Source organism: Terriglobia bacterium (genome assembly GCA_035712365.1).
In the GTDB taxonomy this organism is placed as follows: Bacteria; Acidobacteriota; Terriglobia; order UBA7540; family UBA7540; genus SCRD01.
On the sequence record DASTAW010000040.1, the window covers coordinates 1 to 115,343 of the forward strand.

A 115,343-nucleotide genomic window follows, 5' to 3' on the forward strand; every position below is an offset into this window, starting at 1 on the left:
CGAGGGCGGCAGCAGGTAAGCTTGATCGGGATTGTAATCAAAAAATTTCATCTGCGGATCTCCTCTCACCCGCATTATAACCAGGTGTCAAGATGGAGTTGCCACACAGACTCTGTTAGCTCCGACCTTTGCCAGGCCTTCCCAGCCAGGGAGCTTCGATCCCCTGAAACAATCATCGCGCGCGATTTTACTTGACAACTCTGGCCTAGTGTAGTAGTCTTGCCGTTGGGCGCTAGGACCGGTGCGCCAGGCAAAATGACAACCGTTAGACAGTACGATCCATCCGGGGGCGAAAAGGCTAGTTTCCTGGCTTTTTGGGGAAAATGGGACAGAAAAAGGTGTTATTTTGAAAAACAAACCGGAGAAGCTTCTGAAAACAAAAAATCTGAACCCAAAAACAAACCGGGACGAACCGGAAAACAAAGCGGAGAAGTTATTGAAAATACGTTCCTGTGGAAAAAACGAACCGGAACGAACCGGAAAACGAAGCTACCGATGTCGCTGAAAACACACGACAGCAGAAAATGCCGCCCAGGCTACATGCTCGGGCTAAATTCAGGAGCAAAAGGGCTAGTTTCCGCCTACCCTGAGGCGCTTTTCGCTCCTGCCTCGGCAAACACTCGGGAGATAATCTGCCGGGCCTCTTCCTGGATTTTGTGCAGATGGTCTTCGCCGATAAAACTTTCGGCGTAGACTTTGTAAACGTCTTCCGTGCCGGAGGGCCGGGCGGCGAACCAGCCGTTTGCGGTTACCACTTTCAGTCCGCCGATGGGCTGGCCATTGCCGGGAGCGGTGGTGAGCATCGCTTCAATCTTTTCCCCGGCCAGCGACGAAGTTTTCACCTGCTCGGGCGTGAGTCCTTTCAGGACCGCCTTCTGCTCAGCGGTGGCGGGAACATCGATGCGCTGGTAGGCGGGCGAGCCGAATTCGGCTGTCAGTTCAGCATAAAGTTCGCCGGGATCGCGGCCCGTCACCGCGGTCATCTCGGCCGCCAGCAGGCCCATGATGATGCCATCTTTGTCGGTGGTCCAGACGATGCCATCGCGCCGCAGGAATGACGCTCCGGCGCTCTCCTCGCCGCCAAATCCCAGCGAACCGTCCAGCAGCCCCTCGACGAACCATTTGAAGCCGACCGGGACCTCGACCAGCTTGCGGCCCAATTTGGCCGCCACGCGATCGATCATGCCGCTGCTCACCAGCGTCTTGCCCACGCTGGCCCGGGGCTGCCATTCCGGGCGGTTCTGGAACAGATAGGAAATCGCCGCCGCCAGGTAATGGTTGGGGTTCATCAAGCCCGCGCTGCGCGTAACGATGCCGTGGCGGTCGTGGTCCGTGTCGCAGGCAAAAGCCACGTCAAAACGGTCTTTCAGCGAGATCAGTGCCGCCATCGCGTAGGGCGACGAACAGTCCATGCGAATCTGGCCGTCCCAGTCGAGCGTCATAAAACGGAAGGTGGGATCAACCAGTTTATTAACCACAGTAAGAGGCATGTTGTACCGATCGCTGATGCGGTCCCAATAGGCCACACCTGCTCCGCCCAGGGGATCGACGCCGATGTCGAGTTCCGCGCCGCGAATGGCCTCGAGGTCAACCACAGCATTCAAGTCGTCAATGTAGGCCGTTGCATAGTCATGTCTGTGGATGCTTCGAGACTTCAGAGCTCGTGCCAATGGAATTCTGCGGACCTCGCCAAGCCCGCCAGCCAGCAAAGCATTTGCCCGAGCGGCAATCCAGCTTGTGATGGTGGTATCGGCCGGGCCGCCGTCCGGAGGGTTGTATTTGAAGCCGCCGTCTTCGGGAGGATTGTGCGAAGGCGTAATCACGATCCCGTCGGCGCGCTCCGTCTTCGGCTGGGCATTATAGGTGAGGATGGCGCGCGAGAGCACCGGCGTGGGCGTATAGCCATCGTCGCGGTCGATCATCACGTCAATCTCATTGGCCGCCAGGACTTCGAGGGCCGTGGCGTAAGCAGGCTCCGAGAGCGCGTGGGTATCTTTGGCCAGGAAGAGCGGTCCGCTGATTTTCTGCTCGCGGCGGTAGCCGCAGATGGCCTGGCTGATGGCCAGGATGTGCGCCTCATTGAAGGAGTTGGAAAGGGACGTGCCGCGGTGCCCGGAAGTTCCAAAGGCCACCCTCTCTGCCGGTACGGATGGGTCAGGCCGCCCGGCATAATAGGCCGTGATCAGCCGCGGAACATTCACCAGCATGGAAGGTTCGGCCGGCTTGCCAGCCAGGGGATGCGCCATGGTTTTTCCTCCGTCAGATTGTCAAATGACCAACCGGCGAGAAGACGCCTCGAGCGCGCAACAATTTCCTGAGCGGATTCGCGAAAGAAACATTGTATCACCCTGGGAAGCGCGGATTCGGCGGGCGGCGCTGTGGCACGGCCACTCTTGGCCGTGCTTTTGGCCGAGGCTGGGCGATCGTGCAGGGCTCAAACTGAGTCACCCCTTCGGTACCGGCGGCGCCGTCCAGGCACGCGGCTGCGGGTGCTATAATAATGAGATTTAGAGCCTTTCAGAGGAGCCTATGTATTCCGTCTTATTGTGGCTGGCGCTGGTCCTCTATTTCGTGGGGATTGTGCTGACGGCGCCTTCCGTCATACGGCGCCGGCCGTCGCTGCCCTCCGCGGCGTTGGCAGCTCTTGGCGCGGGCCTGGCGCTGCACGCCTCGTCGCTCATTGCCAGAGCGATTGACCTGCATCGCCTTCCGGTCATTGACGTGCAGAGCGCCCTTTCGTTCTTCGCCTTTCTGGTGACGCTCGCTTTTTTTCTGGCCTATTTGCGTTATCGAATCAACGTCCTGGGTATTTTCATGCTGCCGCTGGTTTTTGTTTTGACCCTGTTCTCGGCGCTCCGGCCAGGGCCGACGTTCCAGTCCACGGCCTTCCGCAGCGGCTGGTTAATGGTCCACATCAGTTGCATCATGCTGGGCTACGTGGGTTTTTTTCTTACCTTCATCGCGGCTGTCATGTTCCTCGTCCAGGAAAGCCAGTTGAAATCCAAAAACCCCCGGCAAACCTATTACTGGCTGCCGTCGCTCGAAGTATGCGACCAGCTCTACTTTCGGTCGCTCAAGTTCGGACTTCCCTTCCTGACGATTGGAATCCTGACAGGGTTCGTCTGGGCGGCGCGGACGTGGCACGGCGCCTGGGAACTTGATCCCAAGATACTGGCGGCGCTGATCACCTGGCTCATCTATCTATTTCTGTTTTCCGTGCGATTGAGCGGTACCTGGCCCGGACGGGCCTCCGCCTATGTGGCCATTCTGGGCTTCGCGGCCATCATGGTGACGTTTGTGGGCATCAGCTTTGTGAGCGGCTGGCACGGCTACCTGCCGCGCCTGGGCGGCGCCCCGTAATGCGATGCAGATCACCTACTGCCGGGGCGTTGACGGGAAGATGATGTGGATGGGTGAAGTGAAGGGAAAATGAATCTCGCTCTTGTGGGAATCAACCATCGGACGGCGCCCGTGGAAATCCGCGAACGGATGAGCATTCCGGAATCGCGGCTTCAGGAAGCCGTCGCCGATCTCGTGCGGCGGGAAGGCATTGAAGAGGGCCTGATTCTCTCTACCTGCAATCGAGTGGAAGTGGCTGCCAATGCCCGGGATGGCGTTGCGCCGATACCCATCATTCGCAATTTCCTCGCCGACCACCATCAATGCAACCTGGCGCTCTACGAAAACCACTTCTATCAGCATCGCCAGCAGGGGGCCGTCGAACACCTTTTTCGCGTGGCATCAAGCCTGGATTCGATGATCGTGGGCGAGCCGCAAATCCTTGGGCAGTTGAAGCAGGCCTACACCTCGGCGCGCCAGGCGGGAGCATTGAACGGCGCTCTGAATGAGATCAGCCTGCAGGCCCTGGCCGTGGCGCGCAAAGTGCGGCGAAACACCGCCATCGGCGAATCGGCCGTTTCTGTCTCCTACGCGGCCGTTGAACTGGCGCGGAAGATCTTCGGCGACCTGACAGGCAAAACCATCCTGGTGCTCGGCGCAGGCAAAATGAGTGAAATTGCCGCCAGGAACCTTATTCGGAGCGGCGCGGGCGCCATTCTGGTGGCCAATCGCACCTATGAGCGGGCGGTTGAACTGGCAGAAGCATTTCACGGCACCGCAATCCGCATCGAGCAGATGCTGGACCACGTTGAAAAAGCCGATATCGTCATCTGCTCGACCGCCGCCCCGCACTACGTCATCCACCGTCACCACGCCGAACGCTGGCTTGCGGCGCGGAAGAACCGGCCGATGTTTTTTGTGGACATTTCGGTGCCGCGCAACGTCGATCCGGCGGTTAACGAACTTGACAACGCGTTCGTGTACGATATTGACGATCTCGGCCAGGTGGTCGAGTCCAACAAGAAGCAGCGGGAACGGGAAGCCATCTGGGCGGAGGAAATCATTCAGCAGGAAGTGCAGAAAGCCATGCGGCGCCTCGCCTCGCGGGAAGTTGTCCCTACGATCGTGGCGCTGGAGCAGAGGCTTGAAGCCATTCGCGAAAATGAAGTGGAGCGCTACCGCGGCCGGCTGGGTGACCTGACGCCCCAGCAGCGCGAGGCCATCGATGCGCTGACGCACGGCATCCTGAACAAGATCCTGCATGGCCCGATTACTGAACTCAAGAGCGGCGTCGGCCGCCCGGAACAGAGTTCGCTGGTATCACTAGTCCGCAAGATGTTCGGCGTTTCTGAATGACGCACTGCGCCGCTGGGCGTCATCAGCATCAGGTCGCAGCTTTTCAACTTTGAATGATCGTTCTGCAATCCCGCGGTACATCTTAAGTTGATTGACGATTTCATGAAGATTATCATCGGTTCGCGCGGAAGCTCACTCGCTCTGTGGCAGGCAAACTGGGTGAAGGAGCGCCTGGAGTCCGACGGCCACGAGGTCAAAATCGAAATCATCAAGACCAGTGGTGACAAGCTGCCGAATGCGGTGCTTGCCGCCTCGGGGACCAAAGGGCTGTTCATCAAGGAAATTGAAGAGGCGCTCGTGGCCGGGCAGGTGGACCTTGCCGTCCACAGCATGAAAGACCTTCCGACGGACCTGCCCCAAGGCCTTGGCGTGGCAGCGGTCCCGGAACGCGAGGACCCGCGCGACGCCCTGGTCTCCAAAGGCGGCTTGCTTTTCGAGGACCTTCCAGCCGGCGCGCGCATTGCCACCAGCAGCCTGCGACGGCAGTCCCAACTGCTGGCCTTGCGTCCTGACCTTGACGTTGTCCCGATGCGAGGCAATGTGGACACACGGTTGCAAAAACTGGAGCGAGGCGACTGCGAAGCCCTGGTGCTGGCCGCCGCCGGCTTAAAGCGCCTGGGGTTTGCTTCGCGCATCACAAGCTGCTTCCGGGAAGATGAAATTTGCCCGGCCGTCGGACAGGGAGCGCTCGCCATCGAAATCCGGACGCAGAACGCGGCGGTGAAAGAGGCGGTTGCGGAGCTCGACCATCCAGCCACTCACCAGGCCGTCCGCGCGGAACGGGTCATGCTCAAGGCGCTGGGAGGCGGATGCTTGCTTCCCATCGCCGCGTATGCAAAACACCTGTCAGGCAAATTACACCTGACCGGCGTGGTGGCAGACCCTGCCGGCAGGCAGGTGGTCCGGGCAACGGCCACGGGTGGGCCGGACAATCCGGAAGAACTGGGCGAGCATGTGGCAAAGGATCTCATTGGAAAGGGTGCGCGCGAACTGCTAAGCCATCCAGGGCCGGACCCAAAATAGAGTGTGACCGGGGCCGCGCCAATAACGCGAGCACGTCTGTGCCTGATGAGTTGATATGGGCGGAAAGGTATATCTTGTCGGCGCCGGGCCGGGCGACACCGGTCTGCTGACGCTCAAGGGCAAGGCGGCCCTTGAACGCGCTGATGTCATTATCTACGACTTTCTCGCCAACGAGGACCTGCTGCGATACGCGCCGCCGGAGTGCGAGAAGATCTGCGTGGGCAAACGGCCGGGCCACAAGAGTTCCTCGCAGGAGGCCATCAACGAGTTGCTGGTGAACAGGGCGGCGCAAGGAAAAGTTGTCGTCCGGCTGAAAGGCGGAGATCCGTTCATTTTCGGACGCGGCGGCGAAGAGGCGCAGGCCCTGGCGAAGGCGGGCATCCGTTTTGAAATTGTGCCGGGCATTACGTCGGGCTATGCAGTTCCGGCTTATGCGGGGATCCCCTTGACCCACCGCGACCTGTCATCGAGCGTCACTTTCGTGACCGGCCATGAAGATCCGTCCAAGCCGTCCAACAGTGTCGAATGGGCAAAACTCGCAGCCGGAGCGGACACTCTCGTCCTTTTCATGGGAGTCCGGAATCTGCCCGAAATCAGCGCGGCCCTGATCAAAGGAGGAAAGGACCCGGGCACTCCCGCCGCGGTTATTTTCTGGGGAACGCGCGCCACGCAACAAACCGTTACCGGCAGTCTGGCTGATATCGCCGCGAGGGTTGGCGGCATCGAAGCGCCGGCCATCATCGTGGTGGGAAATGTTGCCGCGCTGCGCGAGGAATTGAATTGGTTTGAGCGCCTGCCGCTTTTCGGAAGGCGTATTGTGACCACGCGGGCGCAAGGACAATCCGAGGCCCTCCGAAGGGCGCTCGAAAACCTGGGAGCTGAAGCCGTCGAGGTCCCGGCCATCGAGGTCCGCGATCCGCAATCCTGGCAGCCGCTCGACGAAGCCATTGGCCGTCTGGAAGAATTCGACTATCTCCTCTTCACTTCAGCCAACGGCGTCAGGAAATTTCTCGGCCGCCTCATCGCATGTGGCCGTGATCTGCGCGACTTGAAAGGACTGGTGATCGGCGCAATCGGGCCCGGCACCTCGGCTGAACTTGCGGCCACAGGAATCCGAGCTGATTTTCTGCCGGAGGAATACAGGGCAGAAGGGCTGATCGAGCGCCTGAGTCGAGACGAGATTCGCGGGAAGCGGTTCCTGATTCCGCGGGCAAAAGTGGCGCGCGACATTCTGCCACGCTCGCTCGAGGGGCGCGGCGCCCGCGTGGAGGTTGTTGAAGCCTATGAAACGGTGCGGCCTGATTTCCCAGCGGGTGAACTTGAGCGTCTCCTCACTCCTGTGCCGGATGCGATTACTTTTACGAGCTCGTCCACGGTGATTAACTTTGTGGGTCTCATCGAGAACGCCGGCCTTCGCACAATCCTGGAACGCACGGCCATCGCGTCCATAGGCCCCATCACTTCGGAGACCGTGCGCCAGCACGGCCTGGAGGTTTCGATGGAAGCTGCGGACTCGACGATCGACGGCCTCATCGAGGCGTTGCAAATCTATTTCCGCCAAGCTTCGAAAGAAGCTCCAGCCCATGCCTCAGAAGGGGACCGGCGAGACAAGTATTGACCCGAAGTGCAGGCGGGATCCTTCAGAGGTTCAACAGTTCCCGAAGCTTCCGCGTTTGCGCGCGGCTGACCGGAATTTCCGTTTCCTGGCGGTCTTGCATCTTCAGTTGATATGAACTTTTGAACCAGGGAACGACTTCTTTAATCCGGTTTACGTTGACAAGGTAGGAGCGATGGACCCGCCAGAACGTGTTGGGGTCCAGATTATTTTGCAGTTCTTCCACAGTGCGGAAATTCGACTGGCCGTCCAGGTCTTTGGTCACAATTCTGATCACGCCGTCATCGATGGTTGCATAAATGATGTCGGAAGCGTCCACAAGCACCATGCGGTTTCCGCTCTTGACAACAAGCTTGCTGGACTGCGCGCCAGGACGCTCTTCGATCATCTGCACCAGGCGGTCAAGCTTCTGGGATGCAGCTTCAGACGCCTCCACCATTCCTCTCACCCGCTGCAAGGCCTTGTCAAGCCGGTGTCGCTCGATGGGTTTCAGGAGATAGTCAACGGCGTTGACCTCGAATGCCCGCACGGCATAGTGGTCATAGGCGGTGACAAAAACAAAGTAAGGCAGATGCGCATTCCGGTCGAGCAGCTTCTTGATGACGCCAAAGCCGTCCAGGCCGGGCATCTGGACGTCCAGAAATACAAGGTCAGGACCCAGTTCGCGGACCAGGCCCACCGCTTCCACGCCATTGTTGCCCTGCCCCACAATTTCAACCTCCGGAACATTCCTGAGCAGGTAAGCCAGTTCGTCCCTTGCGGGCTGCTCATCATCTACGATGAGCGCGGAAATTTTCATCGCGGACCTTCCCGTTGGTTTCTGAATCCAGACCCGATGGGTCCATGCGAGAGACAGTATACCAGCCTGCCGGAAACTCAGTGCTCCCGGCACTCTTCCCAGCCGGGTCTTCACCCCTCGCCGCCCAGGACAGGAATTCCCTTCCCTGGCCTCTCAATTATGTTAACATGTGCCCGAAACAGGCCCTCTCGGCTCCAGGCGGAGCCGGCCAACAACGCACGTCTTCCTGTCTTAGAAAGGAGCGGCTATGAAACGCCGGATCCTACCACTTATCCTTACGGGACTTCTTTTGTTCGGGCTGCCGGTCCTCCATTCGCTCCACGCACAAATCTGTAGCGACGACGAAGGGATGGTCCAAAGCTATGTCCAAAGCATTGGCGATCTGGTCGGAACGGTAAAAAAAGAAAGCCTTTCAGATTTCACAAAGGATTACCACCAGCAGAGCTGCCTCTCCCGGCTCACGCTCGCACTGGGAATTGTTAACAGCCTGATGGATTGCCTGGACAAGGCAGCCAAGGACCCCGCAGCCACTCAGCCACAGGTTGCCGCGGCCAAAGGCAAGATCGAGAAGTATTCCAAGCTCAAAAATGCGATGGAACAGGCCCGCGACACTCTGAAGGCTGCCAAGGACACGAAGGGCGCAAAGTCTGTCATCGAGAAGTTTGCGATCTCCGCCTGACCAGCACGGCTGCGTCCCCCTCGAGCGATTGTCGCTGGGAGATAACTGCGTCGGATGATGGAGGATACTGTTCTCGGTATGAAATCCGGTGTTCGAGTTCTGAGCAGCAAGCGCCTTTACAATGGACGGATCGTTCGGCTTAAGCTCGACCGCGTCGTCGAACCCGGCGGGGTCGAAGTGACCCGCGAAATCGTGGAGCATCACGGTTCGGTCGTCATCATTCCAAGGCTTACGAACGGGAACATTGTCATGGTCCGGCAATTTCGCTACGCGACGCAGAGACATCTGTGGGAGCTGGTCGCTGGGTCCATGGATCCCGGCGAGAGCGTCACCCGCGCGGCGAGGCGTGAACTGCAGGAAGAAACGGGGTACCGCGCCGGTTCCCTGAAGCGGCTCTTCTCGTTTTATCCAAGCCCGGGATTTTTGACCGAACAGATGCACCTTGTGGAAGCCCGGGATTTAACGCTCGTCGAAGCCAGCCCGGAAGACGACGAGCGGATCGAGGTGGCCGAATTTTCGAAAATCCAGCTTGATAAGCTTCTGCGCGAGAACAGGATCGCCGATGGTAAAACGCTTGTGGGGCTGCTCTGGGACCGCTGGAGGGGGCGTGTCGCAAAGGCTAACCGCAATCGCTAGTACTCTTTGTGACCTCTACTTAAAAGTCAATATTCTCTTGACAAGCCGATTCCTAACTATATACTTTAGCGCCAGGGAGTTTGTGCGGTGGTCGCATCGGGATATTATTGTTGAGACTGGGCTGGGAGCCAAGGGCGGTTCCTGGCCTTTTGTTTTTTTACCCTCCCGGAATATCGCGGCCACTAACGCTCGACGATTAAGGAGGGACGGCAGTGGCACGACTTCAAGGCAAGGTTAAGTGGTTTAATAACAGCAAAGGCTACGGATTTATTGGTCAGGAAGAGGGGGCCGACGTATTTGTCCATTATTCGGCGATCGAGGGCGACGGGTACAAGGCCCTTCAGGAAGGGGATTCTGTCGAATTTGAGATTGTTCAGGGCCAGAAAGGACCACAGGCAGACAAGGTGACCAAAGTGGGATAGAATAGACGGGCCTTTCCCTTGGGTCGGGAATATCATTTGCAGAGTTGTTCTTGTGGGGCTCGCTGGGCCGCACGTGTTTTTACACTGTCTTTACAAGTTCTTGAAAACGAATTCGGAAAACTGCCTTACAATTTGAGGTCATGCGGGAAGGTTAAGGTTCCCAAGCGAATCTATTGATGACAGGAAAGAGTCATTGGGCAGCGATTTGAGACGGGCGAAGAATAAAGTTCTTGGGCCCAAAGCACGCACAACTCTACACGCATTAGGAGGAAAATCAATGCGACGAGTAGTTGCCGTTTTAGGGGTGCTCGTGCTGACGGCGTCTTTGTGCTCCGCAGCAGGTAGAAAAGTATTGGCCCACCGCGTGGTGGCATTAAACCGCGCAGATGTCACCGCAGGAAGTACGTCCGCGTTGACGATTCCGGCGGAGACACTGGTGAAAGCGCGGCTTATCTCAGGAATGCACACGCTGGTCAGCCATGTTAATGACCCGGTCTCGGCTGAAATGACGGAGCCGGTGTACATCAACGGCGAGGTGGCCCTGCCCAAGGGAACATTGTTCGACGGGCACATCACTTCAATCCATCGGCCGAGTTGGATGAGGCACAATGGCGAAATCGCCTTTCGCTTTGACCATGTGACGCTGCCTGACGGCCACATGGTCGCTGTTACGGCGATCATCACCCACCTCGACAGCCGCAAGGACCTGATGGGAACTCTCGACGCAGAAGGGCACGTTCGCGGGCACAGGCGAGCTTCCTGGAGGAACTTCCTCACCGGCGCAGTCGGTGTCGGCGGACTTACGGCGGCCAAGCTGGCATTCGCGGGCTCGACCGCCCTGACCGTGGCCGCCCCTGCCAGCGCTGCGGCATTTTTGAGCTACGAATTTTTAATCAGGCGGGGAAGTAACGTGAATGTGCCTCCCATGACGGGTTGCAGCATTCGGCTCCTTAGTTCGTTAACAGTTCCGGGTCTGGTGTAAGAAGACCTCAAAACTTCTTTTCGCGACGCCTTCATTGGGAAAGGGGCGGCGACCCGGCTCCCCCGATGTCTCCATAATTCGCCACGATATTGATGCCGATCTGGCTGCCCGTCTGCGATAGCTCCATCTTTTGGAAAGGATTCGACTTGCTGGGGTACTGATTCTGCCAGGCAATCTGCTGGGCCAGTTTCAATCCTTCCAGCACCTGCCTCAGACTTCCTGCGTAGTCCTCTGACTTGCAGAACATTGCCAGGTCCAATTGGATGTTGCTGCCGGTCTGGACCTTGTATCCCAGAGCATCGACACCCTGGAATACCTTGGCCCAGTCCATGTCAACCGCACTCTGCCTGGGCATCCAGCCTTTAAACCAGGAGGCCACAGCGGATTCGACAGCGACCCCCCAGATGGGAGCGTCGGTCTGCTCCTGCTTCACCGCTCGGGCGAAGCTGTCGTTCGACCCAATCGAATCACCCCCTACGTTGAGAGATTGCATAATCTGGCTGAGAGTAGCGAGGGTCCCAAAGGCGCCTTCGGTGGGGCTGATGACGACAACGCATTGGGTCTCCAGCCCCGCGCCAAGGCAATAGCCGGTCTTGCCTCCGATCTGCTGCGGAGGAAGGCTTCTTTCAGTCGCCCGCGCGTCGAGCACTGAGGAACGGAAAGTTCCTCCCACAAACCCATAAAGATTCAGGTCTGAACCAGCGCCGTTCCAGCCTAAAACGAGTTGATCGACGTCGCTTTCCTTCACGCCGAGTTCAGCCATGGAATCCTCGAGTTCCTTGAGACGCGGGCCCAGGTAATGTTCACGCAAACTCGCGTAATTGGGAAGCTTACGCAGCGTCGCGGGGCTTGAGAATTCCAGCCGGATGGTGTCGGTGGGAAAACTGCTGAGCGCCTTTGCAACCAGGTCCTGCCCGGATAAGGGCGCAGCAGCAAACACCAGGGCTATCGATGCCAAAAAAATTGGAATTTTCGCTAATTTCATTCAAACCTCAATTACGATTTCAGGACTACAACTTCCCGGCGGTGTGAACGGGTGAGAAATGTCTTCAGTCCGCTGCCGCCGGCCAGTTTTTCAATTTCACGGTTGGACAGCGGCGGATAGGGAAACGCACCGGCGCCCTCGCCTTTCTCCCCGAGCGTAGTGAGGGTCTCAAACCACCATCTCCCGTCTTTGCCCTGGGCGAGGTTGGGTTCGCGGAGGAAGCAGAAGAAAATTCCTCCCGGCGCAACGAGCGAGAGAAAAAACCGGACCACTTGAGGCAAATTGTCTCGCGGAACAACATCCAGCAGGTGCCAGCAGCAGATTAACTGGAGAGACTCTGGAGGAATTGCAGGTAATCGTTGGAGAAGTTCGTCAGTACAGAATACTGCTTGCTTGTCTTCCTGCCGCCAGAAGGCACGATCACCGCGCTGTAAAGGGGCGATCAGGTCCGCCACGTAAACTTTGGCTTGCCGCTCAATCAGGATGTTGATGGTAGCAGACGAGACGATGCCGCAGTCGAGCACATGAGGGTTTTCAACATCCTGCAGGTAGTTCCAGATCCACCGAAGGGCCTGGCTGGAAACGACCGAACCCTGACCTGAGGGAGGCTTTTTCTGGGAAGCCTCCTGCATTTTTACTCCAAACATCGGCGAACTCTTATGCAGCCCGCAATCAAATTTCGGTTTGCCGGCCAGACGGACGGCTGGCGGCGGCGCGGACTGGCCCGTCTGGCGCGCGGCCTGCACGCCGCGTGTGAAATTGAAGCAGCGCTCGTCCCGGCTAGCTCCCAGCCTTGGATGCGGCAGACACCGGGACAGGCTTGCGGTCCTCCGGCTTTGCGTCACGGAGAATATCAATGCTGCCCTTGAAGTAAGCTCCTTCTTCAATTGAGACGCTGGCCGACCTCAGGTCTCCGGTAACATTGCCAGTCCGCCGCACTTCAACCTTTTCACGCGCGCTCACGTTTCCATTCACGACCCCGTAAATGACCACCTGCCGGGCCAGGATCTCGGCCTTCACTTTGCCGTTGGCTCCTACCGTCAGGCAATGATCCTGCAGATTGACAGTCCCTTCGAACTGTCCGTCAACCACAAGGTCTTCGTTTGCAGACAGTTCTCCTTTCACGACGATTGATCGGCCAATTGAGGCCTGTACCGGACTCTGGGAACTTCCGCTCGAATCTCTTCGAATACTTTCAGGCATAGAGGTTTCCACCTTCGGAGAATTAGAGTTTGCGGGAACGGTCGGCTGTGTCAATGGGACATCGGGTTGCGACTTTTTGTCCTTCTCCCACCACATAAATGTGCTCCTGCCATCGTGATTGTGGCGAAAAAACCGCCTGCCACCCCCCGACCGCACTGAATATTAACTCGAAAGCCAATAAGATTGCAATGGTCTTCGTCGCCGGCTCGCCGGTCCGCCTGTCCCGCCGGGCAGTGGCGTGCAGGGTTCTACATTGTTGTCAACCACTTGGGTCCCGTGCCGGTAATAAATCAAAGCGGTTTCAGACCTTCTCTTCAGGGCGGAAGCGCGAGGAGGCAAGAAGCTTCGTTGTTTCAGCGGCAATCAGGTTGCCCATGCGGGAGGTTGAGATCGGGCGCTTGCGGCCCGGCAGGTCTGGCGTCCGCGCGCCGCTCCTCAGGACCTTTTCTATGGCCGCCTCGATGGCCGCGGCGGGGCGTTCCATTCGGAAGGAGTAGCGCAACATGAGCGCTACGGATGCAATCGCTGCAACGGGGTTGGCGCGCTTTTTCCCGGCGATATCGGGCGCAGACCCGTGTACCGGTTCATACAGGCCACATCGCTCTCCCAGGCTGGCCGACGGCAGTAAGCCAATCGAGCCCGTCAGCATCGCAGCCTCGTCACTCAAAAGGTCGCCGAAAATATTGTTGGTAAGGATGACGTCAAAGCTGGTTGGTTTGGCGATCAACTGCATGGCGCAGTTGTCAACGTAGAGGTGATTGAGTTCGACGTCGGGATAGGACTGACCCACCCGCATGACCACGTCCCGCCATAGCCGCGAACTCTCCAGAACGTTGGCCTTGTCAACCGAAGTCACTTTGCGCCGCCGCAGGCGCGCAAGCTGGAAGGCCCGGTGGGCCACTCTCTCAACCTCGTGCTCACGATAAATTTCCGTATTTACGCCCATCCGCTCGCCATTTTTGGAAAAAATGCCGCGCGGATTGCCAAAATAAATTCCGCCCATCAATTCGCGAACGATGACCAGATCAGTGCCGCGCACGACGGCAGGCTTGAGAGCCGAGACGCCCACCAGGGCATCAATAACCCGCGCCGGCCGCAGGTTCGCAAAAACACGGAGTCTTTGCCGCAACTGCAAAAGTCCGGCCTCAGGGCGGCTGTCCGGGCGCCGGGAATCCCATCGAGGCCCGCCCACCGCGCCCAGAAGAACGGCTTGGGCATTGTTGCATATCGATATGGTTTCCGGCGGAAGTGGAACAGCGGTAGCGTCAATTGCGCAGCCGCCAATCAATCCGGTCTGAAAACGGAACTTGGGCCCGATCACACCCTCGACCGCCCGTAGGACTTTGAGGGCCTCTTCGGTTACCTCCGGTCCGATTCCATCGCCTGGCAAGACGGCTATTTTGAATATGGCATGCATTTGATAACGGGCATCTTACACGAACAAGCATTAAAAGAACAAGGCATAATTAGATTTCAGGCTATAAAAAGCTGCTGAAGTGTCCGAGACAAGATTGAATTGGTTAAAGTAAATCATTTCTTTTCAGCGACTAAGGATGTCCCACGGTCAATCGACCCAGTAAACGTCGTTGCTCTTCGGGACTCAAAACGTAACTAAATGTACAACTGACAACCTTCAGGATTACTGAGGCTGTTGTCGTCATCATCGGAAGAATCGCGAACCTCGAAAGCGGAGGTCATCGCTACGCGTTCGGCCTCCGCCGGGTCATCCACAGCTCCAAACGCCATGGGCCAGAGAAAATCGGGAACGTCCTTCAGCCGGGGTGCCAGCCCGCGTTCCAAATCTGCGGCTAAAAGCAGAGGCAGCTTGGAGTCGGCCTGCAATTGGTTGGTAACCATGGCGGCCTCCAAAGGAGAAGTGCGCATCAGACCCTGCCGGTAGATGTGCGCCGCCATCACCAGCGTGGCCGACCGCATCGCCGGAGTCCAACGCCACCCGCGGTCGGTACGGGCGGCGGAACGGGACCGTTCCATGTCGCGAGCTCGCCCAGGGACTGCACATCCGGCTCTGTGGTGATAGAATCGGCGGACGGACTTTGCTCAAAGCGGTCAGCATAACCGCTCCTGCTGAGCAGGACTCCTGATCGATCAGGATGAATCGGAGGAGCAAAGAGCGACGGAGGTGAAGATGAAAGGCCAAAGGAAGTTGTGTCTGGTTCTGCTGGTGGCGGCATCGCTGGTTGGCTGGGGCTGTTCCAACAACTCGACGGAAGCCCCGGCTTCAGGCGCCCAATCAATCAAGCCGTTCCTGGGGCGTTGGGATTTAACCGTAACCACGCCGAAACAGCAGCGTCCATCCTGGATCGAGATATCCGAGGAACAAGGCCAGCCCAAGGGTCTGATGGTGGGATTCTGGGCCCACGCGACTCCCACGGGCGAGATCCGGCTTGACGGTGACAAGATCGAGTTCACGGCGCCCCAGGGTATAGGTTACAGCAACGGCACTGAGCTCGAGGGGCAGCTCTCGGGCGGGCAGCTTTCGGGCACGGCGACGGACCCGAACGGGACCGCCTGGCAGTGGACCGGGCGCAGAGCGCCCACCCTCAAACGCGAAGGTGCTCCCGAATGGGGAAAACCTATCCGATTATTCAACGGCAAGAATTTCGATGGCTGGAGATTCAGCAATCCCAAGGGCACGCCTGATTGGAAAATCGAACACGGTACGCTCATCAAGGACAAGAACAGTTCTGAAATCATCTCGACTTCCAAGTTCGAGGATTTCAAATTGCACGTCGAGTTTAACCCCGGGCCCAATTCCAACAGCGGCGTGTATCTGCGAGGCCGCTACGAGGTGCAGATCGCAGCGGATTCGGGAGAGCTTCCGCCCAACCGCAGCATGGGCGCGGTTTACGGATTCCTGGCGCCGGAACCGGCTGTGCCGCCCAATCCGGGAAAATGGCAAACCTATGACATCACCCTCGTGGGACGAACGCTGACCGTGGTCCACGATGGCCAGACCATAATTGACCACCGCGAGATTCCGGGCATTACCGGCGGCGCGCTCGACAGCGATGAAGGGTCGCCAGGGCCGATCTATTTCCAGGGCGGCGAACAAGGGCAGGTGGCATTTCGCAATGTCGTGATTACCCCCGCGAAGTAGCTGATGGAGGTGTCGCGGAGCCGTTGCCCGGAGAAGCAAGTGTGGATGGTCCGGACTCCGCATAATTCCCGGCTCCGAGCGCTCTGTGTCTCATCGCGTGGCGCGTACTTAAAGGAAGGTCCATCGATGGAGAAAGAGAACAAGCCAAATGTCAATCGGCACGGTGTTTCGGGCCGGAGGGGTTTTCTCAAGGCCTCGGTCGCCGGCGCCATGGGAGCGGCCCTTGGCCCAAACGCGGCACGCTCAAGCTCCCTGCCCGCGACGGCGCGACATCCCAACATCATTTACATCCATTCGCACGATACCGGACGCTTCACCAGCCCTTATGGCCACGCGGTCCCCACGCCCAACCTCCAGCGCCTGGCAGAAGAAGGCATTCTTTTCCGGCAGGCGTTTAATGCGGCCCCCACCTGCTCGCCCAGCCGAGCCAGCCTGCTGACGGGCGAGTGCCCGCACAGCAACGGCATGCTGGGCCTGGCGCACCGCGGTTTCGCAATGACGCCCGAAGGCCGTCAGCATCACATCGTCCACTCTTTGAGGAGCCAGGCCGGATACTATTCCGCATTGATCGGCCTACAGCACATCGCCCGAGATCCCCGCACAATTGGCTACGACCACGTCGAGGTCGTTCCCGGCAACCGCGTTGCGCAAGTCACCCCGCGTGCGGTTCGGTTCCTCGAAAGCCAACCCCGGCAGCCCTTTTGGCTGACCGTCGGCTTCTTTGAGACTCACCGTCCCTATCACAAGGCCGCGCCCGCCGACGACAGCCGCTATCTTCAGCCGCCCGCGCCCGTTCCGGACGTTCCGGCCAGCCGCGAGGACATGGCCGACTTCCACGCCACCGTCCGCACGCTCGACTGGGGCGTGGGAGAAGTGCTGGCTGCGCTAGAGAGTGCGGGTCTTGCGGAAAACACGCTGGTGATTTCAACCACCGACCACGGAATCGCCTGGCCCATGATGAAATGTAATCTCTACGATGCCGGAATGGGCGTGCATCTGGTGATGCGAGGTCCGGGAGGGTTTACCGGCGGCAAAGTATGCGACGCCCTCGTCTCGCAACTGGACATCTATCCCACGCTCTGCGAGCTGCTCGAGATCAAGCCGCCCGACTGGCTTCAGGGGCGTTCCTTTATGCCCGTGCTTCGCGGCGAGAAAGAGGAAATCAATGAAGCCGTTTTTTCTGAGGTGAACTATCACGCCAGCTACGAACCCAAGCGCGCCGTCCGTACCCAGCGATGGAAATACATTCGCCATTACGATGGCCGCACCCATCCCGTGCTGCCCAATTGCGATGACGGCCTGACCAAAAGTTATTGGCTGAAAAACGGATGGGCCAAACAGGAAGTAGCCCCGGAAGCTTTATACGACCTCGTCTTCGATCCCAACGAGCGGAGCAATCTGGCGAACGATCCCGCCCACCGCTCCACGCTTGACGAGATGCGCCAGCGGATGGATACGTGGATGCAGGCAACCAACGATCCCCTGCTGCGCGGCCCCGTCCCGGCTCCCCACGGAGCGCGATACAACGATCCCGATGAAGTTTCCCCCGGCGACCCTGCAACCACTGCGCCGTGATAGGGAGCCACCGCCAAGCTTCGTTCCAGCTTTTGCCCCGAATGCTCAAAGCGCGCGCCACTCAGGGCAGCAATACCAGCTTGCCGATCACGCCTCCTTTTCCGAGCAACTCATGTGCCTGCCTTGCCTCGGCAAGAGGAAATCGTTGCGCGATGATCGGCTTGACCTTCTGGTGCTGAAGCAGGTCAAGTAGAGTTGTCAGATCATGTCGAAACAGTTCGGGTTTCAACCGCTTGAGCGTCTGGATACTGTAAGGGACCACCCGTTTTCCGCCCGGAAGAAGCCAGCCGCCGGCAATGTACAAGCCGAACTTCGCGGTCCCACGAAAACGCTGACGGCGACCAGGATGGCCTGACGTCAAACCCTCCCCTCGTATCGAGGTAATCAGGCCATAGCCCACCACCCTCCCGCCAGGGCGGAGTGCCTTACGGGATTGCCACAGATGAGGGCCGCCGATGGGATCAAACACGGCGTCCACTCCGTCGTTCGTGAGGCGGCGAATCTCTTTCACGAAGTCCTGATGCTGGTAATCAATCGGAATGCCGCCCAGTTCGGAAACGGCTGCGGCTCCCCGCGATGAACAGGTACCATACATCTCGAGGCCGAGCAGGGCTCCAAGCTGCAAAAGCGCCGTGCCCACCCCGCCAGCCGCGCCGTGGATGAGCGCTCGCTGGCCCGGCTTCACGCCGGCGGAACGATGCAGCATCTGGTATGCCGTGATGTAGTTCAGGATGAGGCTGACAGCCTCGGCGGCATCCAATCCGGCTGGCACGGGAACCAGTTCACGTTCCGCCAGGCAGACGAACTCCGCGTAAGCGCCGTGGATTGGCATTGCGGCAACTGTCTGGCCCGGTTCGATTCCGCGTACACCGGCACCGAGGCGATCCACCACCCCAACCAGGTCCCATCCCGGTGTAAAAGGCACTGGAGGCGTTTCGGGATGAACGCCTTCTCGCGCCATGACATCGGGCAGAGAGACGCCAGCGGCCAGCACTCTCACGCGCACTTCACCGGCCTTCGGCTCGGGCCGCTCTTCTTCAATCACCTGAAGTGTCTCGGGTCCGCCGTAGCGGGTGACGATGATGCGAGTGTGCCTCATTGAATTCTCCCACTCTCCGGCGCTCCAGCTTGCGCGACATAAGTGGTGTTTGCCAGAATCCAGACCACTCGCAACCACTGAAAACCGGCGCGCAAAGCTTGATTAACCTGATTTAAAAAGGCTGATTCTCGCTCTTACTCAACTGATTGCTCCATTTCGAACGCTAAATTGACGCTCAAACCGGCATGAGTATAGGCGTTTAGTGGCAGTATACGGCGAGGTCCGCAATTTTTGAAGTGGGTATACAGGTCAAGCCCCAGACCGCATCAAGGTTGAGCAGCGTCCTCCGGTGTTGACACCATACCTGCCATTGGGCAACTCTAGTGCGTCGGGCCGACTCACGAACCCGAACGGGCAGCCCCAGCAGCAAGGCCACGGGAACAAACATCAGGGCGAATGAAGATGCGACCGCATTTCGAAATCAGCGTGATGGGCCGCAGGGTTCAACTGGGCGCGCGGACGCTCATCATGGGCGTGCTGAACGTTACACCGGACTCTTTCTCCGACGGCGGCCTCTATCTTGACCCTGCTTCGGCCATTCGTCGCGGAGTGGAGATGGCGCGCCAGGGCGCCGACTGGATTGACGTGGGCGGCGAATCAACGCGCCCAGGCTCGCGCCCGGTTTCCGCTGAAGAGGAATGCGCGCGCGTGCTTCCAGTGATCAGGGGTATTCGCCGAAAGCTGCCCGCAGTGCCGATTTCGATTGATACCACCAAGGCGCTGGTGGCCGAGCAGGCCGTCGAAGCAGGCGCCGCGGTCCTGAACGACATCAGCGGCATGCGCTTTGATCCGCGCATTGCGGAGGTGGCCCGCGCAACCGGAGCGCCGCTGGTCCTGATGCACATTCGCGGACGGCCCTTTGAGATGCAGCAGAGGCCGTTTGCAAAGTCCATCTGGCGCTCGCTTGAAGAGGGCCTGGCGCGCTCGATTGAACGCGCGCTGGCGAAAGGGGTTCGACGCCGGCAACTGATTCTCGACCCCGGCCTGGGCTTCGGAAAAACACGGGCGCAGAACTTTGAAATCATGGCCCATCTTGATCGCCTGCAGCGCTTCAAACTGCCCATCCTGGTGGGAAGTTCGCGAAAGTCGTTCATTCGGGCCATCGTCAACGGCGAAGGGCTTGTGCCGCATCGCGCTGCAAAAATCCGCAGGGTGCGGGCTCCAGGCCTCGCCGCCGACGAAGTGGCCTCTTCCCTGCCCTTTGGGGATGCGGCGGCGGTGGCCGTCGCCATTCTTAACGGTGCGCACATTGTGCGTGTGCACGATGTGGGCGAGATCGTTCCAGCAGTCCGCATCGCGGACGCGGTGGCCGAGGCGGGCGGCCGTGGTATTCGAGGGAGTTGATAACTGCTGCCAAGGAGTGCGTGCTGGCCGCTGTTGGGCCGGCGCGTGACGGGCGTGCGATATGCAGTCGAAAAAAAAGTTGTCAGTGTCCGGGCGATGGAGGCGGTTCTATGCCGAAGGGTTCGCGCAGGCCCGTTTCAACGGCGCGCATCGCTTCCGGATACTGCCCGGCGGTAAGAGATGCAGCGCGGTACTGGGCAAGGGCCTGGTTGCGGCTGCCGCTGATATCGTCCAGACGCCCAAGGTAAATGTGGCACCAGGTCACAATGCGAAGGTCGGAGGCAGCGGCGAGGGTATCTTCAAAGTATTTCCGGGCCAGGTCCGGCTTGCGAGTGTTGCTCGCCACCACGGCCATGCCAAACAGGGCGCGCTCGCTCTTCGCGTCCTTGCTGAGCACCTGTTCGAAGGCCGCTTTTGCGCCCTCGTAGTTGCCGGAATAAATGTTGTTGTCGCCTTCATCCAGCAGCCGCTCGGTCTCTGTACGTGCGGCAGCCGCGGCGGTCTGTTTGGGAGCTTCCGTAAACTTCACTTTGCCCAGCCGGATCCCTTCCTCGGCAGGATTGATGCCCTTGACCATCTGCGGATAGTAGTTGCTCATCGAGGCGTCCTGCTTTTCAAACTGCTGCAGGGCGTCATAAAAATAAGGCACGAGGATAAGCCCCGAGGCGGTCAATTGTTCAATCTGCTTGTTTGCATCCGGCGCAGGCATTTTGTCCATCCGCAACTCGACGGCCCGAATGAGGCATTCGGTCACCAGCAGCGCAAAGTCCGACTTGAAATCACTTCCCAGCGCCGGCGCTTTCCTTGCCACCGCTTCGAGCGCCGAGGCGTGCTGAATTTCGGGACCGTACTTCACCGCCAGCGGATCAAGGAGGAAGTGAAGATATTGATGGCGGATATCGTGGATCCTGAGCCTTTCGGACGGCGTGATCACCAGGTAATAGTTCGAGCCATAGATGCGGGCCTGCACCTGGTTTGGCGCTCCAAGAATGTCCAGATAGATGATGTAGGTCCGGCCGAGGTAAGATCCCGAGGGAAAACGGAGATAGGCGTCGGTCAGCTCGATCCTCCGGCGGACCGGCGAGCTGTAGCGTTCGACGGCAGAATCAAAATCGATCTTGGCCCGGGCCCACAGATTAGCCAGTTCCGCCTGCTTGTAAAACTGCTTGAGCAACGGAACCAGATCCGCTACGTTTTTGGCGTCCGGCGGAAGATCAGCCGCAGCTACAGTCAGTTTGAAATCCGGAGGAGGTCCCAGCAGGAGGGCAAGGGAAATATATTGCCCCAGGTTTCTTCCCGGATCGCCGACAACCTTGTGGGCTTCATAAAACGTGCGGATGTCCGCGATGACGGGAACCTGTTTCCCGGCAAGGTATGCCCGCACGGAATTGCCTGCCGCGTTTCCCGTGCCCACACCGTAACCTGCGGCGTTGAGCGCTGCAAGCGTGCAGAAAAGCTGTTCGCTCGATTCAATAAGGACATTTCCCTGCTGGGCCCGGGAAGATACTGGCAAGAGCAGCAAAAGGATTGCCAGAGGGGCTACCATTCGGATGGCACGGGTAGAATGCTTTCCCTGCCTTTGTACTTTTGGCGTGCCCAGAATATCTGGCAGGGGACTCGAGCATCTCAGATGCAAGCGCCCTAACCTCGCACCGTGATAGTTCGAAAGGAGAGGACCACCTGGCCACTGGTAGGCTGGCCGAAGGAGGTGGCAGGTTGGAAAAGGCTGTAATACATCATCTGGTCAAGCCGCTGAATCACTCCGGGGGTCTGCTGGCCGGAGATGATTTTGTAATTTGTAACCCGGCCCTGGGCGTTGACATACGTCACCAGGACCAGCGGCTGCGCCCCCGCGTCCAGGTCGACTGGCGGCAGCACCTGAACGCGAGGCGGCGTTACAAAGGGGATGTCAGGCACGCTGCTTGCCTGGGGCGCTTCCGAGCCGAGCATCAGAGCGATGCAAATCAGGGCCAGCACGGATCCCGCCACCGAAGGGAATAAAACGGGCCGAAAAATATTCTCAAGGTGCACTCGAACGCGCTGGAAAACGTTGCGGTGCAATTCCTGTGACACCTTTACTCGCAGGCGCAGGGCCAGATCGGGCGAAACCTGCTGACGGGACAAGCATTGCAACTCCGTCTGGAGGGCCTCGTACCGCTCCAGTTCCGATGTGCAGGGAACACAGTGCGAAAGATGGTAGCGGATCGAGTGGATGGCTTCCGCCGCGCACACCCCGTCAATGTACTCTGAAAAATGGTCGCGAATTTCCGAGCAAGTTTCGAAGATCATATGGACCTGCTCAATCGGGCGGCAAGTCTGCGCTTCAGTGTCTCCCGCCCCCGTCGTAAACGGGACTTGACGGTCCCTTCGGCAACCCCAAGTACCTCCGCAATTTCATCGTAGCTGAGCCCTTCAATTTCTCGCAGCACCACAACCGCACGGTAAGGTTCGGCGAGGTCCGCCAGAGCGCGTTTGACCTCTGCCTGGCACTCTGCCTTTTCGTATACGCTGTAGGGCGTCTCGCGCCCACCCCTGTATATCGGCGACTTCACGCTCAGATGTAAGGTGTCGTCGTCCATGGAGAAAGGCTCGTGGAGCAGGCGCCGGCGCCAGCTACGGCGATGGTTCGACGCCTCGTGCACGGCAATGCGGTAAATCCAGGTTTTCAGGCTGCTTCTGCCGTTGAACTGCCGGATGCCCCGGAGAATTTTAAGGAGAACGTTCTGGAGAACATCGGCGGCTTCACCCTGCTCAGCCACCATGTGGGATATCAAGTTAAACAAAGGGTTCTGATAAATAGCCAGGAGGTAGGCAAACGCCTCCTCAGAACCCGCCTTCAACTCCGCGACGAGCGCGGCTTCGTCACTGATAACGGGAGCCGTCTGGTCGATTGCTACGCCAATGGAGCGTATCGTATCCACTACAACCCCAAGATAGCAGTTTCAAACCGCCAGAGCAAGGCGAACCCGAATTTCTTTCAAGCGGCGTTCCCCTTCGCGGGCAATGACCAGAATCGGGGGGCAAAGCGGCAGCGTGGGGTCAGGACTCCCGGACCTGCACAAAAGAGATTCCGTAACCAGGCCGGGCTTGCGGGCGCCGTCACTCTACGGCGATTTCGAGTTCGCGCCTCAGCGAAGAAGGGTCAAATGGGGAACAGTTAAAGATGCGCCCCTCCATTTCAAAAGTAGGTACCTGCCGCCTGCCGCCGTTGACGCTCATGATGAACTTGGCGGCATCGGGAACTTCCTCGATATTAATCTCTTCGAATTCCAGGCCGTGCCGCTTGAGAAACTGCTTGGCACGCCAGCAGTCAGGACACCATCGGGTTGTGTACATCCGGATTTTTCGAGCCATATTCTTTCAGCCGAAGGAAGCGCGGCAACGCCGGCCACGCCGCTGATTCAGACTCTCTCGATCCGCCTCGCAGGCTGAAGCAAAGTGGCTGCCAGCTTAGCGGCATGAATCGAAAGGGAAAGGTGGCAAGAGATCAGCCCCGTGCGTGGTGGGCGGTCTCGAGGCGGGAGATGGCCCGGCGCAGATCGTCGCGGGCCCTCTCGATTTCAGGGTCGGACCCGGTATGCGACTTCAGATACTCTTCGACGCTCTGCCGCTTGGATTCAGCCCGCCGAACATCAATATCCTCTGCGCGCTCCGCCAGCTCTGCCAGAACGATCACGCGCTCCGGCAGGACCTCGGCAAAGCCCCAGTGAACGGCCACGTAGTATTTTTTTCCGTTCTGCTGGTACTCGAGCGTCCCATTCCGAAGTTCCGTCAGGAGCGGAGCGTGGCCCGGAAGGACCCCGAGATAACCCTCTTTTCCCGGAATCGAAACTGCTTCCACTTCGGCATCCGCAATCTGGCGGTCCGGAGTGACAATCTGCAACTGGATGTGCATCGGAAGGAAATCTGCCATAACAGGTAGCCGCGGAGAACCCGGCCTCAGGAGCGAGGTTCGCTCTTACTCCGCCTTAAGCCTCTCCGCTTTTTCGAGGGCCTCCTCGAGAGTTCCGACCATGTAGAAGGCCTGCTCCGGGATGTCGTCGTGTTTACCCTCAACGACTTCCTTAAACCCGCGAATCGTATCCTCCAGCTTGACGTACCTGCCCTCGAGTCCGGTGAACTGCTGCGCGACAAAAAAAGGCTGCGACAGGAACCGCTGGATCTTGCGGGCGCGCGCGACAGTCAGCTTGTCTTCTTCGGAAAGTTCGTCCATGCCCAGAATGGCAATGATGTCCTGAAGGTCTTTGTATTTCTGAAGAATCACCTTCACAGAACGCGCCACATCGTAATGTTCCTGGCCCAGGACGCGAGGATCAAGAATTCTCGAAGTGGACTCCAGCGGATCCACGGCGGGGTAAATGCCGATCTCAGTCAGTTGTCGCGAAAGCACGGTGGTCGAATCCAGATGCGAAAAGGCCGTTGCCGGCGCGGGGTCTGTCAAATCGTCTGCGGGAACATAGATGGCCTGCACGGAGGTGATGGAGCCCTTCTTGGTCGACGTGATACGCTCCTGCAGTTCGCCCATTTCGGTGGAAAGGTTCGGCTGGTAACCCACCGCGGAGGGCATGCGGCCCAGCAGAGCGGACACCTCGGAGCCGGCTTGCGTGAAGCGGAAGATGTTGTCGATAAAGAGCAGCACGTCCTGGCCGGCGACATCGCGGAAATATTCCGCCACCGTCAGGCCGGTCAATCCGACGCGGAGCCGCGCGCCGGGAGGCTCAGTCATCTGGCCATAGATCAGCGCCGCCTTCGACCTCGAAGGATCACCAGGATGGATGACGCCCGACTCCGTCATCTCCAACAAAAGGTCGTTGCCCTCGCGCGTACGCTCTCCGACACCGGCGAAGACGGAAACTCCTCCGTGCTTCATGGCCACATTGTTGATCAGCTCCATGATGATGACGGTCTTGCCCACGCCGGCGCCGCCGAAAAGGCCGGTCTTACCGCCTTTCAAGTAGGGCTCCAGCAGGTCCACGACCTTGAGACCCGTCTCGAACATTTCGAACTCAGTGTTCTGGTCCTCCAGCGCCGGAGCGTGGCGATGGATCGGGAAAGTCGTCTCGGCGTTGATTGGCCCCAGGTTGTCCACCGGCTCTCCGATGACATTCATCACGCGTCCCAGCGTGGCTTTGCCCACGGGGGTCATAATCGGATGTCCGGTATCGCGGACTGTCATCCCCCTCACCATGCCGTCCGTAGGGGCCATGGCCACGCATTTTACCCTGCCCTCACCCAGATGCTGTTCAACTTCGATCACGACGTTAATGGGCTGGGGAACATCAAAACCATCCGACACAACTCGAAGGGCGTTGTAAATGGGAGGAAGTTCGGCCTCTTCAAAAGCGGCTACTACGACCGGCCCGATGACTTCCACAACTTTCCCTTTATTTTCCTGCGACATGATTCTCCCTTTGGCGCCTGCCGGTCCTTCCAGAACTCAATTCACCGTTCGACAGGTTGCGCCCGTGTCTTAATACTCCAACGCCTGCGCCCCGCTCACGACCTCAATGATCTCCTTGGTAATACCGGCCTGGCGCAAGCGGTTCAGTTTCAGCCGGAGCGATTCGATCAGATCGTCCGCATTGTTGGTGGCGGCATCCATCGCCGTCATTCGCGCCGCATTCTCGGCCGCCTGGGATTCCAGCAAGGCCCTGAACACCTGGACCTCAACATAGCGCGGCAGGAGCGCATTCAAGATTTCGGCCGGCGGCTGCTCATAGATGTAGTCCGCGTAATATTCACCCTGAGTCGCAACGAGCGGTTCGATGGGAAGAAAGCGTTCAACCTTTACGTTCTGGACCATGGTGGATTTGAATTCGTTGTAGACAAGGTCAACCGCGTCAACCTGCTCGCTGGTGTAAAGCTCGATGATCTTGTCCGCAAGCTCTTTGGCGTGAGAGAACTCGAGCTGCCGGAAAATGTTGACATACTCCGCCACGATAGTGACCGGCCGTTTGCGGAAATGGTCACGACCCTTGCGCCCAACGGCCACCAGCGACACCTTATCCGGCCCGAGTTCGTGGGCGTGAATCTGGGAGGCGCGAATGACGTTGGCGTTAAAGGCGCCGCACAATCCGCGGTCAGCCGTTACAACAACCAGGAGGACCTTCCGCTCAGGTCTGCGCGCCAGCAGAGGGTGCCGCCGTTCGTCCAGCCGGGCGGCCACGCTTTCCAGCATTGCCGTCATCTGCCGGGCGTATGGGCGTGCGTTAAAGATGCGCTCTTGCGACCGGCGCAGCCTCGATGCCGCCACAACCTTCATGGCCCGCGTAATCTGCTTTGTGTTTCGAACCGAGCCGATGCGGCGGCGGATGTCTCGTAGGGTTGCCAATTGCCTTTTGCCTCACAATTACACTTTTGCGGCTTGGAGCTCTGCCTTGAACTTCTGCTTGTACTCGTCCAGCATGCCCTTGATTTCCGCACGCAGGGAATCGTCGATCTGTTTCTTTTCGAGAATCTTCCTTCCAATTTGCGGGGCGGAAGAATCCATGAACTGGTAGAGTCCGGCTTCAAAGGCCCGGCATTCTTCCACTTCCAGGTCATCAAGAAAACCCAGCGTGCCGGCAAGTACAATGAGGATCTGCTTCTCGACCGCTAAAGGCTGGTACTGATCCTGTTTGAGGACCTCGGTCAGACGCTGGCCGCGGCGGAGTTGCGCCTGGGACGCCCGATCGAGATCACTGGCGAACTGCGCAAAAGCCGCCAAAGCCCGGTATTGCGCGAGGTCAAGCCTCAACGTTCCGGCCACCTGCTTCATGGCCTTGATCTGCGCATTGCCGCCCACGCGGGAGACCGATAGTCCCACGTTGATGGCGGGACGAATGCCGCTGTTGAACAGGTCCGTTTCAAGATAGATCTGGCCGTCCGTGATCGAGATGACGTTGGTCGGAATGTAAGCCGAAATGTCGCCCGCCTGCGTTTCAATAATCGGCAAGGCGGTGAGAGAGCCGCCACCCAGCTTCTGGTTCAATTTGGCGGCCCGCTCGAGAAGCCGCGAATGGAGGTAAAAAACGTCGCCGGGATAGGCCTCGCGGCCTGGAGGACGGCGCAGCAACAGCGAAATTTCACGATAGGCCACGGCGTGCTTGGAAAGGTCGTCGTAGATCAGCAGCGCGTGACGGCCTCGGTCGCGGAAATATTCGCCGATGGCGCAGCCGGAGTACGGGGCAAGGTATTGCATGGGCGCCGGGTCGGTGGAACTTGCCTCAACCACAATCGAGTATTTCATGGCGTCGTACTGCTCAAGGGTCTTCATCACCTGGGCAATCGTCGAGCGTTTCTGCCCGATCGCAACGTAGATGCAGATAACGTCCCCGCCGCGCTGATTGAGTATCGTATCGATCGCAACAGCCGTCTTGCCGGTCTGCCGGTCGCCGATGATCAATTCGCGCTGCCCGCGGCCGATGGGGATCATCGTATCGATGCCCTTTAAACCCGTCTGCAGAGGCTCCCGGACTGGCTGGCGGTCAACCACGCCCGGCGCGAGTGTCTCCAGAGGATTGAATTCCGTCGTGGCAACTGGGCCTTTGCCGTCGGTGGGCTGCCCGAGAGCGTTGACAACGCGGCCTATGAGCGCCTCGCCCACGGGCACCGACATGATGCGCTTGGTCCGCTTCACAACATCGCCTTCTTCGATTTTGGTGTAATCCCCCAGCAACACTGCGCTAACCTGATCTTCTTCCAGGTTCAGGGCAAGGCCCGAAACGCCGTGAGGAAGTTCAAGCAGTTCGGTGGCCATGACGTTTTCAAGCCCGTGGATGCGCGCCACGCCGTCGCCTACGGACATCACGGTGCCCACTTCACTAACGCTCACCGTGCGGTCAAAATTTTCGATCTGTTCGCGGATAATGTCTGTAATTTCGTTTGGTCTAATTTTTGCCATGTTTTTATGCTTTTGCTTGCCTGAATTAAGCGGACATCAACTGCTCGCCAAGACGCTCGAGGTAACCCTGGACGGAACCGTCATAAATCTTGCTGCCGACGCGGGCCTGAATGCCGCCCAGCAGTTTCTCCTCGCGCCGGAACTTCATTTCCACGCTCTTGCCGGTCAACTCGGCAAATTTCTCCCGAAGCGCCTCCTTCTCCTCAGGCGTCAGGTCCTGGGCATACAAAACCTGCACCTCTACAATTCCGAGCCGGTCATTCGCAACCTTCCGGAAAGCCTTCAAAACCTCTTCCAGCAGTGGCATCCGGTAGTTGACCAGCAGGACCCGCAGGAAGTTTCCCGCCGTTACCGAAAGACCAAGCTTTTGGATCAGAGTATCCAGGACGCTTAGCTTCTGATCAACCGGAATCGTGGGGCTGGCCAGGGCCTCCCGCAGTTCCTCGCTCTCCCGCCAGACGCCGGCAAAATCCTCCAACTCGTTCTGCATCGCCCCAAAGTCGCCCCGCGGGCCCAGGGCGTCGGCTAACGCTCGCGCATACCGGCTGGCAACCGCCATGGACATGATTGTGTACCCTTCCGTTTCGGACCGCTCGGAGAAGCTCGCACCTTGAGGCCGCTCCGCCGCCTAATTACTTTTCGCCTTTGAGCCCAAATCAGTAAGGAAAAGATCGAGCAGTTTCTTGCGGCTTTCTTCATCCATTCGCTGCTGGATCTTGCCGCGCGCCTGTTCTAGCGCCTGCTTCACGGCGTAGTCTTTCAGTTCCAGTTTGGCCGAATTGGTTGCGGCAAGGATCCTGGTCCTGGCAAACTCTTCAATTCTGTGTGCCTCCTCGTCCGCGGCCTGCCGCATCCTTTCCTGCTCACCCGCAATCTCAGCCTCCGCCTGGTCCTTTAGCGCCCGTACTTCAACCTGCAGCCCAGCCAGTTTCTTCTCTGCTTCAGCAAGCCTGGCCTGCGATCGTTCAAGGGCCTGGCGGCCTTCTTCAAGGCTTCTGCGAATGGTATCTGAACGCTCGCCGAAAAACCTTCTGCCCCTTTTTCGGTACAGATAGACCAGAAAGCCGGCAAGCAGAACAAAGTTGATGGCTTCAAAGAGCAGTTCATGACTCGTCGCGCCCTCTTCCGCCTGTTCGGCTGGAGGAGCGGCGGCCAGCAAGGGCGCCCGAAAGATGTGGAATGCGCAAAGGAGAAGCACGGCAAGAAGGCTTCCACGCAATATGCGGATCATGCCTGGGCGCCTCCCGGCCCGCTCCGCGACAGCCGGGGAGCAAACAGCGCATCAGTCACCTCGGCGGCCAGCGAATCCACGGCAGTCTGCAACTCGACCTTGGCCAGCGCCGCCTCTTTTTCCAGGCTGGCTTGAGCGTCGTTCACCATTGAGTCCGCGCGAGCTCGCGCATCATGGATGCGGCTATCACTCTGCTTCAATGCGTCCCGGCGGACCCCTTCCCTGTGCTGATAAATCTTCTGGCGGGCCTCCAGAACCGCTTTCTCGTACTCAGCAAATCTTCCATCCGCTCTGTCAGCCTGCTCCCGGGCCTCGGCAAGGGCCCCGCTGGTAGCTTTCGAACGCGCATCCAACGTCCGGGAAAGGGGCTTAAAGAACAGGCGGTTGAGAAACGCCACGAGAAAAAGGATGAAGATTATCGTCGGAATCGACTGGACAAGAAGCTGTCCAAGCTGGCTCGCGATTTCACCCATAAATGTCAGTCAGTGCTACGGATTGGAATATTTGTGAACACAAAAGACTAGAAATTTAGCATGCCGCTCTCGCGCGTGTCAAGAAAAGCAGACACCAAAATATCGGCTTATTCGTACCGGACAAAACCGGGATTTAACACCCCTTGCGGATCAAATTTCTTCTTCATGTGCAGCACGTCAGTCCACTTGTCACCGTAGTGTGCCTTCCATTGAGCAGCATCGAAGGCGATCCACCCTGAAAGGTACCGCTTCCCACCCATCATGCTGGCCGCCTGGCTAGCCATGTTCAGGCGCGGAAGTACTTCCTCAACAAAGCGTGGAGGGACCGCAGGAAGAATGCCAAACCCCATCACGTACTCGCTCGACGGGTGCATGAACAGAGGAACTGATGAAGAATTCCCGCGGCCCGGCCACAGCAAGATGTGGCCGCCGGCAACCGCTTGCGGCGGCAGGTTCTGGAGGACCTGGCCAATATAAAGCGGGGTGGTCTGCCAGGTAAGAACGCATTCCATCCAGGGATGGGCATACTCCCAGAAACCGGCCCGCCTCCAGATGGCGAACAGGGCGTCGAGCCGCGCGTAAAAATCCACCAGGTTTCCCTCTTCGGTATGGACGTGCTTGTAAAACTTGAGGCCGGCCAGCTTTTCGTCGGTTGAATCGCTGGAACCGTCGCCAATCTCAATCGTGGCATGCAGCGGAAAGAACCACTCGGCGAAAGCCTGGCGCGTCCCTCCCACCTGCTTGAACCCCTGCGGACAGGGTGTACACCAGGATTCCAGGAAGTCGAACCTTTCGTCGGTCATCAAGCCTTCCAGGTCCTTCAACAGGACTGCCATGTCGTCATAAAGCAGGTAATATGAGCGGAAGCGTGGCAGGCTCGGACGGACCTTAAGGGTGGCGCTTGTCATGACGCCAAACTGGCCCATCCCCGCCCGAACGGCGTCGAAAAGGTCCTGGTTTTGCTGGGCGGAACAACGAACGATTTCTCCCTCTCCCGTAACCACTTCAAGCTCGAGGCAATTATCGGCCTGGGTTCCGTGCCGCCAGGATGCAACGCCCAAACCTCCGGTGGATAGCGTCCCGCCGATGGTCACGTCCAGATTGTTGGTCAGCACGGGAGGCGACAACTGCTGGGGAGCGAGATGATACACCAGGTCACGCCACTTTAGCCCTGTCTGGCAGTTGACGGTTCCCTTCTCGGGATTGACCTCCGCAATTTCGTTCAGCGAGGACATGTCCAATACGATTTGCTCGGAAAGCGATTGCCCGGTTTGCGAATGGCCGCCGCCGCGCGTGGAAACCGAAAGCCCATTGCTGGCCGCAAACTTAATGACGTTGGCAACATCCTGGCTTGAGGCCGGCCGGATCACCGCGGCTGGTTTCCGCACAATGATGCGCCCGAAATCGGTGGATACGGCTTCGCGCGACGCGTCATCGAGGAGCACCTGTCCGCTGACCTCGCGGGAAAGTTCGGCGGTCCAGTTCATCACTCAGCCTCCTGAAGTAATTTCAAAGATTTTTATGCCTTGACAGTACAGCCTGATTCTTGAACCTATCACAGTGTGCACAGAAGCCACAATCCCGCGGCGCCGGCCCCGAACAAGCCTGCATGCCCGGCCGATTCATTGCGGCAAATAAATCCTCCTTAGACCATGCGCCGCGATCGTTTCGGCGTGGCCCGGACCCACGCCACGCTATGGTAAAGTAAATCTTGGACGGTAAAATCCTGTCATGATTTCCGATTTTCAAGTGGACAAGAGAGGGAGATGAAGCGGAGCGTAAACTTGTCTGCCTGTCCAGCATCATGTAAGATTTTCCCTTGTAATTTTTGTGAAGTGGGACTGAAAGATAAAGACCTTGGGGAGGTGCGAATTTGGCAGAAGCGCCGAATTACGATGTTGCAGTGATTGGAAGCGGACCGGGCGGATATGTGGCCGGCATTCGGTCCGGTCAATTGGGCTTGAAAACGGTCCTGATCGAAAGAGACAATAAATTCGGCGGAACATGCCTGCACGTCGGGTGCATCCCCACCAAGGACCTGCTGCTTAACGCTGAGGTTTATGATTACTTCAAACACGCGCAGGAATTCGGCATTGAATGCAAGGAATTCTCTGTCGACTGGGCAGCCGTCCAGGCGCGCCAGAACAAGGTGGTCACGAAGCTGGCCAAGGGCGTGGAATTCCTGCTGAAGAAAAACAAGGTTGAAATGGTGCAGGGCTTCGCGCAATTATCAGGGCCGGGCCGCGTCACCGTAACGGATGCAAACAAGAAGGCCCGCGAGATCCGGGCGAAGAATATTATCCTGGCTACGGGTTCCGAGGCCAAAATGCTTCCCGGCCTTGAACCGGACGCCAAAACAATCCTGACCAACAAGGAAATTTTGAGCCTGAAGAAGCTCCCCAAGTCGATGGTCATCATCGGTTCGGGTGCGGTGGGAGTCGAATTTGGATCCATCTTCAAGCGGTTTGGAACCGACGTTACCATCATCGAGATGCTGCCGCGCATTGTTCCTCTCGAAGACGAAGAGGTCTCGGCAACCCTTGAGAAATCTTTCAAGAAACAGGGCATTGTGGTTCACACCCAGGCGAAGGTGGAGAAAGTTTCAAAAACAGCGCAAGGCGTTGCGATTGATTTTACCGACGCCCAGGGCAAAGCCCAAAAGCTTGAGGCAGAGACGTGCCTGGTGGCCGTGGGCCGTTCGCCAAACACCCAGGGGATTGGCATCGAAAAGACGCGCATCAGGCTGGAGCGCGGGTTCGTTAAGGTCGATCCCTACATGCGAACGGATGAGCCCGGGGTTTATGCGATTGGAGATATTGTCGCCGGAAGTCCCCTGTTGGCCCACGTGGGGTCGATGGAAGGAATTGTAGCTGTGACCCATGCCGCGGGAAAACCCGTCGAGCCCATCAACTATCATCAGATTCCGAATTGCACATATTGCGAGCCGGAAATCGCCAGCACGGGACTCACTGAACGCCAGGCCCGCGATGCCGGCTACAACGTAAAGGTGGGAAAGTTTCCCTTTGTGGGAAACAGCAAGGCCACTATTCTAGGCATGCTGGAAGGCTTTATCAAAATCGTCAGCGACGAGCGTTACGGCGAAATCCTGGGTGTGCATATGATCGGGCCTCGCGTCACCGAAATGATCGCCGAGGCTGTGGTCGTGATGCGCCTGGAAGGGACGGTCGAGGATCTGGAGCGCACCATCCATCCCCATCCGACGCTCACGGAAGCAGTTCCTGAAGCCGCCCATGCGGTGCACGGGATGGCAATCCACATTTAGTTGGGGACCGTCATCTCGCCGGAAGGCACATGCGCACCGTTGCTCAGCCGGCGAGGCGATGCTCAACGCGCAACATGCTCTGCCAGGTCGAATTACCGGGAGTCGTCGATTACGAGGACGGCCTACTCCTCCAGCAGCAGCGAGTTAGTGCACGAAAGGCGGGCGATATTGCCGACACGCTCCTTCTGCTGCAACATCCTCCCGTTTACACGCTGGGGCGTAACACCGACCGCAAAAACATTCTCTTTTCTACAGAGCGCTTGCGCCATCTGGGCGCCGGGATATTTGAAACCGACCGGGGAGGCGATGTCACTTTCCACGGACCTGGCCAGCTTGTCGGCTACCCCATCCTTGACCTCACCCGCCACAGGCGGGACCTTGCCTGGTACATGCATTCGCTCGAAGAAGTCTTTATTCGCGTGGCCGGAGAATTTGGAATAAAGGCCAGACGGATTGACGGCGCCCGTGGAGTTTGGATTGGGAATGAAAAGCTGGTCGCAATGGGTGTTCACGTGTCGCGCTGGGTTACGTCCCACGGTTTTGCTTTCAATGTCAACACGGACCTGCGGTTTTTCGACTGGATTGTGCCCTGCGGCCTCGAAGGCAAGGGAGTGACCTCGCTCCAGAAACTCCTGGGCGGACCCGTTTCCATGGATGTTGTGATTGAAAATGTCATCCGGCAATTTGGCGAGGTTTTCAGATTTGAGATCCGGAGGCCCGAGCAGACGTCCATAACCGCACGGCCAGCAAGTCCGGTTCATCCGTAAGGCCAATCTATTGTTAGTCCCATTGGCGCGATATGGCCCAAGCCCCATCCACCAAGAGCCACACAAAGGCCCCCGTCCCTGGCGCGCAAACGCTGGAGCGAATGCTCTACTATTTGAAGCTCACTCGCGAGGCCGAGGCGCGAATTGAACAGGTGCTTTACCGCCAGGGGAAAATTGTCGGTGGCGTCTACGTCGGCCGGGGCCAGGAAGCGATTGGCGTCGGCTCGGCCATCCAGCTCTTCGACGGCGACGTTGTGTTGCCCAGCCACCGGGATTTCTCTTCGTTTCTCATCCGTGGTTTTTCACTCCGGGAAATTTTCTGCAACTGGATGGCGCGAAGCAACGGCCCTTGCCACGGACGGGACAATACTCTCCACATCGGTGACATGAGCCGAGGAGTTATTCCCATCATCTCGCACCTCGGTGATACTTGCCCGGTGGCTTGCGGTGTGGGCATGGTTTTGAAGTGGCGCAAAAGGGGGAATGTGGCGCTCGTCCACTTCGGCGAAGGAACCAGCAGCCGGGGCGATGTCCACGAGGCCATGAATATGGCCGCCGTCATGAAGCTTCCCATCATCTTCATCTGCAACAACAATTCCTATGCGTATTCGACTCCGACCGAAAAACAGTATGCCGTTAAGGACCTTGCCGTGCGCGGAGCAGCTTACGGCATGCCGGGCGTCAAAGTGGACGGCAACGATGTGCTGGCGGTTTATTCCACGGTCGAGAAAGCCCTCCGGCGAGCTCGCTCGGGGGACGGCCCCAGCTTTATTGAATGCAAGACGTTCAGGATGACGGGCCATTCCGCCCATGACGCAGCGGAATACGTGCCCCGGGAGCTGTTCGCAAAATGGAAGAAAAAGGACCCCATTCTGCGACTGGAAAAACTTCTGTTGGCAAAAAAAGTCCTGAACAAAAAACAGGTCGACGATGTGGATGCAGACGTAAAAAAGCAGGTCGATGATGCTGTCGCCTTCGCTGAAGCCAGTCCCTTCCCGGAAGGCGCAGACACACTGGAAGGCGTCTACTGCGATGACGGTTGCTGGTGGAAAAACACGCCTGTTGAATAAATACACAAATCCATGGCGCAGTTGACTTATCTTGAAGCAATTCGACAGGGCATCTGGGAAGAGATGGAGCGCGATCCCTCAGTATTCCTGCTGGGTGAGGATATTGGGGTCTACGGCGGGGCGTTCAAGGTGACGGCTGGAATGCTGGAACAGTTCGGCGAGGACCGCGTCGTCGACACGCCCATCTCTGAATCGGCCATCGTAGGCGCTGCCATTGGCGCGGCCCTGATGGGGATGCGTCCTGTGGCGGAGATGCAGTTTATGGATTTCATCTCCTGCGGGTTTGACCAGATTGTGAACATGGCGGCCAAGATCCACTACCGGTGGGGAGCGGCCGTGCCGATGGTGATTCGAGGACCTGCGGGTGCCGGCGTACACGGTGGCCCATTCCACTCTCAGTCAAATGAAATGTGGTTCGTACACGTACCGGGACTGAAAGTAGTGGCTCCCTCCACAGCATACGACGCCAAAGGTCTGATCAAGGCATCCATCCGCGACAATAATCCTGTCATCTTTTACGAACACAAGTATCTTTACCGGCGGACCAAGGAGGATGTGCCCGCGCAGGATTTCGTGGTGCCCCTGGGTAAGGCGGCCGTTCGCAGAGAAGGCAGCGACATTGCGCTCATCACTTACGGAGCCATGGTATGGACGGCGCTGGAGGCGGCGGAATCGCTTGCCAAGGAAGGTATCTCGCTTGAGGTCGTTGACCTCCGAACGCTGTTGCCGTACGATGAGCAGTGCGTGCTGTCCAGTGTGCGCAAATGCAGCAAGGTGATTTTGCTGCATGAAGACACGCGGATTGGCGGTCTCGCAGGAGAGCTTGCAGCGGTGATCGCTGAGAAGGCCTTCGAGGATCTGGATGGCCCGATCGTGCGGGTTACAGCGCCGGATACGCCAGTTCCGTTTTCGCCGCCGCTCGAAGAGTTTTTCCTGCCCAACGTCCAGAAGATCGCAGATGCAGCGCGGCAGCTTGCAGCCTATTAAAGCGATCGAGCAGCTGCGTAAACGTAATTTTGCCGCGGGGACCGTGATGCCGACCAATGTTGTGATGCCCCAGATGGGGGAGAGCGTCGCCGAAGGAACGATCATTAAATGGCTGAAGAAGCCAGGTGATCATGTCGAGCGCGACGAGCCTCTGTTTGAAATCACCACGGACAAGGTAGACGCTGAAATCCCCTCGCCCGCCGCAGGAATACTCGCCAGGATCCTGGCTTCAGAAAACGAAACGGTAGCGGTCAACACCGTCGTTGCCATTATCGATGGGCAAGGCGCGGCGGAATCTGGAAAGGCTGTGCCGGAAATTTCGGAAGGGCCGGCCAAGCCCTCGTCAGAGGCCCGCTCCGCTCCGGCGCCGGCGAGAGTTTCCCCGGCCGCCGCGGTAGCCCAGCCCGCCTCGGTCCGGACAGCGGAAAAGCTCCGCTCCTCCCCTCTTGTCCGACGGATTGCGCGCGAGCATAACGTGGATCTCTCGTTAGTAAAAGGAACTGGACTGGGACGCAGAATCAGCAAAAAAGACATCATCAAATTCCTTGAGGGGCGCACGCCCGCTGCTGCCGGAATGCGGACTGCCGTGCCGGCGGCGCCGCAGAAGCCAGCCGCCCCGTCCGAACCGGCTATCTCATTCAACGGCCCAACCTGGGTGGCAGCCATGACTCCCCAGCGCCGCCTGATTGCCGAACACATGGTCGCCAGCAAGAAGATTTCTGCGCATGTAACGACGGTGTTTGAGGTGGACATGACGCGGGTCGCGCACACCCGTGAGCGGATGGCTGACGAATTTGAGCGGACCCAGGGACTGAAGCTGACTTACACTCCGTTTATTGCTCGCGCCGCCGTCCTGGCCATCAAGCAGTTCCCGATTTTTAACTCGTCGGTCGAGAACACAAACATCATTTACAAGCAGGCCATCAACCTGGGAATAGCCGTGGCGCTGGAAACCGGGCTCGTTGTCCCGGTCATCAAAAATGCTGGAGACAAGGACTTCGCGGGAATGGCCCGCGCCGTTCATGATCTTGCCAGCCGCGCCCGCTCAAAGCACCTGAACGTGGATGAGGTGCAGGAAGGCACCTTCACCATCACGAATCCCGGCGTTTTCGGCAGCCTATTCGGAACGCCGATCATCAACCAGCCACAGGTTGCCATTCTGGGCGTCGGAGTGATCGAGAAGCGGCCGGTCATCCGCGATGATGCGATTGCAATCCGCTCGATGGCGTATTTGATGCTGACGTTCGACCACAGAACCATCGATGGAGCCGTCGCAGACCAGTTTATGGCGCATCTGAAGAATTGCCTCGAAACCTGGCAGGAACCTCTCCTGTAGCATCCCGAAACCCGGCAAAATCCTGCGTTCAAGCTTATTGGGATTCCGGATTCGCCAGGCGGGCAACAAGACTGTTCAAATCGTCCCGGCAGTCCGTACCGTCAAACCCCTGCTGCGCCATTCCGGGTAAGAAGCGGCTGAGATTCTGCGAGAAGAAGGCCTTGGCACGGTCGGGCTGGCGCAACTCGGCATACTGCGCAGTAATGGTTTGAAGCAGACCCAGCGCGGGCTCTTTTTCGCGGGACCATTTAGTGAGGTTGTCCTTGAGAATAGCCTGCAAGAAATCCTCGAATTTCACGGTGTCGTCCACGTACTGACCACCCGAAAAGGAATAGACGGAGATCACATCAGCGGCGTCCTCGGCCGGTCCACATGCCGTCACTTGAGGCCGGTGCACCACCAGCTCCCGGGCAGGGCCTGGCCCAATCCTGCGAATCTCCAGACCTTCAAACGGCCACCCTTTCAAACCGTCAATGTGGCCGATAATCTTAAGCGCGTCCTTGTCAACCTGCACAACATTGACGGTGGTACAGCAGCGGTTGCCCCCGGAATAAAGGCCGATCACCAGATCGGGTTTGCGATCACCCGTGAGGTCGCGAAGATACACCGGCCGAGGCCGGCTGTTTGCAACCGGCAGACCCTGCCGCCCGGCAAAATCATACAGTGCCGTCCACGGTTCCCGTGCGCCTTCGAGAGTGTCCACTTGATAGGCAACCTGGTTAGCGGCGTTGTAGACCACCAGTCGCCCTGGCGCAAATCCCAGTGACACTGAGTTCGATCGATAAAGGGCGGCGCGGTATTGCCGATCGAGGGGAAACGCGCTGATGCGCTGAAAGCCGGGAATGTCGGGGTACTCACCGTGCATTCCGGCCTTGCCTAGAACGTACCACTCGGCGGAGGTTGCCGCGTCCTCCAGGCTGGACGGTCTCCAATCACGCTGGAGACCTAGAACGACAAGGAACGCCAGGGCCGCGAGCATCGTCGAAATGATGAACTCACCCTTGCGCATGGTGGTGGAGGAATCTCCGGAAGGTTTCTGGCTCGATAGGAAGCCTCATGCCAAATTATTTAACCATGAGCCGCAAAGATTGTCATGGAAGGGCTGGAAGTGCAATCAATGGCCTGCCCGGCGGAATGAATCGAGGACCCACTCATCCGCGTTTTCGTTGTGGCGCAGAATGTAAGTATTCCCATCGTCGGCAAGAACCTTAAAGCAGCGGTATCCTACCCCGTGCCATTGATCGAGGACTTCCACCACCTCAAGGCTCGGTGCGCCGCTTTCGCGGAAACGGAAACGGAGCGGCCGTTCGTCAGCCTTGTAACCGGCGTAACATTCAACGCAGAGCGACATGGGCATCGTCAGCCCGCGGCCCTAAAGAGCCAACTCGGCACGGATTGACTGGGCGTACAAGTCGGCATACTCAAGCGGCTGGATGGAAATGCCGGCCTCCGTGAGAATGCTCTGTGAAACAGCAGCCGCTTCATCCTCTTTTCCTGCCATACGCTCGACCACTGCGGTCAGCTCGGCCGGTTCGCTGCGGCGGACGTGGTCCATGGTGTAAACCAGCACCTTGGCAAGCTCGACGTCCCTCTGGAGTGACACCGCGTGAACAAACTTCATGTGGCCATTCGGCTTCCGTTCTGCTTCAACCGGACGATACCCAAAATCAAAAGTGAAAGGATCATTAGGTTGGGTCCAGCGCGCGGCCCCAATATTCCTCTCCATCTCAGGCCGGCCCCACAACCCTGCATGTACAAACGCGAGCCGCAGCCGCTGTTTGATTCGCACTCGCGTATCGACCGGAAGGGGGCCTGCAAGCCGGGCGCCAACATAGCGGTTGAAAAGGCCCTGAATTTCAGTCGCCGGGTCATGGAGCAAACAAGCCCTTGCAGGAGCGATCTGGACCATATTCGAAAAAGATCGTTCCATCCAGCGGAGGTAGGAGTCCAACTCGTCGCTATGCTCGTCGATCTGCTGCTCAAAATCCTGCTGCAGTTCCCGCAGGAACTCCATGTCAGCCTGAGGATGGAAGCGTTTCACGCGGCGGAAATCGTCCGTGAACAGACAACCCAGATAATTCTCCTGGGGACTGAACAGGAACAAGCCGATATTCAGGAACTCGCCGCGCACAATGTCGGGCACATATTGCACCACGTAGAGCGAACACTCTTTGGGTTTTACAGCATCAGACATGCCAACACCCGGGCCACAGGGCCCCGACTATGGTCTATTCCCAATTTGGGAAAGGCTTCAAAGAGCATTGCTTCGCATCAACGATCAACTGCCGCACTCGGCGGCGACGCTCGTAGAGCAGGTCCTTAAGACGTGAAATCCGGTCCGGCTCGTCACCGCACCACTCACGAGGGACCCCGTGAAGGCACTCGTCGAGTTCCGCCGTCCCGATGTTTTCAATCCGAGACAAGTACGGCTCAAACGACTGGAATCCCCGGACACTCTCGTACACCAAACGCCTCGGATAAAGGCTCCGGATGGGGCTGTCCGGGAAGTTCCATTCGCCGTCGTTAAAGCAGAATCCCTGATCGATGAGCGTGGCGGAATAACGGCTTCCCTGCTCGTCCACGGCCCGATAGAAGATCACCTGGCGACCGTCGCAGTTGCACGTCCACTTGTCCAGCACGTACGCGCCCAGAAAAACAGATGCCAGGCTCGAAACCCGGCGCAGCAGCCGGTCAGGAAGAAAATCCACCACCAGTGTTTGGCTGGGAGCGCCTGGGAACCTGGAGCCAAAGTGCACTCCCGCGACGCACGGCTCTTCGCGGCCCGCCGTCTGGAACCTCAGCAGTGGAGTTCCGGAAATGAGATTCTGCGAAACCTGGACGAACGCCGTGCCAGGGACCGGCAAACCTATGAGGGCAGCCAGTCGGCCGGCTAACATCTCGTTGGCGAGAATCCTGATGTGCTGGGGATTGTTCCTGAACTTAACAACGTAGGTCTGGCCGTCATCGCAACCCATCAGGAACGGCTGCGAACCACCCCGCATCCGGCGGATGCATTCCACTGCCACGACGTTCCGGGCCTCAAAGGATTCATTGAGTCCGGATTGCAGGGACTGAGGCGAGGTAAGCGCAACTCCCTCGGAGTTGATTCCAGTACCGAAATTGCCGGGACCGTCAGGCATCCCTGGAAAGTGTCAAGCCCCCTTCTGTAGATTCACGGCACGTTTGGGAAGGCATTTTCACTTCCCGGATTCGTCCTCCCAGCACAATCCGCCGATACACGCATCGGGCAGGAAATTCGCCCCTCAAGTGCAGCGGCAAGCCAGCCCGACATACTCCCTGCCACCCGTTGCAGCCGTTTCAAACGTTGATCCAGCGCCAATACAATCAACCCCGGCGCTTCGCCTTTTTCCTGCCGGCCTGTTTTTTGGCCCCCTTGGATTTCGAAGGCCGTTTGGGCTGCGCAGATCTCTTGGTTTTTGAGACCTTCTTAGGCTTGCTGGATTTCCTGGGCTTCGCCCTCTTCTTGGGTTTTGCTTTTGGTTTTGCCTTTGGCTTTGCTTTTGGTTTTGCCTTCGGTTTTGGCGTTGGCGTCGGCTTTCTCTCCCTCACCCTGGGACGGGCAGGCTCCGGCGCCTTGGCGGGAGCAGGCGCGGCGGGGGCCGGAGCCGGTGGAGCTTCCACCCCCGCGGAACCAACCTCTACATCCTCGGATTCGTAGGTTATTTCCTCGTCGAGGTCGTCGAGGTCGCTCCCTGCACCCTCTTCCTCCGATTCTTTTTCGTAGTCCGAAGAGACTTCATCTCCGTACTCTTCCAACTCTTCGCCGGGCTCATTTGCTTCGTCGTCGAACCGCATGAAATCCTCCTCTTAGCGTCATCTCCCGTCAGAAACCACACCCAACCTGATGCGCGCAATGCACCGTAAACAAAAGTTCTCTTGGCCAAGATGTATACCACCGGACAAACGCTGTCAAGAGGGATCATCGTAATGACCGCGCCGAGATCACTCCGAAGCCCCGTAGAGGGCTAAAATCTGCCCGGGCGCGATGAGGGAGCTATCCAGGTGGTTCCATTCACGGATTTGCGCGACCGTCACATTGAAATGATCTGCTATGACGCCAAGAGTATCACCTTTACGGATTCGATAATGAAGAACAGAGGCACGGCTGTCCTGATTGTCGCCGACAGGCCGGTTTGAGGCGGCGTTCTTACTGCGGCCCCCACGGCCAACTTTGAGGGTTTGTCCCTCGACAAGGGTGGATCCTCGTAAGTTGTTCCAGCGGCGAAGGTTTTCGATGCTTACATGAAAGCGCCGGGCGATATCTCCGAGGGTGTCGCCCCTCCGAATCCGGTAGGTTTCAACGCCCTCGCGCACCTCCGCTCGGTATTCGCCCGAGGTCTCCGGGGCGGGTCCGCCATGGGCAAATACATGCAAGGTCCTACCGGCAATGATTCGCGAGCCACGCAGGTGGTTCCAGGTGCGGAGGCTTGCAACGGTGACATGAAAGCGGCGGGCAATGCCGCCAAGCGTATCGCCCTGCCGTATGCGATAGCGGTAATAGCGGCCACGGCGGTAAGCAGGCTCGCGTCCCGGAGGCAGAGGCAGGATGAGGTAGGCGCCAACTTCCGGACCATCTCCGCCATCAAGATGGTTGGCTCGCGCGAGTTCGGCCCTGGTGATGCGATATTTGCTCGCTATTGCCTCCAGCGTGTCCGCCTGCTCCACCTTCACAGCTCTCCACGCCACCCGCTTTTCGGGCGGCACGTCGGCTATTCGTTTGTCATACAACTCTTTGGTTCCGTGCGGTAGATTAATCACAAACGGGCTCTCGTCGAGGGGGGTTGCCCAGGTCAGAAGGCTCGGGTTAAGGCGTTCCAACTCTTTGGAAGGCTGATCGATCAGTTCAGCCACAAGCCGAAGGTCAGTGGGAACACTCACGGTCACCTGGTCAGGATCCATGGGCGGATCGGGCTGGACCTCAAACCCGTAAGCACGAGGGTCCTTGGCGATGAGGGCGGTTGCGATAAAGATCGGCACGTAATTCTGAGTCTCCAGGGGCAGGGCGTGCAGTTCCCGCAGTTTCCAGAAGTTGGCATACCCGGTTCGCTCGATGGCCTTCTGGATGGCGCCGGGCCCCGCGTCATAAGCCGCCATGGCCAGATACCAGTCACCGAACTCCTGATAAAGGTCCCGCAGGTGACGGGCCGCTGCGTCGGTCGATTTCAGGGGATCTTCGCGCTGGTCCTGGTACTGATTCATTTTGAGCCCATAATCCCGCGCCCGTGCCGCCATGAATTGCCACATCCCCGTGGCGCCCGCGCTGGAGACGGCGAGCGGGCTGAAACCGCTTTCCCCGGCGGCCATGTAGATCAGGTCCTGAGGCAGCCCGTATTTTCGAAGGGTCCTGCTGATCATCGGCTGATACATCCCCACTCTGGATAGGATTTTTTCGATGTAGCCCTGCCCTCCGTTCTGGAAGTAGGTGAGGAAACCGGCCACGTAATCGTTTGTGACCAGCGGAAGGTCTGATCGCACTGAAATCAGTTCACGTTCAGCACGCTGCCGGACGTTCGGATCGACCGGGAAAGTAAGCCCGGCAAAGGACTCGATCGGCGGAGGTTCATAATCATGCTGGCCCAGGGCCTCGCCGTTTGCCGAAGCTGAGGCCTCAAGCCCATAGGTCGTTTCTACCAGCTTGTCGAACTCAGACTTAAGCTGGCTGCTGTTCTGGAGGTCCATTCCGGACTCGAGCAACCGGCTCAATGCCTTGTCAAAGTCCTGCCTGGCCTCTTCGAGGTTCCCAGCGTGATATTCCTTCATGCCCTCGCTGTAGATTTCTTCCACTTCGGAAATCAGGACAGTTTGCGGATCGGGAGGCTTGGTCTTGACAATTGTCGCGACAGGAGCTTGAGGGCGGACGGGAAGAATTGCCGGGGGTGGGGCGACCGACGTTGGCGGCGAAACCGCACCCTGCTTCCTGCCGGAACTGCACGAGCCCAGAGCAATTACGACAGACAGGATGAGCAACAGGAGTTTACCGTTCTTCAAACGTTACCTGCCTTTGGCCCCTCTCATTCTGGCTTCCCTCCTGCAGTGAAACATCACAGGCAGATTTTACGTAGGCTCTCCTGCAAGGTCAACCTGAAACCGCATACGGCGGACCGCATCAGCCAGATGCGCGGCCACCGATGGTCCCGAAAATTCAGGGTTGACCCGTCCCCGTGGGGTTCGTCCAGGGGCTGGCAGGCCACAGCGGGGTTCAGCTATAATCAGAATTTCTCCGGGCGAAACGACGCCCGCTGCCTGACTTCGGCCCCCATAAGCATAGGCAACCATGCGAAACCCTCTGCGACCCCTTTTGCCGTATCTGGCCAAGTACAAGAAGGGTTATATTATCGGCTTTACTGCCCTCATCCTTACCCAGGTTGTCGGCGTCATGGTTCCCCTGGTCATCAAAGACGTCTTTGACGCTCTGACCACCGGAGTTACCTCGCGAAAGCTTGCTTTCTTCGCCATTTTGCTCCTGATCATCGCCCTGGCGAAGGCGATTTTCCAGTTCTGGATGCGCTGGATTCTGATCGGCATTTCACGCGATGTTGAATATGACCTCCGCAATGACTTGTTCCAGCATCTGATGCATCAGGACACCCGCTATTACAACGAACACCGCACCGGCGACCTGATGGCCAAGCTGACCAATGATTTGAACGCCGTCCGAAACATCGTTGGCCCTGGCATCATGTACCTGGCCAACACGGTGGTGACGGGGATTGCCACGATCGCTCTGATGGCGCATCTGGACCTGCACCTGACGCTCCTGGCGCTTGCGCCCCTACCGCTGGCCTCGATTGCAGTCAAATTCTTCGGGCAGAGAATCCATGAGCGGTTCGAAAAAATTCAGGACCTGTATTCGGAGCTCACGGAAAGGGTGCGGGAAAATCTCTCCGGGGTCCGGCTGGTCCGCGCTTTCGGTCAGGAACAGCCCGAAATGCGGCAGTTTGACGAAATGAACCAGCTATACGTGGAACGCAACAAGGGTCTGATCTGGATCTCGAGCTTCCTGTGGCCCGCCCTGGCTTTGCTGTTCGCAGCTTCCTTTCTGCTGATCATCGTTGTCGGCGGAGAGCATGTTTTATCGGGCAAGATAACCATCGGCACTTTCGCCGCGTTTAATGTCTACCTGATGTACCTGATCTGGCCCATCATTGCGCTGGGATGGGTGACGAACATCATCCAGCGGGGGCTTGCCTCCTTGGGCAGGCTGTGGACCATCTTCGCCGCCCAGCCGGCCATTGATGATCGTCTGGTTTCTCCAAATCCTGTCACGGCGCTTAAAGGTGATATCGAATTCCGGAACCTGACTTTCGCCTACAATGGATTCCCAATCCTCAGGAACGTCAATCTGCGCATCCCGGCGGGCCGGACCGTCGCAATTGTGGGAGCGACAGGCTCGGGCAAGACCACGCTGGCTGCCCTGGTTCCCCGCTTGTTTGACGCTCCTGAAGGCTCGGTGCTGGTCGATGGAATCCCGGTTCGCGAACTGCCCCTCAGCACTTTGAGATCGCACATCGGCTTCGTTCCGCAGGAAACCTTCCTGTTCAGCGATTCCATCCGGGAGAACATCCGGTTTGGAGCTCACGGTTCTTCTGACGATGATGTGAAACGCGCAGCCGAGGTCTCCAACATCCTGCCGGATATTCTCGGTTTCCCCGAGGGCTTTGATTCCATGGTAGGAGAACGCGGCCTCACGCTCTCGGGAGGCCAGAAGCAGCGGGTGGCCATCTCCCGGGCCATCATCCGCGATCCGCGCATTCTGATTCTGGATGACGCGCTCTCGAGCGTCGACACCTACACTGAGGAAAAAATATTGCGCCACCTGACCGAGGTGATGGCGGGAAGGACCACCATTCTGATATCGCACCGCGTTTCCACCATTCGCAACGCGGACGAAATTGTGGTGCTGCACGATGGCACGATCGTGGAGCGCGGCGCCCACGAAGAGTTGTTAGCGATGAACGGCCATTACACAGAGCTTTACAACAAGCAGTTGATTGAAGATGCGCTGGAGCTGGAAACCTAGAACGGCAACCCGATGGCAGACAACTTTCACGAAGAGGAAGTGCTCGGAAAAGCGTACGACGCGCGCCTGATGCGGCGCCTGCTCACCTACTTGCGTCCTTACCAGCGGGTGGTGTTTTTTGCGCTGGTCGCTATTTTCCTTTTTGGTCTGCTGCAGGCGGTGCCTCCATACCTGATGAAGGTGGAGATCGACCGCTACCTTGATCCCACCAGGCAGCAGCCGGTCCTGCCCTTCCTCGCGCGCCTTCTGAGTGCCGATCCCCGCACGGGCATCCTTCAGATCGCCTTTGTGATTTTTGTGCCCACCGTTCTGCTGACTTTCGTTCTGCAGTTCGCGCAGACTTTTGCCATGAACCTGGTCGGCCAGAAGGTCATGTACGATCTGCGCAAGCAGTTGTTTGAGCATCTGCAGCGGCTGCAGATGAGCTACTTTGACCGCAACCCGGTGGGCAGGCTTGTTACGCGCGTCACCACGGACATCGATGTCCTGAATGATTTGTTCGCCTCCGGGGTCGTGGCGGTTTTCGGCGATCTCTTCACCCTGGCGAGCATCATGGTGGTGATGCTGAAGCTTGATTGGAAACTGTCGCTGCTGACGTTTGCCGTCCTGCCGCTGATTATCGTGGTGACGGCGCTGTTCCGGAAAGCGGTGCGTGACTCATACCGCCGCATTCGCCTGGCCATCGCCCGCATCAACGCTTACCTGCAGGAACACATCACGGGAATGTCTGTTCTGCAATTATTCAACCGTGAGGACAAGAGCTTCGATGAATTCGAGAAGATAAACACCGCTCACATGGAAGCTTACAAAGACTCGATACTGGCCTACGGACTCTTCTACCCTACCGTCGAGTTCCTGGGTGTGCTGGCCATCGTCATCATTCTGTATAAAGGCGGGATCATGGTTCTTGGCGGAGCGCTGACTGTAGGGACCGCAATCGCCTTCATCCAGTATTCGCAGCGGTTCTTCCGGCCCATTCAGGACCTGAGCGACAAGTACAACATCCTGCAGGCTGCCATGGCCAGTTCCGAGCGCGTCTTCAAGCTGTTGGATACACCGGTCAGCATTTCTGGTTCCGCGCGCCCGGCCAAACTCGAATCGCCCCGGGGCCGCATTGAATTCCGCAATGTCGGGTTTGCTTATCGGGACAATCATCGCGTGCTGGAGAACGTTTCTTTTACCATCGAGCCGGGAGAAACCGTCGCCGTGGTGGGCCACACCGGGGCCGGAAAGACCACTCTCACCAACCTGCTGCTGCGCTTCTACGATGTCCAGGAGGGCGCTATTTTGTTCGATGGCGTTGACATACGCGAGATGGGTCTCCGCGAGCTACGGAGCAACTTCGCCATCGTGTTGCAGGACTCGTTTCTCTTCTCCGGCACCATTGCCAGCAACATCCGGATGGGGACTGAAGGGATATCGGACCAGCAGGTCCGCGAGGCGGCCCGGCGCGTCAACATGCTGGACTTTATTGAAAGCCTGCCCGGCGGATTTGATGAGCCGGTCAGGGAGCGTGGAGCCACGCTCTCGTCCGGGCAGAAACAACTGCTCTCATTCGCGCGGGCGCTCGCGCATGACCCCAGGATCCTGATTCTTGACGAGGCGACCTCGAGCGTGGACCCGGAGACTGAATATCTTATCCGCGAGGGCCTCCAGAGGCTGCTCGAAAATCGAACTTCACTCGTCGTTGCTCACCGCCTTTCCACCATCCAGAACGCCTCGAAGATCATCGTGATGCACAAAGGACGCGTGCGCGAGGTGGGGACGCATCAGGAATTGCTGCGCTTGCAGGGAATCTATTTCAAACTTTATCAGCTTCAATACAAGGACCAGGAGCTCCTGGCCTCCGCCGGCCCGGCCAGAGGACCATGCCCAGAGATTGCTTCCTGATCGTTGCCGGAGAACGCTCCGGCGACATGTATGGCGCAGCCCTCGCCCAGGCGCTTAAAGCCAGAATCGCCGATGCCGCGGTTTTCGGCTGCGGCGGCGAGGCCATGCGCGCCGCCGGGGTGGAGACCATCGCCGATATCCATCAGGTGGCGCTGATTGGAATCTCTGAGGTCGTATCGGGGCTTCCGAAAGCCTATCGTGCCATGCAGGACCTTGTGGCTGAAGCCGCGCGGAGAGGGCCCGCAGCCGCAATCCTGATTGATTCCCCCTCGCTGAACCTGAGTCTGGCGAAACGGCTGAAGAAACATAACATTCCCGTCATCTACTTTGTCAGCCCCCAGATATGGGCCTGGAAAAAATGGAGAATCAGAAAGATCAAGGCGAATGTGGACAGGATGCTTTGCCTGTTCGATTTCGAAACGGAGATCTACGAGAAGGCCGGAGTACCCGTGGAATGCGTCGGACATCCCCTGTTGGATATGGCCGCTGTCAGCCAGTCGCGTGCGGAGTTTTTCAGCCGCGCTAAGCTCGACCCGAATGTACCAACCGTCGCCCTGCTGCCCGGAAGCCGCAGGACGGAGGTAAGGTTCAACCTGCCGGCAATCCTGGAGGCGGCGGACAGATTGGCGCAGTCACGGCCCATTCAGTTTGTCGTGGCTTCCGCACCGACAATCGATCCCGCATGGATGGAATCTCTAATCGCCCGCGGCTACAAGGGCGCGGCGCCCCTGCGGGCGCTCGCCAATGCTACCCACGAGGCCCTGCAATATTCCGCTGCCGCCGTAGTCGCCAGTGGAACAGCAACCATCGAGGCGGCCCTGCGGGAGTGTCCCATGGTTGTGGTCTACCGCGTCTCCGCATTCACAGCGATGTGCGCCAGGATCATGATTGATGTTCCCTTCTACAGCATGGTTAATCTCCTGGCTGGCCATGCCGTGGTCCCGGAATTGATCCAGAGCGGCTTCACCGCCGCCCGCCTCACGGAGGAGATGGAGCGGTTGCTCGGCGATGCCGGGGCCCGAAACAGGATGGTGGCGGAGCTTCGAAAAGTGAGGGAGCGCCTGGGCAAGGGAGGCGCAATGGACCGGGCTGCCGACGCCGTTGTCCGCCACCTTGAGGGGGCCAAGGCATCCCTCGGTGCCGAATAAAGCATCCCTGTGATAGGGCCTATCGAGCCGGGGGCAGTCACATCTCAGATTTTTTTGGGCAACAGCACCACCGCCCTGCCGGGGGATTGTATGATCAAGTATGTGGCCCTTTTTTCACGAAAGGCTTGAATCCTGTATGAAGCATGCCTCATTGTTCCGTAGAGCAGGGAGCGCCGTGGCGCCATGCGCCGGCATCACCTGCTGCGCCAGGGCGGCCGGCCTGCTGGCGCTGCTCTTTCTTGGCGGGCTCTCAGGCGCTCGGGCTGCTGACCCTGCCCAATTCGTGGTGAAGAAATACGATATCAAGGTCCAGCTCTATCCAACCACCCACATCTTAGACGCCTCCACCCGAATTGATTTCGTGCCGCAGAACAGCATCAGTCAGCTCGGCTTTGAGCTGAACAGCGCGTTGCGTGTCCAGAAGGTTGTGGATGCAGCGGGGACGGGCGTTCAGTTCCAGCAGGAGGGCTTGGGCCTTAAAGTCACGCTTCCCGCCCCTGTCACCGCTGGGCAGCCGTCCTCTATCACAGTGAGTTACAAGGGCGGGCTCGGAACTGCGGAAGGAAGCCCTGTCGAGGGTCTGAAGCTCTCCTACGTGGGACCGGAAGGCTCCTATCTGCTCTATCCAGGGCGATGGTTCCCGGTGGTCAGGCCCGGACTGGATCGATTCACTGCCGCCCTGCACGTCACCGTGCCAACCGGTGAGACCGTCGTTGCCTCGGGAACTCCTTCGCCTGCCGTGAACGAGGCCGGCAACACCACGTACTCCTTCGAGTTTGATCAGGCCTCCTTTCCCGGCACCTTTTACGCGGGCGACTATTCGGTCCAGCACGAAAGCGCCTTTGGGGCCAACATTTACCTCTTCCTGAAGCCCGGCCATGAGAATTTTGCGGCGGATTACGGAGCGACCGCTGCAAAGATCATGAGCTTTTTCTCCGGCAAGTTCGGGTCCTTGCCGAATGGCAATCTGGCAGTGGTTGAGATTGCGGACGACACAGTGGGCGGATATTCCTCGCCCGGCATTGTTGCTCTGGCGTCGCGCGGATTCTCCTCGCCCGTGAACGAACAACTGCTGGCGCATGAAATCTCGCGGCAATGGTGGAGTTGCTACGTCAGCCCGGCGACACCCGATGATTCGTTCCTCGACGATGGCCTTTCGCTTTACTCCTCGGCTATGTACATCGAGCAGTCGCAGGGCGAGACGGCATTCGAAAACCTGATGCACACAACCGCCATCGGCGCCCTTACCCATGAAGAGTCGGCGCCCATCAGCCAGGCAGGGTCACTCCAGCCCTTTACACCCCAGTATCAATCGATCGTCGGCCAAAAGGGCGCCATGGTTTTCCACATGCTTCGCTGGGTGGTGGGCGACGACGCATTTACGAAGGGCCTGCAGCAAGTGGTCCAGCAATATGCGTGGAAATCCATCAGCACTCAGGAATTTCAAAAAGCCATCGAGCAGGCCAGCAATGACAAACTGACCTACTTCTTTGCCCAGTGGGTCAGTTCCACGGGCGTGCCGCAATTCAAGGATTCATGGGCCATCTATCGCGTCGGAGGCCACTATCAGGTGGTCGGCAAGATTCAGCAGGACCTCGACATTTTCCGGATGCCGGTGGAGGTGCGCGTAAGCTCTGAGGGCCGCAGGCCGGTCAGTGACCGCATCCAGATGGTGGGGACCACCTCCGACTTTACCGTCAACACCGTTACCCGGCCAACCCAGGTGGAGATCGATCCGGGCAGCCACATCCTCAAAATGACCGACACGATCCGTACCGAAGTGGAAATTGCCCGCGGAGACCAGCTCGTCGCCGAACAAGCCTACCTGGAAGCCGTAAAACAGTATCAGCAGGTCGTCGAGCAGAACAAGAACAATTCACTGGCCCACTTTCGCCTGGGTCAGATCTATTTCCGGCTTCACAACTACAACGCCGCCGCCGAGGAAATGCGGGGCGCCCTGGATGGGAACCTCCAACCCAAATGGGTCGAGGTTTGGGCCCATCTGACTCTGGGCAAGATTTTCGACGCCACCGGCCAGAGGGACCGTGCCCTGAATGAATATCAGCGCGCCTTGCAGACCAGGGACGATACGCAGGGCGCAATCGAACAGGCCAAGCAGTATATCCAGAAACCTTACTCCGACGAAAACCGCGCCGTCAGCTAAAATCGCCATCAGCTAACTGGCGCCCGCGTTATTCGAGGACCGATGTCTCTGATCGGCGCGAGAAATCTGCTTCGTCTTCCTTGTGATGAAAAGCCCACCGGAGGGCGTAGCGCAGGCCCTTGCGGCCTGCGGTCCCTGTGTGATCCGCGGAAAAACCCGCGCCTGCGGCATTTCGAACGGGCGATGAGGACGTCGCCGCTACAGACCGTCTCGACGGCGCTAGGGTCCCTGTGAAACGGACACCACATACTACCGATGCAAGAACAAGCAGAACCATCCGGTGGATCGCTTTCTCCCTGATCCTGCTTTCAGTTCCTTTCTCCACGCGAGCCCAGATTTCCATAGCTGGCGGAAACCTGAATGGATCCGTGGTGGACACTGCCGGCGATCCTGTTCCCGGCGCAAGCGTTGAAATTCGCAATGCAGCCACCGGCCAAGTCCGGTCCGTTACAACGGACGCGCGCGGCGACTTCCGAGCCAGCGAACTGGCGGTCGGGGTTTACAACGTGGAAGTCCGGAAGGCTGGTTTCGCTCCCTACCTCCATACTGGAGTCGGGCTAACCGTCGGGCAGTCCGTGCGCCTCCAAATTCGATTAGCTCCGGCTCGGCTGGTCCAGAAGGTGACGGTGAGTTCGGAGCCCTCCGCTCTCAATCCTGAAGCTACCTCCATGACCACCACCGTGGGCCGGGAAAGAATCGAAGAGCTCCCGGTGCAAACGCGAAACGCCCTCGATTTCGTGCTGCTCGCCGCTGGAGTCTCGGCGTCCAACCCCTCGAACACTCCGGCTTCGAAGGCCGCGCCGCTCCTGGGCAGCGGCTTCAGTTTTTCCGGGCTGAGGCCCACCAGCAATAGCCTCTCGATCGATGGCGTCGAAAACAACGACGAGTTCAGCGGCGGCAGCCGAACAGAACTATCGCCAGAGATTGTTCAGGAATTCCAGGTGGTGAATAACGGGCTTTCGGCGGAATATGGCGGGGCATCCGGCGGCTCGATTGATGTCATCACCCGCACGGGAGCCAATGCCACTCACGGCGACGCGTTTATCTTTTACCAGAACGGCGCACTCAATGCGCGGCAGCCGCTCGAATCAGAAAGCAACCGCTCGTCTCTCACGCGCTACCGCGCGGGATTTTCGCGCGGCGGGGCAATTCAAAGGAACCGCACGTTCTATTATGCGGCGTTTGAGCAGGAACACCTGCGCGCCGGCGAAAGCTCCGATATCAGCCCGGACGTCGCCTCCTCAGTCAGCTCGCTTCTGGCCAGTGGCGCCTTTCCCGGCCTTGCCACGCGCCATCTCACCGAAGGATTCTTCCCCGTTGCCTTTTCTGAAACCGAGGCGTCCGCCAAACTCGACCGTCAACTGAGCAGCCGCGAGTCGCTGGCGCTGCGCTACGCCTTCACGAACAACAAAAATGCCAGTGACGCATTCAATACCGGCGGCCTTGAGGACGCCAGCTCCGCCGGCAGCGCCTTTACGCGCGACCACAGCCTGACCGGTTCGCTCGCAACCGTGCTGAGTCCGGCAGCGGTGAACACGCTGCGGTTTCAGTTTGCACGGCGCAACGTGGCGCTGCGGACCAACGACCAGTCCGGGCCAGGAATTACGATCAATGGCCTTGCCGATTTTGGCCGCCCTTACGCCGGCAACAGCCGACGTCGCGAGGACCATTACGACGCAAGCGATGTGCTGGCCCTCGCCCGCGGAACGCATTTCTTGAAACTGGGCGGCGACGCAATGCACGTCCATCTGAATGCCAGCCAGCCGGACGGCTTTGGAGGTCTCTACATTTTTCCGAATCTCAGCACTTTTCTGAATGGCCAGCCGGACACCTTCCGGCAGGCCTTTGGGAATCCCGGCGCCGCTTTCGGGACGACAAGTTACGGCGCCTTCTTTCAGGACCATTGGTCGCTCGCTCACCGGGTCACGCTCGATCTCGGCTTGCGCTACGATTTTGACCGCCTGCCACGCGGCTTCAATCAGGACAGTAACAACGTCAGCCCACGCGTTGGCCTCGCCTACAGTCCGTCCAGCCGATGGGTTTTCCGCGCGGGATATGGAATCTTCTTCGACCGCTATCTTTTGGACAATCTCAATCGAGCTATTGAGAAGAACGGCGTTCAGGCTTTCGAGCAAGTCGTGAACGGCCCCGCGGCGGCGCAGATATTCCGTGGCACGGGCGGAGGACCGCTCGCAGCGCCACTCGATGGCGTCGCGCCCAGCATCTTCAGCGCTGATCCGAAACTTGCCACGCCGTACAGCCAGCAGGCAAGCCTGGGAGCAGAATATCTGATCTCCAGAAACTTCACCTTAAAAGCTGACGGGCTTTATGTGCGCGGACTTAAGCTGGCCCGCACCTTGAATACAAATCTCCCGCCGCCCGTCGCGCTCACTTCTCAGAACGCGGCGGCGCTGGGCGTCCTTAGTCCATCGCCGCAGCAAATTGGCCGCGAAGTCTTCGGACCCAGCCGGATTGATCCCGCATTGAACGATGTTTATCAGCTTCAGGACTCGGCCAGTTCGACCTACAAGGGTTTTTCACTTTCAGTCGAGCGGCGCCTCGAGGATTTTACGCTCGGTGCCAGCTACACAATTTCAAAGGTAATTGACAATGCGTCCAGCTTTGCCGAGCAGCCCCAAAATCCTTACGACCTTCGCGGCGAACGGGCGCGCTCGCTCGACGACCAGCGGCAGCGCTTTGTATTGAGCGGACTCTTTGACTTGCCTTTCGGCAACAATGAGGAGGGCGCGCCCACTCCGAACGCTCCGGGCGCAAAATCACCATTCTGGGGCAGCGTGCTGAGCAATATCGAGGTTGCGCCGATTTTGACGCTCGGTAGCGGCCAGCCCGCCAATCCGCTGACCGGACTCGACTCAAACGGTAATGATGCTATTCCGCTTTCGTCGCGCCCGCTCGGGATCGGCCGGAATGCGCTTCACCTGCCCGGGTTCGATAATCTGGATTTGCGTTTGCTGAAGGCGATTTACTTCCGGCGTCCGGCTGGAAGCCATCTCGATCTGGTGGTGGAATCCTTCAACTCCCTCAACCACACCAATGTTATCGGGATTAATCCGTTTTATGGCCCGGACCTGAGTCCAATGGACGGCTTCGCCACTCCGATTGAGGCCGCGACAGCAAGGAGGGTAGAGTTTTCCGTCGATTTTGAGTACTGACGCACCCCCATAATGCCAAAGCCCTCTCATCGCGGGAGAGGGTGGGCGCGCCAGCGACCGGGTGAGGGCGCTTTCGTAGCGCAGGCCCTTGCGGCCTGCGGCCCTTACCCGGTCCCCCCAAAAGTCGAGGACCTTGCAATCAAGGTCCTCGCACCTCTATCTTGGGTTTGCTGCCTGTACACGATCAGCCTTCGCTCTTCACCCCGATTCATTCTGGCGGGCGGGCTCTGGGAAGCTGCCAGCCATGTCGCATGGCGAGAATTCGGAGTCCAAAGCAGAGGACTGCGCCGGCTATTGCCGCTCCGGAAGTAGGAAGATGCAGCGTTCTTCCCAGTACCACCACAGCCGCTCCAATGAGGGCCGCGACCGCATAGAGTTCGGTTCGCAACACGGTTGGAATTTCCCTCACCAGGATGTCGCGCAACATGCCGCCGCCGATTCCTGTCAGCATGCCGAGCAGCGTCGCCGCAACGGGCCCGGCGCCAAACACCAGCGCCTTTCCCGCACCGGACACGGCAAACAGCGCCAGTCCGGCGGCGTCGAACACCAACACAGGGCTGCTCAACCGGTTGATGATTCGATACCAGTAGAACGTAATCAGTCCGGCAAGAATCGAGACAGCAACGTATCGCCAGTCGCGCACGGCCGCCGGCGGGACCGCTCCAATCAGTACATCGCGCGTGATCCCTCCCGCGTTGCCCGCCGCATACGATAAAACGAGGACCCCGAATAGATCGAGCCTGTGCTTGACCCCCATGGTTGCGCCGCTGAGCGCGAAGACGAAGGTGCCGGCAAGATCGAAGGCAACCAGCAGCGTGTTAAGCAGGATGTGTCCGTTGGGAATCATGCGGCCTCATGCCGACAGCCAGGCTTGGGCCGCGACCACCAGCGCTTCGACGCCTGACTCCAAAGTGGGATGGATCACCGGTGCGAAGCGCGGGTTGTGATTGGTCGGGACCTCGCCGATCCGGCCGTCCTTCTCGGCTTTCGCGTACACCTCGGGATCGATGCCGCCGACGAACCAGAACACGGACGGAGCACCCCATTCCGATCCGAACGTTCCGAAGTCCTCGCTCGCGGTCGTCGGGCTGGTCTCCTGCACACGGTCAGATGGAAAATACAGACGAAACGCATCGCTCACCCGCCGGGTCGCCTCCGGGTCATTCTGCACGAGTGAATATCGGTCAAGGGCCGTGATCTCCGGTTTCTTCGGAGCGCCCGAGGCGGCGGCTTCGGCATTGACGATCCGCTCGATCGCAGCGAGCACGCGTTGACGGACGCTTTCATCAAAAGTGCGCACGTTCAACTTGATGATCGCCTCCTCGGGGATCACGTTTTCCTTGGTGCCAGCCTGCAGCACACCGATGGTAACGACGGCTGCCTGGTTCGCCGCCACCTCGCGGGAAACGATGGTCTGCAGCCGCATCACCGTTGCCGCGGCCATCACCACCGGATCGATACTGGCCTCCGGCATCGAGCCGTGGGCCCCACGCCCGAATAGCCGAATCTGGAGACTGTCAGCGGCGGACGTTATCACTCCGCGACGGCCCGCCACAACACCGGCAGGCAAGCTCATCACATGCTGGCCGAGCACGACGTCGGGCTTGGGAAAGCGCCGGAAGAGACCCTCATCGATCATGGCCTGTGCGCCCGCCGCCGTCTCTTCGGCTGGTTGAAAGACGGGCATCAGCGTCCCTCTCCATGCGCCGCGAAACTTTGCCAGCAGAGTGGCCGCGCCGATCAGCCAGGCCACGTGCATGTCGTGGCCGCAAGCGTGCATCACGGGCACGGTCTTCCCACTGCTGTCCGGGGCCGTTACCTTGCAGGCGTAGGGCAGGCCGGTGCCTTCCTGGACCGGAAGCGCGTCCATGTCCGCACGCAGCATGACTCCCGGCCCTTCGCCGTTGCGCAGCAGCCCCACAACGCCAGTCTTTCCCACCCCGGTGGTCACTTCATAACCGGCAGCACGAAGACGGTCTGCCGCGATTCCCGCCGTCCGTGTCTCTTGCATCGACAGCTCGGGATGAGCATGGATGTCTTTGTAAACAGATTCCAAATCAGGAAGCAACTCGCCGAGGCTCCCGAGCACGGCTGCGGAACTCTTCAAAACTGCCTCGTTCATTCGTCCAGGTCTCTTCGCGGTATTCGGCTTATACCCTTTGGTCCGCTTGTGGTTGGCGTCGATCCAAGGTTATATCATGGCCGGCCGCATCGATTCAATTGGGATGGTTCAAATGTCCGACACCTGAATACCACTCAGGCCATTTTCGAGGGTTGATGTTTTGCTCGGCCGGAGGAATTTGCTTTGTCTTCATCAGGCTGCCGGGTGACGCGATTGACTTGTAGCGCCGATCTTCAGGTCGGTACATTGCCGGGCTGAAGGCCGCCGCTACAGCCAGCGGCATCTGCTGGGCCTTTGGGAGACGGTGCGGACGTCAACGCCAGCGCACCACCGATGTTGCGATCTGCAGCTCTTGCCCTGATCCGCGGAACGCACATCTCGCTCTCCTGGAGGCCTTAACTTTCGCCTGACTGCCAGTGTTGGTCGTGATAACATTCGCTGAAGGCCCCAAAGAGTGCGGCGGGAGGTAGAGATAGCCGATTCTGAAGGGCCAGCCTGCGGAAAAAACTCTTAAAGCACTTGCGGCGCTGACCAGACCACCAACGGCACGGAGCGAGTAAGAGGAGTGATCCATTCGATCCAAAACCAGTTGGCCTCGACGCTGTGCTGGTGTCCTGCCGTGTCTATTTCTGACATCGTGGGCCGTTGCCCATTCCACTGAAGAGGCGCAACGGCAGGTCCCTCTCAAGCAGATGACGATCGAGCAACTCGCGGAGGTGGAGGTCACCACCGTGGCGAAGCAGCCGGAAGAAGTGTGGCGTACGCCTGCGGCCGTCTACGTGATTACCCAGCAGGACATCGAGCGTTCTGGAGCGACCACCATTCCGGAAGCTTTGCGGCTCGCTCCGGGCGTCGAGGTTGCCCGCATCAACAGCAATCGCTGGGCCATCGGAATTCGAGGTTTTGGAGGCAGGTTTTCGCGGGACGTACTCGTCATGATTGACGGCCGGAGCGTCTATTCCACCCTGCTGGCTGGGACCTACTGGGAGGCGCAGAACCTGCCGTTGCAAGACGTTGATCGGATTGAAGTGGTCCGCGGACCAGGAGGAACCATCTGGGGTCCCAATGCGGTGAACGGAGTGATCAACATCATCACCAAATCCAGCCAGGACACCCACGGAGACCTGGTCAGTACAGGCGGGGGAAACGTGGACCAGGGGTCCTTTGCGGCCCGCCACGGAGGGACTCACGGAAGCAACTTTGACTACCGCGTGTATGGAATGGGGTTCGTCCGCGGTCCGGAATTCCATGTGAACGGAGACAACTACGACCGCTGGCGTGATATTCAGGGCGGTTTTCGGGCCGATTTCACAAGGGGCAACCTCGACCGCTTTGTGGTGCAAGGCGACTTGTACGCGGAAGGGGTCGGCGAAGACGTGACGGCGGTCACCTATTCCCCACCCTACTCGCAGATCATTGACGGGACCGCGCCGCTGTCCGGCGGGAACATCACGGCCCGCTGGCGCCGGACCCAGGGTGCGGAGCGGGATATCCAACTGGCGGCTTATTACGATCGGACAAAGCGCAACGAGCCCAATTTCGCCGAATCGCGCAACACGTTCGATCTCGATTTTCTACACCGCTTTCCTTTGCCGGCCCACGAACAACTCTCCTGGGGTTTCGGAGTTCGCTTCAGCAAGGCCACCAACCCGACCATCGTTTCGGGCTTGTACTTCCTGCCGATGACTCGGACGGACGAGTTGTACAGCGGGTTCTTGCAGGATGAGATTGGACTGGTCCCAAACCGGCTGTCGCTGACGCTGGGGACCAAGCTGCTGAAAACCAATTACACCGGCCTGCAACTGCAGCCCACTGTTCGCCTGTTGTGGACTCCCTCGACCGGCCAGTCTGTGTGGGCCGCTTTTACGCATGCGGTACGAACGCCGTCTGCTGCTGAGCGGGCATTTTATCTTTCCGGGTTTGTCGGCTTCGGTCCCGGTGGCATCCCTTTCTTTGCGCGTTTCAACGCCAACCCCGACTTCGGCTCGGAACAACTGAATGGTTACGAACTCGGTTACCGGCGGGTGCTCGGGTCGCGCTTCTATTTTGATCTGACCGGGTTTTACAATCACTACCACGACCTGTTCAGCGAGGACATTATCGGCGCGCCGTTTCTCGAGACGACGCCGGCGCCGGCGCATTTTCTGCTTCCTGCCGAATTTGGCAATGGCCTGCTGGGCACAACCAAAGGGGTGGAGTTTGCGCCGGAGTGGAACCCGGCTTCATTCTGGCGATTGCGGGCATCCTACTCGTATCTGCAGATGAATTTGAAGAAGGGCCCGAATTCCCTGGACATAGGAACTGCGCCTTTCGTGGAAGGTTCGAGCCCGCGCCACCAGGTTAGCGTCCAGTCCGGCTTCAATCTCACGAAAGCTCTCAACCTCGACCTGGCCTATCGCTACGTCAGCGCGCTGCAGGCGCTGGTGGTCAAGCCGTATTCAACTGGAGATGTCCGGCTCGGCTGGAAATTGCGACCCAGCCTCGAGGTATCTGTCGTCGGCAGAAACCTTTTCCAGCCTGATCACTTCGAGTTTGCCAGCGATCCCGGCCCGATCGTCGGAATCCGGCGAAGCGTCTACGGCCAGATTACCTGGCGGCGCGAAGAAACGGGCGCCCCCTGATGAAAGAGCCACCGGGGGGCAGAAGATTTTAGCCCGTGGCGCAGGCCATGTGACTTCGGGTAGCCTTGTAAGTTACCGTCGATCCGCCGTCCACCGACATCATCAGCCCCTCGGCGTCCCACTCGCAGGTGCGCGTTCCGTCCCTCGTCATGTTGCCCGACGGATCGCAACTGGCATTCAGGCTGCCTAACTTCGAGACCCGGTTGGCCGAGGCATCCGGCTGAAAGAACCAGTTAACTAGCCATTCCAGATGCCTGCGCCGCCGCTTGTGTGAGATTTCCGCCTTCACGTGTTTTCAACAAGATGGCCCGGTTCGTTTTCGGTTCGTTTCCGGTTTGTTTTTTCCACAGGTACGTGTTTTCAACAACTTCTCCGCTTTGTTTTCCGGTTTGTTCCGGTTTGTTTTTGGGGCCCGATCCTTTGTTTTCAACAACCTCTCCGGTTTGTTTTTGCAAAATAACATTTTTTTGTCCCATTTTTCCCCAAAAGCCAGTAACCTAGCCCATCCCCGGGATGTTGCACGAAGCGCAGACGGCGGGAATTTCCGGCGCCTCTCCGCCCCAGACAGGTCCCGAAGAAGCGCCCAAAAGGGGCCGGAACAGCCGGCGGATTTCTCCGCAAGTCCACCCCTTAAGGCTATCACACTAGGCCAGCTTTGTCAAGCCCGTTTTTTCGACGAATGGCCCCGCGCCCCAGGGAACCGAAGCCGGGTGGCACGCAGCGGCGCGATTGCGGTCTGTTATGAATAGGGTCGGGCAGCAGGGCCTGGCCCGCCCGCTATATTGGGAAATGACAGATGGAGTATCTGCCGGCTTCAGTAACCACCGGGGAAGAGGCGGTCCACCAGCTCATTTTCATGGATTGAACGGCCCTCAGCGGCGGCTTGCTTCACAGCCCGCCGGATTTCATACACACCCTTGTTTGCAGCCTGTAGATAGGCACGCGCCGCAGCCTCAATCACATTGTAGCTGAGAGATTTGCCGGTGAACTCCTTTTCCTGGAAACGGGCGCGGATTGAAACCTCCGCCGTGCTGTCCGCCCCTGCGGTTACAGAATGTACGGAAAAATCCACCACTGTACCCGGTGTGCCCGTAATCCGATCGATGGCGCGGAAAGCAGCATCGCAGGGACCTTCAGCCGTAGCTGATTCGCGCAAGGATTGCCCGTCACGTTCCAGCTCGACGGTTGCCGTCGATCGCCCTTCGCTGCTGGACACGCTTTCCAGAAGCTTCAGCCTATAAAGCTCAGGAATGCGTTCGAAGCTCTCGTTCACGATGCTGATCAAGTCTTCGTCGTAAACGTTCTTTTTGCGGTCTGCCAGCCGCGTGAACAGCTCATAGGCGCGATCGATTTCCGGTTTGGTCAGGTCATAGCCCAACTCCAGGTAGCGGTTGGTCAGGGCATGGCGGCCGGAGTGCTTCCCAAGCACGATGTGGTTGGCGGGCATACCCACGGTTTCCGGCGAAATGATTTCGTAGGTCGTGGCATTTTTCAGGTAGCCGTCCTGATGAATGCCCGCCTCGTGGGCGAACGCGTTGCGCCCTACAACGGCTTTGTTCCTCTGCACCTGCATGCCTGTCAGGTGAATCAGCAACTGGCTTGCCGGGTAAAGCTCTTCGGTGCGGATGTCGGTGTGGACAGGTTCAACATCGCGCCGCACATAGACCGCCATGACAACTTCTTCGAGGGCGGCGTTCCCTGCCCTCTCGCCTATACCATTGATGGTGCACTCCACCTGGCGGGCCCCGCCGCGAACTCCCGCCAGAGTGTTGGCAACGGCGAGTCCCAAATCATTGTGCGTGTGCGTGCTCAAAATCACATTCTCAATCCCGGGAACGCTGGCCTTAACGTCGGCAAACATCTTTTCGTATTCAAGTTCTACGCAATACCCTACGGTATCGGGCAGGTTCAGCACCGTCGCGCCGGCTTCTACAGCCGCATGGCAGCACTCGATCAGATAGCTTCGATCGGTGCGGCCAGCATCTTCCGGAGAGAATTCCACGTCCTGACAGAGGGAGCTGGCATGGCCAACTGCCCACGAAATCATTTTGAGAACTTCTTCCCGCGTCTTGCGCAGCTTGTACTTCAGATGGATGTCTGAGGTGGCCAGAAACGTATGGATCCGGGGCCTTGCAGCATCCTTCAGCGCTGCCCAGGCACGATCGATATCCAACTGATTCGCGCGGGCAAGCGCGGCGATGGTGGGGCGGCGCAGCTCAGCGGCGATAGCCGAGACGGCATCAAAGTCGCCCTGCGAAGCAATCGGAAAACCAGCCTCAAGGATGTCCACTCCCAGGCGGTCAAGCTGGCGGGCCATTCGCAGCTTCTCTTCAAGGTTCATGCTGCAACCGGGCGATTGCTCGCCGTCGCGCAAGGTTGTGTCAAAAATAAACAACTTTTCAGTCATTCAGATTCCTCCGCCCGTGGACAGGGTGAGAATTGCAAGGACCCCAACGAGGCACCTGAGCCAGCCCGGCAATGGGATTATTTTCCAACCGGTCGGCAGGCAAAGTCAAATCAATCTTCGATCAAGCGGATAAGCCCAACGAAGAAGCGGGCTGAAGTAAATTCCCCCCGCGCCCCCGGAAAATCCTGCCGGCGCCTGCCGCGACGCCCAAACAGCGGCGGCGCAGGAAACACACAATTGCCTCGAACGGCACATAGCTGATAACATTGATAGTTTGGGTCCTGATGGCGGCGCCCTGGCAGGTTGTTGAAAAATTCATGTGGCGGGTCATTCCGAGGGCCGATGTTCATTTTCGGTCCGAGGAATCTGATTTGGTTTCAGGAAATTGAAAGAAGCAGATTCCTCGCTTCGCTCGGAATGACACCCTTTCGAAACGTTTTTCAACAGCCTCCTAAGTAATGCATGGCCGGGTCGAAGCAAAACAAAAAACACATGGGAATCTGCTATGTCGGCATGAGCTATTCTTGCAGTTTCTAAAACTCTGTTATCAAATCTCAATCATTTCCAATTTGATGGTCGACGCATCCGTTTCGTCATGGGCTTCATCTCATCATGTGCCAGAAGCGAGGTCAACACAGAGGTCGCCAGCCAGGAATATCATCCGCTTCGGGGAGGGGCGCCGGAGGGTTGACGTTCTGATGCGCCAGGTGGAGCGTGGCAGAGTTGTTCAGAAGGGACACGGTCCGACATCAGTCAATTTGGGCTGCGGAAAGTTTAGCCTGCAAGGCACAGCGGACGAGGCCCTTATCCGCTGGGATCGATTTGCCGACGAGTATTTAACCCAGAAGCAAAGGAAAGGGAATTTCGGGCGAAAGTAACAGATGAGAGAATGTTTCCTGCAAATGCTGGTCCGGAAGGAACAGCCGACACAAGATAAAAGGCCCCTGGCATCCCGTTTGCAGCTTCGTCTGCCTGCAGCCGGGAACGGATTGTCCTCCCGTCGCACCTTCCTGGCGATGGCACTCTTATTCACGCTCAGTCTGGGCCCTGCCTTTGCCACTGCTCAAATCGAGACCGGCACTGTTCGGGGCACGGTGAGCGCCATGAATCCGCAGGGGCAGCCGATCCCGCTCGGCGGGGTGGCCATCAAGCTGACCGCTAACGCTCCAGGTCTGCCGCCCCAAACGGCTTACTCCGATGGCAAGGGAGAGTTTGAGATCGACAACGTTCCCGCGGGCCCTTACGCGCTGGAGGCGAGTATTGGAGGATTCAAACCGTTCACGCGAAAAATCACCATCGCGGCAGGCCAAACCCTCAGCGAAGACATCCAAATGCAGCTCCAGGAACTCAAGCAGAACATCGAGGTGAGAGAATCCGCGCCCATCGTTTCGACCCAGGGGACCAGCCCCGCGGCCCAGACTTTACAAACGAAGCAGCTTCTCACCATTCCTGTGGTCCGGCAGGAATTCAAACAGGAATTGCCGGTCACCCCTGGAGTTCTTCAAGTGCAGAGCGGAAAGCTCTTCATCAAGGGCGTGCCGGAGAGCCAGAGCATGCTCCTTCTGGACTCTGCGCAGGCGGTTGACCCGGTTACGGGGACGTATTCCATTGATGTGCCGATCGACGCCATCCAGAGCCTTGATGTCTTCAAAGCGCCTTTTGGCGCGCAGTATGGAGGGTTCGTCGGTGGCATGACCGACATCGGACTGAAGCCTCCGCCAAACCAATGGCGCCTCAGCATGCACGACCTGAATCCCAGCGTGCGGGGCAAGGAAGGCCATCTTGTCGGCTTTGCCAAGGCCACGCCTCGCATCGGTTTTGGCGGTCCCTTGTGGAAAGACAAGATTAATTTCGCTGAGTCATTTATGTATGAAATGCGAAAGCCGGACGTGCGCGGCCTCGCATGGCCCAACGACTCGCAAAAGATCCAGGGTTATAACTCGATTTCGCAATTTCAGTTTCTTTTGTCTCAGAGGCACTTTGCAAACCTTACCGTCAACCTCTTCCCCCGGCGTTTTCAATGGGCCGATCTCAACGTCCTGGTCCCTCGTCCCGCGACGGCGGACACCGGCCAGAAAGGCTACTCCATCGACGGCAGCGACACCTACCAGTTCAACTCGGGAGACATTCTGCACACGATCTTCAAATTCACCCGCATGGAGACTTACGCGCACGGGCACGGTCCGGAGGATATGCTGCTCACTCCCCTGGGTATTGGCGGCAATTATTTCAATACCTGGGCCAGGAACAGCCATCAGGAGGAAGGGCTGGCCCTCCTCAACCTGGCCGCCAAACAGTGGGCAGGCAGCCATGAAATATTGTTCGGCTCCGACGTCATCCACCGCGACTTGACGGGCAGCACCCAATCACACCCGGTGCAGATTCTCCGGAACGACGGGTCCTCAGCAGAACGGATTGACTTCAGCGGGCTGGGAAATCTGAGCGCCAGTGACACCTCTGTCGCCACTTTCGCCCAGGACCATTGGATCTTCAACAATCGCCTGGCGGCGACTCTCGGGCTACGCTACTATGGCGAGACCAACGGAAACCCGGTAAATTTCGCGCCGCGCCTGGGCGTGGTTTATGCCCTTGACCAATCGGCCAGAACCGTTTTCCAGGGTGGCGTCGGAATGTTTTATGACCGCACGCCGCTGCTTTCCGCCGATTTCAGCGACAATCCCACGCGCATTGTCACGCCGCTCGACTTCGCGGGATCTCCCCTGAGTCCCTCCGTGGCCTTCCGTAATGAATGTGCCCGGATATCCTCCGGCAGTCCCGAAACTCTTCCCGACTGTTCGGACCTGGGGAGCACGCCGCGCAATCTGACCTGGCGGCTGCAACTGTCCCGGCGATTTACCAACAAGCTGACGGCGAAGGTCGGTACGCTCTACAGCCACACCAGCCGCCTGTTTGTCATCAACCCCGTCACGCAGCCGGATGGCGCTGGGACAATGCTGCTGTCGAATGGCGGAAGTTCCCGCTATCACGAGTACGAATTCACCGTGGACTACCGCGCCAGTGAAGACACCGAGCTCAGCATGTCTTATGTCCGCAGCCAAAGCCGCGGCGACCTGAACACCACGGACAACATCTTCGTGCCGTTTGAAGTCCCGGTCATTCGTCCCGACGTTTATGCCAACCAGCCATCTGATGTTCCCAACCGCCTGACAGGTTTTGGGATTTTCAAGCTTCCCTGGAAAATCACCTTGAGCCCTTCGGTCGATTTACACTCGGGCTTTCCCTACTCCAATGTCGATGAACTCCAAAACTACGCTGGCGAACCTAACGGGCAGCGATATCCCATCTATTTTTCGTTCAACTGGCGGATCTACAAAGATTTTCCGCTGCCGTTCCACATCCACCGCGGCCATACTTTCCGGTTTGGCATCTATTCCGTCAACACCACAAGCAGAAAAAATCCCACAGCAGTCTATAACAACATCACCTCGCCCATGTTCGGGCAATTTACCGGCTTCGACAAACGCATCAACGGAATCGTGATCGAGTTTACCCAATAGTCTGGGATCATCTCCCGGCCTGTAGCCAGTAGCTGATAGCGCAGATCGGCCTTCCCGCCAGAACAAGCCCTTGGCCTCAGAGATTTTTACCAGCCCGGCATCAAGATACAAGCGCATACGTTCCCGGGTCTGGAATGTATGCGCAGCAGGGGATTGCCTCTAAGTCAATTGATGTAAGGAAAGAAGGGCCGCATACATCGCAAAGGGCGCGACGTATGCGCCACCCGCGAGACTCTGCCCTACCCGGCTTTGCCCGGGGCTGCGGTAATCCTCTGAATGAATTGCTCAATCAGGGCCACGCGATGCGGAGGAGCGGAGCCTGCAATTCGACGCGCCTGTGAAAAGAGCATCCGGTCGGGAATTTTCGCCATGCCGGCCAGAGTGTCGGCAATAAACATCTGGGCCAGCCAGTCCCAGGCTTCAGAAAAACCACCAGCGTTCACGCGGTCTGCAAAGTCCGGGTCCGAAATGCCGAGTATTTCCCGCCACCGCCCCAGGACCTGCTGGCGGGCCTGCGCCGGGTCTTCGGAATAACCTGTCTTGTCAAGCGTGGCAGGAGTGGAACGGTTCAGGCGGTGGTTGACGTCACCGAGAATGAAACCACCCCAGACTTCCGGCAGATGGGGGACCAGTTCGCGAGGCAGCTTGAGTCCGGGATCGAACGCCGGGCAGGTGCATGACCACAGCAGGGCCATCAGGGCTTCGTCCACCAGCTCCGTTCGCACGGCAGTGGTGAGCCCGATGCCGGCTTGCTTCGGATTGCGTTTTTCCCTGAGGTACGGTTCGACGGGGCCGATGAGCTTCTTCTCCACCTGCTGGCGCAGGAAGTCATAGGCGCACAGGGTCGTGGCGACGGTGCGCCGGCCGCGCTTGTCGAGCCGCGAAGCCTTATGCCAGAGCGGGTTCGAATACCTGTCCAGGAGCCACACGGTTCTTCCCTGCTCTTCTGTCCGATGCTCCATCGGTAACATGGGATTCACCCGCGCTGGAGCGGCGTGGCACAGGCGCTCTCGCCTGTGTTTTTATCCCGTTTCCACAGCCAGGAGTGGCTGTGCTACTTTTTTGCAAATCGGCTGCGTGGCGGGATCAAAATCGTCTGCAGGGGCGGCGGCGGATGCGTTGGGCAGCGTAAAAAGGGCGCCTTTTGCAGGCGCCCCGTCACATTCTCCCGGAGGAGTAATGTCAGCTTACGGATAAATCTCGTTACCAGATCGCCCGCCACGCGGACCTGGCTCCGTGGGCCACCGTGTGCGGAGCGCGCTTGGCGCCGTAGTAGACGAAGGCGCCGCCATCCTTGGCCCCATTGGTCGTGGCCTCACCCGCATGGGCCAGCGTTCGCTTGACGGAATGGCCTGCTCTGGCAGTGGCCGGCACGGCGTCAGTCTGGAACTTGTTGACCGCTGCCTGGCCGCCCGAAGCCGTTGCAGACGCTGCGGCCGTCGTCCCTCTCGCTACCATCTTTCCGGCGTAACGTAAGGCGCCGGCGCGGGCCGTGGGCACAGTCCACGCAAGGGTGGCGGCGGCAAGCGCCAGCATTCCGGCCTTAAGACAAACACGTGAAATCCGATTCAACGACATATTTTCCCTTCACCTCAATCAATTGTTTTTCGAGCAACCTTCCCCGCCCCGCGCACAGATAATGCCCAATCATATCATTACTGGCAATCGGCTGGTTACAACTTATTGATTACCAAAACTTACAATACACCAGCAAGCCCCTCCGGAAGCCCCCGTCCCCAGGCAATACGACCGCCGTTCAGCGCCCCACGCGCACCTGACATCTTACATCTTATAGACGGTTTTCAACGCCGCGGGGTTGCCCCGGCGGCGCCGTGGATTGGAGACTCAGCGGCTGCGAAATTTACCTGCTCCCAGTATAACGGAAGCAAAACAGGTGCATTGCGGGGAGTGACTCAGATTGGCTTGTGGCACGGGCGTCTCGCTCCCGCCTGGGCGGGACCAGGATGGCCGTGCCACAATCTAGAAGCCGCCACTGCGTTGCCGGTCCGCTTGACAATCGCAGAAGAAATAGCATAGAGTCGAAGAGTATGTTGAAGGTAACTAACTTTATCCTCGCTTTTAGCCTTGTGGGCCTCACGGTCCGTGAAGCCGCTCTTTCCTGTTGTTGTTGCTGATTTCCGTCATCCACCCATTTTGAATTCCAAGGGTTGTACCTTTGACAACCCAACGCAGCCGTAAACCAGACCCGATCGAAACCGTCTTCCAGGGTGAGGACGAGGCTTCAGCGATGGGCCATTTTGATTTTCCAACGTTGGCATTGCCCTCCCCGCAGCTCCCCCTGCGCTGTTGTTGACCTCTGCTCCGCATGCCCGTGGCGCGCGGCAGTTGATGTCCTGCCCCGCCGCAACCCAATCAGAAAAACCCATTAGAGCGAAGGTGGTAAGCAACCCTGCGCGTGATTTTGAAAGGAGTTGACTCATGAGACCTCTTGGGACCCTTCAACGGCTGGAGAAAATGCCCAGGCCGGCGCTGGCTTTCGTGCTCGCGATCCTGTTCGCCGCGGCTCCTGCTGCATGGGCGCAAAGTGAAGCCGCAATCACCGGTGTCGTAACCGATACAACTGGAGGCGTGGTCCCGGACGCCAGCATCACGGTCATCAATTCAGAAACGGGCGCCCGGCGGACCATTCTTACCGACGCTGCCGGCCGCTATGAAGCTCCATTGCTCCCGGCGGGAATTTACCAAATTTCCGCGAGCAGGCAGGGGTTCGATCGGGCATCGCTTACGCTGACACTTGTGGTTGGACAGCGCGCGGAGGCAAATTTAAAGCTCTCCGTCGCCGCTGGCCATCAGGCGGTTGATGTTCAGGATACTCCCGCTACAACCCAGGTGACCACGGCCGATGCCTCCGGAGTTGTCAGCAGGCAGCAAGTAAGAGAGTTGCCGTTGAACGGCCGCAGCTACGATCAATTGATCACCCTGAACCCTGGCGTCGTGAATTACACCTCACAGCGCGCCGGCGGCATCGGGACGAACAATTCGGTGATCGGCAATATGTTCTCGGCATCGGGACGGCGGCCGCAGGAGAACCTCTACCTCCTGAATGGGATTGAATTTACCAGCGCATCGGAAATCAACAACACGCCGGGCGGAGCCAGCGGCCAACTGCTGGGCGTCGATGCCGTGCGCGAGTTTTCTGTGGTGAAAGACGATTATGGCGCCGAATTCGGCAAGCGGCCGGGGGCGCAAATCAACATCGTGACGGCTTCCGGCACGGACCAACTCCACGGCAACGCTTACGAGTTTCTGCGCAACAGCGCACTGGACGCGAGAAATTTCTTCGATCATGGAGGGGTTGCGCCTTTCCAGCGCAACGTTTTCGGCGGCTCTCTGGGCGGGCCCGTCAGCAAGGACCGGACCTTCCTGTTTGGGAATTACGAAGGCTACCGGCAGCACCTTCGCCTTAGTAATGTGGCGTTTGTTCCAGATGATGCCTCGCGGGCCAGCGCCGCGCCCAGTGTCCAGCCGTTCCTTGCCCTGTGGCCGGCGGCCAACGGGCCCGAATTGTTGACCTCAACCGGCGGACCCAGCGGCATCGCGCAGGCCTTCAGCAATCCGCTGCAGGCGATTCGAGAAGATTTCGGGACCGTCAGGCTCGATCACACGTTTTCAGAAAAGGACACGCTTACCGGCGTCTTTACCATCGACGACAGCGTGGCCAACACGCCAACGGCAAATCCCCTGAGCTTTGTGGATATAACATTGCGGGAGCAGGTGGCCAGCCTGAGCGAAACGCGCGTGTTCTCACCCAACGTTCTGAACCGGGCGACCTTCGGCTTTTCCCGCGGCGCATACTATTACACGGGGCGGTCGCTGGTGGACCTGCCGGGATTTGTCGAGGGCCGGCCGATTGGCGCGGTGGTGATCGGCGGTAGCACGGCAAACAATGCGGCCACGCAGATCGCCGCAGCCGGAACCAGCGGCAGCAGCAATCTTACGGCGGTGCGAAATCTGTTCACCGCGGAAGACCAGGTCGCCATTACCCACGGCATCCACCTTTTCAAGTTCGGCGTCTGGGCCCAGCGGATCCAGGCCAACGACAATCTCGCGCAGAACCAGTACGGCCAGGCGACCTTCTCAAATCTTCAGGCGTTCCTTGATGGCGCGGTATCCGCGTTTACGGTCACGCCATCGTCAACGCTGCTCGGCTGGCGTTCATTCGAGGGCGCCTTTTATGCAGAAGATGTGCTGAAGCCCAAACCCTCGCTCGAACTGCGGCTGGGATTCAGGGCCGAGTCCACGGACGGCTGGAATGAGGCCCACGGCCGTGCCGCCAACTATCGATTCAATTCAGCGGGCGTTATTGACACGCAGCCCACCCTAGGCCGCTCCGCCCTCACCGTCAATAACGCAAAGTTTCTCCCCTCGCCGCGCCTCGGGGTCGCGTGGTCGCCGTTTGCCTCCAGGAAGACGGTGGTCCGCGCGGGCTTTGGCCTTTACTACTCGCTGCTCGACAATCTTAGCTATCGCCTCGACAATCTCGGTCCTTACAACCAGTCGCTGGTGATCAAGGGCGCCGCGATTTCGAGCATCCGCATCGCCCCGGACGCGCCGCCTCCATCAAATTCGGTGGTCCCGCCGAGCGGCGTGCAGCCGAGTATCGAGACCCCGACCGTGGAGTCTTACACGTTAACGATCGAGCAGCAGCTTTCCGCGAACACCTCTCTGAGCGTGGGCTATGTCGGCTCGCATGCCTACCACGAACTGCTCAGCGTCGATGCCAACGTGCCGGTGCCCACGATCTGCCCGGCCTCGCCATGCCCGGCCGGCTATCCGGCGGGAACCTGGTACAATCCGCCCGGCGCGCCGCTTGCCAATCCCGACGTGGGCGCTACAACGACGTGGTTCTCGGAGGGCGTCAGCTCCTATAACGCTTTGGAGGTGGACTTCAGCCGGCGCTTCAGCCGCGGACTGCAATTTCGAGGTGTTTATACTTTTGCAAAGGCTCTCGACAACGGTGATACCTTGAATACAACTCTTGCCACCAATTCACCAGCCTACGTCAGCAATCCGCTCCTTCCGGCTTCCGACTACGGCAGGGCATCATTCGATGTGCGGCATTCTGCCGTCGTTAACGCCACCTGGGAACTTCCATTCACGTCTGGACAGACGGCCCAAGGGAGTTCCTGGCCGCGGCGCCTCCTCACCCATTGGCGGATCACCGGCATTGCAGCCTTGCAGTCGGGAATCCCCTTCACTCCCCAACTGTCGTACAATCCGTCGAACGACGGCGACACGCGCAATCCGGTGCGGCCGTCCTGGGACCCCAATTTTACGGGGCAGGTGATTCCGGGCAGCGCCAGCCGCTATTTTGATCCCAGCGCATTCATCCAGCCCTTGCCCGGCACCTACGGCAACGCGGGCCGGAATGTTTTGACGGGGCCCGGCATGGTTGAGACTGACGTGTCGCTGGCGAAGAGTTTCTCATTTGGAGAAAAACGGGAAGTGCAGCTTCGGGCTGACTTCTTCAACGTTTTGAACCACCCCAACCTGAATACTCCGAACCCGGTTGTGTTCACTTCGGCCACGGGGACGCCTTCGCCAACCGCCGGAGTGGTCACTTCAACGTCAACCAGTTCGCGGCAAATTCAGTTGGCCCTGAAGCTCTCGTGGTAGCTCGTGGCAGAGAAGGCGCGGTCGCCAAGTGGTAAGGCCAAGGTCTGCAAAACCTTGATCGGCGGTTCGATTCCGCCCCGCGCCTCCAGCATCGCCGTCTGCCGTCCAATGACCGATGGAGTTTGAAATCTGGAATTTCTCCCGGTTATGAACCAACATAACAGGGTCCTCGCGCGTTTAACAAGACATGAACCAACAGTGCGCAGCCCCGGCGCTTCCGGTCATCGCAGATGCCGATCCCGCCGATCGGCTGGCGCGATTGTCCGATGCCCATTACGACCGTCTCTACCGCCTGGCCAGACGGCTGGCGCCGAACGCCGATGATGCTCTGGATCTCGTCCAGGAGGCGTTTCTAAGGGCGGCCCGATGCCCAAAATCAATCCCTCGAGGGGCGTCGAATGAAGAGGCGTGGCTCGTCCGCGTACTCATCAACATCCGCCGCGACCAGTGGCGAAGGGTATCGGTTCGCGCCCGGCATCAGGAAACCGCCTTGCAAGCTGGGCGGCACGACTCTAACACGAGGAACCCAGAACCAGCGCTGATTGCCAGGGCGGCTGTGTGGCAGGCGCTGGACGTCCTGCCTCCGCGGCGGCGCGCCATCGTCGTGATGCACGAACTTGAGGAATTGCCCGTCTCGAAAATTGCGTCCCTTCTTGGCATCAGCGCCATTACGGTCCGCTGGCATCTCGCCATGGGCAGGCGCGATCTGGCCCGCGCACTTAAAACTTCCGGAGGACTCACCCATGAATAAGCTAAGAGAGCTTCTGCAGGATGCCGACCCGCTTCAGCACGAACCGGCACTGCCGCCGGCCCAGAGGGCTTTGCGCCGCCAGGCAGTGCTTGCGGCAGCCAGCCGCACCTACGTACCCGCGGGCGGAAGGCCGCGGTCGAGGAGGGCCGTTTTAGCGACTTCCGCTTTGATGCTGGCCGCTGTCCTGGCCCTCGGGGCGGTCCTGTGGTCAGTATTCAACAGCAATCTTCAGGCGGCCATTCGGTTTGAAGTCAGGATGGCTGAAACAAGCCCCGCTGCCGGCCTGCAGAAGGCAAAAGTGGCGGACTCCGATCGGTACGTTTACCTCCATAGTGAGGTCGTTGTGAGCAACAGCGACATCGCTGCGGTGCAGGTGGTCGAGACGGGCGGGCCGTCGCAATATGGCATTAGCGTGAAGTTTAACGCAGCCGGAGCTGACAAAATGCGCCAGGCGACCCAGGCCCACATCGGGAAGCCCCTCGCCATCCTCCTCGATGGCCAGGTGATTATGGCGCCGGTGGTCCGTGATGCTGTCGGGCAGTCCGCCATGCTGACCGGCCACTACACCAAAGCAGCGGCACAAAACATCGCCGAGAGGATCATCAAGGGAATTGGAATGCAGTAGCCTCACGATCAGCCGTGGCCCCCTGCGGGATCGTGGGCATTCACCCCGCGGAACTTCGAAGAGAGGGGCGTTAGAGCACACAAACCAGACGGTCCACAGAGTGGTGCAAGAGGTCATCAAGCAGAGCGAATCCTTGGGCACTAATCTTCTCGACCGCCTTTTAGGCTCTTTGCATCTCTGGCTTGCTTTTCGGCGAGCTTCTTGATTGAGGGGACAGCCAGAAGTTCTTCGGGCATTTTCCCTTGAATTTCCTTAATGGCTTGTCTCACCCTACTCCCCACTGAGAAATGAGCGTTTATTGCGTTTTCTTCACCCCTAGTTTGCTCTCGCTTCAGCTTCGCCTCGGTTTGTGTAATCCTAAACTCGTTCGCAGCTAGCTCCTCCCGATCTATACAGTCCAGGAGTTCGTCCTCTCTCGATATGCCTTTGGCTTTCTTTATCTCGTCCCTTCCGAGCCCTCCGTAGAGACCCTTGTATCCAGCATCTTGAAAGACAGGGTATTTCTTCACCCCGGCTGCCTTAGCCACGCTCATTAATTTCTTGTTCGCATCTTTTACTCGATTCCTAATCAACAGTCTTCTTTGTTGGTCTGTCAGGGCTTGCTCAATTTCCTGGGTGCGGGTCTGGACGGCGAAATAGGTCTGCGCAGTGCTGACTTCCGGCTTTTCGGTATCTCCGTTCATGGCGATCAGGTAACAGGCATACCTACTAAGTACGAAGTTTTCTCTTTTCCTCTTTGCTCCACTTCCTATCGGGACCATTTCCCTGATACCAAGAAAATGGTTGGAGGAAGGCTTCCCCGAATTATCACACGCTATGCGTGCCTTCTTGACCACAGCCGTAAAGTTTTCCCAGTTAGCATAAGCCAGTATTTCCATAACATCGCGCCCGTACCAGAAAGGGAAGCCTTTGGGGGTGACGTGCATCCTAGCATCCAAGGCAGTTTTGATGTACTCGATATGTGATTCCATGATCGTGAACCTCTCCGATGGTATTTTGTTACGCTGCAATTATATATCACCTTCATATCATTTGCTCATTTTTTGTTGTTGCGCTCTTCTTTTCATTCGTGTTACTATTTTGATGGCAGGTGATTATGAAAATAAGAGAACAGTATCAAAAACTGATAGACCGCAAGCAGCAGGAAATACTTGACTTGCAGCTTCAAATAGAAAAGGCTAAAGCATATATGCAGGCTCTTCAGGATACCATGCGCTTCATCCCAAAAGATGAAAGCCAAGAGGGCGTTTTGCTTCGACCGGGAACAGCTTTAGCTCAAGCCAGAGAAGTTCTCCGTAAGGCAGGACATCCGATGCATGTCAATGACATTTTGAAGGCCCTCAATAAGCCTCCAGACAAAGGGCATCGTGTCTCTTTGAGTGGCAATCTCTCTTCTTATGTGAGAAATGGTCAAATCTTCACCAGGCCCGCTCCAAATACGTTTGGGCTAATCGAAGCAAGCAAACAAGCAGCCGACGGGACAGCAGAAAACGAAGAGGATTTTGACATCCCGGAAGAGTTTGGAACTGAAAATTAAGTGACAAACTCGCTCATGCGAAGGATCACATTTTAGGGGCCTGTAACCCGCTACTCGATGCCACAACATCTGTTTTTCTCTTGGTAGAGCGTTCCAATCCAAGCTTGCCTACTGCCGCAAAATTGACACCCCCTTACCGCTGTGTTAGGTTGAAGATTCAGGTGGCTGGCCCGCGGCGAGACTCGCCTCCACGTTTTAGAAGACTGCTGAAAACAGCCAGGTGTCATGCTGAGCGCAGCGAAGCATCTGCTGTGTCCCTTTAAGAAGCAAGCAAAGCAGATCCTTCACGTCGCTCAGGATGACATTACGAGGGGCATTTCAGCAGTCGCAAAAGATCCACATGACAGGCAGAATTTATGGCAGCGAATGACCGATTTTTCTTTGACCGTTATGGACTGTCCCAGGCAAACCTGGAACGGTATCTCGCGGAAGCGCTTTCCGACGGCGGCGACTACGCGGACCTTTATTTTGAGCACACCACGTCCACTTCCCTGCAAGTGGATGAGTCGCTGGTGAAGTCGGCGCTGGAAGGCATTTCGGCAGGCTGCGGCGTACGCGTCCTGGCGGGAGAGCAGACCGGCTACGCCTACACGGACGATCTGGCGCCGGAAAAAATCCTGAAGGCGGCCCGGACGGCGGCGCGCATTGCCAGCGGGCCATCCACTATTTCAACCGTGGGTCTAACCACCAGGCAGCCGACGAGTGATCTTTATCCGGTCGTGGCAGCGGCCACCGACCGCGCGCTGAGCGACCGTCTGCAACTGGTCCGTCGCGCTGACGCGGCCGCGCGGGCTTACGATCCCAGGATTGCGCAGGTGCGCGTAAATTACGCCGACCAGAGCCGCCACGTGCTGCTGGCGGGCTCCGATGGCCGCATTGTGACGGACTTCCAGCCGCTGGTGCGGTTGAGCGTCTACGTCATTGCCCAGGAAAACGACAAGCTGCGCTCTGGCACTTACGGCGGCGGCGGGCGCGTGGGCCTGGAATTTTTTGCAGGCGAGAGCAGCCCCGAAAACTTTGCGCGGGAAGCCTCGCGGCAGGCGATTGTGCAGCTTGACGCGCGGGAGGCGCCGGCGGGCGAGATGCAGGTGGTCCTGGGACCGGGCTGGCCTGGCATTCTTCTGCATGAAGCCGTGGGTCACGGGCTGGAGGCTGATTTCAATCGCAAGGGCATTTCGGCCTTTTCGGGCCGGATCGGAAAGAAGGTCGCTTCCGACCTTTGCACCGTGGTGGACGACGGCACCATTCCCTCGCGGCGCGGCTCGCTGAATGTGGATGACGAAGGCGAGCCCACGCACAAGAATGTGCTGATTGAGAATGGCACGCTGGTCGGCTATCTGCAGGACAAGATCAGCGCCGATCAGTTGAAGACCACGCGCACCGGCAACGGCCGCCGCGAAAGTTACGAGCACATCCCCATGCCGCGCATGACCAACACCTACATGCTGGCCGGGGAGGACGATCCCGAGGAAATTGTGCGCAGTGTAGACCACGGGCTCTACGCGTCCCATTTCGGCGGCGGGCAGGTGGACATCACCAGTGGCAAGTTCGTTTTTTCGGCTTCCGAGGCTTACCTGATCGAACACGGCAAGATTACTGCTCCGGTGCGGGGAGCCACGCTGATCGGCGACGGGCCAACCGTGCTGACCAACGTCACCGCCGTCGGCAACGATCTCGCGCTTGATCCGGGCATCGGCACCTGCGGCAAAGACGGCCAGAGCGTTCCCGTGGGCGTGGGCATCCCCACCATCAAGATCAGCAAGCTGACGGTGGGCGGCACAGCAGCGCGCGGTATGCAGTCATTTACGTAGAGCCGTCCTTCAGGACGGCATGCCGGGCTTAAAGCCCGGCGCTACACCGGCGCGCCTCCGCGGCTTGCGACCCATCGTAAATCAAAACCTTGAGACTTCTATGACAGAACTGAACCTCGAACAAATCGCAAAAGACCTGGTGGACAAGGCGACCGCCGCCGGAGCCAGCGCGGCTGACGTGGTGGCGCTCGAAGGCGAAGAATTTTCCACGACGCTGCGGCTGGGCAAAATCGAGAAGCTGAAGGAAGCCTCGTCCAAGGGCCTGGGCCTGCGCGTCTTTATTGGCACGCAGAGCGCTTCCGCCTATTCCAGCGATTTCTCCGCCTCATCGCTCAAGACGCTGGTGGAGCGCACGCTCGAAATGGCGCGCGAAACTTCCGAAGACCCCGCCAGCAGCCTTCCCGACCCCGCCCTGCTGGGCCGCTACGATGGCGACCTGCAACTCTATTGCGCAGACGTTGCCGCGCTCTCGACCGAGGACCGCATCGCCTGGGCGCGCCGCGCCGAACAGGCGGCGACGGCCACCGACCCGCGCATCCGCAACTCCGAGGGCTCGTGGTACGAATCGAACGTGGGCGCCAGAGTTTACGCTAGTTCGGCGGGATTTGTGGGCAGCTATCGCGGGTCTTACTGCTCCGTGGCGGTTTCGCCCATCGCCCAGGCTGAACCCGGCGGCGCCATGCAGCGCGACTACTGGTATTCCGTGGCGCGGAGCGTGGCGGCGCTGGAGCCGGCCGAATCCGTGGGACGAAAGGCGGCGGAACGCGCCCTGCGACGCCTGGGAGCGCGCAAGATTTCAACAAGGCAGGTGCCGGTGGTCTTTGATGCTGAAACCGCCTCGTCGCTGGCTGGCCACATTTTTGGCGCCGTGCGCGGCGACGCCATCTACCGCAAATCCAGCTTCCTGACCGACAAGTTGGGCCGGCAGGTGGCGGGCGAAAACGTCACCGTGCTGGACGACGGCCTGCGGCCGGGGGGTTTCGGCTCGCGGCCTTTTGACGACGAGGGCATTCCGGCCTCCACCACCACAGTGATCGAGCGCGGCGTCTTAAAAAATTACCTGTTGAATTCCTACGCGGCCAACAAGCTGGGCATGAAAACCACCGGCAACGCTTCGCGGGGCCTGGCCGGAGCGCCCAGCGTTGGCCCCAAAAACCTCTACCTCAAACCTGGCGAGCATTCCCCGGAAGAGATCATTCGCAGCGTCAAAGACGGTTTCTATGTGACGGAGTTGATCGGCTTCGGCGTCAACGTGGTGACGGGCGACTATTCGCGCGGCGCCGCCGGCCTGTGGATTGAAAACGGAGAACTCACTTATCCCGTCCACGAAGTGACCATCGCCAGCAGCCTTCAGGATATGCTGAACCACATCGAGATGATCGGCAACGATCTGGAATTCCGGCGCAGCGTCACCTCGCCCACTTTACGCGTCGGCGGGCTGACGGTGGCCGGCGCCTAACGGCGTACACCCGTCGCGATTCTGTTTACAATGTCCTCAGTGGCACGGCCATCCTGGCCGTGGTCCGACACGGGCGGGACGCCCGTGCCACGCCTGCGGGTTGGACAGGCATCTCATTCGCATGACGCCAGCAAGCCTCCCGCAACAGCCTTCCGCGCCCGTGGCATAATACAGGCGTATGCGCAGAAACTCACACGTCAATTTCTCAATGAACCTTGCGGTGCGGAGCCTGGCGGTGGCCGGGCTGGCAATTGCGGCGCTTGCGGGATGCGGCGGCGGACCCAAGCAGGCCGCAAAACCCGCTCCCGGAACGGAAGAAACCGCTTACCTCCAGAGCATCCAGCTTACGCCCGGCCGGGTTGAAGCCGCCCAGAATTTTCTGAACCACACCGTGACCACCGTCTACGGCGCCGTAACGAACAACGGCAAGAAAACCGTCCGCGAGCTTCAAATCAACCTGACGTTCTCTGATGTCGAAGGAAAACCGATCGAGCAGAGAAGCGCCACGCCCATCGGGAAGAATGGTCCTCCGCTCAAGCCCGGCGAAACGCGGCAGTTCGAGTTGTCATTTGATCAGGTGCCCAACACGTGGAACCAGGCGCCGCCCCGCTTGGCGCCGGCGAAAGTGACCCTCGCTGGAGAGTAACGATCCCTATCCCGCCAGGAAGCATGCCGTCGTAGCGCCGACCCCGCCTGGGCGGGGTCGGCTGATGCAGCAAAACCAAAAATGCCGGGCTGAAGTCCCGGCGCTACGGAACACCGCAAAATCCAAATCAGATGATGAATCAGCGCCCGACTTCCAGGCGCGCGATCAGCGGTTCCGGCAGTCCTGCGGCGCGCATCTTTTCCTGTGTTTTGGCCAGATCGTAGGGCGTGCGGTAAAAGTCCACGCGCCGCTGGTCGAGGTCCAGGACGGCAAAAGCTGCACGGGGGTCGCCGTCGCGGGGCTGGCCGATGGAACCGGGATTGAGAAGATATCGCGCGTCCTCGCGGAAAGAAATGCCGGCGGGTTCATCATCCTTGATGGTGGGCAGCGAAATGGGCTGGAGCCGCTTGTCCTCCGTCAGCAGAAAGCCTCCCTGGTGGTGACTGTGCCCAAAAAAAATCAGCGGGGCGTCGTCGGACTGGAACGCCTGGATGGCCCCCAGCGAATCAAAGATGTATTCATCCTCGTCAAAGGTCGAGCCGTGCACCAGTTCGATGCCATCAACCCGGACCGGACCAGCCGGAAGGCCGCGCAGAAACTCGTAGCGATCGGGCGTCAACTGCCTGCGCGTCCACTCGGTCGCGAAGCGGGCGAGAAAGTTGAAATCCTCAGCGTCCATCAGCCCGCCGCACGCCTTGTCATGGTTGCCGCGCACAATCTGTCTGGCAAGCGGCCGGATGCGGCTGATGACAGCGTTGGGGTCAGGGCCGTAGCCCACCAGGTCGCCAAGACAAAGCACCTGATCATGCTTACCCTCGGCAACCGCAAGGCTCTTCTCGAGCGCTTCGAGGTTCGAATGGATGTCACTCACAATCAGGTACCGCAACCAGTCCTCCGGATCCCTGACCGTCGCCTTCGCTGTCAAACGGCGCGAGCCAGCCCTTATCTTCGACGGATTCTGCACAAATTATAACGCATCACCGCACGCTGCACGGTCCGGGCGTGCCGAAGATGGCTCATCTGGTTTTCTGTTTGAGGAGCAAGGAGTGGCTGCGCTAAATAGCCGTAGCACAGGCACTCTTGCCTGTGTTTTTGTTCCGTTCGGCACAGCCAGGAGTGGCTGTGCTACATACGTCCCGTCATGGCCCGCGCCGCTGTCTGATATACTCGGGAATTGATTGCCGGCACCTCCGCTGCGAAGATAAGCCCGTGTCATGAGGTGCGGCTTTCAATCGCGGACGCATGGCTGGGCGCCGGGAAAATCAAGGAGCGAAACTGAATTCCGTTCCGGAGGTCATCAGAATGAAATTTGCCCGCAAAACGGTTCTGCTTTGCGCTCTGGGCCTGAGTGTCGTGGCCAGCGCAGCCGCGCAGTTCGGGCAGCAGGCCCCGCAGGCGCCGAAAATCCCCACGCCCTTCACGCCCGTGGTGGGATCAGGCGCGCAGTACGACGTGACAACGCGAGACGGGAAGATGACTTTCACCTATGCCGTGGTCGGAAAAGAGCAGGTGGATGGAAACGACGCCTACTGGCTGGAGGTCCGGTCCGCGGGCGCCATGCTCACCGGCGAAATGGTCATTAAAGAGCTTACCTTGGGCGTGGGAACGCATCCTGAGATCAAGCGAATGATCATGCAGCCTCCCGGGCGCTCTCCGATGGAAATGCCCGCCGGGATGATGGACATGATGAAACAGCATATGGCCCAAAACCAAAAGGCCCAGCAGAACGGCATGGGCGAGAAAATCGGGACGGAGAGCATCACGGTGCCAGGCGGCACCTTCGAGTGCGACCACTTTCGCAGAAAGGAAAACGAAATGGCCGTCGATTACTGGATTTCCTCGAAGGTCCCTCCTTACAGCCTGGTCAAAATGTCCGGCCCGGACACTTCCATGGTCCTGGAGAAAGTTCTCACCGGCGAATCCACTCACATCAAGGGCGAGCCTCAAAAGATGGAGATGCCCGACTTCTGATGGCCCATCCGCCTGCGCAGCGGGAGCAAGGACACGGCTGGAATCACATTTCCTGGGGTGGCGCAGACGTGGCGCCTCTCGCCATGTCTGCGAACCCGGCGCCTTTGCTCGTGGCCACGGCTTCATCGTCGCCCGAATCGCCGTGGATGCTGTCCCTGGCGGGGGTGTGGATTGCGTTCCGGGCGACCCCGCTGTTATGTTAGCGCCGGAGGGCCGTCATGTTCGCAATTCTCCTCGCTATCGCGTTGTCGATCAGCGGTCCACAGGCTGATACCCAGTCGCGCGACGCGCGTGCCATCGCAGCCGCAAAAAACACCAGCGTCCACAGGCTTGATCCATCGTTGCCCGACAAGCCGCTCGAAAAGTGGTTGCAAAACGTGGTTGGGCCGCACACCCCCATCGCCTGGGAAGTGAACGACTGCGGCGAGCAGACGGGAAATCCTGAATCGGACAAAGGGCGGGATTTCCCGATATGCGTCGAGGCGCAGGTTACTCTTCCGCAAAAACACACGTTGTCCGTCTCCGTAAGCGTGGGCACGCTCAACACTGGAGTCCGCGCCAGCGCAGCGGGTCTGGCCTATGCGGTGATCGTAGGACCAGATGGCTCGGCCAGATCAATCAGAACGCTGTCGCAGGTGCCTGAAGCAATCAAGGCGGCTCCATAGAAGGTGGTGACTCCGTCCGATACGTGGCACGGGCGTCCTCGCCCGTGTTGCGGCAAAAAGGCACGGCCAAGATGGCCGTGCCACAGCATAGGTGCAAAACTGAGGCACCACCCTCAGCCGAAAAAATTGATTTCAATCTGACGACGGTGTATCTTACGCGCTGGAGATTCAACTTTAATCTTTCGGGGTGCAAACCATCGCATCCTTTGGCAGCCGGGAGAACGGCTGAGGAGGAAATCTATGGCATCAACACCGCAGGCGGCTGGACAGCCGAATCCTGGGCTGGTCTTTGAAACTCTGAACGCCCATCAACGCTCGGCGGCGCTCTGCGCGGCTATCGAACTGGACCTGTTCCGCGCCATCGGCGAGGGTCCGGGTGACGTCGCGTCCCTGGCCCGGCAATGTTCGGCATCCGAGCGCGGCATTCGTATCCTGTGCGATTATCTGACGATCATAGACCTCCTGAGCAAGGATGACGGCCGCTATCATCACACGCCCACCAGCGCAGTGTTTCTCGATCCGCGATCTCCCTCGTGCATCGCCTCGACGGCGCGCTTTCTGGGAAATCCCACTATGCGCGAACCCTACCAGCATCTCGCCGAGATTGTTCGGACAGGCACGACGGTGCTTCCCGGGCAAGGCTCGGTCGATCCGGAAAACCCCATCTGGGTGGAATTCGCCCAGAGTATGGCCCCCATGATGGCTCCTATGGCCGGGCCGCTCGGGACCATTGCAATGGCTGGCCACAGCGGCCCCGCAAAGGTGCTCGACATCGCCGCCGGCCATGGCCTCTTCGGCATCGAGGTCGCAAGGCAGAATCCGCAGGCGCAGATTGTGGCGGTTGACTGGCCAGCGGTGCTGGAAGTGGCGCATGCCAATGCACAGAAAGCGGGCGTGGCCGATCGCTACACCAAGCTGCCCGGCAGCGCCTTCGAAGTGGATTACGGCGGCCCGTATGATGCTGTCCTGCTCACCAACTTCCTGCACCACTTTGATCCCCCCACCAACGTCGGACTGCTGAAAAAGGTCCACGCGGCGCTGAAGTCCGGCGGGCGCGCGGCAACGCTTGAATTCGTGCCCAACGAAGACCGTATAACGCCGTCCATCCCTGCCAGTTTCAGCATGGTGATGCTGGCCGGCACGCCTTCGGGCGACGCCTACACCTTCCGCCAGCTCGAGTCGATGTACTGCGAAGCCGGTTTCGGCGATGTCAGTTCGCATCCCATTCCTCAGTCACCCCAAATGGTGGTGGTCGGACGCAAGTGAGGTAAGGCATGCCAACAGCGTAAGAGAGCCATCAGCCTTCTGCATGGCATAAGGGCCCGGTGCATTACGAGGCGCACCGGGCCTTTTACTTTTGCGCCGAGGTGTCTGAAAGAGCAAATGCGAGTTTATCTCGCCACGTCGCGGCGTGAAGCCGCCGCTACACCGATTCCAAACGCGCCGCCCAGCCTTGCGGCTTTTCGAACGGATATGTTAACTTCAATAGGTTCAAGGCATCGCAGGATTTCAGGCTGATTGGTCGGGTCTATGATAACAAGTTACCAGGGCATTTTTCCTCGCGTCGCGGAATCGGCGTTTGTTGCCGCGAGCGCCGACCTCATCGGCGAGGTCGAGATTGCTGAAGACGCCAGCATCTGGTACCAGGCGGTCCTGCGCGGAGACATCGGCCCCATCCGCGTCGGAAGGCACACCAACATTCAGGACGGCTCCGTGCTGCACAGCATCACGGGGGTGCCCGTGGAGGTAGGCAACTGGGTGACAGTGGGGCACCGCGCAATTCTGCACGGCTGTACGGTCGAGGACCGTTGCCTGATCGGCATGGGCGCCATTGTGCTGAACAGGGCCCGCGTGGGAGCAGGTTCGATCGTAGCGGCGGGGGCGTTGGTGCTGGAAGATACGGTGATTCCGCCGGGCAGCCTCTACGTGGGCGTACCTGCCAAGCTGCGGCGAAAGCTCACCGAGCGCGACCAGGCGTTCATCGACGCCCACAGCAGCAATTACCTGAAGTACAAAGATATTTACCTGGCCGAAAACGGCAGCAAGCGCGCTTCCTGACCGCTGCAACAGCAGGCCTGGGAGAACGCGGACGGTCCCGCCCCGGCGGAATCGGAAATCAAATCAACGTGTCAAAAAAGAACGAACCTATCCAATCCGTCAAAGGTACGCGCGACTTGCTGCCTGTCGAAACGCCCCTGTGGCAGCGCGTGGAAGATGAAGCTCGAAAAGTTTTTGAGGTTTACAACTTCCGCGAAATCCGCACGCCCGTGCTGGAACAGACGGCGCTGTTCGCGCGCAGCGTGGGATCGGACACCGACATCGTGACCAAAGAGATGTACACGTTCGATGACCGCGATAGCGGCTCGCTGACTCTGCGCCCGGAGGCCACGGCCTCTGTCGTGCGCGCTTACATCGAGCACAGTCTTTATAACGAGCCCGGCATCCAGAAGCTTTATTACTTCGGTCCCATGTTCCGCCGCGAAAAGCCGCAGAAGGGGCGTTATCGGCAGTTTTACCAGATTGGCGCGGAGGTGCTGGGCTCTGACCATCCGGCCATCGACGCGGAAGTGCTGGAGATGCTGGTGCTGCTGCTCGAACGTCTGGGACTGAAAGAATTCAGGCTGCTGGTGAACTCGGTGGGCTGCCCCAGGTGCCGGCCCGAATACCTGAAGGTCCTGCGCAAGGCGCTCGATGAAGTGAAGGCCCGCCTGTGTGAGGATTGCCAGCGGCGCGCCACCACCAATCCCCTGCGCGTCCTCGACTGCAAGGTTGAGGCCGACCAGCCCATCATCGAGGGATTGCCGAAAATCATCGACCACCTGTGCCCGGAATGCCGGCAGCATTTTGATTCCGTGACCATGGATTTGAAACAGCGCGGCGTCGCCTTCGAGATCGTGCCGCGTCTCGTGCGCGGGCTCGACTATTACACGCGGACGACGTTTGAGATCACCAGCGGCCTGCTGGGCGCGCAGAATGCGCTGCTGGGCGGCGGGCGCTATGACGGCCTCTCTGAAATGCTGGGCGGGCCGCCGGCGCCGGGCTTCGGGTTCGCCATTGGACAGGACCGCCTGGTGCTGGCCGTGGAAGCGTCGGCCTCGGTGACACCTGCTCAGCCGCTTGCAGTCTATGTCGCCTGGATGGGCGAGGGCGCCCGCCACGAGGCCACGCTGCTGGCCAGCGGACTGCGCCGCCAGGGCATTGGGACGGAAATCAGTTATCAGTCCGTCAAGCTGAAAAAGGCGATGGGAGCCGCCAGCAGGCTCCAGGCACGGTACGCCATCATCATCGGCGAAGAAGAGGTTGCGAGCGGAAATTATCAGGTGAAAGACATGGCCACCGGCGAACAGCGGAGCGTCAGCGCCGGAGAAATCGCCGGCTTCCTGAAAGAAAAGCTGCGCGAGCCGCGGCTGGCTCCGCAAGACGGGGTGGCCGGGCAAAAATGATGGAAAGGCAAGGGACGACTTTGGCACTCGACTTACTTGGCGACCTTCGGAGGACGCACCATTGCGGCGAATTGCGAAAGGCCAACGCCGGCCAGCAGGTTTTTCTGGCAGGATGGGTGGCGCGCCGGCGCGACCTGGGAAACCTGATTTTTCTCGATCTGCGCGACCACACCGGCGTAGTGCAGGTGGTAGTGAACGCGGAGTCGAGCCCCGAAGCCCACGCCAAGTCAGAGCAGGTTCGGAACGAGTACGTGGTGGGCGTCGAGGGCGAGGTCGTGCTGCGCGCGCCGGACACCGTGAATAGCCAGATTGCGACGGGAGAGGTGGAGGTAAAGACGGCCCGGCTGCTGCTGTTGAATGAAGCCAAGACTCCTCCCTTCCCCATTGAAGATGAAACGCGCACGGCCGAGGACACACGCCTGCGTTACCGCTATCTCGACCTGCGCCGCGCCCGCATGCAGCGCAACATCCGTCTGCGCCACCAGGTGTGCCTGGAAACGCGCAAGCACATGGGCGACCACGGCTTCATCGAAATCGAAACTCCCTTCATGACGCGGTCAACGCCCGAAGGCGCCCGCGATTATCTGGTGCCCAGCCGCGTCCGGCAGGGGCATTTCTACGCCCTGCCGCAGTCGCCGCAACTCTTTAAGCAGTTGCTGATGATCGCCGGCTTCGACCGCTATTTCCAGATTGTTCGCTGCTTCCGCGATGAGGACCTGCGCGCCGATCGCCAGCCGGAATTTACTCAGATCGACGTGGAGATGGCCTTTCCGACGCGCGAGGAGCTTTTTGAAATCATCGAAGGCCTGATGCAGAAGCTGCTGGCGCTGGTGGACGTCAGGGTGGAACTTCCCTTCGCGCGATTGAGCTACGACACGGCGATGGAGAAGTACGGCTCCGACAAGCCCGACCTGCGCTTCGGCCTGGAATGGAAACGACTGGAACTTTCCGGATTCCCGCGAAGCGGGATGAACGCGGTGAAAGGTTTTCAGGTGGCGAAGGCGCTGCGCGTCCCCGGCGCCGCCCTGCACCAGACGGTACAGGGCGCCGCGGCAAAAATTTCGCGCAGCCAGTTTGACCGCTACCAGGACACGTTGAAACAATTGGGCGCCGCGAACTCGGCGTATCTCACGGTCACCGAGGCGGGCGTCCAGTCACGGATGAAAAACGTGCTGGGCGACGACGGGCTCGCAGCCATCGTGGCAGCAACGGAAGCGCAGGCGGGCGACCTGGTGATACTGCTGGGAGCCGAATCGGACTCGATTGAAAACCTGCGGGGACTCAGCCAGGCGTCGGGCTGGCTGCGCCTCGAACTCGCCAGCAGGTTTGAGCTGATCAAGCCCGGCCTCTGGAGCTTTGCCTGGATTGTCGATTTCCCCATGTTCGACTACGACGTGAAGGAGAAGCGATATGCGGCCATGCACCACCCGTTCACTTCGCCGCGGGAGGAAGACCTGGACAAGCTCGAATCAGACCCCTCCGGCGTCAAGGCGCTTGCCTACGACCTGGTGCTGAACGGGCAGGAGATCGGCGGCGGCTCGATTCGTATGCACAGGCCCGACATCCAGAAGCGCGTTTTCAGAGTTCTGGGTCTGAGCGACGAAAAGGCGCGCGAGCGGTTCGGGTTCTTTATGGATGCGCTTGAATACGGAGCGCCGCCCCACGGCGGCATCGCGCTGGGTGTTGACCGCATCACCGCGCTGCTGGCCGGCGAATCGAGCATCCGGGAAGTGATCGCATTCCCCAAGACCGCCAGCGCCACCGACCTGATGTGCGACGCTCCCGCAGCCGTCGATCCGGAACAGCTCGCCGAGCTGGGGCTGAAGATCATGAAGTCGTAAGCTGGGAACTTCAGGGGCTGAAGCTCCTGAAACAAACTCAAACTACCGTTAATCTCCATGTCTCTAATTCGCATCCTTCCAGAGGCCGTCGCCAACAAGATCGCCGCCGGTGAAGTGGTCGAGCGGCCGGGTTCGGTGGCAAAGGAGCTGGTTGAGAACTCGATTGACGCCGGGGCAAACGCCGTGGAAGTTCGCGTGGAGAGCGGCGGCAAGCGCCTGCTACGGGTGGTGGACGACGGCTGCGGCATGACGCGCGATGACGCCATGCTGGCGTTCGAGCGCCACGCCACCAGCAAGATCAAAACCGCCGAAGACCTGGATGAGATCGCCACGCTGGGATTTCGCGGCGAGGCCCTGCCATCCATCGCCGCCGTCTCGCGCCTCACGCTTGAGACTCGCCACGCCTCGGAAGAATCGGGCACGCGAATGGAATTCGCAGGCGGCAAGCTGCATGACGTGAAAGAGATCGCCCGGCCCTGCGGGACCGCCCTTGACGTTCAAAGCCTGTTCTATAATGTTCCGGCGCGCCGCAAATTCCTGCGCTCGGAGTCCACTGAGCTGGGCCATATCGCCTCCATGGTGACGCACTACGCGCTGGCGCATCCCGAGAAGGCATTTCGCCTGGAATCGGTATCCAATGAAATCCTGAAGGTCTCTCCGGTCGGAAGTCACCGCGAGCGTATCTACCAGGTGATGGGCGGGCAGCAGCTTGAACAACTGGTGGAATTCGGCCCGGTGGAGCGTCCGCTGCTTTCTGCCGCCGCCGGCCTGAACCTTGAGGAGGAGACGGAAGCGAATGCTGAAGCAGAGGCGACGCCGATATTCAAAATTTCCGGCTTTGTCTCGCGCCCGGAAGTCCACAAGCTGAACCGGAACCAGATTTACTTCTTCGTCAGCCGGCGGCTGATCCGCGACCGCCTGGTGCTGCACGCGCTCAACGAGGCTTACCGCAACATTTTGCCGGCCGGAATCTTCCCCGTGGCGCTGATCTTTCTCGATCTGCCGCCGGGCGAAGTGGATGTGAACGTCCACCCCTCGAAGGCGGAGGTGCGCTTCCGCCACTCGTCTTTTGTTCACGACCTGATTCGTGACACCGTGCTCCAGGCGCTGATGGCTTCGCGGCCTGTGGCGGCATTTCCCATGCCGAAACGCGTGGACACGCGCGATGCATTCCACGGCGGCGGGGAAACCTCAGTTGCGCCAGGGACGCCGCGAGGCTGGGCGCCGCCGGAAGACGCGGGAGAACCATTCGCTTCGGGCCCGTCCAGAAGCTTTCATCTTTCCGCTCCGCGGCCCGCCCCTTCGCCGGGACATCTGCCGCTCGCGGAAGCGGCGCTGTCCCTCTACGCTCCGGCGGAGTCCGCTTCCTGCCTGGCAGCCTATTCTGAGCCGGAGCCTTCCGCGCCGGAAAATCGCGCGGGCGAGTTGCCTTCCGACCTTCTTCCGCTCGGCCAGGTGCAGTCCAGCTTTATCGTCGCCACCAATGCGGAAGGGCTGTGGATCATCGACCAGCACGTGGCCCACGAGCGCGTTCTGTTTGAACAGCACCTTCACCGTCGCCAGTCGAGTAATGTCGAAGGACAACGGCTGCTGATCCCGATTGTGGCGGACCTGCAGCCGGAGCAGCTCGTCACCTACGACCGGATCGCCGCGGAATTGACCGCCAATGGCTTCGAAGTGGAACCCTTCGGTCAGGCCAGCGTGGCCGTGAAGGCAGCGCCGGCCGACATCCTGGCGGAAGACGTGGAAAAGCTGGTGCGCGAAATTCTGGATGGCGCGGGGCGCGAAGAACGCGCGCTGTCGCTCGACGAACTGCGGCGCAACATCGCCGCCACCGTGGCTTGCCACGCGGCGATCAAGGTGAACATGCCGCTCGACCAGGAGAAGATGTCATGGTTGCTGCTGGAGTTGAGCAAAACCGAATGTCCCATGACCTGCCCGCACGGCAGGCCCATCGTCCTGCGGTACGATATGAAGGAAATCCAGAAGGCGTTTAAGAGAATCTAGCTGATGCTGTCAGCCGTCAGCGCGATAGCTGTCAGCTATCAGCCTCCAGCCGCGCCCACGTGCAGATTTGATTGCGCCGATGCTTCAAAGCAGAGCATTACACTGAACGCTGACGGCTGATGGCTGACCGCTGACGGCTGAAAACTGATAGCTCAGAAGTAACATGACACAACCTCTCATCATCGCGATTGACGGTCCCGCTGGCGCGGGCAAAAGCACGGTGGCCCGGATGCTGGCCCGGCGGCTGGGGCTTATTCACGTGGACAGCGGCGCCACCTATCGTGCCGCGGCGCTCAAGGTGATCGAATCCGGCATCCCGCTCGAAGATGAAAAAGAGATTGTCCGCGTAGTCAGGGCGACCAAAATCGGGTATATACCGCGCCAGCCCCACGCGCAGGTCCTCCTTGACGGCGCCGATGTGAGCGCGAAGCTCCGCACCGCTGCGGTGACGCATGCCGCATCAGTTGTCTCGCGCCTGCCCGCCGTTCGCAAAAAACTTGTGGCGGTGCAAAGGTCGCTGCTGATGCATCCGGGAGTCGTGATGGAGGGCCGCGACATCGGGACGGTGGTCTTTCCCCGCGCTGCCCTCAAAATCTTCCTCAAGGCCGACCCGAAGGAGCGGGCCCGCAGGAGGGTCCAGCAGGACGGGGAGCAGGGCTGCCGCTCAACCTTGCGAAGCACTCTTGCAGAAATTTCCAGCCGCGATCAGCGGGACGCCGGAAGACAGGCATCGCCCCTGGCCGTCGCCGATGACGCCGCCATCATCGACACCACGCGCCTTTCAGCCGAAGAAGTTGTTGAACGGATTCTGAAACTTGCCCGAAAGAAGAAGCTTGTGGCCCCGGAACAGACTGCCTGACGGGACAGAATAGCCGCCGGGCGCTTACCTTCCAGCACCGCCGCCATTGCTCATCGAGGCAAGAAACTCCGCGTTCGTTTTGGCCTTTGAGAGCTTGTCGATGATGAGTTCCATCGACTCAACGGGTGACAGCGGGTTCAGGACTTTGCGCAGTATCCAAATGCGGTTGAGCTCATCCTTCGGCACCAGGAGTTCTTCCTTGCGCGTGCCCGACTTGTTGATTTCGATGGCCGGGAACACGCGCTTGTCCACCAGCTTGCGGTCGAGGTGGACTTCCATGTTGCCGGTGCCCTTGAACTCTTCAAAGATCACGTCATCCATGCGGCTTCCCGTATCGATCAGCGCGGTAGCAATGATGGTAAGGCTGCCGCCTTCTTCGATGTTGCGCGCTGAACCGAAAAACCGCTTGGGACGCTGCAAGGCGTTTGAATCAACGCCGCCGGAAAGCACCTTGCCGGAAGGCGGGACCACGGTGTTGTAGGCGCGCGCCAGGCGCGTGATGGAGTCGAGCAGGATCACCACGTCGCGCTTGTGCTCCACCAGCCGCTTGGCCTTTTCAATCACCATTTCGGCCACCTGGACGTGGCGGGCCGCCGGCTCGTCAAACGTGGAACTGATCACTTCGCCTTCCACGGTCCGCTGCATGTCCGTCACTTCTTCCGGCCGCTCGTCGATCAGCAGAACAATCAGCGTGACTTCCGGATGGTTGGCGGTGACGGAATTGGCGATGGTCTGCAGCAGCATGGTCTTGCCGGTGCGCGGAGGTGAAACGATCAGGCCGCGCTGCCCCTTGCCGATGGGAGTCAGCAGGTCGAGCACGCGCGCTGAAATGTTCTCCTTGGCCGTCTCGAGGCGCAGACGCTCCTGGGGATAAAGCGGCGTCAGGTTGTCAAAAAAGATCTTGTTGCGCGCTTCGTCGGGCGGCTCAAAGTTGATGGCCTCCACCTTGATCAGCGCAAAGTACCGCTCGCCTTCCTTGGGCGGACGAATCTGGCCGGAGACGGTGTCGCCGGTGCGCAGATCGAACTTGCGGATTTGCGACGGTGACACATAGATGTCATCCGGGCCGGGCAGATAGTTGTAGTCGGGCGCGCGCAGGAAGCCGAAGCCGTCGGGCAGACATTCCAGCACGCCCTCGGAGAAGATCAGTCCGGCCTTCTCCGTCTGCGCCTGGAGGATCTTGAAGATCAACTCCTGCTTGCGCATTCCGGTGGCCCCGATCACTCCCAGGTCTTTGGCCACCTGGGTGAGCGTGCCGATATTCATTTCCTTCAGCTTGGCAATATCGAGGATTTCACTATCTTTTAATTCCTCGATCTTTTCTTCCTGCACATCAATTGGTTTTTCTTCCTGTTTTTTGGACGGCATGTTACTCTCTCAATTCAAAATTAGTTTAGATTCCCTGTTTGGGGGCCGAGAACTTCCTACTGATTTGGGGCCCGCTGCCAAGCCCGGAAAGTGAGCTGAGCGGTTCATTCAGGCAAGTCAGCGGATTTTCGAACGGTATCTTCCTTGGTTGTGGCTTCGAGATCTATCAATCCGAGTTGGTTTGGATCAATGGGTGTCACGAACTGACGCAGCGCGTACTACTCACCTTCCATCCCGTGCGGTTGTCCCGCTTCCCGACATTGCCCAGCCTGTACTTTCCATGGCGGCCACCCTCAGAAGCTGATGATGTTTCACTGATGGGCCGTTCAGTACGGGCCCCGGCGGGTAAAACAACTGTTTCGCAATCGGACGCCGGTCCTTCCATCCGGCTTCCGGATGAGGCGTCCTCAGTTTGTCAGCGACTCGCGGTCGGAATCGAGAGTCGCGTCAAGCCTCCGGGCCTCTTCCGGCTCAGTTGCAAGGGCCGCAATTCCTTCAATTTTCCTTTCGAGCGCCAGGTCAAGCACCTCGTCCATCGTCTCGACAAATTTGATGGCCAGGTCCTCCTGGATGTTTTCCGGAATTTCTGAAAGATCTTTCTCGTTGTCCCGCGGCAGCAGCACAGTCCGGATGCCGGCGCGGTGGGCCGCAAGGATTTTTTCCTTCACGCCGCCGATGGGCAGCACCTTGCCCCGCAGGGTGATTTCGCCGGTCATGGCAATGTCGCGGTCCACGGGAATCTTGGTGAGGGCGCTTATCATGGCGGTGGCCAGCGTGATGCCCGCCGAGGGACCGTCTTTCGGGATGGCCCCTTCGGGAATGTGGATGTGAATATCCACGCGCCGGTAAAAATCCGCCGGCAGTCCCAGCCGCGAGGTCCTGGAGCGCACGTAACTCAGCGCCGCCTGCGCGGACTCCTGCATCACGTCGCCCAGTTTCCCGGTCAGGGTCTGTTTGCCCTTGCCGGTCATCACCGTGGCCTCGATGTTCAGGATCTGGCCTCCCACCTCGGTCCACGCCAGGCCGGTGGCCAGCCCGACTTCGTTCTTCTCCTCGGCCTTGGTATCGCGAAACTTGATCACGCCCAGGTGTTCGCGAAGATCGTCCGGGCCGACCACAATCCTGAGGTCACGGCCCTCCTGAACGACCTTCCGCGCAACCTTGCGGCTGATGTTGGCGATTTCGCGCTCGAGGTTCCGGACGCCCGATTCCCGCGTGTAATTCCGGATGATGCCCACGATGGCCTCATCTTCAAACGCCAGGTTCTCTTCCTTCAAGCCGGTCGCTTCGCGCTGCTTGGGCACCAGAAAGCGCTTGGCGATTTCCAGCTTTTCCGGTTCCGTATAACCGGAGAGCCGCAGGATTTCCATACGGTCCTGGAGCGGCTGCGGAATGGTGTGGATCACGTTCGCCGTGGTGATAAAGAAAACCCTGGAGAGGTCGTACTCGACGTCCAGGTAGTGGTCCGAAAAAGTGTCGTTCTGCTCGGGATCGAGGACCTCCAGCAGGGCCGCGGAAGGATCGCCGCGGAAATCCATGCTCATCTTGTCCACTTCGTCGAGCAGGAAAACGGGATTGACGGTCCCGCTCTTCTTCATCATCTGGATAATCTGGCCGGGCAGCGCGCCGATATAGGTCCGGCGATGGCCGCGAATCTCGGCTTCGTCCCGCACGCCGCCGAGCGACAGGCGCACAAACTTTCTTCCGGTGGCCCGGGCAATCGAGCGCCCCAGGGACGTTTTGCCCACTCCGGGAGGCCCCACAAAGCAGAGGATGGAGCCGCGCGGCGTTTTCACGAGCTGGCGGACCGCCAGGAACTCCAAAATACGCTCCTTGATCTTCTCGAGTCCGTAATGGTCTTCGTTCAGGATCTTTTCAGCGCGGCGAATGTCGCGGATTTCCTTCGATTTCTTCTTCCAGGGCACGGCCAGCAGCCAGTCGAGGTAGTTGCGCGAAACGGTGGACTCGGCCGACATGGGAGGCATCAGCTCCAGGCGCTTGATCTCGCCCATGGCCTTCTCGTAAGCATCTTTCGTCATGCCCGCCGATTCAATCTTCTTTTTCAGCTCGTCGATCTCGCTCTTTTCGTTCCGCCCCAGCTCTTTCTGGATGGCCTTGATTTTTTCGTTCAGGTAATACTCGCGCTGCGCCCGCTCCATCTGCCGCTTCACGCGCCCCTGGATGGAACGGTCAACGTTCAGCTTTTCGATTTCGATGTCCAGAATGTCCGCCAACCGGGTGAGGCGGTCAACGGGGTCGAACAGTTCCAGCAGTTCCTGCTTTTCTTCGATGCTGATGCTGAGATTGGCGGCCACTGTGTCGGTGAACTTGCTGATCTCGTCCACCTTGGCGGCGGCGATCATCGTCTCATAATTCAGGCTCTGGGAAAGCTTCACGTACTGTTCAAACAGCGAAATCACCCGCTGCACAAGCTGTTCCAGGCTGGGCGTGCTGACGAGCCGGTAGGAGGCGGTCTTGACCGTGGCGCGGAAATAACCTTCCTCGCTCGACACCTTCAGGACCTTCCCGCGCTCACTGCCTTCCACCAGCACCTTGATGTTGCCGTCGGGCAGCTTCAGGCTTTGGATGATGTTGGCGATGGTGCCGACCTGGTAGATGTCATTCGGCTTGGGGTCGTCCACCGAGGCGTCGTGCTGGGTGGCCAGGAAGATTTTCTTGTCGCCGGCCAGCGCCTCTTCGAGCGCCCGAATGGAACTTTCGCGCCCCACCACAAACGGCGTCATCATGTAGGGAAAGATGACCACGTCCCGAATGGGCATCATGGGAAGCGCGCGGCTATCGCCTTTTTCTCGGCCTGAAAACATAGATGAATCCATTAACTTGCCTTTTCAAATAGAGATGGATCAAAGAGAATCTCGTGCTTTTTGACCATTTCCTCCGTCACCACAAACTCGCGAATGGTCCGCTGGCTGGGTAAATGATACATCAGGTCCAGCATCAGGTCTTCGAGGATCATGCGCAGGCCGCGGGCCCCCAGCTTGCGTTGCAGCGCCTGGGCGGCAACCGCTCGCAGCGCTCCTTCAGTGAACCGGAGTTTGACGTTCTCATATTCAAACAGCCGCTGATACTGACGCACCAGCGCGTTCTTTGGTTCCGTCAGGATTTCCACCAGCGCCTTCTCATCCAGGTCGCTCAGCACGCTGACCACCGGCAGCCGCCCCACGAATTCCGGAATCAACCCGTAGTGGATCAGATCAACCGGCTGGGCCTGTTCCAGCAACTCGATGTTCCGGCGTCCGCCTGGCATTTCTTCGGGCGCCTCCTGGGGACTGTGGAATCCCAGGGACTTCTTTCCAGTCCGCCGCTCGATGATTTTTTCCAGCCCCACAAACGCTCCGCCGCAGATAAACAGAACGTTGGTGGTGTCAACCGGAGTGAATTCCTGGTGGGGATGTTTCCTCCCGCCCTGCGGCGGCACGTTGGCCACGGTGCCTTCCAGAATCTTCAACAGGGCCTGCTGCACGCCCTCGCCTGAAACGTCCCGCGTAATCGAGGGGTTCTCATCCTTGCGCGACACCTTGTCAATCTCATCAATATAGATAATTCCCTGCTGGGCGCGCTGGACGTCACCCTGCGCGTTCTGAAGCAGCTTCAGGATGATGTTCTCAACGTCCTCCCCCACGTAGCCCGCTTCCGTCAGCGTGGTGGCATCTACAATCGCAAAGGGAACATCCAGCAGGCGGGCCAGGGTCTGGGCCAGCAGCGTCTTTCCGGTGCCGGTGGGCCCGATCAGCAGAATGTTGGACTTGGTCAGCTCGACGTCGTTGCGCACCTTGGCCAGCATGATGCGCTTGTAATGGTTGTAAACCGCGACCGCCAGCTTCTTCTTGGCCTTATCCTGGCCGATGACATACTCATCGAGAAACCTTTTGACTTCTGCCGGACGCGGCAGCTTGGCTTCGACCGACGGAACGTTCTCCACCTGCTCTTCTTCCAGAATCGTGTTGCAGATCGCTACGCACTCGTCACAGATGTATGCTCGGGGATGGTCGCCGGGAGAAGAGATCAGCTTTCCTACTGCATCCTGCGTTTTCTGGCAAAACGAACAACGAAGTATTTCTTCTGAAACTAATCGTTTCAAGTAAGCTCGCCTCCGTTATTTGTGCTTCTCGATAATCTCATCAACAATGCCATACTCCCTGGCCTGCTGGGCGTTCATCCAGAAATCACGTTCCACGTCGCGTTCGATCTTCTCGAGGGGCTGGCCGGTGTGCCTGGCCATGATTTCATTCAAACCTGCGCGGACGCGAAGGATTTCGCGCGCGTGAATATCAATGTCGGTGGCCTGCCCGGACAACCCTCCCATAGTCGGCTGGTGGATCAGGACCCTCGAATTAGGCAAAGCAAAGCGCTTGCCGTTGGTGCCGGCGGAAAGCAGGAGGGCTGCAACGCTGGCCGCTTGTCCGATGCAGATGGTGGCCACGTCGGGCCGGATAAACTGCATGGTGTCATAAATCGCCATTCCTGCCGTCACCACTCCGCCAGGGGAGTTGATGTAGAGCGAAACGTCCTTGTCCGGGTCTTCGGCTTCCAGGAACAACAACTGCGCCGTCACCAGATTGGCAACATTATCATCAATCGGGGTGCCAATGAAAATGATATTATCGCGGAGCAGGCGGGAATAAATGTCGTAAGCCCTTTCCCCGCGGTTGGTTTGCTCAACCACCATTGGAATCAATGTCATCGCTGGTCGATCCATAGTCATCGGCACTCCCCTGCCCTTACCCTTCGGTATGGTTCGGAAAAGCTTCGGATTCTGGCTTGATCCTGGCGTGTTGGTAGATGAGGTCAAGGGCCTTCTGATTGCGGAGCCTGCGTTCAATTGTAGGAAGCTCCCCGTCGCGTGTCAAGCGGGTTTTAAGGGCCGCCGGCGCTTCGTGGCGTTCCTGGGCAAGCTCCCGGATCAGATCGTCAACTTCCTCTTCTTTCACTTCGACGGCTTCCGACTCCGCCACCTTCTCCAGAATCAGCGAGCCACGGACTTCCTTCTCGGCCTCAGGCCTTCCATCCTCTCGCAGCTTCTCCCAGTCAAGCTTGACGGCGCGGGGGTCGATGCCCTGGGAAATCAGCCGGCCCATAAACCTTTCCAGCTTGCCGTCAACCTGTCCCTCTACCAGTGTATCAGGAACAGGAAAGCTGTGCGCGGCCACCAACTGGTTTAACAGGCCCTGCTTGGCCTCAGACTCGGCCTCGTATTTCTTGCGGGCAGACAGGTTCTCCTGGACCCGCGTTCTAAGCCCTTCCATGCTCTTGAACTCGCTGACGGATTTGGCAAATTCATCGTCGAGCTCGGGGACAATCTTCTTCTTAATGGCCACGACTTCCACGCGGTAGCTCAGAGACTTTCCTGCCAGCGGCTTCGAGGCGTAATCCTCGGGGTAATTCACATCAAACTCCCGCACCTCGCCCGGCTTTGCGCCACGCAGATTTTCTGTGAACTCGGGCACCGAGCCTTCGCTTGCAAGATGCACCATGGCATCCGCGGCTTCAATCGGCTTGGCGCCGGCATCGGACTTGTCCACGCCCTTGTAATTCACCGAAACATAATCTCCATCCTGGGCCGCGCGGCCTTCCACGGGCTCAAAAGTGGCCGACCGCTGGCGCAATTCCTCGAGTGTCTGCTTCACTTCATCCTCAGTGACTTCGGAGGGCCGCTGCCCGATCTCGAGCCCTTTGTATTCCTTCAGCTCAAAGTCAGGAAAGATCTCAAATTTGGCGGTGGCAGTCAGCGGACTGTCCTCCTCAAACTTTAGATCGGCAAATTGAGGGCGGCCGACCACCGACATATGCTGTTCTTTAATTGCGTTCTCAAAATATTTGGGTAGCAGCGCCTGCACCACTTCACTGCGAATGTCATCGTGGAAGTGCCGCCGAATCAGCGAGGCGGGCGCGCGCCCCGGCCGGAAACCCGGAATCCGCGCCAGCCGGCGGTAGTGCGCCGTTACGGCGTCGGACTCCTGTTTCACAATGTCAGGCGGTACTTCGATTACGAGTTCTTTCTTGCAGGTTTCAGTTTCCACAGTTCTCCAATAGCGGCTGTTTAGATTGAAAGAGAACGGAAGGTGGTCCTTCTAACTCTACCTGAGGGAATGGCCCAGCCCTGAGAGGTTGCTCGCTCCCCGGCTCCCAAGGCTCAGTATAGCATACGGCTTCCGGCTGTCAACAAACTGGATTCCCTCCGGTTGGCCGTTCGCTCAGAGAAATCATCGCCCTCTCCGAGGGGGAGAGGGTGGTCCCGTCCCGCAAGGCGGGAGGACCGGGTGAGGGGTGTTTTCGGGAAAAAGCAGAGCCAAACCGGCGGGCGCGAAGATAGGACCCTTCCGCCGCATGTTCCTATCGTTTCGTTGGCTTGTGCTTTTCCTTGTGATATCCTTCTGCCGCTCTCGAATCTGTTTGCAGCAAATGAAAATCGACCGGCGGACTTCTTCAGCAAGCAATCGCGGCAGCGGTGCCTCACAGACGCGCTCAACTGACGCCACCGGAAAGGATTTGCCATCATGAAGCCTGAAGATTTTATTCTGGGTCCACGCGTCAGCCGAAGGTCGGCCCTTCGCGCGCTGGCATCAACTCCTGTCGTGCTGCTGGGGGCGTCCAACCTGGCCGCCCAGACCAGCCTGAGCGGCTACTGGGTCCTGCTCATCCCCAACAACGACGGCACGTACCGCAAGTCCTACTTCCATCTCGAGCAGTCAGGCGAAACCGTCTCGGGATCGGTGATGTCCGGCAGCCGTGAGCTTCCCATCAGCAACGGAAGCTTCCAGAGCGGCAGGCTTCATTTCGAAGTCGTCACGCGCTTCCGCCGCGAGGGCCGCACGACCATCTACACCGGCCAGATGAACGGCGACAAGATTGACATGCAGATCGACATCCCTGGCCGCAGCCCGCAAACCGGCGCGGCCCAGCGCACCACCCGCGAGGCCACGCTGCCTCCCGCGCCGCTGCCGCTGCCCGAGCTCCGCGACCTGACGGACAACGGCCTGGTGCGCACACCGCCCATGGGCTGGAATAGCTGGAACAAATTTGCCGGCCGCGTGAATGACCAGATCGTGCGCGCCGCCGCCGACGCCGTCGTCGCTTCCGGCATGGCCAAAGCAGGATACATCTACGTCAATATTGACGACACCTGGCAGGGCGAGCGCGACAGCCGGGGAAACATCACCGGCAATACAAAGTTCCCCGACATGAAGGCCCTATGCGACTACGTCCACTCCAAGGGCCTCAAGATCGGAACCTATTCGGGGCCGGGCCCGGAAACCTGCGCGGGCTACGAAGGCAGCTTTGGGCACGAGGAGCAGGACGCGAAAACCTACGCCGAGTGGGGCTTTGATTACCTGAAATACGACTGGTGCAGCGCCGCGCGCGTTTATAAGGACGAAGACATGCGTCCGGTTTATCAGAAGATGGGCGAGGCCCTGCTGAAGTGCGGCCGGCCCATCGTCTACAGCCTCTGCCAGTACGGGCGCGACGACGTCTGGGGATGGGGAGCCAAAGTGAGCGGCAACCTTTGGCGCACCACCGGAGACATCAATGACCACTGGGAGCGTATGGACGAAATCGGATTCAGCCAGTTCGCCATCCAGCACTTCATGCGCCCCGGCCACTGGAACGATCCCGACATGCTCGAGATCGGCAACGGCGGCATGTCAAGCGACGAATACCGCACCCACATGAGCCTCTGGTGCCTGCTGGCCGCTCCGCTGCTGGCCGGGAACGATCTTAGCTCGATGACGGAGGACACGCGCGACATCCTGATGAACAGCGAGGTCATCGCCATCGACCAGGACCCCGCCGCCCATCCCGCGCAACTGGTTTCATACGTGGAACAGCAGGTTGTCGCCTATCGAAAACTCGCCGACGGCTCAACCGCCGTGGCCTTTTTCAATCGCGCCGACAAGGAAGACGAAATCGGCGTCGAGTGGCCGGCGCTGGAACTCGAAGGCAAAATCCAGGCGCGCGACTTGTGGAAACATGAGGCAGTGCAAGTCTCCGACACGCACTATTCGACGAAGGTCCCCGCCCACGGCGTGGTCATGCTGAAAGTCAAGTAGCACAGCCTTTTGTAGCACAGCCACTCCTGGCTGTGCGGATGGGATAAACGACACAGGCAAGCGTGCTGTGCTACGGAATATAGACCAATGACCTTCTATCACCGCAACCTTCCGCACTGGCATCCTGAAGGTAAAGCTATTTTCCTGACCTGGAGGCTGTTTGGGTCACTGCCCAAGTCGCTCCAACTCACCGGCAGGAGTGCCGGTGCCACAATGGGTGCTGCCACAAAGAGTGGTATCACCGAAGCAAGGAGAAGGGTTCGCCGGCTAACCCGTCTAGCGCACCTTGTCCCCTTGCCCCAGCGAACACTCAGCTTCGCCGCGCTCATTGGCCCGGGGCGGATGCCGCACCGCCGGCGACGATCTCGTGCAACGTCACGGTTTGCGTCTGACCCTCTGCCACGGTGACATCGACGCCATATCCAGCCACGCCGTCGAGAAATCCAGGCTGGAACCAGGCGCCGAAGGCGATCTTGTCCCAGGCGAACAGCGTGTACTTGCCCGGCGGAACTCCCTGCAACGCGAAATGTCCGCCGGAGTACGTGGGAACAGACCTGAAGAGCCGCGCATCACGCCGCAGCCCTGGAGCCGGCGCCAGGACGACGCAAGCGAATGGCGTCGGCTGGCCATCGGGACCGAGCACGGTCCCCTGAATCTGCACCGCGTCCCAACTCACTACCAACTCCAGCGTCCCAACCGGCTGGTGCTGCGGTATCTCCAGGAGATTGGCGCGCACGTCCTGTGAGCCAAAGGTGGCGGATTTGATGTATCCCCTTTCCGGCATCATTTCAATCCGAATCCGGTAGCGGCCGGGAAACAGGCCGTTCAGTGCGAACGAATCTCCCGAGTGCACGTCATTTGCCTGAACCCGGTCGAAGAGAAAGCCAGCATCTCCTCGCTCCGCGATGACGCGATATTGGAAATTACCCTGCGCCTGGCCCTCCACGGTTAAATGGCCATGGACCGTCCAATCGCCGTCAGGATCGAGCGTGACGCCAGCGACATTCGCATGGGACACAGTGATGGGTGCATAGGCGGCATACCGCGACATTCCCCTGGGAAGAACCGCCCAGAGCACGTAGGAACCCGGCGGCACTCCCAAAATGCGGAAATGGCCGGAATCGTCCGGTTGCACGACTTCGCCCTCTTTCAGGGAAATTCCAAACGCGCCTTTCGCCGGCAGCAGGATCAACCCGACTTTCCCTTTCCACGCGCGCCATGCCGCCCCTTGCACCGTGCCGCTGATTTCGTAGGTCGTAACCGGCGAAAGCGAAAAGTCGGTTCCGGTCATTTGCTCGCCTGGCTCCAGGCGAATCACCGAACCATCGCCAGGTGTTGTCGCATGTGGATAGTAGATGTACGGCGACACGGAAACGCCTGGCGAGGCATCAAGCAAACGCACGTCAGAAGTAGATGCTGGCAGCGCCGGAATCGGCTGGGACGTCCGCGTCTGTGCGGCCACGTAATACTGTCCCGCAGGAAGATCGAACAAGCGGTACTGGCCCAGGTCATCGGTCACCGTCTCGCGATACGGCATCAGCCACCCACGGGTATCACTGGATGGATAGGCGAGCGCCAGGGTGACGTGCGCGCACTCGACAGGATTGCCATGCCCATCAGTGATTCTTCCGGCGATTACCCCGGTCGGCGCCATCTTGATCAGCATGCCGGTGATCTTGTGCTGAGAGCGAAATTGCGGTTCCGGCTGACCAAAAAATGTCGGGTCCGGTTCCGATTCGTCCGGCTGCTCCGCGAATCCATTTGCCCACACTCCGAGCGGCAGGCCCCAAGCGCAAGGGATCGACTGCAAATCGAAGCGTCCTTCTCCGTCAGTGCGGGCTTGCACAGCCGGACGCTGGTCCCTGGAGTAGTAGTGTGACCCGAAAGACATCCAGGCGTTCCGCATCGGCTGGCCCGTGACAGCATCAATTACCGTCCCCGATGCTTCACACGCTCCGGTCAGCGGAGGAAGCAAATGGAACTTGTCGATGGCCACCCGCTCCTTACCCGTCATTGGCCTGACCGAGATGTTAAGGTCGAAAATCGCCTGCCCCGCCTCCAGGTCCACCGGCCTTGCGAGAGAGCGGTCAGTGCTACCGGGATAGAAGAACAGCGGAGGAAAGTCTTTCCATCCCGCACCTCGCCAGGAATGGCCGTCGAAATAAAATTCACGCTCCAAATCGTAGAGGTTAAAGGGGGCCAGGTCGAAGTCCGGCTGATACCCGGCGACGAGATAATACCGGCCCGGCAGCAATCCGAACACCCGATATTCGCCGCGGTCGTCCGTCGTTGTCCCCGTCACCGGCAGCAGTATTTTCTGCAGGGCCCCCGCTGGCCCATATTGCAGTACTTGTACGAGCGACCCAGGCACCGGTTCGTCGTGCTCGTCGATCACGTGGCCGGCGAGCACGCTGGCGCGCGGCAGCCGCACCACGATATCGTCGCGCCCCTGACCGGGCCGCAGCCAGAAGGTGTCCCTCGTGTACTTTTCATGGGCATCGAAAACCTGTTCGGCATAGCCATCGGCTACTGCGGTGACCGCGTATACGCCCGGTTCCATTCCCCGCACGGCGAAGTGGCCTGTGGCGTCGGTCCGAAGCCGGTACCGCAGCACGCCGAGTGGATCGCAGCGCACGCAAGGCGAAGTGGGAACGACAACCGGCATAACGCCGCCGACACTCACGGGCGGTGAGAAAACCTTTACATCGGCGCCAGGCATCGGTTTCCCCGTGCCCGCGTCGACCACCAGGCCGGAAATGTGGCAATTGGCGGGCGCGCCTGGCTGGGGGGCCGAAGAATTCAGAGGCAGCGTTTGCGCCCACTGGGCTTGCACCCGCCAGGCGCCAAGACACACAAATGAAACCGTCAGAAGGAGCGCCGCTCCGCCGCACTTGCGCGCAGTTTCCATCGCCCGCCGGTTTCCTCAAGGTCGAGGTTACATTCTCTCTCCTGTTCCTGCAACTCGAAGTTCGACCACCCTCTCGTCGTCATCGGTGTCGCTCGCGTGTTGCATCGGCTCTCGGGTCGGGTGGTGCAGCGGGTACCCATGGCACAAGGTCGGTGCCGTGGCTACCAACCCTGCCTGAGGTCGCGACAGCCCGCAGCACCCCAACGACCACCATCTCCAAGGAGAGAGGGTGTTCCCGTCCCACAAGGCGGGAGGACCGGTGAGGGGTGTTTCTCGCTAAGCGAAGAGTAGCGCGGACCTCCGGGTTTGAGGTCCACGGTTCTTCTTCAGGAAGGTTTGAGTTTATAGGCGCGCCGGGGGCGGGAAAGAGGCCGCCCCGGCGATGTGCTGGTGAAAGAAGTCCTTGCATGGCTTGACAAGTATCTCGGCCGGGTCAACTAATCGCGGGCGTGGCTCCGGCGAGATCGAGCGCTGGGCCCGCCGGGCCTTACCGTGAACTGCGGGCGCCCGTTAGCATGGATAACGCCCGCAGGAGCTCTAGCTTATTTATCACGCGGCTCGGGAGCTCGATGGGAGTGCGCGGGCGGTTCCGAATGAGGATTCGTGTGATTTCATGGCGGAGTGCCGGGGCGGGCCTAATGCCCGCCCCGGCAACAGGCAGGTTCGCATTGTGACGTTATTTCGTGTTCAGCGTGACAGGGATCCGCTGAATCAGCATGGGCGCTTCGGCAAGCTGCGTGTATCCGCCGCGGTTCCCATTGTGCGCCACCAGCTTCGCACCGCGTGGCAGATTGAATCGAACAGATTCGCTGATCGCGGGCATTTCGAGGGAGCGCACGACAAGAGCGTTACCCTCGCGAATGCAGACGATCGCATTGTTCGGCGCTGAAGCGTGATCCCGCGGCCCGGCGAGAACCATGCCCTGCGGACTTCCCTTGTCCGTACCCTGCACGACAACAAGGCCAGCCCCGTTGTCCAGGGTGTCATACTGCAGTGTGTAGTCTCCCGCGGGCAATGTCATCTTCCCCCACTGGGCCTCAAACGGAAGAGTGAATGTGCCGGCGAAATGGGTTGTATGGACGCCCTGTCCTCTCGCCCCAACAGAACTCAGGGCGAAAAGGGCCAGGGAAAGACCAACCAAGGTCACGGATATTCGAATCGTTTTCATCACCCACCTCCAGTTAAGATTTGCCGCAGGCGGTGTGGGGTGCTTTGCCCCCGGTTTTTCGTGTTGCTCCCCAGCGGCTTCGGTCTACTTTCCGCCCTTAACCTGTAATGCGTGAAATGCCTGCCAAAACCCACATCGCTGGCAAAAAATATTGATGCGCCAGCGTCGGTTGGATTGTCAGTTGTCAATGTGCTATGCTCCGCTCAATTGGCAATACCCTTCGGAGGGGCAAGGTATGCAACGGGCGCCGTCAGCCCAGGAGGTCACGCTCCTGCTCCGTGCCTGGGGCGATGGAAGCAAAGAAGCCCTCGACCGTCTGGCGCCCCTGGTCTACCGCGAACTTCATCAGATCGCCGGCCGCCTGATGGCGCGCGAGCGCCCCAACCACACCCTGCAAGCCACAGCCCTGGTGAATGAGGCCTACGTGCGCCTGGTGGATGCCCGGCAAGCCAGTTGGCAGGACCGCGCACACTTTTTTGCCATTTGCGCCCGTGCCATGCGGCAGATTCTGGTTGACCACGCCCGCAGCCGGGGCAGCGCCAAGCGCGGCGGCGACCAGGTGGTAATCGAGCTCGAGGAAGGATTGGCGGCCACTGCGTCCCCGGAGGCCAAACTTCTGGAACTCGATGAAGCCCTCAAACGGCTGGAAGCGCTCGACCCGAGAAAGGGCCGCGTGGTCGAAATGCGCTACTTCGGCGGACTGAGCGTCGAGGAAACGGCCGAGGCCCTCAAAGTTTCCGCCGAAACAGTGCGGCGCGACTGGAAGCTGGCCCAGGCGTGGCTGCACCGCGAGCTGAGCGGGAAGAAACCAGATGAATGAACGCTGGCAGGAAATCGAGCGGATTTATCACCAGGCGCTGGAGCTTGATGGGAACGCGCGGGCGGAGTTTCTCGCAAAGACCTGTGACGGCGATCCCGGTCTGCGGGCTGAAGTGGAATCGCTGCTGGCGCACGGAGATCAGGCTGGAAGTTACCTCGAAACTCCGCCCGTCGAGATGGCGGCGAAAGCATTGGGGAAAGGTGACCGCTCGCCGGCCGCTTCGAATGCGGCGATTGAACCCGGCACGATGATTGCGCACTATCGCGTCACTGCCAGTCTGGGCGCGGGCGGCATGGGAGAAGTCTATCGAGCGCGGGACACAAAACTGCAGCGCGACGTGGCCTTGAAGATTCTGCCGCAGGCGATGGCCCGTGATCGCGAGCGCATGGCGCGATTTGAACGCGAAGCGCAGGTGCTGGCTTCGCTCAATCATCCCAACATTGCGGCGATCTACGGCCTGGAAGAATCGAACGGCATCCGCGCCCTGGCGATGGAGCTGGTGGAAGGCGCGACGCTGGCCGAGAAGATCGTAGGGGAGGGCTCTGCCCTCCCGCGGGAGCCCAAAGGGCTCCCCTACCCAGAAGCATTACCCATCGCCCGCCAGATTGCCGAAGCGCTGGAATACGCCCACGAACGCGGCGTCATCCATCGCGACCTGAAACCCGCCAACGTGAAGATCACCCCCGAAGGCACGGTGAAGGTGCTGGACTTTGGCCTGGCCAAGGTGCTTAGTGGCATGGGCGCCTCGCCCGTGCATGGGCAAGATGCCCATGCCACGGATCAGGAGTCGCCCACTCTGACCACCCTGGCCACACAGCCCGGGATGCTTCTGGGGACGGCGGCCTATATGAGCCCGCAACAGGCCAAGGGGCTGAACGTAGACCGGCGCTGCGACATCTGGGCCTTCGGCTGCGTGCTCTACGAGATGCTTTCGGGCCGGAAGGCTTTTGACGGAGAAACAATTTCAGACGTGCTGGCGGCGGTGATTACGAAAGAGCCGGAATGGAATGCGCTGCCAAACGCGACACCCGTTACGATTCAAAAACTCATCCGCCGCTGCCTGCAAAAAGACCTGCGCCAGCGGCTGCAAGCCATCGGCGACGCGCGCATTGCAATTGAGGAAGAATTGAGTGGCACGGGCGTCCCGCCCGTGATCGAACATGGGCAGGATGCCCATGCCACTCGCGCCACGTCACCCCTGCGCCGCGCCCTGCCCTGGACAGTCGCAGGCTTGCTCGCAGCGGCACTGGTCGCTGTCGTGGTGCTGTGGAACTCTGTCGCGCCCACACCGCAAACCTCCATGCACTTTAGTGCCGTCACGAATTTTGCCGGCGTGCAGTCGGAGCCGGCACTGTCCCCCGACGGCCGATCGGTGGCTTTCGTATCGAACCGGGATGGCCCTTACGAAATCTACGTAGGCCTGATCAGCGGCGGCAATCTGGTCAAGGTCACCGACGACCCGAACTTCAAAGCTCGGCCGTGCTGGTCGCCCAACGGCGCACACATTGCTTACTCGCGCCTGAACCAATCGGGGATATGGGACATCTGGGAAGTTCCGGCGCTTGGTGGTACGCCGCGGCGGCTGATTCTTAATGCGAAGGACCCGGCGTGGTCTCCCGACGGCCGGACGCTTGCTTATGAGAACAGCGTGACCGGGGCATTATGGATTTCCGAACTTTCCGGCCAGAACGCGCACCTGATAGAGCCAACCGGAGAGCCTCGCCTGCGTTTCACCGAGGCGCGCTTTTCCCCTGATGGCCGTGAGCTTGCAATTGTGGAAAGGAGAAGCGGGCCTTACGGAGGATTGGACGTTGTTGATGTCGCCTCAGGTAAGTTGCGGCGATTGACTTATCGGAGCTCACTGGCACTTTCGCCCGCCTGGTCGCCGGACGGAAAGGTCATTTATTTCACCTCTAACCGGAGCGGGACCATGAACGTATGGAAAATCTCCGCAGCCGGCGGGGAGCCGGAGCAAATTACGGCTGGCCAGGGGGATGACGCCCAACTGGATGTTTCGCCAGACGGCAAGCGGATCGTTTTTTCGACTTTTCGCGAGAGGGCATACATCGCCGAATTGGATCTGGCATTAAAGCCTGGAGAGCAAAATCTGAAACCGCTTACGACGGACCCTGCACGGAGTCAGCGTGGGCCGGCATACTCTCCGGACGGAAAGCATCTTGCCTACTTTTCCGACATGAAGGGCGTTGAGAAAGGAGGCATCTGGCTCGCCGATGCCGACGGTTCGAATCCAGTGGAACTGGTTCAGGAAAGTGGCTTCATCAATATCTTCCCACGCTGGACTCCGGACGGCAAATGGCTGGTCTACCTTTCAGGTGCTGCTCTCGGACCAGAGATACGTCGCATTTCCATTTCGGGTGGTGTTCCTCAAACATTGGTTAAGGACGCAAACACGGTTGACCTCATGTCGGACGTCGGCCCTGATGGCCGGCTGATCTACCTGATGCCCAATAGTCAGGTCGTGACCTTTGACCCTCATAACCATAAGGAGCACACACTCGCAACGCTCCCAACCGGCTGGAAATGCGAGTTGCTTCGCTGGTCTCCCGAAGGCCGTGCGGTCGGTTTTATCGTGCATTCAAGCACCGAAGACGACCCGAACGCAGGACTTTGGGTCTCCGATTTCAGGAACCCGCCTCGACAGGTCTTCCACGGTTGGGCCGCCTGGTATGCGCGGGGTCCCAATGATGAAATTTACGTCCTGGAGCGCAAGGCTGATCTGAGCGGTGTCCTTTGGAAGGTTGGCTGGAATGGTAAGGGCCTCACCCGTGTTCCCAGCCCCGTCCCCCTCACTCGCCTTTCTTATTGGGTGCAGCCAGGTCAAAACTCCCAGGACTATTTCGACGTGTCGCAGGACGGGCGCCACCTGAGCGTTACTGCCGAATCGGTCCTGCAAGCGAATATCGGCATGATAGAGAACGTGCGCTAACAGTTTGGGTGATTCGCCCTGGGGCGTGGCCCAGGCGTGGCTGCACCGCGAGTTGAGCGGGAAGAAACCCGATGAATGAACGCTGGCAGGAAATCGAACAGATTTATCACCGGGCGCTGGAGCTGGATGGGAGCGCGCGGGCGGAGTTTCTCGCGAGGACCTGTGACGGCGATCCCGCTCTGCGGGCTGAAGTTGAATCCCTGCTGGCGCACGGAGATCAGGCTGGAAGTTACCTCGAAACTCCGCCCGTCGAGATGGCGGCGAAAGCATTGGGGAAAGGTGACCGCTCGCCGGCCGCTTCGAATGCGGCGCTTGAACCCGGCACGATGATTGCGCACTATCGCGTCACTGCCAGTCTGGGCGCGGGCGGCATGGGGGAAGTCTATCGCGCCCGCGACACCAAGCTGCAGCGCGACGTCGCCCTGAAAATCCTGCCGCAGGCGATGGCCCGCGATCGCGAGCGCATGGCGCGATTCGAGCGCGAAGCCCAGGTGCTGGCTTCGCTCAATCATCCCAACATTGCGGCGATCTACGGCCTCGAAGAATCGAACGGCATCCGTGCCCTGGCGATGGAGCTGGTGGAAGGCGCGACGCTGGCCGAGAAGATCGTAGGGGAGGGCTCTGCCCTCCCGCGGGAGCCCAAAGGGCTCCCCTACCCTGACGCCTTATCAATGGCCCGCCAGCTTGCCGAAGCGCTCGAATACGCGCATGAACGCGGCGTTATCCATCGCGACCTGAAACCGGCCAACGTGAAGATCACACCCGAAGGCACGGTGAAGGTGCTGGACTTTGGCCTGGCCAAGGTGCTTAGTGGCATGGGCGCCTCGCCCGTGCATGGACAAGATACCCATGCCACAGATCAGAATTCGCCCACCCTGAGTATGACAGGGACAGAACCGGGCATGATTCTGGGCACAGCCGCCTACATGAGCCCGCAACAGGCCAAGGGGCTGAACGCGGACCGGCGCTGCGACATCTGGGCGTTCGGCTGCGTGCTCTACGAGATGCTTTCGGGCCGGAAAGCATTCGAAGGCGAAACCATTTCGGAGGTGCTGGTGGCCGTCCTGACCAAGGAGCCAGACCTGGCCGCGCTGCCTGCAACTACGCCGCAAACGATTCTGCAACTCATCCGCCGCTGCCTGCAAAAAGACCTGCGCCAGCGGCTGCAAGCCATCGGCGAGGCCCGCATTGCAATTGAGGAAGAATTGAGTGGCACGGGCGTCCCGCCCGTGATCGAACATGGGCAGGATGCCCATGCCACTCGCGCCACGTCTCCCCTGCGCCGCGCCCTGCCGTGGCTGCTTGCCGCGGTGGCCGTCGTGGCGCTGGCAGGCTGGTGGCGTGCGAATCGAAATGCGGCTCCCTCGCCCGGCTGGTCCGGAGAACTCTTGTCTGGCCCCACCATTGCTTTCTTTCCCCGTGTTTCTCCCGATGGGCGCCTGATTGCCTTTCAAGCCATGGTGGACAACATCGCGCAGGTTGCCGTGATGGACCGTGCGTCCGGCAACTGGACGGTGCTTACTCATGATCGAACCCATGGCCCGACGAGCAGCAGCCCCAGCTGGTCGCACGACGGTTCAAGGATTTTCTTCGATCGGATCATTTCTCAACCTGTTGGGATCTACTCGGTTCCTAGCCTGGGTGGTGAAGAACGCTTGCTCCTGGCAAACGCGGCCAGCCCCCAGGCCCTGCCTGACGGCACCATGCTGGTTGTCCGGGTCGACCCCGACCGCCGGAACCAGATTTACCACTTCTGGCCGGATACCGGGCGCCTGCAGGCCCTTGGGGCTTGGGTGGACTTCCATTATTCTGCTCCCATACGAATATTCCCAACAGGCAAGGAGGCAGTCTTTTTCGGAGGCGTGAAAGAAGAGGAACCCGACCATCTGTATTTGCTGAACATCGCCACTGGCACAGCGCGGCGGCTGGCGCCGGAACTGGTGCTTAGTAGTTCTTATTATTCCGGTTCCATGTTTCCCCTCGCGGTGACTCCAGGCGGGGAGTCGGTCCTGATCGATCTTCCCTCCGGCAATCTGCATCGAATCGTTGCCATCCCTCGATCCGGAGCAAGTCCCGTTCGCACCTTGATGACGCTAACGTCATTAGCATGGTCCCTCGACGCTTCACCTGACGGCAGTATCTATGTCGACCAGGTTGAACGCCCACTTGAAATGCTGAGGCTCCCCCAGTCTGGCGGGACGCCGGAGGTGCTGGCAACAAGCGAAACCTACACGCAGTACGATGCTGCCCCCATTGAATTCGCTGACGGACGCTTCCTTCTGCCCACATTGAATGCAGGGCAGCTTCGTTTGCTGCTGGGCAAGCCCGGAGGGAGTTTTGTCCCGCTTGTCGAGACTGCTGAGGAGACGGCCCCGCCGATGGTTCAGCTCGGCAACGACGAACTGGCGCTCATGGTTGGTAGCCCTCCGGCGCGAACGCTTTCGATCGCCTCAATCAAGGAGGGACGCATTATCCGGCGGTTCAAGCAGACGGAAGGGAAACAGATTGATTCCGTAGCGGCATCCACGGACGGGAAGTCGCTTTACTACGCTTCATCGGGAGCCATCTGGTCAATCTCCAGCGGAGACGGGAACCCCAGCAGGATTTGCGACGGAGACAGCGTGGCGGTTGATCCGAACGGGCGCTCCCTGATCGTTAATTTGATTGAGCAGCAGCACGTGCGCCTCGAAACTGTTCCGCTTTCGGGCGGCCCACCCGAGGAGATTCGGTTGAGGGACGATCTCCCCCTTACGCCGAACGCCCTCGGCTCAAACGGAATCAATAAAGACCGCAAACTCCTGGTCGGCGTGGCGCCGGCCGATTCATGGTTTTGGGGGCTTGGAATTTTTGATCTCGCCACAAAGAAGCTCAGGCAGGTTCCGGTGAAGTATGCTTGTGACGTTGTGATGCCGGCCTGGGCCCGCGATGGCAACATCCTTTTAACTGCGTTTCCCATGAGAACCCACATCTGGCGCTTCCGGCCGGCGCGTTGAATGGGCGCGGGCCAAACAGGCTGTAATACCGCGGGAAGGAGAGGCCGAAATTTTCTTGAGACCACGCAGGGTATTGGCCAACGGTCGACGCCTGGTTTCACCGCGAGCTGAGCAGGAAGAAACCCGATGAATGAACGCTGGCAGGAGATCGAGCGGATTTACCACGCGGTGCGTCAGCACAACCCATGCGCGGGAAGTTCCGTTTCTAGATTCCTGTCAGGGTTGTTCTTGGCGGAATGCCGGGGCGGGCGTGAGGCCCGCCCCCGGTGATGGACTGGTTGCGATCATAAGGTTACTTTGCGTTCAGAGTGGCGGGGATCCATTGAAGCAGCACGGGGACTTCGACAAGCTGCTTGTATCCGCCGTGCTTCCCGTTGTTGCGCGCCACGAGCTTCGCGCCGCGTGGCAATGGGAAATGAACCGACTCGCCAAGCGCCTGCATTTCGAGGGCGCGCACGATAAGAGTGTTCCCCTCGCGAATGCAGACAATCGCGTTCTTTGCTGTTGAAGTCTGTCTCGCCGGCCTGGAAAGAATCACCTGCAGACTTCCCTTCTCCGTACCCCGCACAACCACAAGGCCAGTCCCGTCGTCCAGCAGTTTGCCATACTCCAGAGTGTAATCCCCCGCAGGCAACGTCATCGTTCCCCACTGGGCCTCAAAAGGAAGGGTGAATGTGCCGGTGAAATAAGTTAAATAGGGGACCTGTCCCCCCGCCCCAACCGTACTCAGGGCGAAAAGGACCAGGGAAAGGCCAACCAGGGTCACGTATGTTTGAATCGTTTTCATCACGCACCTCCAGGCTTTGATTCGCCGCAGGCGGGGCGGGGGTGTTTTGCCCCCGGCTTTTGATGTTGCTCCCCAGCGGCTTGGTTTACTTTCTGCCCTTAACCTGTAATGCGGAAAATGACTGCCAAAACCCGCATCCGTGACAAAAAATACTGTTAAGCCCCCGTCGGTTGGATTGTCAGTTGCGGGTGTGGTATCCTTCGCTCAATTGGAGTTACTTTCTGGAGGCCAAAGGATGCGGCAGGGGCCCTCAGGAAGCAGCGACGTCACGCTCTTGCTCGGGCCTGGGGCGAAGGAAGCAAAGAAGCCCTCGACCGTCTGGCGCCTCTGGTCTACCGCGAACTTCATCAGATCGCCGTCCGCCCCGGGCGCGACGCGCGGCCAGCAGTAGCCCCGTTTAGTAGGCTAGAATATCTGAGCAGGCCCTGAAATGGGACGTATGGAATTTTCTCCCTCCATTTTCTTCAAAATCGTAACTTGTTGCAGCACAGTAACTTACTAATTTACAACCGCCGAAACCGTCGCGGCCTTTTGAAAATTTGTTTGTATTTGGTACGCCGCGTAAATGTTACACTGCCTTCCGAATTCTGGTCCAAATCTGCAGCTCCCCAGCCATTCCGTACCTCAGGCGCGGGACCCTCAGGCGGGCATTCCTTGGAAGAACTGAGCAGCGATCAGCAGCACGGTGAGGATGATCATCACCACGCAGGTGACCCAGGCGATGGCATTGAAGGCGCGGGTATTTCGATGAGCGCCCATCAGGTCTTCGCGGTTGGAGAGCCGCAGCATGAAGATCAGCACAAAGGGCAGCATGATGCCATTGAGCACCTGTGAGAGCAGGATGATCGGCACCTGCATCTGTTCGCGCAGGGCCACCACGGCGAGCGCGCCCAGCACAATCAGCCCTGTATAAAGCCAGTAAAACGTGGGAGCCTCATCCACGCGCTTGTCGATGCCCGACTCGAGTCCCAGGCCCTCGCACACGTAGTAGGCGGTGGCCAGCGGCAGGATGCAGGCGGAGAACAGCGACGCGTTGGCCAGCCCGAAAGCAAACAGCGCGCTTGCCGCATGGCCAGCCAGGGGACGCAACGCCAGAGCTGCGTCCGCGGCGTCGCGGATGTCGCGATGGCCGCTGGTGTAAAGGGTGGCCGCGCAGGCCACGATGATGAAGAAAGCCACCACGTCAGTGACGATGCATCCAACAATCACGTCCCAGCGCGAGTAGACCCAGTCCTTGATCTTGACGCCCTTCTCCACGACTGCCGATTGCAGGTAAAACTGCATCCAGGGCGTGATGGTGGTGCCAATCAGTCCAATGATCATGAAGAGATAGCTGCGGTCCAATTGGAAGGATGGCTTCACCGTGTTGAACATCGCCCCGGACCAGGAAGGATGGGCCAGAAAGCTGGAGATCGGGTAGGCGATGTAAAACACGCAGGCAACCAGAAAGACCTTTTCAACGAACTCGTAAGTGCCTTTCACCACTAGCGCCCAGACGATCACAGCGCCCAGCGGAACGATGATGTAGCGGCTGAGCCCGAACACCGACAGGCCCGAGGCAAGCCCGGCAAAGTTTGAGATCGTGTTTCCAAGGTCCGCCACCAGCAGGCAAATCATCAGAAGGAAGGTGGCGCGAAAGCCGTACTCTTCCCGGATGAGGTCCGCCAGGCCCTTGCCCGTCACTACGCCCATGCGCGCCACCATCTCCTGCACCACGATCAGCGCGATGGTGATCGGAATCAGCGTCCACAGGAGCGAGTAGCCGAAGCGCGCTCCGGCCACCGAATAGGTGTAGATGCCGCCGGCGTCATTGTCCACGTTGGCCGTGATGATGCCCGGGCCCACGACGGCCAGAAAGATCAGCAGCCTGGTCCGGTAAGTTTTCAGGCGATTGCGGTCCATCTGTAACCTGCGCCGGCGACCGAACACCGGCGAACTGCTTCACTTCAGCAAGCCGACTCTTTGCCGCTCGATTATCTGCGGTTGACGACAAGGTCGAGAACATCGTCTGCTGTCACGACGCCTTGCAGGTGTTGCTTGTCATCCACCACCGGAAGCGACAGCAGGTTGTACTTTCTAAACTGGTCAATCACCACCTTCGCATCCGTTTCCGTCCGCACGCTGAGCACCTCTTCACGGGAAAGCTCCTGCAGCGAGGTGCGGGCCGGCGCCAGCAAAATGCGCGCCAGCGGGACAGCGCCGAGAAGAGTTTCCTGGTCATCGATCAGATAGACGGAGTGAATGGATTCCACCGATCCTTCGAACTCCTTCATCGCTTCAACAACACTCTCCACGGTCGCCGTTCGGTCGAGAGCGAGGTATTCAGTGGTCATCAAGGCGCCCGCAGTGTCTTCCTCAAACCCCAGCAGTTCCTTGACTTCCTGCGCGCCTGCCGTCTCCATGTCAGCGAGCAGCTTGGCGGAGGTTTCAGGCGGCAGTTCCTGCAGGACGTCGGCAGCTTCATCGGGCGCCATTTCGTCCACAATGTCGGCAGCCTTCTCCACCGGAATGCTCTGCAGCAACTGCGCCTGCTTTTCAGTCGGGATCTCGGAGATGGCTTGCGCGGCCGTTTCATGGTCAAGGGATTCAATCACCGACCGCTGCTCATCGCGGCTCAGTACTTCGAGGATATCGGCAATATCGGCAGGGTGCAGGCGCGCCAGCCGCTCGTAGGAAATGCGGAGCTTCAGCCGGCGGGAAGCGTCCGGCTCAATCAGGTTGACGAATTCCCATCGGATGGTCTTTGAGGGAATAAAGCTGCAGATTCTCCGGCTGGTATGCTTGGCGGTCAGCCCCTGCAGAAGGCGCCGAACGGCGGACGCCAGCCCCACGTTCACCGCCAACACGCGCAGCTCCGTGTGGCCGCCGGTGGGCTGAATTTCCAGGTCAACATCGTTCACACGGACCACCTTGCGGTGGTCCACGTCAATCACCTGCTGGTCAAGAACGTCTTTCCTCACCCTCAACAGGTCACCGAAGGGCTTGCTGCTGGGGATCCCAGCGCGAGTCACCGAGGTCTGTGCTGAACGCACGGTGATCGACTGCATCTGCTCGCGCGTAACATAAATCAGCTCCTTGTGCGGGCCCTCCACAAAGTAAACCGCCACGCGCAGGGCGTTCTGGGTGGGATCAATCCCGAGGTCGGTCACGCGCCCCAGGTACGAGCCCATCACGTCGTAAGTCGGCAGATTCTGAATTTCGGTAAAGTAAATCATCGCTTCCTCCCGCAGGAGATCGCAGCCGCGCCGCGTCCCTGATGCCGGGCACCCTTACAGGCCTGAATCCAGTCGAAAATCAAAAGCCCCGTGTGAGCCGTCGCTCCCACGGGGCCGAGAAATCCGTCCGGGCCGATTCATCATCCGCCGGACAACCTCCTGGTCTGAGCTTCAGCTCCACACAACGTACATTCCCCATCGCATTTGAGGATAGCCACCTTAGGCAGAGCCTTAATCCGGCCATGCCTGCTCTACCCGTTGGCGCGTCTCCGCGTTTCCGGGCAGTGGCTTGTGTTTGCGTGGTAACCTCGCCTAACGAGGTCTGCACATGGTTTTCTAGTTCGCTCGCGCCTCCAGGCACAGAAAAAGTGCCTATTAACCTTCATACAAACAGCCCTGAGGTTTGTCAAGAAAAAAGGGCCAATGGGCCTGGTGAAAACTGCCGATCAAGAATTGTTCAAGCCAGTTTGCCGGTGGAGAGAGCAGTTGGCGAGCCAAGGGCTGGCTGTCTACATTCGCTCAGGAAAACTGATATGAGCGCCGTACCTATGGCAGGAAACGTTGACCGTGGTCGGACATAATGTATAAATTCAATCTGAAAAGCTGCCCAATTGGGGGCAATGCGCGTGCGGTATTACGCATGTTCTGTAAAGGCTCGTCGGGAGCGTCATAAATGGTGAGGGACTGGAATTTACAGGAGTCATTATCGTCGGATCGAATTTACAAGGGTTCAGCCACGGCGTCGTTTTCGGCGCCCGACGGTGAGGTCTCAGGGCCGGCGACCTTGACTATCCCTTCAGACGGCCATGTAACTCTCGAACTCGAAATTCAACAGCATTCAATACCTCCAGACTACAACGATTTTCTGATGCCCTTTCTACTTGACCAAGTACCAGAGCCGATTGCAGCGGGAGGCAGGGAATTTCGAGACCACGGAAGTCAGGAAATTAGAGCTGTGGGGTTGCAGACGGAGCACGGCACGTTCCAGGCGTCAAGGGGGATCGTCACTAAGAAGCACTTCAGCATGTTCTCGAACGACGGTTCTTCGATCACTGTTGTGCCAAATGATCTGATGTTCGTTCCTCTAGAGCAGATTCCGGAGGAAGTATGGTGCCTCCCCCTGTTTGGTATGCTTAGCGAGTTTCAAGGCGTCGAGACAGCGTCGTCTATTGTAGATCACGCGCCATATATACCCTTCGTTACTGACGGCTCTCTGTGTGGGCTGGAAATTTTCGCCCCCGCTGTCAAAACTCCGAGTCACGAATGCAGCGGAGTGGCCTTTGGGGTAATCGGAAACCGGCCGCACGATACGGCCGACGAAATCCGAAACCTTTTGCCGTCCGGACTGATCGCAGCCCTAAGCTTTGCAAGCGGCAGCGATATTAATGCACCCTGGTTGGAACTTCGGAGCATTGACGGCAGGCTGGGAAGACGAGTTTATGCTCGAATAGGCAGCACTCCGCAGAAGGATAATTTTCCAGCATTTACGCGGGTCGACAGTGCAAGGCTTGGCTCAGGCGTTGGACCTTTTCTCAACTGCTACTTTGGGTTGCCACTGGAAGCACGAAACCGCCTCATCGTGCCTTTGAATTTGGTGCGTAGCGGTACGCCGGGAAAGGCGACAGTTGACGAAAGTATTACGGACTTAGTGAAAGCGCTCGACGCCGTTTGCAAACTTCACGGGTTCGATCGCCGTAACTTGAGATTGGGGTTGGCGCCCCAAGAGTCGGCAGAAGTAAAAGCGATCTTGGATGCGGCCCGCAGCGATCTAAAGCGTCTTCGCAAACAGTGGAAAGCGGATCACAGACAGTCTCAAGTCCCCATCCTTGATAGGATAGTTAGTAGGCAGGCGAACGTTGATTCCGAGGATCTCGATTTCGGTCTTGCTGTGGCCGACCTCCTCCGCGGCTTCGGGCTTTCAGACGCAGGAGCAATGAACGCATACTACTCAACCCTCTCGCAAGACATCACGTGGGAGGGCTTGCTTTCCACCGTTCGCGGCGAAGTGATTCATTCGGGAGCAATTCACATCCGGGATCGTGGAGGGCTGTTGGGTTGGTTTGAGTTTGCCCTTCATCTTCATGACATATGCAAGAGACTAATTTTGCGACAGGTCGGGTACACTGGCACATACGCTGCATCGAATGTTCGGTATAAAGGGCAATATGAAATCGACAGGGTCAAACTTTCGACAACCGTTCAACAATTGGGTTATAGTCTCCCGCCTGCTTCAATTTGAGTCCAGGGGTCGAGAGCTTGCCGTCAAGCTTACTTCAATCTGCCCATGGCGTACTTGATGCCGTTCAGCAGCATTTCCTGGTACCACTGGCTGTTCCAGACGGCATCTTCGTGGCCAAGCACCGTGCAGAACACCCTGCCTTTTCCGTCGCGGCGGGTCCAGGCGAGCGGCCAGCCGTAGAAACGCGGGTGCACGTTCGGTTTGTGAAGGTCCACGGAGCTCGGATCAAGCCGCAGCAGCACGTGCGAGGTCTTGTACTGGAAGTCGGCTGTCTGATAAATCTCATCGTTCACCTGGAACGATTTGCCCAGGAAGCTGACGATAGGGCTCGACGGGTCCGCCACCTCCACCGTCACCTTCTGGTGCCAGGGATGGTCATTGAAATATCCGCCGACCAGTTCCAGGTAATCCTGCCAGTTATAGAAGGTATCAGTAGAGCTGTGGACGCCCACAAATCCGTGGCCAGAACGGACGAAATTGATAAAGGCATTCTTCTCCGCGTCGGTCATCGGTAGTTCCCCTGTGGTGTAAAACATCACTACATCGTATTTCTTCAGGTTCTCCGTCGTAAAAGCCCCCACGTCCTGCGTCACGGTGGTGTCAAAGAGTCCGGAACGTTCGCCGATCTCTTTCACCACGTTCTCGGAAGTAGGAATGCTCGCGTGCTTGTATCCGGCAGACAGGGTCATATAGAGCAGGCGCCCCTTGCCCGATTTTGCGAGCGCCTGCCCGCCGAGCCCCAAAAATCCCATGCCGCTAAGCACCATCGAAGACAAGACCAGAATGAGAGATCTGCGCATCTCAACTCCTCTCTGCGAAACGAACTGTGAATCGATACCAAGGGCCGGCACTCACAACGCGATGCAAAAAGCCCCGCCGTCAGGATCTGCCTGCGTGCTGCGCCACCGCCTGGCCGCTGAGAGCCACGGCAATCTGCCGGCAGAAGGCCGGAAGATCGGAGGGCTTGCGTGAAGTGATCAGGTTGCCGTCAACGACCACTTCCTCATCCACGTACTTCGCGCCAGCGTGAATCATGTCATCCTTGATCGCCGTGAAGCAGGTGGCTTTTCGCCCTTCCACAATGCCGGCCGAGCAGAGCAGCCAGCCGCCGTGGCAGATCGAGGCCACCACTTTGCCCGCGCGGTGCATGTCGCGCACCAGCGCCACCATGCGCTCGTCCTGCCGCAGGAAATCGGGCGCCCAACCGCCCGGAATGACCACAGCGTCAAAGTCCGCCGCGCTCACGTCACCAATCGATTTATCCGCGACCACGGGATACCCTTTCTTGC

90 protein-coding genes, 1 tRNA gene and 1 riboswitch (1 of these 92 running past the window's edge) are annotated in these 115,343 nt (G+C 59.1%); of the genes, 44 read left to right on the forward strand and 47 right to left on the reverse strand.

The annotated features are described in order from the left end of the window. Positions 1-581: 581 nt before the first annotated feature. Complete coding sequence (pgm, locus tag VFQ24_12195; GenBank protein ID HET9179109.1) at positions 582-2,246, reverse strand: phosphoglucomutase (alpha-D-glucose-1,6-bisphosphate-dependent); 1,665 nt, start codon at positions 2,244-2,246, stop codon at positions 582-584. Positions 2,247-2,529: 283 nt separating this feature from the next. Here pgm and ccsA point away from each other — a divergent pair, with 283 nt between their 5' ends. The 4 genes from ccsA to cobA all read left to right on the forward strand — a co-directional run bounded on the left by ccsA (position 2,530) and on the right by cobA (position 7,336). Beyond that, a complete protein-coding gene (ccsA, locus tag VFQ24_12200; GenBank protein ID HET9179110.1) occupies positions 2,530-3,360 on the forward strand; it encodes a cytochrome c biogenesis protein CcsA in 831 nt (276 codons plus the stop codon). A gap of 69 nt (positions 3,361-3,429) precedes the next feature. Next, positions 3,430-4,695: a glutamyl-tRNA reductase gene (gene hemA, locus VFQ24_12205; protein HET9179111.1), complete on the forward strand. Its 1,266-nt coding sequence runs from the start codon at positions 3,430-3,432 to the stop codon at positions 4,693-4,695. Positions 4,696-4,797: 102 nt separating this feature from the next. Further along, positions 4,798-5,718, forward strand: a complete 921-nt coding sequence (gene hemC / locus VFQ24_12210; protein HET9179112.1) for a hydroxymethylbilane synthase — start codon at positions 4,798-4,800, stop codon at positions 5,716-5,718. Between the two features lie 55 nt (positions 5,719-5,773). Further along, positions 5,774-7,336: a uroporphyrinogen-III C-methyltransferase gene (gene cobA, locus VFQ24_12215; protein HET9179113.1), complete on the forward strand. Its 1,563-nt coding sequence runs from the start codon at positions 5,774-5,776 to the stop codon at positions 7,334-7,336. Positions 7,337-7,358: 22 nt separating this feature from the next. Here the strand turns inward: cobA and VFQ24_12220 are convergent, their stop codons facing one another. Next, the gene (locus tag VFQ24_12220) at positions 7,359-8,132 is read right to left on the reverse strand and encodes a LytTR family transcriptional regulator DNA-binding domain-containing protein (protein HET9179114.1); all 774 of its coding nucleotides are present in this window, start codon (positions 8,130-8,132) and stop codon (positions 7,359-7,361) included. A gap of 247 nt (positions 8,133-8,379) precedes the next feature. On the opposite strand from VFQ24_12220, the gene VFQ24_12225 reads away from it, so the two are divergent. The 4 genes from VFQ24_12225 to VFQ24_12240 all read left to right on the forward strand — a co-directional run bounded on the left by VFQ24_12225 (position 8,380) and on the right by VFQ24_12240 (position 10,851). Further along, positions 8,380-8,811, forward strand: coding sequence for a hypothetical protein (locus VFQ24_12225; GenBank protein ID HET9179115.1), 432 nt, complete (start codon positions 8,380-8,382; stop codon positions 8,809-8,811). Between the two features lie 78 nt (positions 8,812-8,889). Continuing rightward, a complete protein-coding gene (locus VFQ24_12230) occupies positions 8,890-9,447 on the forward strand; it encodes an NUDIX hydrolase (GenBank protein ID HET9179116.1) in 558 nt (185 codons plus the stop codon). 212 nt (positions 9,448-9,659) lie between these two features. Next, positions 9,660-9,869 carry a cold shock domain-containing protein gene (locus tag VFQ24_12235; protein ID HET9179117.1) on the forward strand — a complete coding sequence of 70 codons (210 nt, stop codon included), beginning with the start codon at positions 9,660-9,662 and terminating at the stop codon, positions 9,867-9,869. 277 nt (positions 9,870-10,146) lie between these two features. Beyond that, entirely contained in the window at positions 10,147-10,851 is a 705-nt protein-coding gene (locus VFQ24_12240) for a hypothetical protein (protein HET9179118.1), read from the forward strand. A 31-nt stretch (positions 10,852-10,882) separates the two neighbouring features. Here VFQ24_12240 and VFQ24_12245 read toward each other — a convergent pair whose 3' ends face one another. The 5 genes from VFQ24_12245 to VFQ24_12265 all read right to left on the reverse strand — a co-directional run bounded on the left by VFQ24_12245 (position 10,883) and on the right by VFQ24_12265 (position 15,031). Further along, the gene (locus tag VFQ24_12245; protein HET9179119.1) at positions 10,883-11,836 is read right to left on the reverse strand and encodes a hypothetical protein; all 954 of its coding nucleotides are present in this window, start codon (positions 11,834-11,836) and stop codon (positions 10,883-10,885) included. An 11-nt stretch (positions 11,837-11,847) separates the two neighbouring features. Beyond that, positions 11,848-12,483 carry a hypothetical protein gene (locus VFQ24_12250; GenBank protein HET9179120.1) on the reverse strand — a complete coding sequence of 212 codons (636 nt, stop codon included), beginning with the start codon at positions 12,481-12,483 and terminating at the stop codon, positions 11,848-11,850. Between the two features lie 133 nt (positions 12,484-12,616). Further along, positions 12,617-13,039: a polymer-forming cytoskeletal protein gene (locus VFQ24_12255; protein ID HET9179121.1), complete on the reverse strand. Its 423-nt coding sequence runs from the start codon at positions 13,037-13,039 to the stop codon at positions 12,617-12,619. A 301-nt stretch (positions 13,040-13,340) separates the two neighbouring features. Continuing rightward, positions 13,341-14,456: a 3-isopropylmalate dehydrogenase gene (gene leuB, locus VFQ24_12260; protein ID HET9179122.1), complete on the reverse strand. Its 1,116-nt coding sequence runs from the start codon at positions 14,454-14,456 to the stop codon at positions 13,341-13,343. A 194-nt stretch (positions 14,457-14,650) separates the two neighbouring features. Continuing rightward, positions 14,651-15,031 (reverse strand): hypothetical protein, encoded by a 381-nt coding sequence (locus tag VFQ24_12265; protein ID HET9179123.1) that lies wholly within the window; start codon positions 15,029-15,031, stop codon positions 14,651-14,653. A gap of 154 nt (positions 15,032-15,185) precedes the next feature. Here VFQ24_12265 and VFQ24_12270 point away from each other — a divergent pair, with 154 nt between their 5' ends. Both VFQ24_12270 and VFQ24_12275 read left to right on the forward strand, forming a co-directional pair. After that, a complete protein-coding gene (locus VFQ24_12270) occupies positions 15,186-16,157 on the forward strand; it encodes a DUF1080 domain-containing protein (protein HET9179124.1) in 972 nt (323 codons plus the stop codon). Positions 16,158-16,283: 126 nt separating this feature from the next. Next, the gene (locus tag VFQ24_12275) at positions 16,284-17,732 is read left to right on the forward strand and encodes a sulfatase (protein ID HET9179125.1); all 1,449 of its coding nucleotides are present in this window, start codon (positions 16,284-16,286) and stop codon (positions 17,730-17,732) included. Positions 17,733-17,793: 61 nt separating this feature from the next. Here VFQ24_12275 and VFQ24_12280 read toward each other — a convergent pair whose 3' ends face one another. Beyond that, positions 17,794-18,831, reverse strand: coding sequence for a medium chain dehydrogenase/reductase family protein (locus VFQ24_12280; GenBank protein HET9179126.1), 1,038 nt, complete (start codon positions 18,829-18,831; stop codon positions 17,794-17,796). Between the two features lie 396 nt (positions 18,832-19,227). Between VFQ24_12280 and folP the strand changes: the two genes are divergently transcribed. Beyond that, positions 19,228-20,175: a dihydropteroate synthase gene (gene folP, locus VFQ24_12285; protein HET9179127.1), complete on the forward strand. Its 948-nt coding sequence runs from the start codon at positions 19,228-19,230 to the stop codon at positions 20,173-20,175. An 82-nt stretch (positions 20,176-20,257) separates the two neighbouring features. Here the strand turns inward: folP and VFQ24_12290 are convergent, their stop codons facing one another. The 12 genes from VFQ24_12290 to VFQ24_12345 all read right to left on the reverse strand — a co-directional run bounded on the left by VFQ24_12290 (position 20,258) and on the right by VFQ24_12345 (position 31,248). After that, a complete protein-coding gene (locus VFQ24_12290) occupies positions 20,258-21,688 on the reverse strand; it encodes a hypothetical protein (protein HET9179128.1) in 1,431 nt (476 codons plus the stop codon). A 128-nt stretch (positions 21,689-21,816) separates the two neighbouring features. Continuing rightward, the gene (locus VFQ24_12295) at positions 21,817-22,464 is read right to left on the reverse strand and encodes a zf-HC2 domain-containing protein (protein ID HET9179129.1); all 648 of its coding nucleotides are present in this window, start codon (positions 22,462-22,464) and stop codon (positions 21,817-21,819) included. Next, the gene (locus VFQ24_12300) at positions 22,461-23,096 is read right to left on the reverse strand and encodes a sigma-70 family RNA polymerase sigma factor (protein ID HET9179130.1); all 636 of its coding nucleotides are present in this window, start codon (positions 23,094-23,096) and stop codon (positions 22,461-22,463) included. Before VFQ24_12300 ends, VFQ24_12295 begins: the two co-directional genes overlap by 4 nt. A gap of 178 nt (positions 23,097-23,274) precedes the next feature. Further along, positions 23,275-23,529: a glutaredoxin family protein gene (locus VFQ24_12305; GenBank protein HET9179131.1), complete on the reverse strand. Its 255-nt coding sequence runs from the start codon at positions 23,527-23,529 to the stop codon at positions 23,275-23,277. Positions 23,530-23,662: 133 nt separating this feature from the next. Further along, complete coding sequence (locus tag VFQ24_12310; GenBank protein HET9179132.1) at positions 23,663-24,088, reverse strand: F0F1 ATP synthase subunit epsilon; 426 nt, start codon at positions 24,086-24,088, stop codon at positions 23,663-23,665. Between the two features lie 45 nt (positions 24,089-24,133). Further along, complete coding sequence (atpD, locus tag VFQ24_12315; GenBank protein HET9179133.1) at positions 24,134-25,576, reverse strand: F0F1 ATP synthase subunit beta; 1,443 nt, start codon at positions 25,574-25,576, stop codon at positions 24,134-24,136. A 69-nt stretch (positions 25,577-25,645) separates the two neighbouring features. Further along, positions 25,646-26,506: an ATP synthase F1 subunit gamma gene (gene atpG / locus VFQ24_12320; protein HET9179134.1), complete on the reverse strand. Its 861-nt coding sequence runs from the start codon at positions 26,504-26,506 to the stop codon at positions 25,646-25,648. A gap of 18 nt (positions 26,507-26,524) precedes the next feature. Then, complete coding sequence (gene atpA / locus VFQ24_12325; protein ID HET9179135.1) at positions 26,525-28,057, reverse strand: F0F1 ATP synthase subunit alpha; 1,533 nt, start codon at positions 28,055-28,057, stop codon at positions 26,525-26,527. A gap of 25 nt (positions 28,058-28,082) precedes the next feature. Then, the gene (gene atpH / locus VFQ24_12330) at positions 28,083-28,622 is read right to left on the reverse strand and encodes an ATP synthase F1 subunit delta (GenBank protein HET9179136.1); all 540 of its coding nucleotides are present in this window, start codon (positions 28,620-28,622) and stop codon (positions 28,083-28,085) included. A 63-nt stretch (positions 28,623-28,685) separates the two neighbouring features. Beyond that, positions 28,686-29,288: an ATP synthase F0 subunit B gene (locus VFQ24_12335; protein ID HET9179137.1), complete on the reverse strand. Its 603-nt coding sequence runs from the start codon at positions 29,286-29,288 to the stop codon at positions 28,686-28,688. Continuing rightward, on the reverse strand, positions 29,285-29,761 hold the full coding sequence (locus VFQ24_12340) for an ATP synthase F0 subunit B (protein HET9179138.1): 477 nt from the start codon (positions 29,759-29,761) through the stop codon (positions 29,285-29,287). The genes VFQ24_12335 and VFQ24_12340 overlap by 4 nt, the downstream gene beginning before the upstream one ends. Positions 29,762-29,868: 107 nt before the next feature. Next, complete coding sequence (locus VFQ24_12345) at positions 29,869-31,248, reverse strand: FAD-binding protein (protein HET9179139.1); 1,380 nt, start codon at positions 31,246-31,248, stop codon at positions 29,869-29,871. A gap of 386 nt (positions 31,249-31,634) precedes the next feature. Here VFQ24_12345 and lpdA point away from each other — a divergent pair, with 386 nt between their 5' ends. From lpdA to VFQ24_12370, 5 genes are read left to right on the forward strand one after another with little or no spacing between them, the layout of a single operon-like run. Then, a complete protein-coding gene (gene lpdA, locus VFQ24_12350) occupies positions 31,635-33,044 on the forward strand; it encodes a dihydrolipoyl dehydrogenase (protein HET9179140.1) in 1,410 nt (469 codons plus the stop codon). Positions 33,045-33,073: 29 nt separating this feature from the next. Next, on the forward strand, positions 33,074-33,811 hold the full coding sequence (lipB, locus tag VFQ24_12355; protein HET9179141.1) for a lipoyl(octanoyl) transferase LipB: 738 nt from the start codon (positions 33,074-33,076) through the stop codon (positions 33,809-33,811). A gap of 32 nt (positions 33,812-33,843) precedes the next feature. Next, positions 33,844-34,881 carry a thiamine pyrophosphate-dependent dehydrogenase E1 component subunit alpha gene (locus VFQ24_12360; GenBank protein HET9179142.1) on the forward strand — a complete coding sequence of 346 codons (1,038 nt, stop codon included), beginning with the start codon at positions 33,844-33,846 and terminating at the stop codon, positions 34,879-34,881. 12 nt (positions 34,882-34,893) lie between these two features. Further along, a complete protein-coding gene (locus VFQ24_12365; protein ID HET9179143.1) occupies positions 34,894-35,868 on the forward strand; it encodes an alpha-ketoacid dehydrogenase subunit beta in 975 nt (324 codons plus the stop codon). Between the two features lie 46 nt (positions 35,869-35,914). Continuing rightward, complete coding sequence (locus VFQ24_12370) at positions 35,915-37,204, forward strand: dihydrolipoamide acetyltransferase family protein (GenBank protein ID HET9179144.1); 1,290 nt, start codon at positions 35,915-35,917, stop codon at positions 37,202-37,204. Between the two features lie 34 nt (positions 37,205-37,238). Here VFQ24_12370 and VFQ24_12375 read toward each other — a convergent pair whose 3' ends face one another. The 6 genes from VFQ24_12375 to VFQ24_12400 form a co-directional block, all read right to left on the reverse strand. Continuing rightward, positions 37,239-38,213: a hypothetical protein gene (locus VFQ24_12375; protein ID HET9179145.1), complete on the reverse strand. Its 975-nt coding sequence runs from the start codon at positions 38,211-38,213 to the stop codon at positions 37,239-37,241. Positions 38,214-38,318: 105 nt separating this feature from the next. Continuing rightward, a complete protein-coding gene (locus VFQ24_12380) occupies positions 38,319-38,555 on the reverse strand; it encodes a hypothetical protein (GenBank protein ID HET9179146.1) in 237 nt (78 codons plus the stop codon). Between the two features lie 21 nt (positions 38,556-38,576). Beyond that, positions 38,577-39,398, reverse strand: a complete 822-nt coding sequence (locus VFQ24_12385) for a DUF3037 domain-containing protein (protein HET9179147.1) — start codon at positions 39,396-39,398, stop codon at positions 38,577-38,579. 34 nt (positions 39,399-39,432) lie between these two features. Beyond that, positions 39,433-40,344, reverse strand: coding sequence for a HipA family kinase (locus VFQ24_12390; protein ID HET9179148.1), 912 nt, complete (start codon positions 40,342-40,344; stop codon positions 39,433-39,435). Positions 40,345-40,549: 205 nt separating this feature from the next. Next, positions 40,550-41,020: a hypothetical protein gene (locus VFQ24_12395; GenBank protein ID HET9179149.1), complete on the reverse strand. Its 471-nt coding sequence runs from the start codon at positions 41,018-41,020 to the stop codon at positions 40,550-40,552. A 147-nt stretch (positions 41,021-41,167) separates the two neighbouring features. Next, positions 41,168-43,213: a LysM peptidoglycan-binding domain-containing protein gene (locus tag VFQ24_12400; GenBank protein ID HET9179150.1), complete on the reverse strand. Its 2,046-nt coding sequence runs from the start codon at positions 43,211-43,213 to the stop codon at positions 41,168-41,170. A gap of 286 nt (positions 43,214-43,499) precedes the next feature. On the opposite strand from VFQ24_12400, the gene VFQ24_12405 reads away from it, so the two are divergent. The 5 genes from VFQ24_12405 to VFQ24_12425 all read left to right on the forward strand — a co-directional run bounded on the left by VFQ24_12405 (position 43,500) and on the right by VFQ24_12425 (position 53,620). After that, positions 43,500-45,245 carry an ABC transporter ATP-binding protein gene (locus VFQ24_12405; protein HET9179151.1) on the forward strand — a complete coding sequence of 582 codons (1,746 nt, stop codon included), beginning with the start codon at positions 43,500-43,502 and terminating at the stop codon, positions 45,243-45,245. Between the two features lie 12 nt (positions 45,246-45,257). Then, the gene (locus VFQ24_12410) at positions 45,258-47,135 is read left to right on the forward strand and encodes an ABC transporter ATP-binding protein (GenBank protein HET9179152.1); all 1,878 of its coding nucleotides are present in this window, start codon (positions 45,258-45,260) and stop codon (positions 47,133-47,135) included. Further along, positions 47,114-48,283, forward strand: coding sequence for a lipid-A-disaccharide synthase (gene lpxB, locus VFQ24_12415; GenBank protein ID HET9179153.1), 1,170 nt, complete (start codon positions 47,114-47,116; stop codon positions 48,281-48,283). The genes VFQ24_12410 and lpxB overlap by 22 nt, the downstream gene beginning before the upstream one ends. Positions 48,284-48,458: 175 nt before the next feature. Continuing rightward, entirely contained in the window at positions 48,459-50,447 is a 1,989-nt protein-coding gene (locus VFQ24_12420; protein HET9179154.1) for a M1 family aminopeptidase, read from the forward strand. Between the two features lie 368 nt (positions 50,448-50,815). Then, positions 50,816-53,620, forward strand: coding sequence for a TonB-dependent receptor (locus tag VFQ24_12425; protein ID HET9179155.1), 2,805 nt, complete (start codon positions 50,816-50,818; stop codon positions 53,618-53,620). A 208-nt stretch (positions 53,621-53,828) separates the two neighbouring features. On the opposite strand, the gene VFQ24_12430 is transcribed toward VFQ24_12425, so the two are convergent. Both VFQ24_12430 and VFQ24_12435 read right to left on the reverse strand, forming a co-directional pair. After that, positions 53,829-54,467 carry a trimeric intracellular cation channel family protein gene (locus tag VFQ24_12430; protein HET9179156.1) on the reverse strand — a complete coding sequence of 213 codons (639 nt, stop codon included), beginning with the start codon at positions 54,465-54,467 and terminating at the stop codon, positions 53,829-53,831. Between the two features lie 6 nt (positions 54,468-54,473). Further along, complete coding sequence (locus tag VFQ24_12435; protein HET9179157.1) at positions 54,474-55,742, reverse strand: M20 family metallopeptidase; 1,269 nt, start codon at positions 55,740-55,742, stop codon at positions 54,474-54,476. 692 nt (positions 55,743-56,434) lie between these two features. Here VFQ24_12435 and VFQ24_12440 point away from each other — a divergent pair. Then, entirely contained in the window at positions 56,435-58,363 is a 1,929-nt protein-coding gene (locus tag VFQ24_12440; GenBank protein ID HET9179158.1) for a TonB-dependent receptor, read from the forward strand. A gap of 28 nt (positions 58,364-58,391) precedes the next feature. On the opposite strand, the gene VFQ24_12445 is transcribed toward VFQ24_12440, so the two are convergent. The 3 genes from VFQ24_12445 to VFQ24_12455 form a co-directional block, all read right to left on the reverse strand. Further along, positions 58,392-58,514 (reverse strand): hypothetical protein, encoded by a 123-nt coding sequence (locus VFQ24_12445; protein HET9179159.1) that lies wholly within the window; start codon positions 58,512-58,514, stop codon positions 58,392-58,394. An 82-nt stretch (positions 58,515-58,596) separates the two neighbouring features. Next, on the reverse strand, positions 58,597-58,839 hold the full coding sequence (locus tag VFQ24_12450) for a hypothetical protein (GenBank protein ID HET9179160.1): 243 nt from the start codon (positions 58,837-58,839) through the stop codon (positions 58,597-58,599). A gap of 338 nt (positions 58,840-59,177) precedes the next feature. Next, positions 59,178-60,770, reverse strand: a complete 1,593-nt coding sequence (locus VFQ24_12455; GenBank protein ID HET9179161.1) for a 2-isopropylmalate synthase — start codon at positions 60,768-60,770, stop codon at positions 59,178-59,180. A gap of 881 nt (positions 60,771-61,651) precedes the next feature. On the opposite strand from VFQ24_12455, the gene VFQ24_12460 reads away from it, so the two are divergent. After that, positions 61,652-64,288, forward strand: coding sequence for a carboxypeptidase regulatory-like domain-containing protein (locus tag VFQ24_12460; GenBank protein HET9179162.1), 2,637 nt, complete (start codon positions 61,652-61,654; stop codon positions 64,286-64,288). 239 nt (positions 64,289-64,527) lie between these two features. Here the strand turns inward: VFQ24_12460 and VFQ24_12465 are convergent, their stop codons facing one another. Both VFQ24_12465 and VFQ24_12470 read right to left on the reverse strand, forming a co-directional pair. After that, the gene (locus VFQ24_12465; GenBank protein ID HET9179163.1) at positions 64,528-65,250 is read right to left on the reverse strand and encodes a hypothetical protein; all 723 of its coding nucleotides are present in this window, start codon (positions 65,248-65,250) and stop codon (positions 64,528-64,530) included. A gap of 241 nt (positions 65,251-65,491) precedes the next feature. Next, positions 65,492-65,866 carry a hypothetical protein gene (locus tag VFQ24_12470; GenBank protein ID HET9179164.1) on the reverse strand — a complete coding sequence of 125 codons (375 nt, stop codon included), beginning with the start codon at positions 65,864-65,866 and terminating at the stop codon, positions 65,492-65,494. Between the two features lie 861 nt (positions 65,867-66,727). Here VFQ24_12470 and VFQ24_12475 point away from each other — a divergent pair. The 4 genes from VFQ24_12475 (at position 66,728) to VFQ24_12490 (ending at position 71,301) form a co-directional block, all read left to right on the forward strand. Further along, positions 66,728-69,925, forward strand: a complete 3,198-nt coding sequence (locus tag VFQ24_12475) for a carboxypeptidase-like regulatory domain-containing protein (GenBank protein HET9179165.1) — start codon at positions 66,728-66,730, stop codon at positions 69,923-69,925. A gap of 14 nt (positions 69,926-69,939) precedes the next feature. Next, a tRNA-Cys gene (locus VFQ24_12480) sits at positions 69,940-70,013 on the forward strand. Between the two features lie 99 nt (positions 70,014-70,112). Beyond that, a complete protein-coding gene (locus VFQ24_12485) occupies positions 70,113-70,676 on the forward strand; it encodes a sigma-70 family RNA polymerase sigma factor (GenBank protein HET9179166.1) in 564 nt (187 codons plus the stop codon). After that, positions 70,669-71,301, forward strand: coding sequence for a hypothetical protein (locus VFQ24_12490; protein HET9179167.1), 633 nt, complete (start codon positions 70,669-70,671; stop codon positions 71,299-71,301). Before VFQ24_12485 ends, VFQ24_12490 begins: the two co-directional genes overlap by 8 nt. A 140-nt stretch (positions 71,302-71,441) precedes the next feature. Here the strand turns inward: VFQ24_12490 and dinD are convergent, their stop codons facing one another. Beyond that, a complete protein-coding gene (dinD, locus tag VFQ24_12495) occupies positions 71,442-72,272 on the reverse strand; it encodes a DNA damage-inducible protein D (protein HET9179168.1) in 831 nt (276 codons plus the stop codon). 125 nt (positions 72,273-72,397) lie between these two features. Between dinD and VFQ24_12500 the strand changes: the two genes are divergently transcribed. From VFQ24_12500 to VFQ24_12515, 4 genes are all read left to right on the forward strand, one after another. After that, positions 72,398-72,838: a winged helix-turn-helix domain-containing protein gene (locus VFQ24_12500; protein HET9179169.1), complete on the forward strand. Its 441-nt coding sequence runs from the start codon at positions 72,398-72,400 to the stop codon at positions 72,836-72,838. Between the two features lie 356 nt (positions 72,839-73,194). Continuing rightward, positions 73,195-74,649 carry a metalloprotease TldD gene (tldD, locus tag VFQ24_12505; protein ID HET9179170.1) on the forward strand — a complete coding sequence of 485 codons (1,455 nt, stop codon included), beginning with the start codon at positions 73,195-73,197 and terminating at the stop codon, positions 74,647-74,649. 100 nt (positions 74,650-74,749) lie between these two features. Next, positions 74,750-76,108: a TldD/PmbA family protein gene (locus tag VFQ24_12510; protein HET9179171.1), complete on the forward strand. Its 1,359-nt coding sequence runs from the start codon at positions 74,750-74,752 to the stop codon at positions 76,106-76,108. Between the two features lie 178 nt (positions 76,109-76,286). After that, positions 76,287-76,754: an FxLYD domain-containing protein gene (locus VFQ24_12515; protein HET9179172.1), complete on the forward strand. Its 468-nt coding sequence runs from the start codon at positions 76,287-76,289 to the stop codon at positions 76,752-76,754. 139 nt (positions 76,755-76,893) lie between these two features. Here VFQ24_12515 and VFQ24_12520 read toward each other — a convergent pair whose 3' ends face one another. Further along, positions 76,894-77,640 (reverse strand): metallophosphoesterase family protein, encoded by a 747-nt coding sequence (locus VFQ24_12520; protein ID HET9179173.1) that lies wholly within the window; start codon positions 77,638-77,640, stop codon positions 76,894-76,896. A gap of 416 nt (positions 77,641-78,056) precedes the next feature. Between VFQ24_12520 and VFQ24_12525 the strand changes: the two genes are divergently transcribed. The 8 genes from VFQ24_12525 to cmk all read left to right on the forward strand — a co-directional run bounded on the left by VFQ24_12525 (position 78,057) and on the right by cmk (position 87,540). Continuing rightward, positions 78,057-78,725: a hypothetical protein gene (locus VFQ24_12525; GenBank protein ID HET9179174.1), complete on the forward strand. Its 669-nt coding sequence runs from the start codon at positions 78,057-78,059 to the stop codon at positions 78,723-78,725. A 218-nt stretch (positions 78,726-78,943) separates the two neighbouring features. Continuing rightward, the gene (locus VFQ24_12530; GenBank protein ID HET9179175.1) at positions 78,944-79,390 is read left to right on the forward strand and encodes a hypothetical protein; all 447 of its coding nucleotides are present in this window, start codon (positions 78,944-78,946) and stop codon (positions 79,388-79,390) included. A 240-nt stretch (positions 79,391-79,630) separates the two neighbouring features. Next, entirely contained in the window at positions 79,631-80,656 is a 1,026-nt protein-coding gene (locus VFQ24_12535) for a class I SAM-dependent methyltransferase (protein HET9179176.1), read from the forward strand. 264 nt (positions 80,657-80,920) lie between these two features. Then, entirely contained in the window at positions 80,921-81,448 is a 528-nt protein-coding gene (locus VFQ24_12540; GenBank protein HET9179177.1) for a gamma carbonic anhydrase family protein, read from the forward strand. Positions 81,449-81,516: 68 nt separating this feature from the next. Next, entirely contained in the window at positions 81,517-82,833 is a 1,317-nt protein-coding gene (gene hisS, locus VFQ24_12545) for a histidine--tRNA ligase (GenBank protein HET9179178.1), read from the forward strand. Then, a complete protein-coding gene (gene aspS, locus VFQ24_12550) occupies positions 82,830-84,674 on the forward strand; it encodes an aspartate--tRNA ligase (GenBank protein HET9179179.1) in 1,845 nt (614 codons plus the stop codon). The genes hisS and aspS overlap by 4 nt, the downstream gene beginning before the upstream one ends. A gap of 57 nt (positions 84,675-84,731) precedes the next feature. Continuing rightward, on the forward strand, positions 84,732-86,681 hold the full coding sequence (mutL, locus tag VFQ24_12555; protein HET9179180.1) for a DNA mismatch repair endonuclease MutL: 1,950 nt from the start codon (positions 84,732-84,734) through the stop codon (positions 86,679-86,681). A 163-nt stretch (positions 86,682-86,844) separates the two neighbouring features. Continuing rightward, the gene (gene cmk / locus VFQ24_12560; GenBank protein HET9179181.1) at positions 86,845-87,540 is read left to right on the forward strand and encodes a (d)CMP kinase; all 696 of its coding nucleotides are present in this window, start codon (positions 86,845-86,847) and stop codon (positions 87,538-87,540) included. A gap of 24 nt (positions 87,541-87,564) precedes the next feature. On the opposite strand, the gene rho is transcribed toward cmk, so the two are convergent. The 5 genes from rho to tig all read right to left on the reverse strand — a co-directional run bounded on the left by rho (position 87,565) and on the right by tig (position 94,949). After that, on the reverse strand, positions 87,565-88,908 hold the full coding sequence (rho, locus tag VFQ24_12565) for a transcription termination factor Rho (GenBank protein ID HET9179182.1): 1,344 nt from the start codon (positions 88,906-88,908) through the stop codon (positions 87,565-87,567). A gap of 407 nt (positions 88,909-89,315) precedes the next feature. After that, a complete protein-coding gene (lon, locus tag VFQ24_12570; protein ID HET9179183.1) occupies positions 89,316-91,733 on the reverse strand; it encodes an endopeptidase La in 2,418 nt (805 codons plus the stop codon). An 11-nt stretch (positions 91,734-91,744) separates the two neighbouring features. After that, the gene (clpX, locus tag VFQ24_12575) at positions 91,745-93,010 is read right to left on the reverse strand and encodes an ATP-dependent Clp protease ATP-binding subunit ClpX (GenBank protein HET9179184.1); all 1,266 of its coding nucleotides are present in this window, start codon (positions 93,008-93,010) and stop codon (positions 91,745-91,747) included. Between the two features lie 15 nt (positions 93,011-93,025). Beyond that, the gene (gene clpP / locus VFQ24_12580; protein ID HET9179185.1) at positions 93,026-93,613 is read right to left on the reverse strand and encodes an ATP-dependent Clp endopeptidase proteolytic subunit ClpP; all 588 of its coding nucleotides are present in this window, start codon (positions 93,611-93,613) and stop codon (positions 93,026-93,028) included. Between the two features lie 37 nt (positions 93,614-93,650). Then, entirely contained in the window at positions 93,651-94,949 is a 1,299-nt protein-coding gene (gene tig, locus VFQ24_12585; GenBank protein ID HET9179186.1) for a trigger factor, read from the reverse strand. A 477-nt stretch (positions 94,950-95,426) separates the two neighbouring features. Between tig and VFQ24_12590 the strand changes: the two genes are divergently transcribed. Continuing rightward, on the forward strand, positions 95,427-96,977 hold the full coding sequence (locus VFQ24_12590) for a glycoside hydrolase family 27 protein (GenBank protein HET9179187.1): 1,551 nt from the start codon (positions 95,427-95,429) through the stop codon (positions 96,975-96,977). A gap of 325 nt (positions 96,978-97,302) precedes the next feature. Here the strand turns inward: VFQ24_12590 and VFQ24_12595 are convergent, their stop codons facing one another. Both VFQ24_12595 and VFQ24_12600 read right to left on the reverse strand, forming a co-directional pair. Then, a complete protein-coding gene (locus VFQ24_12595) occupies positions 97,303-99,885 on the reverse strand; it encodes a carboxypeptidase-like regulatory domain-containing protein (GenBank protein HET9179188.1) in 2,583 nt (860 codons plus the stop codon). A 676-nt stretch (positions 99,886-100,561) separates the two neighbouring features. After that, complete coding sequence (locus VFQ24_12600; protein HET9179189.1) at positions 100,562-101,053, reverse strand: hypothetical protein; 492 nt, start codon at positions 101,051-101,053, stop codon at positions 100,562-100,564. A gap of 235 nt (positions 101,054-101,288) precedes the next feature. Here VFQ24_12600 and VFQ24_12605 point away from each other — a divergent pair, with 235 nt between their 5' ends. The 3 genes from VFQ24_12605 (at position 101,289) to VFQ24_12615 (ending at position 107,813) form a co-directional block, all read left to right on the forward strand. After that, positions 101,289-101,873 carry a sigma-70 family RNA polymerase sigma factor gene (locus VFQ24_12605; GenBank protein ID HET9179190.1) on the forward strand — a complete coding sequence of 195 codons (585 nt, stop codon included), beginning with the start codon at positions 101,289-101,291 and terminating at the stop codon, positions 101,871-101,873. Beyond that, positions 101,866-104,820, forward strand: a complete 2,955-nt coding sequence (locus VFQ24_12610; protein HET9179191.1) for a protein kinase — start codon at positions 101,866-101,868, stop codon at positions 104,818-104,820. The genes VFQ24_12605 and VFQ24_12610 overlap by 8 nt, the downstream gene beginning before the upstream one ends. Positions 104,821-104,891: 71 nt before the next feature. Continuing rightward, positions 104,892-107,813 carry a protein kinase gene (locus VFQ24_12615; protein HET9179192.1) on the forward strand — a complete coding sequence of 974 codons (2,922 nt, stop codon included), beginning with the start codon at positions 104,892-104,894 and terminating at the stop codon, positions 107,811-107,813. A 292-nt stretch (positions 107,814-108,105) separates the two neighbouring features. On the opposite strand, the gene VFQ24_12620 is transcribed toward VFQ24_12615, so the two are convergent. The 3 genes from VFQ24_12620 to VFQ24_12630 all read right to left on the reverse strand — a co-directional run bounded on the left by VFQ24_12620 (position 108,106) and on the right by VFQ24_12630 (position 111,815). Next, positions 108,106-108,600 (reverse strand): hypothetical protein, encoded by a 495-nt coding sequence (locus tag VFQ24_12620; GenBank protein ID HET9179193.1) that lies wholly within the window; start codon positions 108,598-108,600, stop codon positions 108,106-108,108. Between the two features lie 639 nt (positions 108,601-109,239). After that, positions 109,240-110,502: an Nramp family divalent metal transporter gene (locus VFQ24_12625; GenBank protein HET9179194.1), complete on the reverse strand. Its 1,263-nt coding sequence runs from the start codon at positions 110,500-110,502 to the stop codon at positions 109,240-109,242. Between the two features lie 71 nt (positions 110,503-110,573). Beyond that, a complete protein-coding gene (locus tag VFQ24_12630) occupies positions 110,574-111,815 on the reverse strand; it encodes a CBS domain-containing protein (protein ID HET9179195.1) in 1,242 nt (413 codons plus the stop codon). Between the two features lie 149 nt (positions 111,816-111,964). Then, positions 111,965-112,142: riboswitch (M-box (ykoK) riboswitch) on the reverse strand. A gap of 346 nt (positions 112,143-112,488) precedes the next feature. Here VFQ24_12630 and VFQ24_12635 point away from each other — a divergent pair. Continuing rightward, the gene (locus tag VFQ24_12635) at positions 112,489-114,054 is read left to right on the forward strand and encodes a hypothetical protein (protein ID HET9179196.1); all 1,566 of its coding nucleotides are present in this window, start codon (positions 112,489-112,491) and stop codon (positions 114,052-114,054) included. A gap of 29 nt (positions 114,055-114,083) precedes the next feature. Here VFQ24_12635 and VFQ24_12640 read toward each other — a convergent pair whose 3' ends face one another. Further along, complete coding sequence (locus tag VFQ24_12640; protein HET9179197.1) at positions 114,084-114,854, reverse strand: ThuA domain-containing protein; 771 nt, start codon at positions 114,852-114,854, stop codon at positions 114,084-114,086. Positions 114,855-114,933: 79 nt separating this feature from the next. Next, positions 114,934-115,343, reverse strand: the 3' portion of a protein-coding gene (locus VFQ24_12645) for a type 1 glutamine amidotransferase domain-containing protein (GenBank protein HET9179198.1). The gene runs 142 nt beyond the window's last position; only the last 410 of its 552 coding nucleotides appear in the window; its start codon lies off the right edge, out of view; it ends in the stop codon at positions 114,934-114,936.

Excerpts from the sequence above, each read along its gene's own strand:
- pgm (HET9179109.1), bottom strand. The coding sequence starts at position 2,246 with ATGGCGCATCCCCTGGCTGGCAAGCCGGCCGAACCTTCCATGCTGGTG.
- ccsA (HET9179110.1), top strand. The coding sequence starts at position 2,530 with ATGTATTCCGTCTTATTGTGGCTGGCGCTGGTCCTCTATTTCGTGGGG.
- hemA (HET9179111.1), top strand. The coding sequence starts at position 3,430 with ATGAATCTCGCTCTTGTGGGAATCAACCATCGGACGGCGCCCGTGGAA.
- hemC (HET9179112.1), top strand. The coding sequence starts at position 4,798 with ATGAAGATTATCATCGGTTCGCGCGGAAGCTCACTCGCTCTGTGGCAG.
- cobA (HET9179113.1), top strand. The coding sequence starts at position 5,774 with ATGGGCGGAAAGGTATATCTTGTCGGCGCCGGGCCGGGCGACACCGGT.
- VFQ24_12220 (HET9179114.1), bottom strand. The coding sequence starts at position 8,132 with ATGAAAATTTCCGCGCTCATCGTAGATGATGAGCAGCCCGCAAGGGAC.
- VFQ24_12225 (HET9179115.1), top strand. The coding sequence starts at position 8,380 with ATGAAACGCCGGATCCTACCACTTATCCTTACGGGACTTCTTTTGTTC.
- VFQ24_12230 (HET9179116.1), top strand. The coding sequence starts at position 8,890 with ATGAAATCCGGTGTTCGAGTTCTGAGCAGCAAGCGCCTTTACAATGGA.
- VFQ24_12240 (HET9179118.1), top strand. The coding sequence starts at position 10,147 with ATGCGACGAGTAGTTGCCGTTTTAGGGGTGCTCGTGCTGACGGCGTCT.
- VFQ24_12245 (HET9179119.1), bottom strand. The coding sequence starts at position 11,836 with ATGAAATTAGCGAAAATTCCAATTTTTTTGGCATCGATAGCCCTGGTG.
- VFQ24_12250 (HET9179120.1), bottom strand. The coding sequence starts at position 12,483 with ATGTTTGGAGTAAAAATGCAGGAGGCTTCCCAGAAAAAGCCTCCCTCA.
- VFQ24_12255 (HET9179121.1), bottom strand. The coding sequence starts at position 13,039 with ATGCCTGAAAGTATTCGAAGAGATTCGAGCGGAAGTTCCCAGAGTCCG.
- leuB (HET9179122.1), bottom strand. The coding sequence starts at position 14,456 with ATGCATGCCATATTCAAAATAGCCGTCTTGCCAGGCGATGGAATCGGA.
- VFQ24_12265 (HET9179123.1), bottom strand. The coding sequence starts at position 15,031 with ATGGAACGGTCCCGTTCCGCCGCCCGTACCGACCGCGGGTGGCGTTGG.
- VFQ24_12270 (HET9179124.1), top strand. The coding sequence starts at position 15,186 with ATGAAAGGCCAAAGGAAGTTGTGTCTGGTTCTGCTGGTGGCGGCATCG.
- VFQ24_12275 (HET9179125.1), top strand. The coding sequence starts at position 16,284 with ATGGAGAAAGAGAACAAGCCAAATGTCAATCGGCACGGTGTTTCGGGC.
- VFQ24_12280 (HET9179126.1), bottom strand. The coding sequence starts at position 18,831 with ATGAGGCACACTCGCATCATCGTCACCCGCTACGGCGGACCCGAGACA.
- folP (HET9179127.1), top strand. The coding sequence starts at position 19,228 with ATGAAGATGCGACCGCATTTCGAAATCAGCGTGATGGGCCGCAGGGTT.
- VFQ24_12295 (HET9179129.1), bottom strand. The coding sequence starts at position 22,464 with ATGATCTTCGAAACTTGCTCGGAAATTCGCGACCATTTTTCAGAGTAC.
- VFQ24_12305 (HET9179131.1), bottom strand. The coding sequence starts at position 23,529 with ATGGCTCGAAAAATCCGGATGTACACAACCCGATGGTGTCCTGACTGC.
- VFQ24_12310 (HET9179132.1), bottom strand. The coding sequence starts at position 24,088 with ATGGCAGATTTCCTTCCGATGCACATCCAGTTGCAGATTGTCACTCCG.
- atpD (HET9179133.1), bottom strand. The coding sequence starts at position 25,576 with ATGTCGCAGGAAAATAAAGGGAAAGTTGTGGAAGTCATCGGGCCGGTC.
- atpA (HET9179135.1), bottom strand. The coding sequence starts at position 28,057 with ATGGCAAAAATTAGACCAAACGAAATTACAGACATTATCCGCGAACAG.
- atpH (HET9179136.1), bottom strand. The coding sequence starts at position 28,622 with ATGTCCATGGCGGTTGCCAGCCGGTATGCGCGAGCGTTAGCCGACGCC.
- VFQ24_12335 (HET9179137.1), bottom strand. The coding sequence starts at position 29,288 with ATGATCCGCATATTGCGTGGAAGCCTTCTTGCCGTGCTTCTCCTTTGC.
- VFQ24_12340 (HET9179138.1), bottom strand. The coding sequence starts at position 29,761 with ATGGGTGAAATCGCGAGCCAGCTTGGACAGCTTCTTGTCCAGTCGATT.
- VFQ24_12345 (HET9179139.1), bottom strand. The coding sequence starts at position 31,248 with ATGAACTGGACCGCCGAACTTTCCCGCGAGGTCAGCGGACAGGTGCTC.
- lipB (HET9179141.1), top strand. The coding sequence starts at position 33,074 with ATGCGCACCGTTGCTCAGCCGGCGAGGCGATGCTCAACGCGCAACATG.
- VFQ24_12360 (HET9179142.1), top strand. The coding sequence starts at position 33,844 with ATGGCCCAAGCCCCATCCACCAAGAGCCACACAAAGGCCCCCGTCCCT.
- VFQ24_12365 (HET9179143.1), top strand. The coding sequence starts at position 34,894 with ATGGCGCAGTTGACTTATCTTGAAGCAATTCGACAGGGCATCTGGGAA.
- VFQ24_12370 (HET9179144.1), top strand. The coding sequence starts at position 35,915 with ATGCCGACCAATGTTGTGATGCCCCAGATGGGGGAGAGCGTCGCCGAA.
- VFQ24_12375 (HET9179145.1), bottom strand. The coding sequence starts at position 38,213 with ATGCGCAAGGGTGAGTTCATCATTTCGACGATGCTCGCGGCCCTGGCG.
- VFQ24_12380 (HET9179146.1), bottom strand. The coding sequence starts at position 38,555 with ATGTCGCTCTGCGTTGAATGTTACGCCGGTTACAAGGCTGACGAACGG.
- VFQ24_12385 (HET9179147.1), bottom strand. The coding sequence starts at position 39,398 with ATGTCTGATGCTGTAAAACCCAAAGAGTGTTCGCTCTACGTGGTGCAA.
- VFQ24_12390 (HET9179148.1), bottom strand. The coding sequence starts at position 40,344 with ATGCCTGACGGTCCCGGCAATTTCGGTACTGGAATCAACTCCGAGGGA.
- VFQ24_12395 (HET9179149.1), bottom strand. The coding sequence starts at position 41,020 with ATGCGGTTCGACGACGAAGCAAATGAGCCCGGCGAAGAGTTGGAAGAG.
- VFQ24_12405 (HET9179151.1), top strand. The coding sequence starts at position 43,500 with ATGCGAAACCCTCTGCGACCCCTTTTGCCGTATCTGGCCAAGTACAAG.
- VFQ24_12410 (HET9179152.1), top strand. The coding sequence starts at position 45,258 with ATGGCAGACAACTTTCACGAAGAGGAAGTGCTCGGAAAAGCGTACGAC.
- lpxB (HET9179153.1), top strand. The coding sequence starts at position 47,114 with ATGCCCAGAGATTGCTTCCTGATCGTTGCCGGAGAACGCTCCGGCGAC.
- VFQ24_12430 (HET9179156.1), bottom strand. The coding sequence starts at position 54,467 with ATGATTCCCAACGGACACATCCTGCTTAACACGCTGCTGGTTGCCTTC.
- VFQ24_12435 (HET9179157.1), bottom strand. The coding sequence starts at position 55,742 with ATGAACGAGGCAGTTTTGAAGAGTTCCGCAGCCGTGCTCGGGAGCCTC.
- VFQ24_12440 (HET9179158.1), top strand. The coding sequence starts at position 56,435 with ATGACGATCGAGCAACTCGCGGAGGTGGAGGTCACCACCGTGGCGAAG.
- VFQ24_12445 (HET9179159.1), bottom strand. The coding sequence starts at position 58,514 with ATGACGAGGGACGGAACGCGCACCTGCGAGTGGGACGCCGAGGGGCTG.
- VFQ24_12450 (HET9179160.1), bottom strand. The coding sequence starts at position 58,839 with ATGGGACAAAAAAATGTTATTTTGCAAAAACAAACCGGAGAGGTTGTT.
- VFQ24_12455 (HET9179161.1), bottom strand. The coding sequence starts at position 60,770 with ATGACTGAAAAGTTGTTTATTTTTGACACAACCTTGCGCGACGGCGAG.
- VFQ24_12460 (HET9179162.1), top strand. The coding sequence starts at position 61,652 with ATGAGAGAATGTTTCCTGCAAATGCTGGTCCGGAAGGAACAGCCGACA.
- VFQ24_12465 (HET9179163.1), bottom strand. The coding sequence starts at position 65,250 with ATGGAGCATCGGACAGAAGAGCAGGGAAGAACCGTGTGGCTCCTGGAC.
- VFQ24_12470 (HET9179164.1), bottom strand. The coding sequence starts at position 65,866 with ATGTCGTTGAATCGGATTTCACGTGTTTGTCTTAAGGCCGGAATGCTG.
- VFQ24_12475 (HET9179165.1), top strand. The coding sequence starts at position 66,728 with ATGAGACCTCTTGGGACCCTTCAACGGCTGGAGAAAATGCCCAGGCCG.
- VFQ24_12485 (HET9179166.1), top strand. The coding sequence starts at position 70,113 with ATGAACCAACAGTGCGCAGCCCCGGCGCTTCCGGTCATCGCAGATGCC.
- VFQ24_12490 (HET9179167.1), top strand. The coding sequence starts at position 70,669 with ATGAATAAGCTAAGAGAGCTTCTGCAGGATGCCGACCCGCTTCAGCAC.
- dinD (HET9179168.1), bottom strand. The coding sequence starts at position 72,272 with ATGGAATCACATATCGAGTACATCAAAACTGCCTTGGATGCTAGGATG.
- VFQ24_12500 (HET9179169.1), top strand. The coding sequence starts at position 72,398 with ATGAAAATAAGAGAACAGTATCAAAAACTGATAGACCGCAAGCAGCAG.
- tldD (HET9179170.1), top strand. The coding sequence starts at position 73,195 with ATGGCAGCGAATGACCGATTTTTCTTTGACCGTTATGGACTGTCCCAG.
- VFQ24_12510 (HET9179171.1), top strand. The coding sequence starts at position 74,750 with ATGACAGAACTGAACCTCGAACAAATCGCAAAAGACCTGGTGGACAAG.
- VFQ24_12515 (HET9179172.1), top strand. The coding sequence starts at position 76,287 with ATGCGCAGAAACTCACACGTCAATTTCTCAATGAACCTTGCGGTGCGG.
- VFQ24_12525 (HET9179174.1), top strand. The coding sequence starts at position 78,057 with ATGAAATTTGCCCGCAAAACGGTTCTGCTTTGCGCTCTGGGCCTGAGT.
- VFQ24_12530 (HET9179175.1), top strand. The coding sequence starts at position 78,944 with ATGTTCGCAATTCTCCTCGCTATCGCGTTGTCGATCAGCGGTCCACAG.
- VFQ24_12535 (HET9179176.1), top strand. The coding sequence starts at position 79,631 with ATGGCATCAACACCGCAGGCGGCTGGACAGCCGAATCCTGGGCTGGTC.
- VFQ24_12540 (HET9179177.1), top strand. The coding sequence starts at position 80,921 with ATGATAACAAGTTACCAGGGCATTTTTCCTCGCGTCGCGGAATCGGCG.
- aspS (HET9179179.1), top strand. The coding sequence starts at position 82,830 with ATGATGGAAAGGCAAGGGACGACTTTGGCACTCGACTTACTTGGCGAC.
- mutL (HET9179180.1), top strand. The coding sequence starts at position 84,732 with ATGTCTCTAATTCGCATCCTTCCAGAGGCCGTCGCCAACAAGATCGCC.
- cmk (HET9179181.1), top strand. The coding sequence starts at position 86,845 with ATGACACAACCTCTCATCATCGCGATTGACGGTCCCGCTGGCGCGGGC.
- rho (HET9179182.1), bottom strand. The coding sequence starts at position 88,908 with ATGCCGTCCAAAAAACAGGAAGAAAAACCAATTGATGTGCAGGAAGAA.
- lon (HET9179183.1), bottom strand. The coding sequence starts at position 91,733 with ATGTTTTCAGGCCGAGAAAAAGGCGATAGCCGCGCGCTTCCCATGATG.
- clpP (HET9179185.1), bottom strand. The coding sequence starts at position 93,613 with ATGACATTGATTCCAATGGTGGTTGAGCAAACCAACCGCGGGGAAAGG.
- VFQ24_12590 (HET9179187.1), top strand. The coding sequence starts at position 95,427 with ATGAAGCCTGAAGATTTTATTCTGGGTCCACGCGTCAGCCGAAGGTCG.
- VFQ24_12595 (HET9179188.1), bottom strand. The coding sequence starts at position 99,885 with ATGGAAACTGCGCGCAAGTGCGGCGGAGCGGCGCTCCTTCTGACGGTT.
- VFQ24_12600 (HET9179189.1), bottom strand. The coding sequence starts at position 101,053 with ATGAAAACGATTCGAATATCCGTGACCTTGGTTGGTCTTTCCCTGGCC.
- VFQ24_12605 (HET9179190.1), top strand. The coding sequence starts at position 101,289 with ATGCAACGGGCGCCGTCAGCCCAGGAGGTCACGCTCCTGCTCCGTGCC.
- VFQ24_12610 (HET9179191.1), top strand. The coding sequence starts at position 101,866 with ATGAATGAACGCTGGCAGGAAATCGAGCGGATTTATCACCAGGCGCTG.
- VFQ24_12615 (HET9179192.1), top strand. The coding sequence starts at position 104,892 with ATGAATGAACGCTGGCAGGAAATCGAACAGATTTATCACCGGGCGCTG.
- VFQ24_12620 (HET9179193.1), bottom strand. The coding sequence starts at position 108,600 with ATGAAAACGATTCAAACATACGTGACCCTGGTTGGCCTTTCCCTGGTC.
- VFQ24_12625 (HET9179194.1), bottom strand. The coding sequence starts at position 110,502 with ATGGACCGCAATCGCCTGAAAACTTACCGGACCAGGCTGCTGATCTTT.
- VFQ24_12630 (HET9179195.1), bottom strand. The coding sequence starts at position 111,815 with ATGATTTACTTTACCGAAATTCAGAATCTGCCGACTTACGACGTGATG.
- VFQ24_12635 (HET9179196.1), top strand. The coding sequence starts at position 112,489 with ATGGTGAGGGACTGGAATTTACAGGAGTCATTATCGTCGGATCGAATT.
- VFQ24_12640 (HET9179197.1), bottom strand. The coding sequence starts at position 114,854 with ATGCGCAGATCTCTCATTCTGGTCTTGTCTTCGATGGTGCTTAGCGGC.